Source organism: Roseixanthobacter psychrophilus (genome assembly GCF_043195195.1).
GTDB lineage: Bacteria > Pseudomonadota > Alphaproteobacteria > Rhizobiales > Xanthobacteraceae > NCEH01.
Window position 1 is genome coordinate 1 of sequence record NZ_JBAFWT010000009.1, and the last position, 111,125, is coordinate 111,125.

Here is a 111,125-nt window from a genome sequence, read left to right on the forward strand (position 1 = left end):
AATTGTATTAATTAAAGTATGACTACAATTACTAATGTCATACATCAAGTATCACAAAATATAATTTTAATTCTAACTCGTTCCTGACATGAATCTGCAGATAGAAACCCCACTTCCCGTGAGCCGGCCAATCCGCATGAATAGTTCCGGCGCTTGTCATCTATTGCGAAACTGAGGAGCGCGCTTTTCAGCGAAGGCTGTCATTCCTTCCTTCTGATCAAGGGTTGCAAAAAGAGCTTGGAAGGTCCGGCGCTCGAACAGAAGCCCCTCCGAGAGAGAGGTCTCAAAGGCCCGGTTGACGACTTCTTTGATCGCCAACGTACTGATGCGGGATTTTGCTGAAATCTCTTCGGCGACGACCTGCGCTTCGGCGAGCAAATCCGAAGCGGGTACAACCCTCGAAACCAGCGCGGACCGCTCCGCCTCCCAGGCGTCCATCATCCGACCTGTCAGACAAAGATCCATCGCCTTTGCCTTGCCGATGGCACGAGCGAGGCGCTGCGTCCCTCCTACCCCCGGCATGACTCCGATCTTCACTTCCGGGAGGCCGAACCTCGCCGTATCCGCAGCAATTACGACATCGCACATCAGCATGACCTCGCAACCGCCACCCAGCGCATAGCCCGCGACTGCGGCAACGAGAGGTTTGCGCATGCGGGCAATCGCATCCCAGGAGGCGAGGAAATCCTCGAGAAATGTCTCTGGATAGGTGCGCTCAGTCGCTTCCTTGATGTCCGCCCCTGCCGCGAAGGCGCGGTCGGATCCGGTGAGTACCACGCAACCGATATCCGGATCGGCTCCGAACGCGGCGAGGGCGCTCGCGATCTCCCCCACCATCGCGGCGTTCAGCGCGTTGAGTGCGCCCGGTCGATCAAGGGTGATCCATCCCACCCGGCCAATGACCTTCGTTCGGACGAGTTCGAATGGCATCGCCTTGCCCTCCTGTTCAGGTGCATTCACCGCGTGCGTTCCAGAATGCTGACGTAGTTCGCGACAGCGGTGCCGCCATGTTGAAGACCCTGCCGAGCCGTGCATTGCTGAGCTGGATGCAGATTCACCGGCAGCCTGCCATCTGGTTCTGTCCACCTTCCAGAATCGCACGGCGGCCCTCTCCGGCGGGCGTGAGGCACATCGCCTCGTACTCGATCAGCTCGGCAATCGTTAAGCAGTCATGCGTCTCCACGAAGTCGAGGTCCAGAAGAGTTAAACTTGCCGTTTCAAGTGCTCCGTGCCACGCTTTTGCCGCTCCCTCGAACCGGGTCATGTCGCGCCGGCTCATGGGCAGGTAGTCATTCACTTGTGTCACCCCTTTGAGGCCAATGGCTGTTTCCCGGGTTGCCGCCAGATCGCTTCCGGCCAGAACAAGGGCTGCCGCACCATCCGAGACCATTGAGCCGTCGGTGCGCCGTAGAGGAGACGCCACCATCGGATTCTTGTCAGAAATCGTCGCGCAAAACTCATACCCTAGGTCTTTTCGCATATGAGCCAGCGGATTATGGGTGCCATTTCTGTGGTTCTTGGCAGCTATATAAGCAAGCGTATCGGACTGATCGGCGTAACGTCGAAAATAATCGTTTGCAATCTGACCAGACAAGCCTGCGAAAGAAGCATTTTCACCGCCCTCCTACTTCACGTAACTGGCAGATGCCAAAGAGCGCCGGACGTCTTCAGCGGGACTTGCGGTCATCTTTTCCACGCTGAGGACCAGAACGATCCGCGTCTGCCACAGGCGATGAGCGTCGCCCCATGACGTACTGCCGTCGAGCCGGTCGCGCAGGCGTTCTCCACGCGCGTGGAGGGCCGGAAGCGAAGGGCATCGTCCGTCTGCAGAGCAAGGGACGCGTGGAAGCCTTGGGGGTCCTTTCAGTTGCTGCGCGGCCCGATCTGGGCCTGGAAATCCCGCCAAGTGTCTGGGAAACGCTTGGAGAAGGCCGTTGCGACCGGCGAGACGGCCTCGCGCCAAGGCTTGAGATCCGTCACGGTGACGATCGCGGCTCCCTTCGCCGCCATGTCCTTCAAGATGGCCGCATCATCCGCCTCCATGCGCCCCCAGCCTTCCGTGATGTCCGTGCGAGCGGCGGAAAGCAGCACCTCGCGATCGGCCGGTGGCAGGCGCTCGACAGCATCCTTTCGGGCCACCAGCACGTAGGTGATCATCATCAGGCCTGGCGCATGGGTGGCCTTGGGGGCGGCCATCCCGAGCTGCGAGGTCCAAGCGCCGGGGGAGGTGAAGACCCCGTCGAGGGTGCCACGCTCGAACGCGGGCTTCATCTCGGGAATTGGTAGCACGACAGGCTCCGCGGAGAGGCGGCGCATGATCTCCTCATAGGTGCCCGATCCGGCAACGCGGATCTTCAAGCCCTGGAGGTCAGCGGGGGCCGCGACGCGCTTCTCGCGGAAGACGAACAACTGGTCCGCCCCACGCATCAGGCCGATGACCCGCAGATCCTGCTGCTGAGCGAGGCTGTCGAGCAGTTCCACCACGCCGCGCCGCATGGCGGGCCGGGCCATGGCAGTGTCGTCGAGGGCGAAGGGCAGATTGACAAAGCCGAAGCGAGGATCAAGCCGCTCAAGGTTCGCGGCGTTGACGAAAGTGAGTTCGGCCTTCCCCTCCTTCAGCGCCTCAATGGAGGCAAAGCCGGGATAGATGGTACCGCCTGGGTTCGCGGCCAACGTCAACCGACCCGAGGTCGACTTCGCCACCGCATCGGCCATGGCCGCATTGGCGATGGCCACCGGCAGCAGCACGATGAAGGCCGCGCCCAGGAACGAGCCGAGGATGGAGCCGAGCCCGCCGATGATGATCATGAACAGGATTTGGAACGAGCGGTGGAGCGAGAAGGCCTCGATCTCCACGGTGCCGAGATAGAGGAAGCTCCAGAGCGCCCCCGCCACCCCGCAATAGAAGCCCGACACGGCAAAGGCGGTGAGCTTGGCCCGGGCGGTGTCGACGCCGGTCAGCTCCGCCGCCGTTTCGTGGTCGCGCACCGCCATCAGCGCGCGGCCGGCGGAGGAGCGGACGAGGTTCTTCGCGAGCAGCGCGAGGACCACCACCGCCACGAATGCCACGAGGTAGCGCGACGGCACCGACGAGAAGGCGAAGCCGAATAAAAAGAGCGTCGGAGTGGAAACGACGCCAGAGGGGGTGTTCAGCACCAGCCACGGAATATGGGTGCAGATCCATTCGATGAAGAATTGCGCGGCGAGCGTCGCCACCGCCACGTAGAAGCCGCGGATGCGCAGCGACAGCAGCCCGAAGGCGAGCCCCACGGCGCCCGCCACCAGCCCCGCCAACGCGAAGGAGACCGGGAACGGCAGCATGGGCAGGCGGATGACCAGGTTCACTGCCGCATAGGCCCCCACCGCCATGAAGGCGCCGGACCCCAGCGAGAGCTGACCCGCATAGCCGGTGAGGATATTGAGGCCGATGGCGGCGAGCGACAAAATCAGGAACGGCAGCAGGATGGAGCCGAGCCAATAGGGCCCCGCCACCAGCGGCACCACCAGCGCGCCGACCACGACCACACTGACCACCACCCGGCGGTCGAGGGCCACGGGGAAGATGGCCTGCTCCTGGGCGTAGGAGGTCTTCAGCTCCCCGGCGTCACGGTAGAACATGGGTCAGACCCTCGCGATGCGGGCGGCGCCGAACAGGCCGGCGGGGCGGATGAGCAGGACGGCAATGGCGAGCGCATAGGGGAACCAGTTCTCGATGCCGCCGCCGACGAACGGGCCGAGATATATCTCGGCGAGCTTCTCGCTGACGCCGATGACGAGCCCCGCCACGATGGCGCCGGCGATGGAGTTGAAGCCACCGAGGATCATCACCGGCAGCGCCTTGAGCGCCACCAGGGTAAGGGCGAACTGCACCCCGAGCCGGGCTCCCCACACCAGGCCGGCGACCAGCGCGATGAAGCCCGCCGCCCCCCACACCACCGCCCAGATGAAGCCGAGCGGCACGCCGGCCACCTGCGCCGCCTGGGTGTCGTCGGCCACCGCGCGCAGCGCGCGCCCCACCTTGGTGTAGGAAAAGAAGGCAGAGAGCACCGCCACCAGCACCGCAGCCATGACCGCTGCGGAAAGGTCGAACTGGGACACCAGAATGCCGGCGATCTCCACGGGCTCGTCGGAGATGCCGAGGTCCAGCCCGCGCACCCGCGTGCCCCATATGAGCTGGGCGAAGCCCTCCAGGAAGATGGACAGGCCGATGGTGGCCATGAACAGGATCATGTGATCCTGCCCGACAAGCGGGCGCAGCACCGTGCGCTCGATGGCCACCGCCAGTGCCAGCATGGCGGCCAGGGCGAGGAGGAAGGCGGCCCACATGGGCAGGCCGAATTCCAGGAAGCCCACGAAGGTCAGCGCCGCGAACAGCACCATGGCGCCCTGGGCGAAGTTGAACACGCCCGAGGCCTTGAAGATGAGCACGAAGCCCAGCGCCACCAGCGTGTACATGACGCCGGAGAGCAGGCCGCCCACCACCACTTCGAGGAAGAAGGAGAAATCGTTCATGTGCTGTTCCTTCAGGCGGCCTCGCCCACGGCGGCGGAGCCGAGATAGGCGGCGATGACCTCGCGGTCGGCGCGCACCTCGGCCGGCGTGCCGTCGGCGATCTTGCGGCCGTAGTTGAGGACCACGACGCGGTCGGACAGGCCCATCACCACGCCGATGTCGTGCTCGATGATGAGGATGGTGGTGCCGAAGCTCTCGTTGACCCGGCGGATGAAACCGCACATGTCGCGCTTCTCCTCGTGGGTCATGCCGGCCATGGGCTCGTCCAGCAGCAGCAGGCGCGGCTCGGTGGCGAGCGCGCGGGCGAGTTCCACGCGCTTCTGGACGCCGTAGGGCAGGCTCGCCACCGGAGCCTTGCGCAGATGTTCCAGCTCCAGGAAGGCGAGAATGCGCTCCGCCGCCTCCCGCTCGCGTCGCTCCTCTACGGCGGTGGAGGGCAGGCGCAGCAGCTTGCCGAGAAGCGTGCCCCTGAAGCGGGCGGCGCGGCCGACCAGCACGTTGTCGATCACGTTCATGCCCCTGAACAGGGAGACGTGCTGGAAGGTGCGGCCGATGCCGGAGCGCGCGGCGAAAGCCGGGCGCATGCGGGCGCGCACCTTCCCGGCGAAGGTGATGGAGCCGGCGCGCGGGTCGTAGACGCCATTGATGACGTTGAGCAGCGAGGTCTTGCCCGCCCCGTTCGGCCCGATGATAGAGAGGATCTCCCCCTCATGGATGGCCAGCGTAACGTCCGTGAGCGCCTTCACGCCGCCGAACGCCACCGCCACCTCGCTCACCACCATGAGCACCTTCCCCTGTGCGCGGGAGGCGCGCTCGGTTCGGGCGTCGTCTGCTGCTAGGGCAACGGCAGCGGACATGACGTGGCGCACCTCGCCGTCCAGCGTCAGCTCCTGCGGGCCGAAGCCGTCCGGCGCCAGCTCCAGCGCGGTGATGGAGACAGGCTGCCCGTCGCCCTCCGCAACGAGGCGGGCATTCACCCGTTCCACCGCCGTGGCGGCGCGGGCGGCGGCGTCATCCTCTGTGTCGCCGGCGATGGAGGCGAGCGCGATGCGCGCGCGCAGACCCACCGCGTCGCGGGTGACGCGGGCGCGGTCGATGCCAGGCTCGCTGCGCAGCAGGGCTTCCACGCGCCGCAGCAGGGTCGTCTCGTCGGCAGGCGTGCCGGCGCGGACGCTGGGGCTGCCGTCCTCGGCGAGGCCGAGGTCGGTGTCCAGCGGCAGGCCGAACGCCATGAGGCGGGTGGCGGCGCCCGGCTCCAGCGTGCCTGAGGTGACGAAGGCGAGGCGGCAGGCGCTGATCCCGAGGGTGTTGCGCAGCGGCGCCGCGAAGGCGAGGCCGGCACCAGGAGCGCCCGTTTCCGCCGCACGGGCGAGCCCCCGCACCAGCGGCCCGCCGCCCGCAAGGCGGCGATGGGCATCGCGGTCGATCAGCTCGAATACGCGGGCGGGCGCGGGCAGCACGGTGGGCGCCACCTCCTTGAGATCGATGGGGAAGCTCGCCGGTCCTTCCACGCAATGCACGCAGCAGCCCGACAGGAGCGGCTGAACTAGGCTGCCGGCCGCGTCCGCGATGCCGGAAGCGGGCAGGAACGCCATCAGCCGGTCGGATGACACAAGCTCCAGCCGCGACACCGCCGTCTTGCCGGCGGCGAGGAGGCGCCGGTGCGAGAGCGCCACAGGGCGGGGCGGCCCGTCCGCGCCGTCCGTGCGCAGGATGAGCGCGGTCTGGTCGCCGTCGACGGTGGCGGCGCGCCAGGCGAACCAGGCGATGCCATCCTCGCGGGCCTCTTCTGGTGATGGCCCCAGTTCGTCGAGGCGCAGCACCGGCGCGCTGGTGCGGCTCACGGCGCGCCACACGCCGGCGGCCTCCTCATTCTCGCACAGGACCAGGGCGGGCTCGGCCTCCGGCGCACCGAACCGGCGCAGGAAATCCGGCCCGAGCGGCATCACGGCGGCACCGAGGCCCTGCGCTCCGAGGGCGACGGCATAAAGCTCCGGCCGGTTCTCGCCCACGCTCACCAGCAGGCCCGCGCCGGTGAAGCCCGCGCCGTCGAGCAGGCGGGCCATAGCGGCGGTGCGGGCGAGATAATCCGCGAACGTCCACGTGCGCCAGATGCCGCCCGTCTTGTGGCGCAAGGCCGGGCGCGTCGCATGGCGGCGGGCGGCCGCGACGAGGGCACCGGGCAGCGTCTCGCCGGGGGGCGCGTCCGCCTGCCGGGTGCCGAACTCGGCATGGTCGAGAGCATGGTTCATGGGAGGAAAGGTCCCTTCGGCCATGGAGGTCAGGAGAGCCAGCGCGGGCGCCGACGAGCAGCAAGCGTAGCGCCACCCGCTTCGGCGGAGGCATCGAGCCCGAGATAGGAGGCGCGGATTTCCGGATCGGCGGCGAGCGCCGCAGCCGGCCCCTCGCGCACCACGCGGCCGCTCTCCACGAGATAGCCATAAGTGGCGTAGCGCAGGGCAACGGAGGCGTTCTGCTCGGCGAGGAGGAAGGTCATGCCTTCGTCCGCGTTGAGCTGACTCATGATGGAGAAGATCTCCTCCACCAGCAGCGGCGCGAGGCCCATGGAGGGTTCGTCGAGCAGGATCATGCGCGGGCGGGCCATGAGGGCGCGGCCGATGACACACATCTGCTGCTCGCCGCCGGAGAGGAGGCCGGCAGCCTGGTGCCGACGGTCCTTCAGGCGCGGGAAGTAGCGGTAGACCATGTCGAGGCTGTCGCCCACGCCACGGTCGCGGCGGGAGAAGGCGCCGACCTTCAGATTATCCTCCACCGACAGGGTGCCGAAGGCGTGCCGGCCCTCCATCACCAGCGAGAGGCCGCGCCGGGCGAGGTCGGAGGCATCGAGCCCGTCGATGCGCGCGCCGTCATAGTGAATGGCGCCACGCGTCACCTCGCCCCGCTCGGAGCGCAAAAGGTTGGCCACCGCCTTCATGGTGGTGGTCTTGCCCGCCCCGTTGGCGCCGAGCAGGGCGACGATGCCGCCTCTCGGCACGCTGAGCGTCAGGCCGCGCAGGACGAGCGCGAGACGGGAAAACATCACCTCGATGCCGGCGATGGACAGCAAGGGGCCTTGCTCGCTCATGGCGTGCCTCTCCCTGGGTTTCGCTCCGGTGCCGGGGCGGGCGAGGCCCGCGCTCCAGCGCGTCGGTTCGTGTGGCGGGGTCGTGGGTGGAACGGGCGAATTCAGTTGGTCTCGCCGGAGCAGTCGCGCGCCGTGATGCCCTTTTCCTTGGCGAACTGAGCCGCCGAGGCCTCGATCAGCGGGCGCACCATGGACTGGTCCGACTTGATCCAGTCGGAGATCATCACCCATTTGGCGCCGTCCCACTGCTGGAAGCGGATGGCGCCGTCGCCCTCGTGGTCGGCGCAGGTGACCTTGATTTCCGGCATCAGGCCTTCAAGGCCCAGTTCCTTGATGCGCTCGCTGGTCATCACCAGATGCTCGAGGCCCCAGCGCACCTCGTCACCGGTGAGCGGTCGGTTGCCGAACTTCGCCATGGCGGTGCGCATGGCCTCGGTCACGGCCACGCCGTGGAGCACGCCGCGCACATAGTAGACCGAGCCGATGCGGTTCTCCTCCACATTGCCGACGCCCTTGGCGTAGACGTATTTTTTGATGTCCTCGAACACCGGATAGTTCGGCCCGGTGGCGTGGAACTGGGCGGTGATGAAGCCCTTGGCCGCGTCGCCCGCGGGCGTCACGTCTTCTTCCGAGCCCGACCACCACCAGCCGATGATGCGGTCGCGGGCGATGCCGGAGCGGGCGGCTTCCTTGATGCCGGTGGGGGTGGCCGCGCCCCAGCCACGGAACAGCACCCAGTCCGGGCGATACTGGCGCACCTGCAGCCACACGGCGCGCTGGTCCAGCCCCGGCGGGGTGATGGGGAAGGTGGTCACCTCGAAGCCATAGCGCTTGGCCTGGGCGTCAAGGATCGCCTGCGTCTCGCGGCCGGCGGCAAAATCCATCACCACGTTGGCGATGCGCTTACCCTTCAGCTTCTCAAGCCCACCCTCGCGCTCGGCGATGTAGCGGATGGTGGCGGTGTTCTCGCTCCAGTAATTGGAGATGAGCGGGAAGAAATAGGGGAACACCCGCCCATCGGACGAATCCGTGCGCCCGTAGCCGATGGTGACGGAGGGGATCTTGTCCGCTGTCATGCGGTCGATGAGGGCGTAGCCGCCGCCCGTGCCGGAGGGCGTGAAGGCCGCGGCCCCAGTGGGCCCCTTTCCCTTCTGGCGCTCGTAGCACTCGATCATGCGGTCGGGCTGATAGCCGGTCTCGCACTCCTCATAGACGAGCTTCACACCGTTCACCCCGCCGTCGCGGGCGTTAACCAGCGCCAGATAGTCCGCATAGGCACCGTAGATGCCCGAGCCGCCCGGCGCGTAGGGGCCGGTGCGGTAGATGGCGATGGGCACGAACTGCTCCATCGCCTTGCCCGCGCCGGGGGTCGGCGACTGGGCCGCGGCGGGCAGGGATGCAGAGGCGGCGAAGGCCGCGCCGCCGAGGGCGCAGGCGAATGCAAGGGTCGGCACGCGATGCGTGCCAGGGCTTCGAGACATTGGCGCTTCCTCCCGAGGCCGGTGTTTGGTCCGGCATTTTTGATATGATGATCAGACCATAAATCGAAGGGCGAGGAATCGTCAATAGACTGTCCTGATCTGCTGAATATCGAATTAAATGTTCGTATTTGCTAGCTTTTTTCAATATTAGACATCCTTCGCGCTGCAATGCAGCGACGATTTTTCACTTGACCTCGGAATTTCAGTCCGACAATTTTAGCCCGACAAAACGAACCCTGGTGCCTCATGGTCGAAGCCGAACGCACGCCTCCCGGTCTCTCGTCGCCGTCTCCGGAAGAGGGCGACGCGTCGGCCGTGGCCCTTGGGTGGCAGGCCTTGTCGCCACCGCCGGGCGTTGCCCTGCGCAGCCGTGCGGAGAGCCGGGTGCTGGACTGGGACGCGGTTGCCATCCACCTCGCGGACCACAGCATCGCGCTGGATCACGCCTTCGCGCCGCGCCAGTTCGCGGGCGGGCTGGCCAACCTCAACTTCCTTGTCCGAGTGGACGGGGGCTGGGCAGTGCTTCGGCGCCCTCCGGACGGCCCGCTGCCCCCCGGTGCCCACGACATGGCGCGCGAGCACCGCATCCTCTCAAACCTCTGGCGGGAGCTGCCGCTGGCGCCTCGCAGCCTGCATCTGTGCGCCGATGCCGGGGTCGCCGGCGCGCCGTTCCAGCTCCTCGAATTCCGCAATGGCATCGCCCTGCGTGGCGACAGCCTCGCTCCCCTCCCCGCCACGGCGCAGACCGGTGCCGCCGTCTCGCGCCTGCTGGTGGAGACGCTTGCGGCCATCCATGCGGTGGACCCCAAACGGGTGGGCCTCGACACGCTCGGCCGGCCGGCCGGCTTCTTTGCCCGCACCGCCGCAGGCTGGATCGGCCGCGCCGAGCGGGTGGCGAAGGGCGCGCTCTCACCTGCCGCCAGCGCCGTGGCCGCATGGCTCGCCGCCGCCGAGGTGGCGGATGCAGCCGCGCCAACGTTGCTGCACAACGACTTCAAGCTCGACAATGTGCTGCTTGATCCCACGACCCGCGCGCCCGTCGCCGTGGTGGACTGGGACATGGGCACGCGCGGCGACCCGCTGTTCGACCTCGCGACCCTGCTCAGCTACTGGACCGAGCAGGGCGATCCCGCCTGCATGCACCAGCTGGCGCAGATGCCCACGGCCCATCCCGGCTTCCTGACTCGCGCCGAGGCGGCACAGGCCTACGCCCGCGCTACCGGGCGGGACCTAGGGCAGCTCAAGCCCTACCGGGTGCTCACCATGCTGAAGCTCGGCGTGGTGTTCCAACAGCTCCACGCTCGGCACCTCGCCGGCGAGACGGCGGACCCGCGTTATGCCGGCTTCGGCCAGCTCACCGAAGCACTGTTCGACTTCACCCTCGACATCGTCAACGACAAGACATTCTGAGGCGACGCCCCATGGATTTTGCGCTTCCCCAAGAACTCGTGACGCAGGAGGCCCGGACGGCGGCCTTCGTGCGGGAGGAGATCCTGCCCTTCGAAGCCGATCCCCGCCGCACCGCCCACGGCCCCACCGACGATCTGCGCCTCGACCTTGTCGAGAAGGCCCGCGCCGCCGGCCTGCTGAGCCCACACGTGCCGCGCGAATGGGGCGGGCTCGGCCTCTCGCACCTCGGCAAGGCGGTGGTGTTCGAGGCCGCCGGCTATTCCTTGCTGGGTCCTGTGGCGCTCAACATTGCCGCGCCGGACGAAGGCAACATGCACCTCCTCGCCGAGGTGGCGAGCTCGGCGCAGAATGCTCGCTTCCTCGCTCCCATGGCGGCGGGCGAGACCCGCTCCTGCTTTCTGATGACCGAGCCCCATCCGGGCGCCGGCGCCGACCCCTCCCTCATGAAGACCACAGCGGTGAAGGAGGGCGACCACTTCGTGCTCAACGGCGTGAAGTGGCTCATCACCGGCGCCGAGGGCGCCGCCTTCGCCATCGTCATGGCGCGCACCTTCGTGGACGGCCGGGACGTAGGCGCCACCATGTTCCTCACCGATCTGCCGGCGGAGGGCTTCCGCATCACCCGCGCCCTCGACACCCTCGACAGTTCCTTCACCGGCGGCCACGCGGAGGTGGCGCTGGAGAACCTGCACATTCCCGCCACGGACGTGCTGGGCGCGGTGGGCGAGGGTTTCCGCTACGCCCAGGCGCGGCTCGTTCCGGCGCGGCTCACCCATTGCATGCGCTGGCTCGGCGCGGCGCGGCGTGCCCATGACATCGCCACCGACTATGCGTCGCGCCGCGAGGCGTTCGGCGGCACGCTCCTGTCCCACGAGGGCGTGGGCTTCATGCTCGCCGATAACGAGATCGACCTCCACACCACCCGCCTCGCCATCCGCCACGCCGCATGGCTTCTGGACCAGGGCCAGAAGGCGAACGTGGAGAGTTCCATGGTGAAGGTGTTCGCCTCCGAAGCCATCTTCCGCGTGGTGGACCGCTCGCTCCAGGTGCTCGGCGGGCTCGGCATGACGCGGGACACGGAGGTGGAGCGCATCTTCCGCGATGTCCGCGGCTTCCGCATCTACGACGGCCCCTCCGAGGTGCACCGCTGGAATATCGCCCGGCGCCTCGCGCGGACCACGACCGCAGCTGCCGTGCCGGCCGGAAGGGCAGCGTGATGAGCATCGCTATCGCCATGCCCGGCGCTGCGCCGCCCGTCGTCGGCCTTGAGGGCAAGATCGTCATCGTCACCGGCGGGGGACGGGGCCTCGGCCGCGCCATCTCGGAGGGCTTCGCCGCCGCCGGAGCCCATGTGGTGCTCACCGGCCGCACCGCCGCCACCGTAGAGGAGGCCGCCGCCGCCATCGCCGCGCAGGGCGGAGCCGCGGAAGGTTTCGCCGCCGATGTGTCCCGCGAGGACGACATGGACGCGCTGTGCCGCACGGTGGTGGAGCGCCACGGTCGCATCGACACCCTGGTCAACAATGCCGGCATCAATCCCTGGTACAAGGCGGCCGAGGAAACCAGCCTCGATGAATGGCGGGCGGTCGTGGACACCAACCTCACCGGCGTCTTCCTCGCCGCCCGCGCCGCTGGCCGGGTGATGCTGGCGCAGGGCGAAGGCGCCGTCGTCAACGTCACGTCCGTGGCGGGACGGGTGGGCCTTGCGCGGACCACCGCCTATTGCGCCGCCAAAGGCGGGGTGGAGATGATGACCCGCCAGCTCGCCCTTGAATGGGCGAAGAAGGGCGTGCGGGTGAATGCCATCGGCCCCGGCTATTTCGAGACCGACCTCACCGAGGGCCTGCGCCACAACCCCAAGCTCGCCGAGCGCGTCACCGCCCGCACGCCCATGGGGCGCTTCGGCCACCCGCAGGAGTTGGTCGGCGCCTGCCTGTTCCTCGCCTCGCCCGCAGCCTCCTACATCACCGGCGCCTCGCTGGCGGTGGACGGCGGCTGGACCGCCGCCTGATCCCGGATATCCCATGAACGCCCTCACACCAACCGCCGCCCCCCTCGCCCTCGCCGGCCTAAAGGTGCTCGACCTCACTCGCCTCCTGCCCGGCGCCTTCTGCTCGCTGATGCTGGCGGACCTGGGCGCCGACGTGCTCAAGATCGAGCAGCCCGAGGGCGGCGACTACAACCGCACCTTCCCGCCGCTGAACCGGGCGGAATCCGGCTCCTTCCTTCTGCTCAACCGTAACAAAAGGAGCCTCACTCTGAACCTGAAGGCCGAGGAAGGTCGCGCCATCCTGCTGAAGCTGGTGGAGGGGGCCGACGTTCTATTGGAAGGCTTCCGGCCGGGCGTCATGGACCGCCTCGGCCTCGGCTTCGAAACCCTCTCCGCCCTCAACCCGCGACTCGTCTATTGCGCCATCTCCGGCTACGGGCAGGACGGGCCGAGCCGGCTGAAGCCGGGCCACGACCTCAACTACCTGGCCGAGGCCGGCGCGCTGCAATTGTTCGGCAAGGCCGGCGAAGGCCCCATCGTGCCGGGCCTGTCCATCGCCGACGTGGGCGGCGGCTCGCTCATGGCCTCCACCGGCATCCTCGCCGCGCTGCTGTCGCGCGCCGCCACGGGGCGGGGCCAGTTCGTGGACGTCTCCATGCATGACGGCGCCATCTCCTGGCTGGCGCTCCACGGCGCGGACCACCTATTCGCGGGCATCGAACCGAAGGGCGGAGAGCGCCCCTTCATCGGCCAGGCGCCTTGCTACAATGTTTATGCCTGCGCCGACGGGAAATATGTGGCGCTGGGCCTCATCGAGCCGCATTTCTGGCACCGCTTCTGCGATGCCGTGGACCTCGGCGAGCTGAAGGACGAGCAATGGCCGCAGGGCGAGCGGGAGGTCGCGCAGAAGAAGATTCTCGCCGACCTGTTCGCGCAGAAATCGCGCGACGCATGGGTGGCGGAGCTGGAACCCGCCGATATCCCCTTCGGCCCGGTCTTCTCCATGGAAGAAGCGTTCGCCGATCCCCATGCACAGCACCGGCAGATGCTGCTCTTCATGGAGCATGCGGTGGAAGGCACCATTCCGCAGATCGGCTTTCCGGTGAAATATTCCAATACACCCTGCACCCTGCGTTCGCCCCCGCCGCTGCTCGGCGAGCATACGGGCGCGGTTCTCGCGAGCCTCGGCTACGGCGACGACGACATCGCCGCGCTGAAGGCTGGCAAGGTAGTCTGAGCCAAGTGAATTGAGCCAAATGATCTGAAAGTAAGAGAGCGCAATGCTCCGGGAGGAAACCATGGCCCCCAACATGACCGATTATGCAGCGACGGCCCGCGCCTTCCGCTGGCAGGTGCCGGAGACCTTCAATTTCGGTGCCGACGTGGTGGATCATTACGCGCGCACGACGGACGGCCCCGCCCTTATCTGGGCCAATGCGGCGGGGGAGGAGCGGCGTTTCTCCTTCTCCGACATGGCGCGCCTCACCGCCCGCTTCGCCTCGGCGCTGGCGGCGCGTGGCATCAGGAAGGGCGACCGGGTACTGGTGATGTTGCCCCGCATCCCCGAATGGCAGGTGGCCATGGTCGGCTGCCTGAAGCTCGGGGCGGTGCCCATTCCCTCCATCGAGATGCTCACCGCCAAGGACATCGCCTATCGCGTGCGCCATGCGGGGGTGCGCGCCATCATCGCGCGCGCCGAGCATACGGAGAAGTTCGCGGACGTGATGCGCGAGGTACCGGTGCGCCTTGCGCTCGGCGATGCGCCGGGCTTCGAGGCGCTGGCGGACGCGCTGGCGGCGGGCGACGAGGCATTCGCGCCGGTGGAAGTGGCGGCGAACGATCCGGCCGTCCTCTATTACACCTCCGGCTCCACAGGGCAGCCAAAGGGCGTGCTCCATGCCGCCAGAGGCCTCTATGCGTGGCGCGGCTCGGCCGTCCATTGGCTGGACCTGCGGCAAGGGGATACCATCTGGTGCACCGCCGACACCGGCTGGAGCAAGGCCGGCACCTCCATCCTGTTCGGCCCGTGGAGCTGCGGCGCCGCGAGCTTCTTCTATGACGGGCCGTTCGACCCGAAGCAGCGCCTGCTGCTACTGGAGAAATACGGCGTCACCGTCTATTGCGCGCCGGGCACCGAGCTATTCCGCGTGGTGGATGCCGGTGTCGCCGAGCACGACCTCTCGCACCTGCGCCACACCGTCTCCTCCGGCGAGACGCTGAACCCGGCGGTAGCGGCGCGCTGGCAGAAGGCCACCGGCATCCCCATCCTCGAAGCCTACGGCCAGACCGAGACGTTGATGACGCTGCTCAACTATCCCTGCGTGCCGACGCGGGAGGGCTCCATGGGCAAGCCCCTGCCGGGGCTCGATCTCGCCATCATCGACGGCGCGGGCGGCCGCCTGCCGCCGGGAGCGGAGGGGGACATCGCCCTTCTCACCCCAAACCCGCAGATGATGCTGGGCTATCTCGACGATCCCGAACGCACCGCAAGCGCCTATGTGGAGGGGCCGGAGGGCCGCTGGTTCGTCACCGGCGACCTCGGCACGGTGGATGCGGACGGCTATTTCTACCATCGTGGCCGCAACGATGACGTGATCAATTCGGCCGGCTACCGCATCGGCCCCTCCGAGGTGGAGAATGCGCTACTCGACCATCCGGCGGTGCAGGAATGTGCTGCAGTGGCGGCCCCCCACGACGAGCGGGGCGAGATCGTGAAGGCCTTCGTGGTGCTGCGCGCCGGCTTCATCGGGGACGCCGCCCTGGTGGTCGCCTTGCAGGATCACGTGAAGCGTGTCACCGCTCCCTACAAATATCCCCGCGCCATCGCGTTCATCGACGAGTTGCCGAAAACCATGACCGGGAAGGTGCAACGCAAGGTGCTGCGCGATTTGGAGAAGGCCCACGCTGCCGAGAGGACGGTCCCAGATGTCGCTCGCGCTTGACCCGGTGCTGGTGGAGCCCGCCTTCCGCCTCGTAGCCCGCACCATCGAGGACAAGATCCTGTCGGGCGAGATCGCGCCGGGGGACCTGCTGCCCTCCGAGGCGGGGCTCGCGGAGAAGCTGGGCGTCAACCGCTCCACCATCCGCGAGGCCATCCGCGTGCTGGAGCAGAACGGCTTCGTCAAGCGCGAGGCGGGGCGCAAGAAGCTCTACGCCTCCATCCCCCATTCCGGCGACATCTCCAAGCGCCTCACCGCCGCCATGGTGCTGCACCAGGTGACGTTCGAGGAATTGTGGGAGGCCATGTATGCCCTCGAGCCGGCCGCTGCCGCCTCCGCCGCCCACCGCAGCGACGCCGAGGATGTCCAGGATCTGGAGCGGAACCTGGAAGCCACGCGCAAGGCGCTCAAGGACTCCACCAACCTCACCGAGCTGGACATCGAGTTCCACGATCTCGTCGCCCGCGCCACCCGCAACCGCGCCATCCAGATGGCGCGCATGCCGATCTCCGAGCTGTTCTACCCGCCTTTCCTTAAGGTGATGTCGCGCCTCAATGCCGGCGAGCGCCTGCTGGTAGCCCACGAGGCCATCTACGCCGCCATCCGCGACCATGACGAGAAGCGCGCGCGGGAGTGGATGGAGAAGCACATCCTCGATTTCAGGCGCGGCTACGAGCTCGCCAATCTCGACATGGCAACCCCCGTGGACATGCCCGGAAAATGAACGCGCCCCTTTCCCCGCCCACTGCTTCTGAAGCCCCCGCGCCCACCGCCGAGGAGGCCATCCATTCGCGCCGCTCGGTGCGCGCCTTCCTGCCGACGCGGGTGCCCGACGAAACCTTGGCCCACATCCTGGAACTCGGCGCTCGCGCGCCCTCGGGCTCGAACATCCAGCCATGGCAGGTGATCGTGCTGCGGGGCGAGCCGCTCGCCGCCCTCACGCGGGAGCTTCACGCCCTGTCGCTGACCGGGGATCCGGGCCGGGAGGAATACGCCTACTATCCCCGCCAATGGCGCGAGCCCTATCTAGCCCGCCGCCGCAAGGTGGGCTGGGACCTCTACGGCACGCTGGGCATCGCCAAGGGCGACAGCGAGCGCATCCGCCGCCAGCAAGCCCGCAACTTCCTGTTCTTCGATGCGCCGGTGGGACTTGTCTTCACCATCGACCGGGACATGGAGCGCGGCTCCTGGCTCGACTACGGCATGTTTCTCCAGAACATCATGATCGCCGCCCGCGGCTTCGGCCTGGACACCTGCCCGCAGGCCGCCTTCAACGCCTATGGGGCGGTGATCGCTCGGCGCCTCGCCATTCCGGACACGCAGATGGTGGTGTGCGGCATGGCGCTTGGGTACGCGGACGCCGCCGCCCCGGAGAATCGCTTCGACACCGAGCGTGAGCCCCTGGAAGGCTTCGTGCGCTTCATCGACACGCTCGCCTGAACGACGGGCGGGCGGCCCGGCCCAACCTCGCGCCACCTCCGCACGCACCGCCCGGCGGTGCGAAGGATTGCCGACGTCCCAACCCCAAACAGGATATATCCCACATGGATCTCACCGGCACGCTCGCCATCGTCACTGGCGCCGCTTCCGGCCTCGGCAACGCCACCGCCCGCCTGCTGGCAGAAAGGGGCGCCCAGCTTGCCTTGATCGATCTTCGGGAAGAAGGCATGACAAACATCTCCCAGGAGACCGGAGCGCTTTCCATCTCTTGCGACGTCGCCGACGCATCGGCTTCGGAAGCGGCATTCGCCCACATCCTCGCGGTTTGCGGCGTTCCGCGGATGTTGGTCAATTGCGCCGGGATCGCGCCGGGCGCGCGCATCGTTGATCGAGGCGGGCCCGGCTCTCTCGTGGAATTTGAGCGCATCGTGCGCATCAACCTGATCGGCACCTACAACTGGCTGCGCCTCGCTGCGGCCGCCATGACAGGAAACGCGCCGGACGCCGAAGGCCAGCGTGGCGTCATCATCAACACGGCCTCCATCGCCGCCTATGAAGGGCAGATCGGCCAGACCGCCTATGCCGCCTCGAAGGGCGGGGTCGCCTCCCTCACCCTGCCGGCCGCACGGGAGTTGGCGCGCCACGGCATCCGCGTCGCCGCCATCGCTCCCGGCCTGTTCGGCACACCCATGGTGGAAGCCATGACGCAAGAGGTGCAGGATCGCGTCTTGGATGCCGTCCCATTCCCAAAGCGCCCCGGCCGCCCTGACGAGTTTGCCCAGATGGTCCTCGGCATTGTCGCCAATCCGATGGTGAACGGTTCGGTATTCCGGCTCGATGGCGGATTAAGAATGCTGGCTCGGTGACATCTGCTCCGACCGCGGAGGCGACATGCAGATCGGAGCCGGTGGGTGTCTTGCCGGCACTGCTCACATCGCGAGCGGCCATCAGTTCGACCTGCGTACGGTATCGGAATCGACAGGCTGGTTGATATCGAAATTGGCCAACTCGTAGCCCCGGCGGAAGTCCATGATGTGCTTTTCCATCCAAAAGATGGCGTACTTCGAATCGCATCCGCGGATACCCTCGAATGTCTCGGTGTATGCAAGCATGCAGTCCTTCGCACTGAGGCGGGACATCACGCGATAGAATGCTGCGTAGCAGAATTGTCTGATCGGTTTCGTGACGCTTTGGCAATGGTGTAGTGGAAGTCGATATTCAGCGCCTTCGTCGGCACGGACCTCGAGCGGCAGCATGATTTCCCACAGTTCGAGGAAGGTGATCTCGTGCAAGATCATGGCATGGGTCATCTGTCGCGCCAGAGCCGTCTCCAGAGGGACGCTGATCACAAGGCGACGCGCACTCTTGCGGAAGACAAGACCACTTTGCTCGAGGACACGGATGGCCTCGCGCACCGTCGACCGATTGACGCCGAGCTGTCTTGCCAGTTGCAGTTCCGATGGCAATTGCTCACCGGGTGTGAAGATGCCTTCGAGGATTCGCTTCTCGATGGACGACGCGACCAGTTGATAGGTCGGTTGCGCCTCGATCCGCTCCAAGGCGAAGGTTTCGTTCGCACCAAAATGGCCTGAACAACCCCTTGGAGTCACGACAGCCCCAGCCGCTCACCCTTTCGGAACGGGCTCTTACAGCCCAACTTAGCCAAGAGGATGCGGAAAGAATTCGCTTCTATGTCATCAAGAGGGCGGAAGACGAGGTCAAAAACCCACCAGGGCCGCGTCAACATAGCCGTGCGGATTTCCGTTCTCGAGACCTGCAGATGTCGAAGAGACGTGTAGCGACGAATATCGAGGGAACCGTCGAGGTCAGGATGATCGACCCGGTCAGCGCAAACGAAGTCCTCATCGTAAAGGAATTCCTCCCGTAGCTTCGACAACATTGCACCGGACCTCGGGCGCATGATCGTCGAGCATGCCTATGGCGAGGTGTTCTCGCGCAATGGCATCGATCTGAAGACCCGTGAGCTCAGCGTCTGCGCGGTTTTGGCGCCCATCGGTTCCGCGACGACGGAAACCCCTTTGCAGGTCCGCATCAACGCCACCTTGAACATTGGTGCGAGCCGGGAAAAGATTATCGAAACGCTGGTCAATCTCGCGGCCTACAGCGACTATCCTGCGACACAGCAGGCGATCCGCATCGCCGCGGAAGAGTTCGCCAAGAGCAACCCGCCCTCGCGACAGCGTAAGGAAGAAAGCGAATGATCGACCGACGTTCAATGCTTTCCGCAATCATCTCAACTGCACTCCTGCCGTCATCGCTCTCCATGATCACCCGCCCCAGCACAGGGCACCAACCGGGCCGAACGTCTCTGGACGGGCTTCAGCTCGGTGATCGGCATGGCGTTCGACAAAAGCGGGAATCTCTATACGGCAGAATGGAGCGCCGGCCGGATCTCCCGCGTCGAGCCGAACGGAAAGCGCACGACATTCGCGAGTGATTTGTCCGGCCCCTCGGATCTCGCGATCGACGCGGAGAGCAACATCTACGTTGCTTCCTATTCTCGCGACGAGATCTATCGTTTCACTCCGACGGCAACCGGGAACCCTGGCTCTCGGGGCTCGCGACGCCAGCGGGGCTGGGCTTCGATCGGGCGGGACGGCTGCTTGTCGTCAACCGGCGCACCAACGAGATCCTCGCCTTCGAGGCCGCCAAGACCCGCAGTGTCGCTGTCTCCGGTCTGATAACACCGGTCGGGGCCATTTAACGTCCTAACAATGGGTTCGCCGTCTCCATTATCGGCGGTGGCGTGACCATCTTGCGCGGCAACGGACGCCGGATCGAGACCGGGGAGGCATTGCGCACGCCGGGTCCGAGGATCGCACAGACTGCAAGCGGCCGGGTCTTCGTGGTCGATTACGGCGGAATGGGCATCCACCAGGTCTTCGACAACGGCCGCACGAGCTTGTTCGTCGATGGTCTTTCCAGCCCCGGTAGGCCTGACCGTCTCGCCATCGGGCGATCTCTTCTCGGCCGACTGGGCAATGGCGCCGTATATTGCATCGGGCTCGCGTGAGGCTTACATTCCGCAACGTCAACTATCACGGTCCGTCAATTTGTATTTCAGGCCCACGCTGCCCTTCTTGCGCGAGAGCAGCGGCGACGTCATGTTTCTCGGCGCCGGCGGGCCGTTGCTGATCGGGCCGGAGGGCGAGAGATGGAACAGGGCGATGCTGGTCCGCCAGAGCAGCGTCGCCGCCGCCTTCCTCGCCTTCGCGAGCCACGGCGCCTATATGGCGGGCCTCGGCCATCGAGCCGCGGCCCTGGAGGACTAGCGCCTGCTTCCCTCGTCGAATTGCAGCTCCCGGCGTAACCCCGGAAAGAGCACGCCCATGAACATCGCGAAAGCCAATAGCATCGATCTGGCCTGGGATCATTTCGGCCGCGAGGCCGATCCGCCGATCCTGCTGATCGCCGGATTGGGCGTTCAGATGATCCGCTGGGCCGACCCGTTCTGCGAAGACCTGGCGGCGCGCGGCTTTCGCGTGATCCGTTTCGATCCGAGGAGCTGTTTACCAACGCCGCACACCGCGACGGGATGGCGCTGCCCTCGGCCGTCGTGCCGGGCTCGCTGGTCTATGCCTTCGCCGAAGGGCTGATGCTCCCCATGATGCAGGACACCGGACTCGCCTTCCTGGAGGCGGACGTGAAGGTGAAGGGGCCGACCGTGGTGGGCGACACCATCACCGTCTATTGCAAAGTGGTGGAGGCGCGCCTCACCTCTCGCGGCGACCGCGGCCTCGTGCGCACCTTCAATTGCGTGCGCCGCGCCGACGGCAAGGACGTGCTCACCTACAATCCCCTGCGCATGATCAAGGTGCGCGGCTGACCCGAGCCTCGCGCCCAAGGGGCCCGCGCCAAGGCGGTGGAGCGGGCGGCCAGCGCGCGGACAATGTCCGCGAGAGAATAGTCGGCCGGTCCAACTGCCAGATCGAGCATCATGGAGCCGAGGAGCGCCGCTCCGAGCAGCAGGAGCGCCGCCTGCTTGCGCAGCGTGCGCCGTCGATAGACGGCCGCAAGGTCGAGAGCGACGGAAGCCGGGGCTTGCAGGGGAGGCCGTCATCGACGCCATGCGAGGGCGAGTTCATACGGCCACCGCGTCGCCGCCGATGGCGATGATGTCCTCCTCGCTCATCCCACGGCGCCAATGGGAGAAGGCGACGACCTGGGACGCCGGCAGCTTCACCTCGTCCCGCAGGAATCGCCGTAGGGCGCGGAAGTCGTGAAATTCGCAGCCCACCCAGACGAAGAGGTCCCGGTGGTGGGTGCTCCAGTCCAGCGCCCGGACGGCGGCGTAGAGCGGCGGCGGCTCACCGGCCAAAGCCGGTGAGCCGACATCAAGGGCCTGATCCTGCTTCTGAAGCGGCGCATCGAAAAGGCCGACGCTCGGATCGTCGAGATCATTCGGTCATCGCCCGAATTAGCTGAAATAGACCGCGCGCTCCAATCGGTACCCGGTGTCGGCGCAATCGTATCCGCAACCTTGATGGCCGAGCTGCCAGAAATCGGTAAGACCGATCGGCGTAAAATTGTCTCTCTTGCGGGCCTCCCCCCAATCGCCCGAGACAGTGGCCAACGGCAAGCCAAGCGGGTTATCGGTGGTGGAAGGGCCCTCCGTCAGGACAGCCTTGTACCGTGCTGCGCTGCACGCACTACTCGACGATGTTTCGAGCCTTCCGCCAAAAGCTTCAAGAGGCAGGAAACCGTGAAGGCCGCACTCACCGCGACGGCGAGGAAGCTGCTCACCGTGCTCAACCGCATGATCGCGGATGGCAACTGCTTCGGCGCCGCCTGAATACAGTTGCCGGCAAACTCAGGGCGGTTCAGTCGGGGCTTGACCGATTGCGAGCGGATTCCCGGAAGCCTGCGCCGGTTCAGAATTCCGAGGCCACCGGCTGCCGACGAAGGCTTCCGATCTGGAGCCGAGCCGGGGCAGACTCGTAGGCGGTAGGATGGACTGCATCGGCATCAGGGACTCCCAGATGGTCGCCTTGAGCGTGCCGCTTCCGCTGGCACATTGCGGTGAGATGCTCACCATTCCGCCTATGTTTTGGCGCGCCATTGGATAAGCTATTGATTTTTAATGCATCTATATTCCATGCGATGCCACTTCTTTCGCCTTGAGGGGCTTACAATGAACTTCTAGGCTTCTCACAGTTGATGTGAGGAGAGGTCAGGTGACCGAAGAACGTGCACCCGCCCAGGCATCCAGCACCTGCTCGGTGCTGGAAGTTCCCAATTCCACGTTGAAGGGGAACCAAGCCTACGAGAGTCTTCGCCGGGAGATCGTCTCCTGCCGCATTCTGCCTGGCACGCGCTTCACCGAGGCCGAGCTGATGGAGCGCCTCGAAATCGGCAAGGCGAGCTGCCGCATCGCCCTCCAGCGCCTAATCCAGGACGGCGTCGTCGCCTCCATGCCGCGCCATGGCTACCGGGTCACGCCCATCACAGTGAAGGACGTGGAGGAGGTGTTCGCGCTTCGCCTCGTGCTGGAGCCGGTGGCGGCGCGCGGCGCGGCGGGCCGGGTCAACCGCGCCCATCTGGAGCGGCTGGAGCAGGCCTGCCGGGTGAAGCTGACTACCGATGTGGGAAACCAGATCGACTTCTTCCTGGAAGCCAACCGCTCCTTCCACATGGCGATCGCCGAGGCGGCGGGCAACCAGCGCCTGTGCCGCACGCTCTCCGGCCTCCTGGACGAGATGACCCGCCTCGTGGCGCTCGGCTTCGGGGTGCAGGGCATCCGGCCCAACATCGACAGCGACCACAAGCTTCTGATCGAGCATCTGGTCGCCGGCCATGCCGACGCGGCGGCGGAAGTGGCTCGGCGCCATGTGGAAACCTTCCGCGACATGACCATGGAGAAGGTGGTGGCGAGCCTGCGGGATTCCGCGGCGCTGCTGCCCGTGGGTCAAGCAACGGGTCTGCTCTTGCCGGCCGCCGGGGGTGATCGGTGAGCGTCGTCAGGCTCGAAGGCATCGGCAAGAGCTTCATGCGGCGCGATGGGGAGCAGCTTGAAGTGCTGCGCAACATCGACCTGGAGGTTCCCGAGCGCTCCATCGTCGCCCTCGTGGGCGCCTCCGGCTGCGGCAAGAGCACCCTGCTCAACATCATTGCTGGCCTGGTCCAGCCGGACCAGGGCAAGGTGCTGCTCAATGACGTGCCATCGCGGGACTTCCGCGACTGGCGGACCATGGCCTACATGTTCCAGGAAGACCGCCTCTTCCCCTGGCGCACCACCGCGCAGAATGTCGGGCTCGGCCTTGAAGCTTTCGGCGTACCCCGTGCGGAGCGGCGCGAGCGGGTGCGCAAAGTGCTGGAGCTGGTCGGGCTCGAGAAGTTCGCCGAGTCCTATCCCCACGAACTCTCCGGCGGCATGCGCTCGCGCGCCGCGCTCGGCCGCAGCCTCGTGACCGAGCCGGTGATCCTGCTCATGGACGAGCCCTTCTCCAAGCTCGACCCCTCCATCCGCTCCCAGATGCATGACGAAGTCCTGCGGATCGCCGCCCTCAAGGGCATGAGCGTGATCTTCGTCACCCATGACGTGGAGGAAGCGGTGGTGCTCGCCGACAAGATCGTGGTGCTGCACCCCCGCCCCGGCCGCGTCCGGGAGACCCGCACAGTCGCCTTGCCCTATCCGCGCAATCCGCTGTCTCCGGAAGTGGCGGAAGACGTGCGGCTCCTGCGGCTCAGCCTTTGAACGGAGCGCGCCTCATGACCCTTGCCCTCTCCGCCGCCCGGCGCACCACCCAGCAGGTCCGTCAGGAGCGCCGGCTGCGACTGATCATCCTACGGTTCATCCTTGTCGCCGGCTTCCTGCTGCTGTGGCAGGTGGCCTCCCTCGGCACCCCGGCCTTCATCCTGCCGAGCCCGGCGCGGGTGTTGCGCGCCTGGACCACGCTGGTGGAGACGCCGAGCTTCTGGACCGATTTCGGCATCACCTTCTGGCGCATCATCGTCGGCTTTTCTATCGCCGCCGTGGTGGGCGCGGTGCTCGGCATCGTGCTGGGCGCCAGCCGGGTGCTCGGAGAGCTGTTCGAGCCCGTTCTAGTCATCATCAACACGGTGTCCTCCTCCATCTGGGCGATCTTCGCCCTGATCTGGTTCGGACTATCCAACTGGACCACCATCTTCGTGGTGTTCATGACCGCCATGCCCCTGATCCTGACCAATGTCTGGCAGGGCACGCGCACGGTGAACCGCGAATATGTGGAACTGGCGCAGACCTTCCGCATGTCGAAGGCGAAAGTCCTCACCAAGATCTACTTGCCCACCATCCTGCCGCTGTTCTTCGCCGGGGCGCGGCTCGCCTTCGGCTTCGGGGCGCGGGTTTCGATCGTGGCGGAGACGCTGGGGGCGTCCAGCGGCATCGGCTACCGGCTGCGGCAGGCCGCGGATCTGGTCCAGACCGATCAGGTCTTCGCCTGGACCCTCACCCTCGTCGCCTTGATGATCGCACTTGAATCCATCGTCCTAAAGCCTCTTGAAAGGCATCTGTTCTCTTGGAGGGAACGTCAGTCCATCTGAGTTCTACATTTTTAAAGCAACACTGGCGTTACAACCGGAGTCTGATCTATGAAGAAATTTCATATCCTCGCAACTGCGATCGCTTTTACGTTGTCCATGGGGTCGGCAGAAGCCGCGAAGGTGCGCATCGGCTACTGGAGTTCCGGCGTGAGCCTCGGCTTCGGCTCGTTCCTTGAAGCCGGAAAATTCATGGAGAAGCAGGGCCTGGAGGTGGAGTACGTCAAGTTTCCGGACGTGAACGCCCCCACCAAGGCCATGGCCGCTGGCGCCATCGACTTTGCCATCGGCGCTAGCGCCGGCAGCGCGCTGTCCGTCGCCTCCGACGGCCTGCCCGTGAGCATCGTGCTCGCGACCCAGGTGGCTGATCTGGACTTCGTGGTGCTGGCGGAGTCGCCGGTGACGAAGATGGAGGACCTGAAGGGCAAGAAGATTGGCATGTCGCCTGCCGGCAGCGCCACGGCGGCGATCACCTCCGCGATCCTCATCAAGAATTACGGCATGGCCGCCTCCGACTTCCAGGCGGTGCCGGGCAACGATTCCCGCCTCGCCCAGTTCCTCGCCCAGAAGGAGATCGATGCGGCGGCGCTGCGCACCGTCACCATCGCGCTCCTGCCCGAACTGAAGATGAGGAAGATCGGCACGTTCCGCGAGGAGTGGAAGAAGATCACCGGCAAGGATGCCCCGCCGGTGCTCGGGGTCGGCCTCATGCGCGATGCCTGGATGAAGGAGAATCCCGGCGCCCCGGCCAAGGTGATCGCCGGCATGCGCAACGCCTTCCAGGCGGGCAAGGCTGACAAGGACGGGGTGGCCAAGGCGCTGATGGCGGCCGGCAACATCCCGGAGGCGGACGCCAAGGCCTATGCGGCCCTCTGGGACGGCATCTACACCGTCTCCATGGAGCCAGCCGACATCGCTTCGCTGAAGGCGGAGTTCGAGGTGTTCAAGAGCGTCGGCGCGGTGAAGGGCACCTTGCCCGACGCCGCCCTCAACGCCGCCCCCTACGAGGCTTCCAAAGCCATCAAGTGACCCATCGCGCGCGTCACCAAACCCTCGGGTCGCCGCAGGCGGCCCGCATAACCAGCAAGAGAGATCAGGAATGTCTAGGACCATGAAGGCCCTGCTGCTGCGGCAGCACGGCGAGGTGAACGACCTCGAGGTGGTGAACGATTATCCCGTTCCCGCCCCCAAGCCGGGCGAAGTGCTGATCCGCGTCGGCGCCTCCTCGTTCAATTATCACGACGTATTCACCGTGAAGGGCATGCCCGGCATCAAGGTGCCGCTGCCCGTCATCATCGGCCTCGACATGGCCGGCGAGATCGTCGAACTGGGCGAAGGCGTCTCCGGCTGGAGCGTCGGCGACCGGGTGCTTGTGAACCCGCTCAATCCGGGCAAGGGCCTGATGGGCGAGATGCTCGACGGCGGCATGGCGGAATATTGCGCCGTCACCGCCGGCCAGCTTATCAAGATGCCGGGCGACGTGAGCTTCGTGGACGCGGCGGCGCTCCCCGTGGCCTATGGCACGGCCCACCGCATGCTGGTGACCCACAAGACGGTGAAGGCGGGCGACAAAGTGCTCATCCTCGGCGCCTCGGGGGGCGTCGGCACCGGCTGCGTGATGCTCGCGAAGGAAATGGGCTGCGAGGTGATCGCCTGCGCCGGCTCGGACGACAAGATGGCGCGGCTCAAGGAGCTCGGTGCCGACCACGTGGTCAACTATCGCACCACGGACTTCTCCAGATGGGCCAACGAGAAGTATGGCAAGCCGCAGCGCCGCACCTATGAGGGCGGGGTGGATGTGGTCATCAATTTCACCGGCGGCGACACCTGGGCCCCATCGCTCAAATGCGTAAAGCGCGGCGGATCGATCCTGGTATGCGGCGCCACCGCCGGCCACGATCCCAAGGAAGACCTGCGCTACATCTGGAGCTTCGAGCTGAAGGTGATCGGCTCCAACAGCTTCTACCATGAAGATCTGTCCGCGCTCATGGACATGATCCAGGCGGGACGCCTGAAGCCGGTGGTGGACAAGGTACTGCCCCTTGAAGAGGCCGCCGAGGGCCTGCGCATGATCCGTGACCGTGAGGTCATGGGCAAGATCGTCGTCACCCCCTGAGAGGCGCACCATGTCTGAAGTTTCCAAATCCGAAGCGCCCAAATCCGAAGCGCTGATGACCAAGGAACAGGTGGAAGCCCTGCTCCTGAAAGGCCCGTTTCACCAGTGGCTCGGCCTCACGGTCGAGGACGTGGGCGAAGGCACCATCCGCCTGCGCGCCAAATGGCGCTCGGAATGGGTGGTAAATGCCGACCGCGGCTATACCCATGGCGGCATCCTCGCGACGCTGGTGGACCTCACGGCCGACTGGGCGCTGGTGTCGAAGACCGGACGGGGCGTGCCCACCGTGGACCTGCGGGTGGACTACCACCGCGCCGCGATGCAGCACGACCTGATCTGCGTGGGCAAGGTCATCAAGTTCGGCGGCCAGCTCAGCGTGTCCGAAGCGCAGGTGCTGGATGAGGAGGGCCGTCTGCTGGCCAGCGGGCGGGGGGTCTACATGATCCCGCCCAAGGCCTGAGGAGCAAGCCGTGGCCGAACTCGACCATGTGGTGATCAACGCCCTCACGCAGATGGACGCGGCTGCGGACCTCTTCGCGGCGCTGGGCTTTCAGCTCACGCCGCGAGGCCACCATTCGCTCGGCTCCATCAACCATCTGATGATGACCGAAGGCGCCTATCTGGAACTGGTGGGCGTGCCCGAGACCGGGCTCCAGCGGCAGGAGGTGCTGGACAGCCCGCGCGGGCTCAACGGGCTGGTGCTGAAGACCGGGGATGCGGATGCCACCACCGCCACGCTCGCGGCGGCGGGCTTTTCGCCGCAAGGGCCGGTGGCCTTCTCCCGCCCCGTCACCCTGGACGGGCACGCGCAGGAGGCGCGGTTCCGCACCGTGCGGTTCCCGCCCGATACCTTCCCCGGTGGGCGGGTCTATTTCTGCCAGCATCTCACGCCCGACCTGGTGTGGCGGCCGGAATGGCTGGTCCATCCCAACGGCTTTTGCGGCATCGATCTGTTCCGGGTGGAGAGCCCGGAGCCCGAGGCGCAGGCCGCGCTGTTCGCCCGCGCCTGCGGCGCGCCGGCGGAGCGCAGCGGCGCGGACTGGCGGGTACCACTCACCGCGGCGGAGATCCTCGTTGCGCCGGGGTCTGCGGCGCGCTTCGCCACGGCGCGGCTCCTGTTCTCGGGCCTCGACGAGATCGCGCGGCGCGCCAGCGCACACGCCGAAGCCACTTGGGACCGGCTGGGTTCAGCGGAGGGGAGCCTCTCCATCCCCCGCCTGAATATCACCTTGATCTGTCGGAGCAGACGATGAGCATTCCCTGCAATCTCGGCGATTTCGTCAGCCGGACCGGGGCGGCCGAGCGCCCCCTCATCATCGGTCTCGAATTCGACGGTTCCACCCGCGTAATGACCCGTGGCGCGTTCGACGCCTTGGCTGACGCCTTCGCGCGCGGCCTGCTGAAGCGTGGCATCCGGCGCGGCGAGCGCATTGCCATCCTCGCAGCCAACCGGCCGGAGTATGTGGCCGTGTTCATGGGCGCCATGCGCGCGGGCATCGTGCCCGTACCGGTCAATTTCAAGTTCCCCGCCACCACCATCGCGCAGGTGATCGAGGATTGCGGCGCGCGGCTCGTGCTGCATGACGCGGAGCGCCTCGCGGCCCTTGCCGGCCGGGCGCCGGGCGTGGCTCGAGTTTCGTTCGACGGCGAGGGCGAGGCAAGCCTGGCTGCCTGGCTCGATCCCGGCCCGTTCGTGCCGCGGACGCCGGAGCCAGGCGAGACCGCCCTCAGCCTCTACACTTCCGGCTCCACAGGGCGATCGAAAGGCGTGCTCCTCTCCCATGCCTCGCACCTCTGGGTGGCGAAGACCCGCATGGAGGAGACCGACCTCTCCGGCGAGCGCATTCTCATCGCCGCGCCGCTCTACCACATGAATGCACTGGCCCTCGCCATCCTCGTCTGCGCCAGCGGGGCGACAGCGGTCATGCTGCCGCAGTTCAGGGCGGTGCCTTATATCGAGGCCATCAGCACCCATGGCTGCACCTTCCTGACTGCCGTTCCGCCGATGATCGCCATGATGCTGCGGGAGAAGGAGACACTGGCGCGGGCCGACTTGTCCGGAGTGCGCATGTTGCGCATGGGCTCGGCGCCGGTGAACGAGTCCCTCGCCGATCAGATCCGCACGCTGCTGCCCAACGCGCGCATCATCAACGCCTACGGCACCACAGAGGGCGGCCCCATCGTGTTCGGCGGCCATCCCGATGGGCGCCCGGCCCCCATGGGCTCGGTCGGCTATCCGCACCCGCAAGTGGCGGTGCGGCTGATGCATGGCGAGACGCCAGACACCGGCGTGCTGGAAATGAAGAGCCCCGCCATCATGCTCGGCTATCACAACCGGCCCGACGTAAGCTCCCCCATCACGCCCGACGGCTATTACAGCACCGGCGACGTTTTCCGGCGGAACGCGGACGGCTTCCACTTTTTCGTCGGCCGCGCCGACGACATGTTCGTGAGCGGCGGCGAGAACATCTTCCCCGGCGAGGTGGAGACGGTGCTGGAGAGCCATCCAGATGTGCTTCAGGCCTGCGTGGTGCCGGTGGAGGACGAAATCAAGGGGCAGAAGCCAGTGGCCTTCGTGGTGCGCCGGCCGGGAGCAAGCCTCGATGAGGCAGCACTCAAGACCTATGTGCTGGCCAACGCCCCGGCCTACCAGCATCCGCGCCGGGTGTGGTTCCTGGACCAGATGCTGCTGGCCTCCACCAACAAGATCGATCGCGCCACCCTGCGCCAGCGCGCAGAGGCCGAATTCAAGACGGTGACCTCATCATGAACGCCCTGCCGACCATGGACGCCCGCCCGATGACCATTGAGGACCGCGCCTGGGTGGATGAGGCGGTGGGGCGCATCGAGGCGGATATCAACCGCTCGGCCGACACCCATCTCATCCGCCTGCCCCTGCCAGGCGCCCCCGGCATCACGCTCTATCTGAAGGATGAATCTAGCCATCCCACGGGCAGCCTGAAGCACCGTCTGGCCCGCTCGCTCTTCCTCTATGCGCTGTGCAACGGGTGGGTCGGTCCGCGCACCACCATCATCGAGTCATCCTCGGGCTCCACGGCCATCTCGGAAGCCTATTTCGCGCGCCTGCTGGGCCTTCGTTTCATTGCCGTGATGCCCCGCACCACGTCGACCGAAAAGGTGGCCGCCATCGCCTTCGAGGGCGGCGAGCCCCATCTCATCGATGGCTGGGACACATCCGGCGAGGCGCGCCGGCTCGCCGCCACGCTGGGCGGTCATTATATGGACCAGTTCACCTTCGCCGAGCGGGCGACCGACTGGCGCGGCAACAACAACATCGCGGAATCCATCTTCGACCAGATGGCGCGCGAGCCCCATCCGGTGCCGCGCTGGATCGTCTGCGGCGCCGGAACCGGCGGCACGGCGGCGACCCTCGGCCGCTTCGTGCGCTACCGCAAGCTTGCCACCCGCATCTGCCTCGCGGACCCCGAGGCGTCCGTGTTCCACCGCCATCACGCCGACCGCTCGGTGCGGCAGGTGGCGGCCTGCACGAGCGTGATCGAGGGCATCGGCCGCACGCAGGTGGAACCGTCCTTCATCCCCGATCTGGTGGACCGGACGGTGGTGGTGCCCGACGCCGCCAGCATCAGCGCCGCGCGCAAGGTGAGCGCCCTCATCGGACGGTCCTGCGGCGGGTCCACCGGCACAAACATCATCGCCTGCCTCGCCCTCATCGGCGAAATGGCGGCGCGCGGGCAGGATGGCTCCATCGTCACGTTGCTCTGCGATTCCGGAGAACGCTACCGCTCCACGCTCTATGACGACGCGTGGCTCGCCACGCAGGGCTTCGACCTTTCTCAACACAGTGCGCGGCTCGACGCGGTCTTTGGATCGCGCCCGTGAGCCGCCGGATTGGGGCACAGATCATGCCGTCCGCCTTCGATTGGGACATCGGCTATCCCTCCCGCCGCCTGCCGGTGTTCGGCAACAATGTGGTGTCGACCTCCCATCCCCTTGCAGCGCAGGCAGGCCTGAAGATGCTCTGGAAGGGCGGCAATGCGGTGGATGCCGCGGTCGCCGCCGCCGCCGCCATGACCATTGTGGAGCCCTGCTCCAACGGCCTCGGGTCGGACGCCTTCTGTATCCTGTGGGACGGCGAGCAATTGCATGGCCTCAATGCCTCCGGCTGTGCCCCGCGGGCCTGGACGGCCGATTATTTCCGCGCGAAATACGGCGCCGATGCCCACACGCCCCCCATGCGCGGCTGGGACAGCGTGACCATTCCCGGCGCGGTAGCGAGCTGGGTGGCGCTCTCGGAGCGGTTCGGCCGCCTGCCGTTCGCCGACCTGCTGGAACCCGCCATCGAAGTGGCAGAGCGCGGCTATCTCGTCTCCACCAACGTGCAGCACAAATGGACCGCCGCTGCGAACCTGCCCCAGTTGGCGCGTCAGCCGGGCTTTGCCGGGACGTTCCTGCCAAAGGGGCGCGCGCCCCATGTGGGCGAGCACTTCCGCTTCGCAGCCGCCGCACGCGCCTTGCGCCTTATCGCGGAAACCAAGGGCCGCGCCTTCTATGAGGGCGAGATCGCGCAGGCGCTGGCCGCTCACGCCCGCGCCCATGGCGGCGCGCTGACGGTTGAGGATCTCGCCGGCTACCGTCCGCAATGGGTCGAGCCGGTGGCGAAGGACTATCGCGGCTCCACCGTCCACGAGATCCCGCCCAACGGGCAGGGCATCGCCGCGCTCATCGCGCTGGGCATACTCTCGCACTTCGACCTTGCCGGCCTCGGCGCCGACAGCGTCGCGGCGCAGCACCTCCAGATCGAGGCCATGAAACTCGCCTTCGCCGACGTGTATCGCTATGTGGCGGACCCTGCGGCCATGGAGCTTTCGCCCGCCGACATGCTGGACGATGGCTATCTTGCCACCCGTGCCAAGCTCATCGACCCCGCCCGCGCCACCCCCTTTGCGCCCGGAAATCCGGTGAAGGGCGGCACCATCTACCTCACGGCCGCGGACGCCTCGGGCATGATGGTGAGCTTCATCCAGAGCAATTACATGGGCTTCGGCTCCGGCGTGGTGCTTCCGGATTATGGCATTTCCCTGCAGAACCGGGGCTTCGGCTTCAGCCTCGACGCGCGAGAGCCCAATGGCGTGGCGCCCGGCAAGCGGCCATTCCACACCATCATTCCCGGCTTCCTCACCCGCGACGGTGCGCCCGTCATGAGTTTTGGCGTGATGGGCGGCAACATGCAGCCGCAGGGGCATGTGCAGACCCTCGTGCGCATGCTGGACTTCGGCCAGAATCCGCAGGCCGCATGTGATGCCCCGCGTTGGCGCTTTGAGCAGGGCCTGACCATCAATGTGGAGGCTGGCGCCGACCCGTCCCTCGTCGATGGCCTGTCCGCCCTCGGGCACGACGTGGCGCCGCTGACGGACAGCTACATGGACTTCGGCGCCGGCCAGTTCATCTGGCGCATGGGCGATCCCTCGCTGGAAGGCTACGCCGCCGCGAGCGACCCGCGCCGCGACGGTCAGGCCGTGGTGGGCTGACGCTGCGAGGAGCGCATCCATTTCGCCAGAACGGGGGCCGGCTGGACACCCGCCCTGGGAATCCGGGCAGCCCATGTGTTGTGAAAGGGTTGGGGTTGCGGCGGGTGAAGGCATCCAACACCCGTTCGATCCGCCCCCGTAGCCGGGAGGCGGTCTCGCGCGCTCAGCGCGGCGTTGCGCACCGTGAACGGGTCTGCGCCCTCGGCAACGATCCGCCACGCCTCGGATTCTCTCTCCGCCAGTTTGCGGGCTCGCGAGCGGGCGCTTGAAGCTCTCGGCCAATGGATCGAATGCGCTCCATCCGAGCCCGGTCCTCCTCCGGACTGGGCGATCCCGGCCGATCCCGAGCTGCCTTGTCGGCGTGTGCCAGAACCCAGCGCGCCACCGCCTCTACGGCGTCGGCGGTGCGGGCGATGAGGCTGTAGCTGATGCTCGGTCCTTGATGTCGCGGGCGGCGGTGTCCTGCGAGCACTTGGCGAGGGTTGCGTATTTGGATGAGGTCAGCTTGCCTTCGAAACCGTTGAACAGGCGGTTGACTACGAGGCGCTGACGCGTGTTGAGGGCGCTCCTGGCATGGGCCTCCCAGAACCGCGCCCTGCTCAGAACCGTGGCAAGGATGGCCTCCGCCCCGCGGAAGGCACGGTCCAGGCACTCGCGCGCAGGCCCCTCGCCCTCACGAGAGGGAGCAGCTTGAGCTATGGCCCATCCGGCCGTTTCTCACCGCGCCCCCATTTGCTGACGGCATCCTTGCGGACATTCAGGTACTGCGCAAAGACTGGCCGGGAGACCTTCTCGCGCTCGCGCAGCGCCCGGATTTCTTCGGGTGTGAAGGGTTCAACCGCGGTAAAAGGCATAGGGCATCGAACTCGCGCAGGGTCGCCTTGTTCACGAGCCCAGCCTTGTGGATGCCGGATGCGGCCTTACGGACCGATGCGAGAGGCCGCTCTCAGTGGTTTTCTTTGTCGCCGCCATCGCTCTTTAATCTGGTCGCCTCGCAGCTTCTCAGGCGCATTCAGGCGCCCCCAGAGCAGCAGCGGCGTACCTTTGGTGCGGGATTTTCTCAGCCTCGCCTCCACCCGGCCGCAGTATTCTCTTGGACCGGACCAGTTATTGATCCGTCTTATGGAGCTTCAGGATGCGGCCGGTCATCGGGTTGGTGATCGCCCTCAGATAGGCGTGTGCGACCTCCCGCGCGGAGACGGGTGTATAGCCGATGAAATATGGGTGGAGAGCCGTTGCCTCTGCAAGGACTGTCGGGCTGATACAGTTGACGCGCAAGCCACGAGGCAATTCCGCTGCAACTCCTTTTACGAAGCCTTCGACCAAGTGATTGACGGTGGTCCCGATCGTGCCAGCCGGGATGCGCTCATCGGTGAGGACGCCGGAAACCAGCGTGAAGGATCCTCCATCGGCGATGTACGGAAGCGCTGCCCGCACGAGGTTGATCTGACCCATGCCTTTCGCGGCGATGGAGTCTGCCCACTGTGCGTCCGTGGCCAATGCGAACGGTGCGGGGAATACCTCGCCGGCAGCACTCACCACCGCGTTGAACGGGCCTAAATCAGCGAACAGAGCCTTCAGGCTCTGGAAGTCTGTCATGTCCGCCTGGCGATCACCCGACGTGCGCCCGACCGCGACGACTTCATGGCCATGCTCCTTCAGGACCTGCTGCACCGCGGAGCCGATTGTGCCGGTGCCGATAACGACAGTCTTCATCTTCGCTCTCCATTGACTATGTAGCTCAAGGCGGGACTTGCTCGCCCTCCCTGCTTACGCTGGAAATAGCAAAGAGATGACCAGCGCCATGGTCACGGCGCTGATGAGCGTGCTCGCGATCACGATCGATCCAACGGCTGCGGAATCCTGGCCGTAATTAACCGCGAAAAGGATGCCGAAGAAGCCAGACGGAATAGCAGCGAGAAGGATGGCCACCCTGGCCGTTTCCAGCGGCACCGCGAATACGGCGACGACAGCAACGGCAAGCAGGGGGCGCATGACGTCGGCCATCAAGGTGGCTGCAATCACCCCCCACCGGGGTCGAAATGACTGCCCTGACAGAACAAGCCCCGTCAGGAAGAGGGCGACACCCGCAGCCGCCTGTCCGATGAGCGAAAGGCTCGCAGTTATGACCGGAGCAAGCTCAAGGCTTGCTAAAGAAAGTGCGATACCGGCCACCGGCGCTAACACGACCGGCTTCGTGAGGGCCCGCCGCAGCGCCCTCACGATGCGCTTGCTTCCAGCTTCAGGATCTGTGCCGGTGCGGGCATGGAGTTCGACAATGACGAGAGCGATTGGGCTGACTATGACGGACCCTGCGGCGAGCCCAACTGCGACTTGAATCGCGCCGGCCGGCCCGAGCACGGCCGCGGCGACCGGAAGGCCCACACCGGCGAGGTTTGGAAAGGCGACCGTCAGTGCCTGCAGCGCCGCATCGACGGGATCCGCTGCCAAATATCGGCGCGCGCAAACATACCAGCCACAGAATACAATGAGCATGACGGCACTGAGCAGGAGAAAAAGCGGAGCCTGGGCTATCATCTCGCTGCGAGGCGCTGAAGCTATGGCGACGAAAAGTGCTGCTGGCAGGGCGAAGTCCATCGTCAACGCATTCAGACTCCCGACGTTATGATTATCGACGATCTGAATTTTTCCGGCAGCGTAGCCGAGCGCCATCACGAAGAAGAGAGGCGCGAGGGCCATCTGAATTGCGTGCAGCATCGCGCGCGCTCCTGATTTTCTGTTATATTATAATCATATAGGATATCTTCACGCCTATTATTACTATAAAACGCGAGAAGAACGTCGCTCGTTTTCCATGTATTTCAACTATATCTGTATATATTACTTTAATATAGAATTATCCAGATTGAATTACTGTCATTTAAAACAATGAGATTCGCCCCAAACGACATTGGGTCGAACAACAATCCGCGAATGGTCCGCAGTGTGAGCCAATGAACATAACTCTAGATGGATTTTCGCATTAATTTAAGGGTCAGCCATTAATTTGTCGTGCGAACAGGAAAATGCGCATATCTCTGAGCAACAATTACGTTGATTTACACAGATTTTCGCATATTTACTATCGAGTTCGATCCGCTCCCGACACTCTCCTCATCGCCATCAAGGCACAGTCTCTTTGCACAGATGAGGTGATGCCATGTCATTTCCCCGTATCAGCGCTGCCGCGCTTCTCGCTTCGCTGCTCGCTTTCGCGGCCCCGGCCTCGGCTGCCGCCGAGCCGATCAAGAACATCGTCCTGGTGCACGGCGCCTGGGTCGATGGCTCCGGCTGGAAACCGATCTACGAGATCCTGTCGAGGAAGGGCTTCCACGTGTCGATGGTGCAGGAGCCTGAGACCTCCTTTGCCGATGACGTCGCGGCGGCGAAGCGCGTGCTCGACATGCAGGACGGCCCCGCGATTCTGGTCGGTCATTCCTATGGCGGCTCGATCATCATCGAGGCCGGCGTGCACCCCAAGGTCGCCGGCCTCGTCTATGTCGCGGCCCATGCGCCGGACGTCGGCGAGGACGAAGGCGCACTCGGCAAGAAGACGCCGAGCGTGCTCGCCAAGACCGAGGGCGCGATCAAGGTGACAGCGGACGGCTATACCTATCTGGATCCCAAACTGTTTCCGAAGCTGTTCGCGCCCGACCTGCCGAAGGAACAGGCCGAGTTCGAGGCCCGCTCTCAGGTCCTCGCCAAGAAGGAGGTGTTCAGCACCCCGCTGACCGCCGCCGCCTGGAAGACCAAGCCGAGCTGGGGCATCGTGGCGGGCAACGACCAAATCATCAATCCCGACCTCGAACGCTTTTATTACAAGCGAGCCAACGCGCCGTTCATCGTGATCGAAGGCGCCAGCCATTCGGTCTATGAATCGCATCCGGCCCAGGTTGCCGCCATTGTTGAACAGGCCGCGCGCAAGGTCGGCGAGATGGCCAAATAATCGCGATCAAGTAATCGCGACCAAGTAATCGCGGCCGGGTGATCGCGGCCGCGGTCGACATGACGTCCGATGGAACCGGGACGCCGCCTCCCCTTGGCGGGGGCCCGCGCAGGAGAACGAGGCAAGCGATGAATATCCGATCGGAGAGTCGGGCGGGGCGTGCCTGGGACACACAGAGCCAGTCGCGCGAAAAACGCGTGGCGGCCGCCAGTGCCTATGCCAAAGGCAAGCAGGTCGCGCCTGGCGACGTGACCCGCCTTTTGGAGGCGGTGATCCGCCCCGGCGATCGGGTCTGCCTTGAGGGCGACAACCAGAAGCAGGCCGATTTCCTCGCCGCCCGGCTTGCGGAAGTCGACCCCGCCATCGTCAAGGACCTGCACATCGTGCAGTCGGGCGTAGTGCTGGCCGAGCATCTCGATTTGTTCGAGGCTGGCATCGCCAAGCGGCTCGACTTCTCCTACTCGGGCCCGCAGGGCGGAGCGATCGCGCGGGCGCTTAAGGCCGGCAAGATCGAGCTCGGCGCGGTCCATACCTATCTGGAGCTGTTCTCGCGCTACTTCGTCGACCTCACGCCACATGTGGCGTTGACAGTCGCGCGCTCTGCCGACCGCGACGGCAATCTCTACATGGGACCCAACACCGAGGACTCGCCCGTCGTCATCGAGGCCACCGCCTTCAAGCAGGGCATCGTGATCGCCCAGGTGAACGAGTTGGTCGACAAGGTGCCGCGCGTCGACGTGCCGGGCGACCGGGTCGACTTCGTCGTCGTGGCGCCGGACCCGTTCTATGTCGAGCCGCTGTTCACCCGCGACCCGGTGCAGATCACAGAATCCCAGATCCTCAGCGCGATGCTGGCGATCAAGGGCATTTATGCCCCCTATGGCGTGAAGCGGCTGAACCACGGCATCGGCTTCAACACAGCCGCCATCGAGCTGATCCTGCCCACCTTCGCCGAGCGGCTGGGGCTGAAGGGCAAGATCGCCACCCATTTTGCCCTCAACCCGCACCCGACCCTGATCCCGGCCATTGAGAGCGGCTGGGTGGAACAGGTCCACAGCTTCGGCTCGGAAGTCGGCATGGACGACTATATGCGCGCCCGGCCGGACATTTTCTTCACCGGCCGGGACGGCTCGATGGCCTCGAACCGCATGTACTGCCAGTCGGCGGGGCTGTACGCGACCGATCTCTTCATCGGCTCCACCCTGCAGATCGACCTCGCCGGCAATTCCTCGACCTTCACGAAGGATCGCATCGCCGGTTTCGGCGGTGCGCCGAACATGGGCTCCGACCCGCGCGGGCGGCGCCATGCCAGCGAGCCGTGGCTCCAGGCCGGCCGTGAGGCCGCAGGCGACGCTTCCAGCCTGCCGCGCGGGCGAAAGCTGGTGGTGCAGATCGTTGAAACCTTCGGCGAGAAGCTGGTACCGACCTTCGTCGAGAGCCTCGACAGCATCGAGCTTGCCAAATCGCTCGATCTCCCGCTGCCGCCGGTCATGATCTACGGCGACGATGTTTCTCACATCGTCACCGAGGAGGGCATTGCCAACCTTCTGCTCTGCCGCAGCGCCTATGAGCGCGAACAGGCCATCCGAGGTGTGGCCGGCTACACCAATGTCGGCCGCGGGCGCGACCGCAAGACGGTAGAGGACTTGCGGGCCCGCAAGGTGATCCAGCGGCCCGAGGATCTCGGCATCGACCCGCTCGACGCCAACCGGAGCCTGCTCGCCGCCCGCTCCATCAAGGAACTGATGCACTGGTCGGGCGGACTCTACGATCCGCCACGCAAATATCGCAACTGGTGAGGAGCCGCCATGGATACCCTCAAATTTCGCCATACCACGCGCGCCGCTGCTGCCGGAACGGCGGGTAGCACCCTGGTCGGCGTCGTCGCCTCAGGCAATCTGGAGGTGCTGCTGGAACGCGCACTCGCCGAGACAGAATGCATCGTGGAGATTGCCACACCGGTGCTTGGCTATGACGAGGTGTGGGCGGCGGTCGTCGCCGATTTCGTCGAGCGCACGTCGCCCGGGGGTCTGCGCATTTCGATCAACGATGGCGGAGCCCGGCCGGACACGGTGATGCTGCGGCTCCTGCAAGGCGTCAAGAGTATGGAGGCGAGCCATGAGTGAGATGAATTGGTCCCTCGCCGATGCCGCGAGCTGGTTTCTGTCGACGGCGCGCGAGCGTGTCGCGGGACTTCTCGATCCGGGCAGCTTCACGGAGTTCCTGCCGCCCACGGAACGGGTGCAAAGCCCGCACCTCGCCATGTTCGACCTGCCGGCCGCCTTCGATGACGGGATGATCGTCGGCAGTGGCCGGATCGAAGGGCGCGCGGTGCTGATCGCCGCGCAGGAAGGCCAGTTCATGGGCGGCACCTTCGCCGAGGTGAGCGGGGCGAAGCTCGTCGGCCTGCTGCGCGCAGCGCGCGAAAATGACACGCTTCCACGCGTCGTGGTCCTGCTGCTGGACAGCGGCGGGGTCCGCCTGCAGGAGGCCAATGCCGGCGAACTCGCCGTCGCCGAAGTGATGCGGGCCATCGTCGAGGCCCGCGCGGCCGGAGTTGCGGTGATCGCGCTGGTCGGCGGACGCGCCGGCGCCTTCGGCGGGGCGGGGCTCACCGCCGCCACCTGCTCGGCGATCGCCATTTCCGAACAGGGCCGCATCGGGGTCACGGGTCCCGAGGTGATCGAGACCAACAAAGGCGTGGAGGAGTTTGACTCGCAAGACAAGGCGCTGGTCTGGAGCGTCACCGGCGGGCGCACGCGGCGGCTGATCGGAGGCGCCGACGCCTATGCCGACGACGATGTGGCGAGCTTTCGCCGCGCCGCCCTCGCCCTCATGGACCGCGCCCCGCCCTTCGACCTCGCCACGCTGCGCGCCGAACAGACGCGACTCGCGGATCGAATTGAGCGTCTCGGCCCGTGCCGCACCGCCTTGGAGATGTGGGCGGCCCTCGGCATCGCCGATCCGCGCGCCGTGGGCCGCGTGGATGACGATGCATTCCGGGTGATTGCAGAGAGCGTGGAGGGAACCGATCATGACGCCCGTTGAAATCCTCGCCTCTCTCTTTCCTGAAGGCCATGACATTACCCCTGGTCCTGATCATCTGATCCTCGGTATGGGAAAGCGCGCCGATGGCAGTCCGGTCGAGGTTATCGGCATCGCCGACGGCGCGCCGCTGGGCATCACCGGCATCCTGCCGCTCGCCGCGCGCGTGCTCGACATCGTGGCGGCAGGTGGCACTGCGCCGATCCTCGTGCTGGTGGACACGCAGGGCCAGCTCATGTCGCGCCATGACGAGATGCTGGGGCTAAACGAATATCTTTCGCATCTGGCGAAATGCCTGATGCTGGCGAGCCGCAGTGGGCATCCCACCATCGGGCTCAACTACGGCAAGGCCGCTGCCGGCGCCTTCCTCGCCACGGCCGGCGCCACCGACGTTCTCGTCGCCCTACCCGGCGCCGAACCCTCGGTAATGGACCTGCCCTCCATGGCGCGCGTGACCAAGCTGCCGCTGGAGAAGCTGACCGACCTGTCGAAGACCACCCCGGTGTTCGCGCCGGGCCTTGCCTCCATGAGCGCGGTGGGCGCGGTGGCGCAGACCTGGGACCCGTCCCAACCCCTGGCTCCCCAGCTCGACGCGACGCTGGCGGGCATCACCGCGCACGACCGACGCGACGTGCTCGGCGCCGAGCGGGGTGGCCGGCCGCTCGCGGCGATCATCGCACGCCGCGTCGCCGCTCAGGCCGGCGGTGACTCCCATGCCTGACCGACCACTCGCTCGGCATGATCTGGTTCACGTCACGCCGCAGGGCTGGCGCGCCATGCTCGACGCAGTGGAGCCCGAGCGCCTTGGAGCCGCGCCATACGGCCTGGTGGAGGACTGGGCCGAACGCGGCTGGCCGGTGATCGTGCGCCGCCCGTCCGAGCACGGCGAGGCCAGCACCATCGCCGTCGGGCTGCCGCTCCCTCCCTCACACGGAAAGCTCCGACTCGGCTTCACGATCGCGCCCGATTGCGTGGCGGAGCGGCTTGCGAGGGTTCAACCGAGCGAGGTGGTGTCAAACGTGCCGGCATCGCTTCATGCGCAGCTCGACGCGGTGATTGCGCTCGGTGTCCGGCTTTCCGTGACACCCGCCGTTTTCGGCGCCGTGCTGTGGCAGCATCTGACTGGGCTGACCTATCTGCGGCCCGGCTCGGATATCGACCTTCTCTGGCCGCTGCCGTACGGAAATGTCGTGCCCGAGCTGCTGGCGGCTCTTGCGATCCTCGACGAGGCTGGCCCGGCCCGGCTCGACGGCGAGATCATCCTTGCCGACGGCGCGGGCGTGAACTGGCGCGAACTGCACAGCGAGCTTGGCCGGACGGGCGGTGAGGTACTGGTCAAATCCCTCAGCGGAGCGGAGTTCAGATGCGCACGACACCTCTTCGCTTGATTGAGGCACCGACGGTGCAGGCGGCCGCCCGCGACGCGCGTGCGCCATGCGCTCCCTTCGCCGATGCGGAGAGGCTCGGCGACATCGCGGCGGATGCGTTGGCCGCCGAGCTTGACACCCATCCCAAGCCCGGCCTCGTCAGCCCGATCGACAATGGCAGCCATGACGACATGGACTATGCCACCTTCCAGCGCAGCATCGCCGCCCTGCGGCCGTTCTACGCCGCGTTCGCCGTTGCCGGCGCGGCGGGCGCCGGAATGGACGAATTGCGGGGGATCGGCCAGCGGGCGGAAGATGCGATGCTTGCCGCAACGGAAGGGGCGAATACCCATCGAGGGGCCATCTTCGCGCTCGGCCTCCTCTGCGCGGCGGCAGGGGCGACACGCACAGAGGAAGCCGCGCACGGTCGCCGGCCGCCCCTTTCCGCGTGGCGACTGGCGACGATGGTGGGCGAGCGCTGGGGCCGCGATATCATGCGTGGTCCCATTGCCTTGAACAGCCATGGCAGCGGCGCACTGCGCCGTTTCGGTGCCGGCGGCGCGCGGGCGGAAGCGGCCGGCGGTTTTCCCCATGCCCGCACCGTCGGCCTGCCGGCCCTCCGCGCCGGACGGGCGCTCGCAGGGGAGGACATGGCCCGCGTGCACGCCTTCTTCGCGCTGATGGCGGCGATGGAGGACACCAACCTATTGCATCGTGGTGGGACGGACGGCCTGCGCGATGCGCGGTTGGCCGCGCGCGATTTTCTCGCAGCGGGCGGTGTGGGCCGGCATGACTGGCGCGACCATGCCATGGCCGTGCACCGCAATTTCGTTGCGCGCAAGCTCAGCCCGGGCGGCTCCGCCGATCTGTTAACGGTGACGATTTTCCTCGATCGCCTCGAGCGCGAACCATGAGCGGCACCGCCATCCTCTGCTCGGGACAGGGCAGCCAGGGCCCTCATATGTTCGATCTCGTCGCAGCCGAGCCTGCGGCCGCGCCGATCTTCGCGGCGGCGGCGCATGCGCTCGCCGGGCAAGACCCGCGCGAGCTGGCTCGGCAAGGGGGCGATGTCATTCATCGCAACCACATCGCGCAGGTGCTGTGCTGCGCGCAGGCGCTGGCGGCGTGGGCCGTGCTCGGCACGTCCACGCCCCGCCCGCTGACCATCGCTGGCTACAGCGCTGGAGAAGTGCCGGCCTGGGTGGTCGCCGGCCTGATCGCCGCGCCGACCGCCTTCGACCTGGTGACACGACGCGCGGCGCTGATGGACGCCGAGACCCACGAGCCATCCGGCCTGGCCGCCATCGTCGGCCTGACACGCGATGTGATCGATGGGGTGTGTCGCCTCCACAAGCTCGACGTGGCGATCGTCAACGGACCCGCGCATTTCATTGTCGGCGGGCATGTTGCGGACATCGACGCGGCGCTCGCCGAGGCGGCAGGGCGAGGCGCGAGCCGGGCCGTCCGGCTGCCGATCGGCGTCGCCTCGCATACACCCGCGCTTCGCCGCGCCAGCGAGCAATTTGCCGGCCTATTGCGCGACGACGTCCAGGTGGGGGCCCGTCTGCCGCCCGGTGTCCGGTTGATCAGCGGCATCGACGGCGCGCCGGTGCGCGATATCGGGAACGGGCTGGCCAAGCTTGCCGCGCAAATCTCGACCACCGTCAACTGGGCAGCCTGCATGGAAGCCTGCCGCGGCGCTCGTCCAACGCGCATCCTCGAACTCGGCCCCGGCGATGCCCTGGCGCGCATGATGAGCGAGTGCGCACCCGACATCCGCGTGCACAGCGTTGCCGACTTCCGCACGGTGGACGGCGTACGCCGCTGGATGGAGGAGGCGTCGTGAGGGCAACGACCAATCTGAGGAGACAGAAGCGATGACGACGATTCTCTACGCGACCAAGGTGACCGCCACCGGCGGGCGCAAGGGCACGATCAAGAGCGAGGACGGGATCCTCGACCTGACGCTCGCCATCCCGAAGGAACTGGGCGGCATGGGTGGGGCGACCAATCCCGAGCAACTCTTCGCCGGCGGCTATGCCGCTTGCTTCGAGAACGCGCTGCTGCGCGTCGCGCGCCAGGCCGGCCACCGCTTCGCCGATGGCGATGTGGAAGTGGTCGCCGAGATCGGCCTCAGCCGCAACGAGGCCGATGCCTTTGTGCTGCATGCGGACCTCGCCATTGTCGTCGCCGGCGTCGATCAAGCCACCGCCGAGCAGTTCGTGCGCGGGGCCGATGCCATCTGCCCTTACTCAAATGCCGTCCGAGGCAATGTGGATGTCACCAAAAAGGTGACTGTGCGGCCATGACCGCAAACAGGGAGGAAGCAATGGCCCATATTTTAGATGATATGCCTTCCGGAAAAATCGCTGTCGTCACAGGTGGCAACCGCGGCCTCGAGCGCAGCACCGTTCTCGCCCTCGCGACGGGCGGGGTGAACACAATCTTCACCTACCGCGTGAACCGTGCCGAGGCCGATCGGGTCGTCGGCGAAGTGGCCGAGCATGGCTGCCGATCGATCGCGCTGCCGCTCGACACCGGCGATATCGGCTCGTTCGATGCCTTCGTCCAGAGCGTTAGCGAAGCCCTGTCGGAGCTGGGGGCCGACCAGTTCGACTATCTGGTCAACAATGCCGGTACCTCGCATCACAACTCTATCGAGCAGACGACGGAAGAGGAGTTGGACGCGCTCTACCATGTCCATTTCAAGGGCGTGTTCTTCCTGACGCAGAAGCTGCTGCCGCTCATCCGGAACGGCGGGCGTATTGTAAATCTCTCCTCTGGACTGACGCGCGTGACCGTTCCCGGCAGTGCCGCCTATGGCGCGATGAAGGGCGCGGTCGAGGTTTTGACGCGCTACATGGCGAAGGAACTCGGCCCGCGGTCAATCGCTGTAAATGTCGTCGCACCCGGAGCCATCGCGACCGATTTCAGCGGTGGCATGCTGCGCGACAATCCTGATATCGCCCGCCGCGTCACCGACATAACCGCGCTCGGCCGGGTGGGTCAGCCGGACGACATCGGCCCCATGATCGCGTCACTCCTTTCAGAGGCAAACCGCTGGATCAATGCGCAGCGCATCGAGGTATCCGGAGGCATGTCGATCTAACCGCGTGCCCCGGAATTCCCTTACGGGAGTCGGGGCTCCTTTCCCGCTGCGTCCGGTCAACGCTGTGCCGAACGATTGCGCAGACATCTCGCTCGCACCGGCCGTGCTCGGCGCGCCGTTCACGTCACCACGGCCTGCAATTCGACAAACTCGCCCATGCCCCGAAGCCCATCCATGCAGCCTATACCCCGGCGATGCAGGGATGAGGCGCCGTGCCGCGCGGCATTCGCACCGTTGATCGAAACAATGCGCGCGTATAGCCGGCCGGCGACGGCACGGGCGAGGTCGGGATCGGAGGTCCAGACGGCAGCCGTCGCAGCATAGCCGCCCTCGTTCGACATGCGGATGGCCTGATCGATCTCGTCATAAGGGATCACCAGAACCACCGGGCCGGGTATGGTTTCCCGCGCAATGCTCATCTGATAGGGCGCATTCGCGATGACAGCCGGCTGAAGGAAGGCGCCAATGGCATCGCCCACATCGACCGGCACGCCGCCGGACATGAGTTCCGCACCCTCGGCGATGCCGCGCTCGAGTGCCCGCGTCACCTCGATACGCTGCTGACGGGAGATAAGTGGCCCGATATCCGTGTCTGTCGCCAGCGGATCGCCGAGCCGCAGCATGGCGGAAGCCTCGCTCAGTGCGGTCACAAGCTCGGCCTGGCGATGGCGCGGCACAAGGAAGCGATCCTGCCGCGCGGGCCATTGACCGCTGGCGAACAGGCTGACGTCGCGCAGACCCGTGACCGCCGACCCAATGTCCACATCGGGGAGAATGATCGCCGCCGATCTCCGACCGACCTCCAACGTCAGCGGTTTCGACCGTGACGACGCGATGGACGCAAGGCGCTGGCCGTCCGGATCCGAAGAGGAGAGTGCCACGCGGTCGACGCCGGGATGCCCGGCGAGATAGCCCGCCGTCTCTCCCAAGGTTACGAGGATGCTGAGCAAGCCTTCGGGCAGCCCCGCCTCCATCATAAGCTCGCCGATAATCTGGCCGTCCAGCGCGGTGATTGGGTTCAGGGCCAGGATGACCGCACACCCGGCCAGAATGGCGGGGATGAGCCAGCCAATCGCCATGCTCTGCGGAGCGTTCCACGCGGGCATTGCCGCAACCAGGCCCGCCGGTTTTCGAATGATCGTCTTGCCTGCTGTCGCCTTTTCATATCCGGATATGCTGGACCGTGCGGCTTCCACGTGGGAGGCCGCACGGGTCGCGAGGTCCTCGCCGAGGAGGGCGTTACATCCTAGCGGTATCGCGTTCTCGCGGGTGACGAGCATCGACAGGGAGTGCAGCCGTTCAACATAGGCCGACAGGAAGCGCTCGACGACATCCGCACGCCGCGCAAGCGGTTGTCCCGACCAGGCGCCTAGATCGAGCGCCTGCCGGGCCGTTCGGACGGCGAGGTCCACGTCCGCAGAACTGGCAAGCGGTGCGACGCCGACCCATTCGCCGTTGAACGGCGAGCGCACCTCACAGGCCCCGCCGCCGAGCGGTTCCATGCGTCGGCCGCCGATGAAGTTTCTATTGTAGACTACCATCACTGAGGTTTCCCGACGTCGGACGTGAAACCCCTCTTCAAGGTTCACGACGACGCTCGTTGATAAGGCCCAGATGATGGCTCGACGGCTGTGGCGACGCTCGTTCAGCCCTGTAAAGCCGCGTTAAACCTGATCTCCCTTCCCCAGCGAGATGAAACGCACGGCTCTTGTTTAGGCCCCCGCCGTCAGCAGGCGGCGGGCAACCGACAGGAACGGGCTGTGTGCCTTCTCGGCGAACTGGCCGCAGATGTCGGCAAGCGCCGACGCCGTCTCGTCGCGCGCGCACAGGCGGTGCCGCGCCAGGGCGATCTTGAGTTCAAGATGATGGGCCGACTGACACTTTGCAACATCGAGGGCTTGCTGCATGAGCCGGTCTACGCTCTGGACTTGAGCGCCAGCCGCGGCTTCCAGCTCCGCTTGGCAGAGCAGAAGGTCTGCGAGAAAACAGCTGCCCCCGAAGGCGCGGGCTTTGTCCACCGCCGCCGTGGAAGTGGCGCGTGCGGCGTCGATGAGGCCCAGTTTCCCCTGCCCCCGCGCTAGGTTCACCATGATCTCGACGGTGATGACGTGATGGTCCTCGATCTGGCAGAAACCGAGCGCCCGCTCCATCGCGCTCACACCCTCATCGACCCTTCCCCGCAGCACGGCGAGCGCGCCCATGAGGCCTTCGCTGACGACCCTGTAGGGGACAAGTGCGTGCCGGGAGGCATGGTCGGAGGCACGGCTCAGACGGTGCTCGGCGAGGTCGAGCTCCTCATTCCAAAGCGCAACTTCACCGGTGTACATGAGGGCAATGCAGATCGATACGGGATGGCCGCGGCGCTCGGCCTCGCGGATGCTGTCCTCGGCGAACCGTGCCGATCGCTGGGTGTCGCCGCGCAGCCATAAGGTCCGCGCCATGATTTCCATCGCGCGGACACGATGGTCATAGCCGAAATAGTCCACATTGGTGGGCGCGGCGACAGGAATATGTTCAAAGCCGCGCTCACCGAAGACTTGTGACTTCCGCTGATCACCCAAGAGATGGTGGCTGCAGCCGATCATCCATTCGGCCATGGCGATGGCTTCTGGCGTGCCGACGGTGGAACTGAGATGACTACACCGCTCCGCGACGGAGAGCGAGCCGCGGAAGTTACCGATGCGCGTGAGGAAGATGTGCTCGCCGCCGAGCAGATGCAGTTCGTGCGTCGGCTCGTTCAGGCTCGCCGCCAGAGCCTGGCCATGCGCAATGGCCGAACTGATCGTCCCGCGATTCCCGCGGGTGAACATGGCCCCGATGGTCAGCCCCTCCAGCAGCAGCAACTCGACATGATTGCCCCGGGCCTCGTCGTCCATCGTTTCCAGCGCCATGCGGCACCAGCTCTCGCATTCCCCGAGCAGCGCCAAGGCGAGAAAGAGCGGCGCCGAGATCGCTGCGAGCTCAATGAACTCGCCGCGCCGCGCTGCGTGGGCAAGGCACCAGCGCAGCGAGGCGCGGATGTCGCCGAGGCGCACGGCATGCGCAGAGAGGTCGCGGCTGCTGAATATGGCGGTGTCGAGCTTATCCGCGCGGAGGACGTCGATTAGATGGCGAACGAGCCGATGCGACACTGCGTCGGATTCATCGACCTCCTGAAGCTTGGCGTTGGCGAAAGCTCGGGTCGTATCCAAAAGGCGGAAATAGACGGGAGAGCCGCTTGCCGAAGCCCAAATCAGTGACTTGTCGACCAACCCAGTCAGAGCGCTGGCGACGGCGAGCCGATCCTCGTCGTCCGCCGCGATCGTCAAAGCGTCCTTTAGAGTGAATAGCCCGGCGAAGATGGACAGGTGCCGCAGGACGCGCCGGTCGCGCGGCGACAGCAGCGCATAGCTCCAGTCGAACACGGCATCCAGGGTCTGGTGCCGGGCTGGAGCGCCCCGGCGTCCCTCCCAGTATAGCCGGACGCTGTCGCTCAGCATGTCCACGACGCCCCTCAGCCCGAACGCGCCGGCGCGGCTTGCAGCCAGCTCGATGGCGAGTGCCATCCCATCCAGGCGGCGGCAGATGTCGGCGACCAACTCCGCACCCTCATCATCCAGCGGCGCGCGATGGCCGCTGGTCGCGGCGCGCTCCATGAAGAGCTGTACCGCGGGGAAGGTCAGCGCCTCGGCCGCCGTAAGCGCCACCCCGGCCGGCGGTGTCGCCAAGGGTGGCAGCAGGTGCACGTGCTCACCTTCCACCCGCAGCGCTTCGCGGCTGGTGGCGAGCAGGCACAGGTCCGGCAATTCGCCGAACAAGCGCCCGCACAGGGCGGCGGCGGCGTCGATCAGGTGCTCGCAATTGTCGAGGATCAGCAACATCGGCCGGCCCTGCAGTTGCGAGATGATGATTTCTTCAGTCTGGCCGTGCTTCGACACGATTCCGAGAGTGGTGGCCAATGCGGACGCGACCAGATTGGGATCACGCACCGGGCTAAGGTCCACAAAGGCCACCTCGCCGCCCTTGCGGGTCTGGATCGCACGGCCGACGAAGATGGCCGCCGTGGTCTTGCCCATCCCGCCGGGGCTGACGAGCGTGATGAAGCGCTGGTGATTGAGCGTCTCCACCAGATGGTCCACCAGCGGATCGAGCCCGACGACGCGGGTGGCAGGCAGGGGCAGCCGCTGTGCCGCCCGGGCCTGGGGCTTGGCCGATTCCGCCGGCGCCCCCTCGCCGGCTGAGCCCGTTACGGGCGGCGCGGCAGGGGCTGCGCTCGACCAGGTCACCGGAGCAACGAAGCAATAGCCACGGCCCACGAGGTTCTCGATATATTCGCCATCCGCCTCGCCGCCGGCCAGCGTCTTGCGCAAGGCTGAGATGTGCACGCGGAGATTGGCTTCCTCGACCGTCAAGCTGGGCCATGCATGAGCCAGGAGCCGGCGATGGCTCAGCACCTGCCCGGCGCTCTCCACCAGGGCGATGAGCAGATCCATCGCTCGGCTTCCGACCTGGATCGCATCCGGGCCACGTGCCAGCCGCCGGCGGGCCGGGTTCAGCGTGTAGGGTCCAAAGGTGGCCGTGCGCCAAGCGGACGCGGTGTCCGGGATCTCAGGCATAGGCTGCCTTGCGCCGGAGGCGCGGCATCAACCACAATGTGAATCGCGCAAGCCAATGCGCCGCGGAAAACGGTGACCGGTTGTTCGAGGCCAATGGCACGACGGCTCCTCCAAAGCCCGCTGATTACGCCGTCGGACATGGTCGTGACCAAAGCCCGGCTCACCCGATCTCGGAAATGTGATCTATCGGCGTCCCCACCGGAGGCATTGCGCCGCCGGACCCAGCCACGCGCGGCAAATGCATTTTTCATTGCCGCCAACTTACGCACTATTCTTCGGGCAAGCTATAGATCCGTGCTAAGCTTTATGCGTGTTTAACGGCCACTCGCGCCACAATCCAGGCGTTGAGTGGCTTCATGTCCATTCCTGCCCGTATGCGGGTGTCAGAGTGGCGAGATGAACCGCAGACTGGTGTACGCCCTGACCGGTCTCCTCCTGGCGGCAGCGCTTCGCCCGCTGGACGCGGCGGAGCTGTCCTTTGCCATCGGTCATCCGCCTCAATCCCGCCTTGTCAAGGGCGGGGAAGTATTCGCCGCCACCCTTCGCGAGGAGACCTCGGGCGAGGTGACGGCGCGTGTGTACGCCATGTCGCTGCTGAGCCTCGCGGAGACATCGTCCGGGCTGCGGACTGGGCTCGCCGATATTGGAATGGTGCTGACCACCTACCGGCCCGGCGAATATCCCGCGACCAACCTGATCCATGACGCGTCCATGATGCTAGACCGGTTCGCGGACCTGCCGCGCCGGCTGAAGGGCGCCGCCTATGCGCCCGCCATGGCAGAGTTCATCCTGACGCGCTGTGTGGAATGCACCGCGGAATTTGCCCGCCAGAACCAGATCTATACCGGCGCAGCCGCGACGACCCCCTACGCCCTCAGCTGCGCACGCCCGGTTCGCTCCATGGCGGAGCTCCGTGGAGCGCGGCTCAGGGTCGGCGGCGCGAACTGGGCGCGCTGGGCCGAGGCGATGAAGGCCGTGCCCGTCACCATGGCCGGCAATGAGATGCTTGAGGCGCTGACGCAGCGCATCATCGACTGCGTCGTCCTCTCCCTTCCCGATGTCCGCAACTTCGGCCTGAGCAGCTCCGTCCACGCCATCACGGCGGATATTCCCGGCGGCGTCTATGTGGCGGCGTTCGCCAACGTGAACCGCGATGTCTGGCGCAGCCTGACGACGGCGCAGCGCATGGCGATCATGAAGGCCACCGCCCGGGGAACGGCCACCACCAATTGGGCTTATAGCGAGGACGAACAGCAGGTGATGGGGCAGATCAAGGCCGCGGGCGGAAACGTCTACGACGCCGATGCGGCCGTCCGGGAGGCCAGCGCGCGCTTCACCGAAGCCGACCTCAGCCGGCTGGCGGAGATCTATGCCGCTCAGGGCGTCGTCCGTAGCCGGCAAATGCTGGCCGAATTCCTGCCGATCCTCGAGCGGTGGACAATGCGTGTGCAACAGGTCTCTTCCGCCGAAGAACTGGCGGATATCTATTGGCGGGAACTCTATTCGAAGGTGGATGTGAGCGATCCTGGCCGCTGAGCGCCGGCCTGCCGCGTGTGAGATGTGCGCTCAAAGGGGGGGGCGGGTGAAGCGGATCATTCGGCTGGTCGATGCGGCAGCGCGGGCGGGCGCTTTTCTCGGCGCCGCCGCGATCCTCTTGATGATGGCGCATGTCTCGCTCGACGTCGCTTTGCGCAAGCTGTTGGGGCAGCCCCTTCCGGGGACGCTCACCACGGTGACGTACTACTACATGGTGATCGCGGTCTTCGCGCCGATGGCCCTCGTCGAGCGGCACCGCGCCCACATCTCGGTCGATCTTCTGACACCACTCCTTCCCGCCCGCCTGCACAGGCACATGCAGGCGATAAACGGCGTGGTCGCGGCGCTGATCATGGCGTTGGTCGCCTGGAGCGGCTGGACGGATGCGGTGCACGACTGGCAGGTCAGCGCGTCGCAGGTGCAAGGCAGCGCGGTCATGCCGGTGTGGCCCGCTCATTTCGCGGTTCCCTTCGGTGCGGGCCTACTGGCAATCGCCTTCCTGTTGCGGCCGGTTCTACGCCCGTCCGGCACGCGCCCGTGATATCGCAGACGGAGCATGATCTGTGAGCGGCGTCGAGATTGGCCTGATTGCGCTGATTCTGCTGGTCGCCATGCTGCTGCTTGGCCTGCCCATCGGCCCCGCACTCATCGGCGTCTCCTTCCTCGGCCTCTGGGCCTTGAAGGGATGGGCCGTGGCGCTGGGCGCCCTCGGGATCGTGCCATTCAACTTCGCGGCGAACTGGATTCTCAGCTCGCTGCCTATGTTCCTTCTTATGGGCCACATCTGCAACCGCGCCGGGCTGACTGACGGACTGTTCCAGCTTGCACGGGTGTGGCTCGCGGCCATCCCGGGCGGCCTCGCCATCGCCTCGGTCCTCGGCGCCACCGGCTTTGCCGCGATGTGCGGTTCCTCGCTGGCGTGCTCCGCCACGATCGGCAAGATCGCCATCCCTCAGATGATCGCGGCGAGATATCATCCCGGACTAGCGGCAGGCTCTGTCGCAGCGGCGGGAACCATCGGCGCCCTAATCCCGCCGTCGATCATCCTCATCTTCTACGGCCTGATCGCCGAAGCTCCGGTAACGCAGCTCTTCCTCGCCGGCATCAGCGCCGGGCTTCTCACGTCCATCGGCTATATTCTTGTTATCCTGATACGGACCCGGCTCGACCCTTCCCTCGCACCGCCCTTGGACCACCGCGCGAACCGGACGGAGCGCCTTGCGGCATTTCGAGAGACGTGGCCGGTCGTTCTCCTTCTCCTGTCCGTCTTCGGTGGCCTATTCGGAGGCGTATTCACGCCCACCGAAGCCGGTGCGGCCGGCGCGGCAACGGCTGCGCTGATTGGCTTTGCCAAGCGCTCGCTCAGCTTGAGCGCCTTTGTCGAGGCGGTAGGAGAGACGGCGCAGACGACCTGTGCGCTGATCCTGATCGGAATCGGCGCGAGCCTCCTGGCAAGACTGCTCACGATTGGCGGAACCGGCGCATTTATAGCCGATAACCTCGCCGTGCTGGGCCAGCATCCTGCGGCGCTGATGCTAGCCATCGCCCTGCTCTATCTGGTCCTCGGATGCTTTCTCGAACCCATCAGCAGCATGCTGATCACCCTGCCTATCGTTTTGCCGCTTGTGGCGACGGCCGGTCTTGACCCGATCTGGTTCGGCGTCGTCCTGACGAAGCTGCTGGAGATCGGCATGATCACCCCTCCGGTCGGTCTCAACGTTTTTGTGATCAAGGGTGTGGTCGGCGACCTTGCCCCCACCTCAGCGATTTTCCGCGGTTTGTTCTGGTTCGGGCTGATGGACATGGCCGTGCTGGCCATGTTGATCTGCGTGCCGGATGTCGTCCTCTTCCTGCCATCCGTGCTCGGCTAGAGCATGCGCCGATCAGTTTGCACTGCAATGTGATCGGAAAACGCGTTCTATATCTTTAGGTTAGGGGGAGACTTGCCGAGCAAATTGGTTCAATTTGCTCGGATCGCGATCGAGTGGGTCCATCTCATTTGGGATCGGCCCGCTCGCAATTCGCGGCAAGGCGTCCTCACATCACAGAACGCAGCTACTTTACTTAACAGCGATTTACGCAGCTTGTCTCGTGTTACGCAACCGCCGAGCTACGCTGGCCCTATATCGTTGAGGTATTGGAGACGGTAATGGATCAGACAGACAGACGTTTTAGTCTCCCTATCGGGAGCGAGGGGGTGAAAGGCCAGAATGTTCACCGCACAAGCGACACGGAGTTCATCCGCGGTCCGCTCGCCAATGCTGTAACGGCCATCCTGCTCCAGGCTGAGGCGATCCGCCGACATCTGGCGAACGACACGGTGCAACAGGCGGAGCTCGAAAGCGCCGCCGAACAGATCCAGCTCAATGCAGAGCGGATATGGAACGTTATGGAAGCCACAATTCTTCCGCCGACGGGGCCCTTGCGATCCTAGGGCAGGACTCATAACCAGTCGCTGAGGGTCGGCGCGACGTAGATGGCGGCGCCGGTGAGCAGGAAGACGATGGGCCGGCACTCGCGTCGGTCAGTACGTGGATCTTGGTCGTGCGCCCGCCGCGCGAGCGGCCGATGGCCTGGCTCCGCTCCCCCCTTTTTCCGCCCGAGGCCGAGCCGTGCGCCTTCACGGCGGGGCTATCGATGAGCACTTGGGCTGGAGGACCGCCGGCACTCGCCAGGGCGTAGAAGAGATCGACCCAGACGCCCTTGACTGCCCCGCGCACATAGCGGCTGCAGAGCGTCTTGCGCGGCCCGTAGTCGGGCGGTGCATTGATCCAGCGTCCGCCGGACTTCAGGACATGGACGATGCCATTGATTCCGCGGCGGTCGTCAACACGCGGCTTCCACGCATATCCGTCGGAAGATGCGGCTCGATCCGTGCAAATTGCGCGTCCGTGAGCCAGAAACGATCCCGATTCAACCGTGCGGCCTCCCGCAAGCCGCGAATCACGCCGAGCCGGCGAAGCCAAACACTTTATGGGCCCCTGCCCCTGGCCCTTCGCACCCTCGCAAATGTTGATCGAGGTTACCGCCGCCATGACTTCGACCGCGCGAAATGAAAGCGGCGGCCTCCGGGGCCGCCGCTTTGCTTTTGAAATGATCGCGTGTCAGCCGAACAGTTTGGCGGCGGTCTTGGCGATGATCTCGCCCTGGTGGCGCGCGCCGGCCAGTTCGATCTGCGAGGGTTGGCGCGAACCGTCGCCGCCGGCGATCGTGGTGGCGCCATAGGGCGCGCCGCCGACGATCTCATCGAGCGTCATCTGGCCTTGGTGGCTGTAGGGAAGGCCGACGACCACCATGCCGAAATGCAGGAGATTGGTGATGATGGAGAATAAGGTGGTCTCCTGGCCGCCGTGCTGGGTGGCGGTGGAGGCGAAGGCTCCGCCCACCTTGCCGTTTAGCGCGCCCCGTGCCCACAGGCCACCGGCCTGATCCAGGAACGCCGCGAGCTGAGACGACATGCGCCCGAAGCGCGTGCCGGTGCCGATGATGATCGCGTCATAATGCTCAAGGTCGGCGACGGCAGCGATCGGGGCGGCCTGATCCAGCTTGAAATGCGCGCCCTTGGCGATCTCTTCCGGCACGGTCTCGGGAATGCGCTTCACATCCGCCTGCGCGCCGGCGGCACGGGCGCCTTCCGCCACCGCATAAGCCATGGTTTCCACATGGCCGTAGGACGAATAATACAGAACCAGAACCTTAGCCATAACGGCCTCCGCGAGCTGAAACGCGGCCTTGGCCGCTGGGGTGCCGGCAAAATCGCACTCCTCGACACCTGGATCTAGCCGAATAATTTAAACGATAATGTTCGAGATTTTAGAAAAGTTCGCGTACCACGCCTTTAAGCGGTCGATCGACGGCCTATAAGTATCCTAACGTGACACGCCCCTTATGCCTGCCACTCAGGAGCCCCCGCGCGATGCCCGAGCCCGGCACGCCCACCTTCGATCAGTTGAACGTCTTCCTCTGCGTCGTGGACGCGGGCAGCTTCGCCGGCGCGGCGCGCAAGCTCGGCCGCGCCACGTCGGTGATCAGCTATTCCATCGCCAATCTCGAAGCCCAGCTCGGCGTTACCTTGTTCGATCGCGACACGACCAAGAAGCCACGCCTGACCGAGGCCGGCCGCACGGTACTCGGCGAAGCCCGCTCGCTCGCCAACGGCATCAACGGCCTGCGTGCAAAGGTGAAGGGTATGCTGCAGGGGCTGGAGCCGGAAATCCACCTCGCGCTCGACGTCATGCTTCCCGCCGCTCGGGTGGTCGATGCGCTGAAGGGCTTTCGCGAAGCCTTCCCGACGGTGAACCTGCGGCTCTATGTGGAGGCACTCGGTGCGGTGACCCAGATGGTGCTGAACCGGCAGGCGACGCTCGGCGTCAGCGGCCCGCTGGACTTCGGCCTCACCGGGCTGGAGCGCATCGGCATCGGCGTGGTGGAACTGGTGCCCGTGGCTGCCCCGAACCATCCCCTCGCCCGCGCCGCGGAGAACCAGCCCGGCGCAGGCCGGGAACACATCCAACTGGTGCTGACCGACCGCTCGCCGCTGACCGAGGGCCTCGACCTGGGCGTCATCGGCACCCGCACCTGGCGGCTCGCGGATCTCGGCGCCAAGCACACCTTGCTGCGCGAGGGCATCGGCTGGGGCAACATGCCCCTGCCCCTGGTGCGGGAGGATCTTAAGTCCGGCCGGCTGGTGCAGCTCGACATGCCCGACGCCCGGGGCACCTCGTACGCCCTGCAGGCCATATATCGCACCGACAGCCCGCCGGGACCGGCCGGCGCCTGGCTCATCGCGCGGTTTAAAAGCCAAGCGTAGAAATGCCGTCAACATGATGTCGCGACGCCCCTACGCGCGCCGCCAACATCATGCTCCGGCCCGCTTCAGGCAGCGGCGGCAACTGGCTGCGACAAGGCGAGCGCGGCATCGAAACTGTCGGCCCAGCGCACCTGCTCACCCTCGGGGGCAAGGCCCATGCGGCGCAGCACCCCTTCGATCTGCGGCACCATCCCGCACAGGATCACCTGAGTTCCGCTGTGGCGGCAGCGCCGCACGAATTCGACCACCGCGCCGACGCCGGTGGCATCGATCATCGGCACCTCCTCCATACGCAGGATGAACACGCGCGGCATCTGGCCGATCTGGTCGAGCACCTCGGACAGATGCGCGGCGGCGCCGAAGAACAGTGGCCCGCTGACGTCGAACACCTCGACGCCCGCCGGCAGCAGGGCGCGCACATCGGTTTCGTTATCGTCGGTGCGGGGTGCCAGTTCCACCCGCGTCATCTGCGCCATGCGATGCATGAAGATCACCGCCGCCAGCACCACACCCACGGCGATGGCGACCGTCAGGTCCACGGCCACCGTCAGCGCCAGGGTAGAGAGAAGCAGGATCCGGTCACCGATCGGCGCACTCATGAGATGGCGGATCTTGCCGATCTCACTCATATTCCAGGCCACGACCATGAGGATGGCGGCAAGGCTCGCCAGCGGCACGTAGACGGCGAGCGGCGCCAGCAGCAGCATCACCGCCAGCACGAACACGGCGTGCATCACGCCGGAAACGGGCGTGCGCGCTCCAGCTCGGATGTTGGTCGCCGTGCGAGCGATGGCACCTGTCGCCGGCAGCCCACCGAACAAAGCGGACGCGGTATTGGCAAGGCCCTGTGCCAACAATTCCGCATTAGGGCGATGCCGACCGCCGGTCATGCCATCGGCCACCACGGCCGAAAGCAGGCTCTCCACGCCGGCGAGGAATGCGATGGTCAGGGCGCTCGGCAGCAGCTCGGTAACGCGCGCGAAGGTGAAGGCCGGGAAGCTCGGCAGCGGCAGGGCGCCTGAGATGCCGCCGAACCGCGAGCCGATGGTGTCGACCGGAACCTTCAGAAACACCACGGCAAGCGACCCGAGCAGCACCACGATGAGGAAGCCCGGCGCCTTGGGCGCGACCCGCCGCAGCACCAGGATGATGGCCAGCGCGCCGACCGACAGGGCAGCGGTGGCCAGCGAAACCGTGGGTGCCGCCGCGAACAGCGCTTCCCACTGGCCGATGAACTCCGCCGGCAGATGGGCCACGGTGAGGCCGAAGAAATCCTTCACCTGGCTGGAGAAGATGATGACGGCGATGCCGGCGGTGAAGCCCGTGACCACCGGCTCGGGAATGTAGCGCATGAAATTGCCGAGACGGGCGAACCCGGCCACCACCAGGATCAGCCCCGCCATAAGGGTGGCGATGATCAGCCCGTCATAGCCGTGCGTGGCGATCACGTTGGCGACCACCACCACGAACGCGCCGGTGGGACCGCCGATCTGATAGCGGCTGCCACCGAACGCGGAGATGATGAAGCCCGCCACGACCACCGTGATCAGCCCCTTGTCGGGGCTCGCGCCCGAGGCGATGGCGAGGGCCATGGCGAGCGGCAGCGCGACGATCGCGACGGTGAGGCCGGAGACGGCATCGGCGCGAAGATCGCCGAACCCGTACCCTTGCGAGAAGATCGTGACGATCTTCGGGACGAATCCCTGTCTCACGGAATGTCCTGGGCGCCCGGAGGCGGGGCCCGTCAAATCGGTCATAGCGGCGTTCCTACATGTGGCCCCAGGTCCCGGCATGTGGCGGCATGCGGCTGCGGCGGCACGCGCAGCCCGGACTCCAGGCTAAGCTGACAGCCCGGGAAGGCCTTCAGCACGGCCTTGGCGGGAACATCGCTCCCCTACCACTAAGTTTGCGCGCGGTGGGGTAAACATTCATGTACCAAATCGTCACAGAAGTGTGTTAGTGTCTAGGATGCCGATTTGTAGAGCGCATCTAGAACGATCCGCGAAGCAATTTGGCTGTGTCCATTAGGCTGCGAGGCGAGAAACGGGAAGCGGACTTGAGGGTGTTTTGGAACTTCTTTTGAGGTATTCCAAAACGTGTTCAGCACGCATCAGCAAGTTTAGCAATGGTGGATGGCCCTAGCCAGTATTGGCGACCTGACCTCAACGGAAATACACATGAGCCGTAACCGAGACTTCCGAGAGCCGCGCCGTCGTGGCTTTGATGACGACTTTGCCGCCCCGCCGCGCAGCAGTTTTGGAGGGGGCGACCGCCCCTTTTCTTCGCCGAGCAGCAGCTTCAGTGCTCCGGCTCCGTCTGGTCCGCCAATCGATGCCACTGTGAAGTGGTTTAACCCTGAGAAGGGCTTCGGCTTTGTCGAGCTCGCCGACGGGTCCGGCGACGTGTTCCTGCATGCGCGCGCCCTTGAGGCCGCCGGCCAGGAAAGCGTTCCTCCCGGCTCCAAGCTGAGCGTTCGCGTCGGCCAGGGCCAGAAGGGCCGTCAGGTCACCGAGGTGCTCGAAGTCGACACCTCCACGGCCGAGGCGGCTCCGCCGCGTCGTGAGCGCACCGGCGGCTTCGGTGCCGCTCCGCGTTCCGGCGGCTTCGGCGCCAGCGCAGGCCCCCGGGCCGCGACCGGTCCGACGGAAGAACGTGTCGGCACCGTGAAGTGGTACAATCCCGATAAGGGCTTCGGCTTCATCGCCGTTGAAGGCGGCGGCAAGGACGTGTTCGTCCACGTCACCGTCGTGTCCCGCTCCGGTCTCGCCGATCTGGCCGAGGGCCAGCGCGTGGTGGTGCAGGTTGGCCAGGGTCCCAAGGGTCCCGAAGCCCGCGGCATCGAAGTCGCAGACTGATCACTGACTCATGAGGTGGGATTTCCCGCCTCGGCTTTCGAGACGGGCGTGGCCTCAGCGGTCGCGCCCGTTATCGCTTTTGACAAGGGATACAGCGTTAAAATGGTGCAGCAAGCGGAGGCAGACCTGCAGGGCCTCCTCGATCGATTGAAGACGGCTCAGCGCGAACTTCTCCTCAATGCGGCGCGGTCCGCCAGTTTTCCCTCGGACGGCGCCCTGCGCAAGATTTCCGAGCTGGAAGGCGCGATCGCCGCAACCGAAGCTTTGCTTCAGGAACCAACTCCCAAGCGTTAAGGCATGTGCATTTCGCGCCAAGGCGACATCGCTTCGCGGCGCGAAAGCATATTCGCACAAGCGTAAGCCGTGGCTCCCCGTCCCTGAAACGGTGACGGGTCTAACCAAAACTTCGCCCGCGGTTGGGCCTTGCCCCGTCGCGGGGTAACCGCCCCGCCGACCGGGACACCCGAACCATCCCTTTTTTGTAGGACACCTGGCGGGTGCATGGCTGCGCGGCGCCGCGTCCCGGTCTGGCGCGTCCTTCACCGGACCCCGTGTCGCGTGTGAAAAAGATAGTCGCGCCGGATCCGACCAGACTTGAGCCCTCCGCGCGGCGGGGGTTCTAACCCGCGCGTTCCGTCAGCAATTTCGCCACCGCGCCACGCAATTCGGGAAGCCCTGCCCCGGTATGGCTGGAAGTGGCGAAGACGTGGGGATAGGCCGCGGGCCGTTTGCGGATTTTCGCTTCGGTCTCCGCGAGCCGCTCAGGAAAGGCAGTCGGCTTCACCTGGTCCACCTTGGTGAGCACGATGGCGTAGGAGACCGCCGCCTTGTCCAGCAGATTCAAGATCTCCTCGTCCACCGGCTTGATGCCGTGGCGGGCGTCGATCAGCACAAACACGCGCGCCAGATTCACCCGCCCCTTGAGATAGTCGAGGATGGTGTTGGTCCAAGCTTCGACCTTCTCCTTCGGCGCCTTGGCGAAGCCGTAGCCGGGCATGTCCACCATGGTGAGCTGCGGGCCGACGCGGAAGAAAATCAGCTCCTGCGTGCGCCCCGGCGTGACCGAGGTGCGGGCCAAAGTCTTGCGGCCGGTAAGCCCGTTCACGAGGCTGGACTTGCCGACATTGGAGCGCCCGGCGAAGGCGATCTCGAGCCCCAGCATGGGCGGCAGGAATTCCACGGTCGGCGCCGCGGTCAGGAAATTCCATTCCGCGGCGAACAACAACCGCCCCTGTTCCAGGAACTGCGCGTCGAGATCAGTCTGAGGCTCGGTCATGCATGGCTTATCCGCCGGACCGGCCGGATGCGCAAGCCTTCACATTCCCATGCGCGACAGGGTCGAATCCCGGTCGACGAAGCGGTGTTTCAGCCCCCCGAGAATGTGGAGCGTAAGCGCCCCGATCATCAGATAGGCGAGGATCGCATGCAGCTGGCTCGCCGATGCATAGACATTCGCATCGGGGGCGACCAGGTCCGGCAAGGTGAAGAGGTTGAACGGCCGGGTCGGCAGATGAAGCGGGGACGACGACACCACCAGCCAGCCCGTGAGCGGCAGCGCCACCATCAACAGGTAAAACAGCCCGTGGACAATCCGTGCGAGCCCCGCCTCCAGAGGGGCCCAACGCGCGCGCGCCTGGTGCGTGGAAGGCCCGGGGTGCCGCCCGCCGAGGCGCAGCATGAGCCGCAGCGTCACGAGCGGCATCACCAGCACTCCGAGGGACTTATGCCATTGGTAGAGGGCGAAGGTTTGGCCGAGATCGAACGTGCCATAGGCCATGGCCAGACCCAACCCCAGCAAGACCACCAGCAGCGCCGCCATCCCCCAGTGCAGCCCGCGCATCGGCAGGCTCCACCGCTGGCTCGCGGGGGCGGTCATTTCGGTTCCGCCTGTGCATACACGGTGATGCGCACGTCGTCCGACACCAACGGCAACCCGCCAGTCATGCCGAAGTCCGACCTGTGAATGGCCCCTTCCACCTGAAAGGCGAAGCCCTCGCGGCTCCCTTCCGCATGCGGCGCGACCTTCACGTCGAACGCCTGCTCGCGCGTGACGCCTAATAGCGTGAGATTTCCCACCACCTCCACCGTCTGGTCATCGAGCTTGCGCACCCGAATCGAGTCAAAGGTGATTTCCGGATAGCGTGCAGCATCAAGGAAGACGGGGCCACGCACATAATCGTCGAGCGCCGGCGCCTGGGTATCCAGCGATCCCGCACCGACCTGAAACATCACCTTGCTGCGGGCGGGCATGTTGAAATCTATGTTCAGATTGGCCGTGAACGCGCGAAAAACGCCTTTGGTCAGGGGAAAGCCCTTGGCTCCGACCTCGAAGCCGATGCGGGTCGCCGAGGGATCGACGGCATAGGCTACGGGCGCCGCGGCGGCCGGCGCCGTACAGAGCAGGAACATGAAAAAGGCGAGACGCCGACGCATTGCCATATCCTTCGCTGAAAAAGACGAAAGAAGAGCCCATGGCGAGCGGATCTAAGGCGGCACCGCAAGATATCGCTTACGCGCCTTCAAACGTAAGTGAAGCGCCCCAGCGTCAGCGGAGCGCTTCACTTTTCATGCGGACATGTCTTGCAGGCGTCGGAGCCGTCACCCCTTCGCCGGCGCCTTCTTCTTGAAGGCGCCGCGGATATTGTCGAACAATTCGATCTTCACGCCGTTCCGCTTCATGATCGCGGCCTGCTGAAGCACCGAGAGCGTGTTGTTCCAGGCCCAATAAATCACCAGTCCGGCCGCGAAATGGGCGAGCATGAAGGTGAAGATGATCGGCATATAGTTGAAGATCATCTGCTGGGTCGGATCCGGCGGAGCCGGGTTGAGCTTCATCTGCACCCACATGGTCACGCCCATAATGAGCGGCCAGGCGCCGAGCATCAGATAGGCGCCGATGACGGGCACGCTGCTGGGATCCCAAGGAATCAAGCCGAACAGGTTGAACACCGTGGTCGGATCGGGCGCCGACAGATCCCTGATCCAGCCGAAGAACGGCGCATGCCGCATCTCAATGGTGACGAACAGCACCTTGTACAGGGCGAAGAAGACCGGGATCTGGATCACGATCGGCAGGCAGCCGGCGATCGGATTGATCTTCTCCTTCTTGTACAGCTCCATGGTGGCCTGCTGCTGCTTGACCTTGTCGTCCGCATAACGCTCGCGGATCGAGGCCATCTCCGGCTGCAGGGCCTTCATCTTGGCCATGGAGGTGTAGGATTTGTTCGCGAGAGGGAAGAAGATCCCCTTCAGCATCACCGTGACGATCAGGATCGCAATGCCGAAATTTCCGACGACGTGGAAGATCCAGTCGATCACCTGGAACAGCGGCTTGGTGATGAAATAGAACCAGCCCCAGTCGATCAGGCGGTCGAAGCGGTCGATGCCATATTGGGTCGCATAGCCGTCGACGACGGCGACCACCTTGGCGCCCGCGAACAGGCGAGACTGGGACGAGACGGTGGCGCCGGGCTCGATGGTCTTGGGCGCCGCGAGATAATCCGCCTGGAAGGTCGGGACGTTGCCGACCGTCGAGGTGGAGAAGCGCGCGTCCACGGTCACGCTCTGGTCGGGAATGACGGTCGCGGCCCAGTATTTGTCGGTGATGCCGAGCCAACCGCCGGTCGCCTTGAACAGGTTCGGCTTGGCCGCGTCCATCTTGGAATAGGTGACTTCCTGCAGACCTGAATCGCCGAGCACGCCGATCAGGCCCTCGTGCAGGATGTAGAAGCCCTGGGTATGGGGAACCCCGTGCCGGGAGACCAGCGCGTAGGGATAGAGGGTGAGCGGCGCAGCGCCGTTGTTCACCACCTCGTCCTTCACCGTGAACATGTAGAATTCATCGATCGCGAAGGTGCGCTTGAAAATCTGGCCCTGCCCATTGTCATAGGTCAGCACCAAGGGCGCATTGGGCGTGAGCTTGGCGCCGGCGGGCGCGGTCCAGACCGTGTCCGGTCCTGGCAGCGCCACCGAGGCACCGGGGACGGAGGTCCAGCCGAACTCCGCATAAAAGGGATTAGGTGCGCCGGAGGGAGACAGCAGCACGATGATCGGGCTGCTGGGATCCACGGTCTCATGATACTCGGCGAGCGAGATATCGTCCGCGCGGCCGCCCTTGAGAGAAATCGAGCCCTTCACGCGAGGCGTGTCGATGGCGACGCGCGGGGAGAGGGCGAGCGCCTGCTCGCGGGTCAGGGCGCGGCCGGGGGCTCCCGCCGCGTGGGACGCCGGCGCGGTGACGCCGTCGGGACCCGGGGTTGCGGAGGCGGGAGCCGGGCTCTGTTCGGCCTGCTGCTGCGCCTGCTGGATCACGCGCTGCTGCTCGGCGGCCTGGCGCTGCTTTTCCGCCTGCGGAATGCCAATGAAATATTGCCAGCCGAGGAGGATCGCCAGGGACAAGCCGATGGCGATGAACATGTTGCGATTGTCGGTCATGCCGGGCTGGCTCCGTCGGCGGGGGCGGACGTTTCTCTGGTTCTTGGCTTTCCGGCGCCATGGAGCCGGGACACGGCGCGCTCGAGGTCGCGCACCAGATCCGGAAAGGGCGCGTGCAAGGCGTGCAGCCGCGCCACCATCACATAATCGAAGCCCGGGCGGGCTTTTGCCGGCAACACCTGCCGCGCCACTTCCCGCAGTCGGCGGCGGATGCGGTTGCGCACGACGGCATTGCCGACCTTCTTGGTCACCGTCAGGCCGATCCGGGCTTCGCCCTGGTCCCTGCGGTCGCGGCCTTGCAGCAAGAACGACGCGACACCCGCACGTTCTGCCTTGGCCGCGGCCAGAAAATCACGCCGCTTAAGGAGCCGGTCCAATGTGAACAGCTCCGTGGCAGATCACGCCGAAAGACGCTTGCGGCCATGAGCCCGGCGGGCGGCGATAATCTTGCGGCCATTCATCGTCGCCATGCGCGCACGAAAGCCGTGCCGACGCTTGCGCACGAGCTTGCTCGGTTGGTAGGTGCGCTTCACGGTACTTATCTCCGGAGTTTTGATGGCGACGACCGCGATCCGGAACCTGTTCCGCCGGCCGAAGCCGTTGGCGCCCACCCGATATCAGATCGGTAATAAGGCGAGGTCCCAGGAGCCGGAGCCGCCCGAGTTCGGGCTCGGCTTATAGGCGGCGGCGGACGGCGCGTCAACGCCCTTGGCCTGCTTCGCCCATGCCGTCCTGCGAAACCGGCGCAGGATCGGCGGCGGTTTCCCGTGGGTCGCCGGCCGTCCGGGTCGCCTGCGGCGCGGCTTCCGGCGGCACCGGTGCGGACGCGCCGTCAGCCATCTCGGCAGCGGAAGAAGCCGCCAATTCCTCAATGATTTTCGGGCCTATACCCGCCGCGGGGGCCGATCCGTCCGGCAGATGGCCGACGCTGGTGGGCGCGTCCTCGGTGTCGTCACGCAGCACATAGGCCAGCATGCCGCGTGCAACTTCCCGCTCGCCCATGATGATAAAGCCGGCGCCGCCCTGGCGCAGATGCTCGACCTCGGCGTCGGAATGGGCGCGGGCGATGATCTCCAGCCCCGGATTGAGCGCGCGAGCCTTGCGCAGCACGCTCGCGGCCTCGAAGCCGTCGGGGATGGCGAGAATCAGGCGCCGCGCGCCCGGCAGATTGGCCGCTGCGAGGGCCTCCGGCGCGGCGGCGTTGGCGGCCAGCACCTCGACCCCAGCGCGGCGCAGCGATTCCACCGCGTCGCCGCTATCCTCGATCACCAGGAACGGGACACCCCCGCCGCGCAGCCCTTCGACGACCAGGCGACCCACGCGCCCATAGCCGACCAGGACGGTGTGCCCGCTCTGGGCCGTGGGCACCAGGGCCGTGGCCTCCTCGACCACGGCGCGTTCCGCGGCCGGCTCCGCCTTCTTGCGCGTGAGGCGTGGGCGGAGCCGGTCCAGCGCCATGAAGAAGAACGGATTGATCAGGATCGAGAGGATCGCCGCGGCGAGGATCAGATCGCGGCCCTCCGCCGGCATCAGCCCGAGGTCGACACCGAGCGCGGCGAGGATGAAGGAGAATTCGCCGATCTGCGCGAGACTGGCGGAAATCGTCAGCGCGGTCAGCTTTTCATAGCCGAACATGCGCACGATCAGGTAGGCCGCCAGCGACTTGCCCACCAGCACGACGAGTACCGTCCCCAATAGGGGCAGCGGTTGGCGCAGTAGAATGCTGGGATCCACCAGCATGCCCACCGAGACGAAGAACAGCACCGCGAAGGCATCGCGCAGTGGCAGCGTTTCCTCGGCGGCGCGGTGGGCGAGCGGCGATTCGCTCAGCACCATGCCGGCGAAGAAGGCGCCGAGGGCAAAAGATACGCCGAACAGGACTGCTGAGCCGTAGGCGACGCCCAGGGCGATGGCCAATACCGCAAGGCGAAACAGCTCCCGCGAACCGGAATGGGCGACCCAATGCATGATCCAGGGGATCACGCGTCGGCCCACCACCAGCATGAACACCACGAAGGCCACGACTTTTCCGACCGTGAGGCCGAGGGTGTATTCGATGTCAGAGGAGCCGAAGAGCGCCAGCGCCTCGCTGTTGGAGACGCTCTTGCCGCCAAGCGCACCGGACATGGCGGGCAGCAGCACCAGCGCCAGGACCATGGCCAGGTCCTCGACGATCAGCCAGCCCACGGCGATACGGCCCTGCTCGCTCTCCAGCAGGCGGCGCTCCTGCATCGCGCGCAACAGCACCACCGTGCTCGCGACCGACAGGGCGAGGCCGAAAACGAGGCCGCCGCCGAGGCTCCAGCCCATCAGATGCGCCAGCCCCATGCCCAGGATGGTCGCCACCGCGATCTGCACCACCGCGCCGGGAATGGCGATCGCCTTTACCGATAGCAGGTCCTTCAGGGAGAAATGCAGGCCGACACCGAACATCAGCAGAATGACGCCGATCTCCGCCAGCTCCATCGCAAGATGCTGGTCCGCCACGAAACCGGGCGTGAACGGGCCGGCGGCGATGCCGGCCAGGAGATATCCGACCAGGGGAGAGACCCGCAGCCGCTGCGCGACCGCGCCCAGGATGAAGGCCAGGACAAAGGCCATCACGATGGTTGCGATCAATGGAGTGGCATGGGGCACGGTTACAGCTCCGACGCGAAGGCGATAATTTTGAGGAAGACCACCCGGAGGGCGGCGGTGCAGACCCGGGGAAGGCCGCTCACAGCTTAGACCATACGGTATGGCGACAAAGGGACAGGGCGTAGAAAAAAGCGCTCCTCAGGCACAAAAAAGGCGCCGCGTGCGAGGCGGCGCCTGTCTCGTGAAACGTCCCTTGTCAGAGCCAGGAGCGCTGCTCCTGGGCCGTCGCCTCATAGCTGTTGATGCTATCGCCCTTCTCCAGGGTGAGGCCGATATCATCCAAACCTTCCAGCAGGCAGCGCTTGCGGAACGGATCGATCTCGAACTTGACCGTGCCGCCGTCCGGCCCGCGAATCTCCTGGGCCACCAGATCCACCGTGAGGGTGGAATTGGCGCCGCGGCTCGCGTCGTCGAACAGCTTGTCCAGGTCCTCTTGGGAGACCATCACCGGCAGGATGCCGTTCTTGAAGCAGTTATTGTAGAAAATGTCGGCGAACGAAGTGGAGATCACGCAACGGATGCCATAGTCCAGCAGCGCCCACGGGGCATGCTCACGCGACGAGCCGCAGCCGAAATTGTCTCCGGCCACGAGGATCTTGGCGGCCCGATAGGCGGGCGTGTTGAGCACGAAATCCGGGTTCTCGCTGCCGTCGTCCTTGTAGCGCATCTCGGCGAACAGGCCCGTGCCGAGGCCGGTGCGCTTGATGGTCTTCAGGTAATTCTTCGGAATGATCATGTCGGTATCGACATTGACCATCTTCAGCGGCGCCGCGACGCCCTCGACCGTGATGAATTTTTCCATCGGCTTGCGATCCCTTCGTCCCATGTCCGGCGCGGCGCGCCTTCATCCTTGCCGATTGTCGGGGTCGGCTTCCCCCGTCCCTATGCTCGACCCGGCAGCATGCGGGCGAGGATGTCGTCCTTCTTCACGAAATGATGCCAGAGTGCGGCGCAGGCATGCAGCACGGCGATCGCGATCAAGGCGTTGGCAAGCCATTCATGGACCTCCTGCACCTCCCCCGCCGTTGTCCGGTCGACCGCGATCGGCGAGGGAATGCTGAACAGGCCGAAGAAGCTCACGTCGTTGCCACGCAGAAACGCTAGCCCGATTCCCACCACCGGCACCGCCAGCAAGAGAATGTACAGCGCGATATGCACGGCGTGTGAGGCGGTGTGGGTCAGCGGCGTCAGCGCGGTCGAGGGCGCCGGCATCGCCGACATGTTCCGGGCCGCGATGCGGACCAGGAGCAGCAGCAGCACCAACAGCCCGATCGAAATATGCAGCCACCACACCCAGGCACGCCCAGGCGTGCCGCGCGCGAACAGCGCCTCGGCATAGGTGAGGCCATAAGCGCCGAGGATGGCGGTAGCCGTTGCCCAATGAATGAGACGCATGGAGGCCGGATAACGGGAGATCAATGCCATAGAACAGCTCCTTTATTTAGAGACGTTCTAAAATTGGCATGGCAGTTTGTCCATGCGATTTGCGGGCCGTCGACGCGCGCCGGTCCCAAGAGCCGGCGAAGGTCACGCACTGATCTTTCCCCATTTGGCGCACGGTCATTCACGTCAGACATCCGTCTCGGCCTCAACGCGCTCCATATCCGCGTCCGACAGGCCGAAATGGTGGCCGATCTCATGGATCAGCACATGGGCGATGATTTCGCCCAGCGTTTCCTCATTCTCCGACCAATAGTCGAGGATCGGGCGGCGGTAGAGAAAGACCATGTTGGGCAGCGTACCGGTATCAGCGACCGCACCACCCTGCGCCAGGCCGACGCCCTGGAACAGGCCGAGGAGATCGAACGGGGACTCCGCCTCCAATTCCTTCAGCACATCGTCCTCGGGAAAATCCTCCAGCCGCAGCACGATGCCGCCGCAGAGCGCGCGAAAGCTCTCCGGTAGGCGCGCGAAGGCATCCTCCGCGAGGATTTCAAACGCTTCGAGCGAGGGCGCCTCGCGGTTGCGCCAGGCGATCGCATTGGTTCGCGCTATCGCGCCGTCGGACATTGCTTTCCCCTTACAAACCGCAGACGCGCGGAGGATCGCAGCGCGTCTCAAAAATTCCGAACCCGTGATTATGGTTTCGGAACCATTAACGACGAGCGGATGTTGACCCACCAGAAGCATTCAGGAGTGTGACCATGCTGCGCAAACTCGCGGTCACCGGCGCTCTGGTGACAATTTTAGGTGTTGCGGCGTATCTGGCCCCGCAGGAAGCCCATGCGGCATCCCTCGTAATCTCGGGCTTTACCGTTTGACCCAGCGCGGGCTTCCCCGCGCCAAATTTTAAACCTCGCATCCGTAACGCGCATCTGCGTAACGAGGCCGGTCCCTGTCGGGGCCGGCCTTTTTTACGAGGTCAGCCGTTCGGCCAGTGACGCACGTCGACGAAATGACCGGTAATGGCGGCGGCCGCAGCCATGGCAGGCGAAACCAGATGGGTGCGCCCCTTGAATCCCTGCCGGCCCTCGAAATTGCGGTTCGAGGTGGAAGCGCAGCGCTCCTCCGGCGCGAGCCGGTCCGCGTTCATGGCGAGGCACATGGAGCAGCCCGGCTCGCGCCACTCGAAACCGGCGGCGAGGAAGATCTTGTCCAGGCCCTCGGCCTCCGCCTGCAGCTTCACCAGCCCCGAACCCGGAACCACCATGGCATTCACGTGGCTGTTCACGTGATGGCCGTCGACGATCTTCGCGGCCTGCCGCAGATCCTCGATCCGCCCGTTGGTGCAGGAGCCGATGAACACCCGGTCCACAGCGATATCGGTGATTTTCGTGCCGGCAGACAGGCCCATATAGGCCAGCGCCCGCTTCTTGGCGTCGCGCTTCACCTCGTCGGCGATCAAGTCGGGATCGGGCACGAGGCCTTCGACCGAAATCACGTCCTCGGGGCTCGTGCCCCAGGAGACAATGGGTGGCAGATTGGCGCCGTCGATGCGGATCTCGGCGTCGAAATGCGCGTCCGGGTCGCTATAGAGCGTCTGCCAGAAGCGCAGCGCGGCCTCCCATTCGGCGCCCTTCGGCGCGCGCGGCTTGCCCATGATGTAGTCGAACGCCTTCTGGTCCGGCGCCACGAGGCCGGCGCGGGCGCCGCCCTCGATGGACATGTTGCAGACCGTCATGCGCCCTTCCATGGAGAGCGAGCGGATGGCCTCGCCGGCATATTCGATCACATAGCCGGTGCCACCGGCGGTGCCGATGGTGCCGATGATGGCGAGCACCACATCCTTCGCGCCGACGCCCTCGGGCAACGGCCCGTCGACCGTCACCCGCATGTTCTTGGCCTTCTTCTGGATCAGCGTCTGGGTGGCGAGCACATGCTCGACTTCCGACGTGCCGATGCCATGGGCGAGCGCACCGAACGCACCGTGGGTGGAGGTGTGGCTGTCGCCGCAGACGATGGTGGTGCCGGGCAAGGTGAAGCCCTGCTCCGGGCCCACCACATGGACGATGCCCTGGCGCACGTCGCGCTCGTTGAAATATTCAACGCCGAATTCAGCCGCGTTTTCCGCCAGCGTCTCCACCTGGAGCTTGCTCTCGGGATCGTCGATGCCTTTGCTGCGGTCGGTGGTGGGAACATTATGGTCCACCACCGCGAGCGTCTTGGCGGGCGCGCGCACCTTCCGTCCCGCCATGCGCAGGCCTTCGAAGGCCTGCGGGCTGGTGACTTCATGCACCAGATGGCGGTCGATATAGAGCAGGCAGGTGCCATCATCCTGCCGATGGACGACGTGGTCGTCGAAAATCTTGTCGTACAGGGTGCGCGGGGCGCTGGTGGGCTCGGTCATGGGGGAATGTCCTGAGGATCGGGCGCTCGTCCGCGCAGGCGCGGCAAGCCGGGTCGATGACAAGGTGGAAAAAGTCAGCGACCGAGCGCAGCCAGAGCGGCAGTGGTGAACCGTCCGAAGAAACGGCCCGGCAGGCGCACATGGTCCGGCACCGCGGCAAATTCCATCGTGGTGCGCGCGAACGGCCCGGCGGCGCAAAACGCCACCTTGGACAGGCACATGCAGGATGGACGGGTGCGGTTCATGGGGCTTTTTTAGCAGTTCCAGCGTGGCGCGACAATGCACAGACATATGTGCGGAACGCTGCGCCGCAATAGCCGTGGGCCACCGAATGCTACCGCATAGATCTGCATCTCGTTCAGAGCGGTGCGAAAAGCCATGAGCGCCACCGTATTGCTGCGTTGCAGCAAATGCTGTTGCCTTAGCCCACGGTCACGGGCGCGCGGGGTCTTGAGGGAGAGGGATCATGCGGTTGGAAGGCTTTGTCCTCAGCGCTCTCGTGATTGCGGCGAGCGCGGTGATATTCGGCGATCTCGGCCGCGCGGCGGCGCCGAACCAGGTCCAGCCCGGGGAGAACCAGGACGTCGGGACCTATCCGGCGGCGGGCGCGCAGGTCGCGGGTGTCGCCGCCGACGCTTGCGCCGGTCCGCGTACGACCGCCCTGCGCTTTCTCGATCAGGGGGTCTACGCCTCCGACGCCGACCCCGGCTGCCCACCCCGCTGACCCTCAACCGGCGTCACGCCAATGGCGGCGCGGATATAGCGCGAGGCGGTGACCCAGAGCACGAGCGCGGCGATCGCCACCCCGGCGAGCGCCAGGAACGCGGCGCCGTAGCCGAACCGCGCGGCGAGGAAGCCCGCGAGGGCCGGGCTCAGAGCCGCCCCCAGCCCCTGGCAGGTGAGCACCACGCCGAGGCCGACATTGGCATGGCCGGTGCCGCGCAGGATCTGGGCCGCAAGGCCCGGCGTCGCGACCCCCAGCAGCCCTGCCCCGACCCCGTCGAGGACTTGCACCGGGATGAGCGCATAGGGGCTCTGCCACAGGCCGGCGATCAAGCCGCGCACCGGCAGGGCGAGCAAAGCCAGCAGCAGAACCAGCCAATAGCCGCGCGTGCCGGCGAGGCGCGAGGCAAGCAGCGCCATGGGGATCATGGTCAATTGCGCGATCACCACGGTGGCCGCCGTATAGGCGCTCGGGTCCGCCCCGCCCTTCGCGGTGATAGCCTGTCCGAGCAGCGGCAGCATGGCGGCGTTGCCGAAATGAAACAGCAGCAAGGTGGCCGCAACCACCTGCAGGGGGATGCAAGTGAACAGGATCGAGATCGGCGCGGGTCCCTGCGCCTGCGCGCCTGTTTCCAGTCCCCCGGGCCGATTGGTAATCGATATCCTCGGGGCGAATGAAGGCGAGCGCGGCGAGCGACCCCGCCGCCATCATGGCCATCACCACGAACACCGCGGTGACCCCGAAGACATAGCCAAAGCCGCCGGCGAGCGCCGCGGCCCCGAGATTGCCCGCATGGTTGAAGGCTTCGTTGCGACCAAGCTGGCGGGCATAGCCGGCCTGCCCCACGAGGCCGAGGGTGAGGCTCGCGATCGCCGGGCCGATCGCCGCGGCGGCGATGCCGGTCGCGACCTGGGAACTGGCGATCAGCCAGAAGCCCGGCAGTGCCAGCAAGGCGAGCGAGGCCACCATCACCGCGAGCGCGCAGACGGCGATCAGGGCGCGCTTATTGCGCGTCGCATCCGCCAGGGCGCCGAGCGGCGTGGTCGCCAGCATTCCGGCGAGCCCCCCCAAGGTCATCACATAGCCGATGGTATCGGGCGCCCACCCCTGCCCCACCAGGAAAATGCCGAGGAACGGCCCGAGCCCGTCGCGCACGTCGGCGAGAAAGAAATTGAGCCCGCCCAGCGCCCGCGTCGATGCGCGCCGCGCCGCCCCCAGATGGTCGCTCACGATGTCTGCCCCCGCCGGTCCGTCCCCGGCCGCTCGTCCCGCGGGCCGGATCGGCTGTCCCGATCAGACCCGATTGCCGGACGAACGCCAAGCTTGGGTTTCGGTTCCACACCGAAGCTTTAGATAACGTAAGGTAATGCCAGGACCTGATCGCCGGTCATAAGGCGAACCGTCCGTCGCACCCCGCTGCGGGCAGGTTCAACGGGTAGCCAAGGCCGCCGCCCATTCGCCGACCCCCGCGTCCGCCTCCAGCACGGGATCGTTCAGTGTCCAGCGGGGAATGGTCCGCATCCGGTCGAGCCCGGCGAATACGCCCGCAAAGCCGCCCTCCGGCGAAATCTCCCGGAGCGCTGCGTCCAGTTCCTGCCCGAACCCATCAAAGCCTTCCGCGTCCACTTCGCTCAAGTGAATCTGGTTCCACGTGGTGCCAAGTGCGGGATCCTGGAAGAGAACAGCCACGGTCTCCATGGTTCTGAATGTGCCAAGATTTCCCATGGCGACGAGCTTTGAGGCCGCAGGCCCAATGTAGCGTCGCATGATCTCTCGATAATCGCGAAGAAAGGCGACATCGACATCGAGATATTCAATCGACGACTTGCGATGCGGGCGATGAGATGACCCGGCCCAGCCCTGCGGAAAGATGAAAGAGGCAGGCGTCGTGACGAGGACTTCGGCGCGCCGCACGTGTACGCCGGACGGCTGCGGGAGATGGACCAGTTGATCGATCACCTCGCCCGGAACGAAGTCTCGAAAGTAGATAAACTCGGCATGGCTCCAAACGGGCGCGTCCGATTGGCTTTTGAAGATGGAATGATGGCGATACAGAGCCCGGCCGAGGCACGTCTGCCCAAGGGGTCTCCACGCGCTGGCTGCCCGTTCCATCGCCTCCCTGGCGGCTGCCGACGGCGCATCCAATGTCCGCGCCAGCACCACCAGACGCTGGTCCTGTTCGATGGAGACGAACTCCGCCATATGATCGCCGCAGCCGGTACGAGAAAAAATTCAGGTCGGCGGGTGGGATCCCGCCGGCCCTGGCCGAAAGCACCTTACAGGCGTCCGGGCGTGTGGCCTCACTCGGCGGCGAAGCGCACCTGCGGCTGGGCATCGCGCACGTCCGAATCCACATGCTGTTCGAACTTGGCGAAATTGTCCTGGAACATGGCCACGAGCTTGCGCGCCGTGGCATCGAACGCGGCCTTATCGGCCCAGGTCTTGGAGGGGTAGAGAATGTGCGGCTCGATGCCCGGCACCGAGGTCGGCACCGCGAAGCCGAAATAAGGATCGGTGCGGAAGGAGACGTCCTTCAGCGAGCCGTCCAGGGCTGCCGAGAGCAGGGTGCGCGTCACCTTGATGGGCATGCGCCGCCCGACGCCGAACTTGCCGCCCGTCCACCCCGTGTTGACCAGCCAGCAATCCACGCCGTGCTCCGCGATCAGATCGCGCAGCAGATTGCCGTAGACGGAAGGATGGCGCGGCATGAAGGGAGCGCCGAAGCAGGTGGAGAAGGTGGCCTCCGGATCCTTAACGCCCTTCTCGGTGCCGGCGACCTTCGCGGTGTAGCCGGAGAGGAAGTGATACATGGCCTGCGCCGGGGTCAGCCGGGCGATGGGCGGCATCACGCCGAACGCATCGGCGGTGAGCATGATGATGTTCTTGGGCTGGCCCGCGCGGCCGGTGGGGCTGGCATTGGGGATGAAGTCGAGCGGATAGGCGGAGCGGGTATTCTCCGTCAGGCGCCCGTCGTCAAAATCCGGTACGCGAGTGACGGGATCGAGGATCACATTCTCCAGCACCGTGCCGAAGCGGTCGGAGGCGGCGAAGATTTCCGGCTCCGCCTCCTTGGAGAGACGGATGGTCTTGGCGTAGCAGCCGCCCTCGAAATTGAACACACCGTCCTTGCCCCAGCCGTGCTCGTCATCGCCCAGCAAGGTGCGCGCGGGATCGGCGGAAAGGGTGGTCTTGCCGGTGCCGGACAGGCCGAAGAACACCGCCACATCGCCGTTCGGCCCCACATTGGCCGAGCCGTGCATTGGCATCACGCCCTGTGCCGGCAGCAGATAGTTGAGGAAGGTGAAGACCGATTTCTTCATTTCCCCGGCATAGGAGGAATTGCCGATCAGTACGATCTTGCGGGTGAAATCCACCGCGATCACCGTATCGCTGCGCACCCCGTGGCGCGCCGGATCGGCCTTGAAGCTCGGCAGGTCGATGATCGTCATCTCCGGCACGAAATCCGCCAGCTCGGCGTCTTCCGGGCGGCGCAGCATGGTGCGGATGAACAGCGAGTGCCACGCGAACTCGGTATAGACGCGGGTCCTGATGCGATAGGCGGGGTCTGCACCACCGTAGAGATCCTGGGCAAACAGGGTCTTGCCCTCGGCCGCCGCGAGAAAGTCCTGATAGAGGGTCTCGAACTGCGCGGTCGTGATCGCGCCGTTATTGTCCCACCAGACCTCGCTCTCGGTCGCGGCGTCGCACACCACGAACTTGTCCTTGGGGCTGCGGCCGGTATGGACGCCGGTCTCGGCCATCAGCGCGCCGCCGGCGGCAAGGCGCCCTTCCAGGCGCTCCAGGGCGTGCTCATAGAGCGCGGGGGTCTTCAGGTTCCAATGCACGCCCGTCAGATGGCGCAGGCCGAAGCTGTCAGCGCCGCACGCGCTATTGCGAATTCCAGTCTCGAGCACCGAGCATCTCCTTTTCCCCAGCATGATGCGGGGGTCTATGCCGCAGCGGATGTTGTTACCGCGCGAGCGCGCAGATTAAATCGGCCTTCCCTTGGTGTGAACCAAATTCAGTTGTGATTAAAACGATTAAATGGATTTTAAGTTTCACTGCGGGCTCGCTCTACGAGGTGAACGAGCACTTGCCGCACTGCAACAACACTTGTGACGCGCGCGGGAAATTCCAAGCGGCGCACTTGTGCGCCGCACGTCAGGTCGCATCCTAGGGGATCGAGCGAAAGCAGGGTCCAATCGCCCTGCGGCGCACCCAGCAGAGCGTGGGCGTACAAGGCGTTGGCATCCCTGTGATCGGCATTCATATGGGCGATGATGCCGGCCTGTGCCTCCCGCACCGGCTCGGCGCCGGTCCAGTCGGTGGTCACGCTGGCGCCGGGCAAGGTAACGATGCGGCCGAAGCCCTGCACCAGATGCGCCTCCTCGACCGCGACCCGGTAGAAGACGAAATCGGCGAAATCCGCATAGCCCTCCGCGCTCGCGTGGCGAGCCAGGAAGCGGATGCGCGCGTCGTCCGCGTCGGCGGGGTGGATGCGGCCCAGCAGGCTTGCGCGCGGCGCATTCAAGGGATCGGCGCCGGCCGGCGCCGTCACCAGAAGCGAAACCCGGCCATCGGCCAGAAAATTGCGGGTATGCCGGGCCAGCTTCGAGAGCAGGAGCACCGGCTCGCCCGCTTGGTCGAGCGCCATGGCCACCAGGGAGGCATAGGGCGCGCCGCCCTGCTCGACCGTGGCCAGCGCGGCAAAACCCGCCTCGTGCATCAGGACCCGCACGGCGCGCGCCCCCTGTTCCCTGTCCGTGTCCATTGTCGGTACCCGCTGGCTGGTGCGCTTCGACCCCATGTTCCGGTGCCTTTGGTCGAGGTCAAGTCCGGGGCATTGCGGCACGTGCCGCACCGCGGCGATGCGATCCATTTGGAATTTCCACGTTTTCCCGCTATTTTAGCGGCAGATTCTGACACAGTGTCACATTTCGGCCACGGGAAACGGGTTCACCCCGAGACGGTCGCGCAACGGCCCACCGGACCTTGAAAGAGGTGTCATGCCCACTATTGCCCTCGTCGACGACGATCGTAACATTCTCACCTCGGTCTCTATCGCTCTGGAAGCGGAGGGATACCGGATCGAGACCTATACCGACGGGGCTTCCGCGCTCGACGGCTTCAAGACCTCGCCGCCCGATCTCGCCATCCTCGACATCAAGATGCCGCGCATGGACGGCATGGAATTGCTGCGCCGCCTGCGCCAGAAGACCGACATGCCGGTGATCTTCCTCACCTCCAAGGATGAGGAGATCGACGAATTGTTCGGCCTCAAGATGGGCGCCGACGATTTCATCAAGAAGCCGTTCTCCCAGCGCCTGCTGGTTGAACGCGTGAAGGCCGTGCTGCGCCGCGTCGGCGCCAAGGACGGCACCGTCCCGCGCGAGACCGACAGCGCCAAGGTGCTGGAGCGCGGCCTGCTGCGCATGGATCCCGAGCGCCACACCTGCACCTGGAAGGGCGAGCCGGTCACCCTCACCGTGACCGAATTCCTGATCCTCCAGGCGCTGGCCCAGCGCCCCGGGGTGGTGAAGAGCCGCAACGCCTTGATGGATGCGGCCTATGACGACCAAGTCTATGTGGACGATCGCACCATCGACAGCCACATCAAGCGCCTGCGCAAGAAGTTCAAATCCGCCGACGACAATTTCGAGATGATCGAAACCCTGTACGGCGTCGGCTATCGGTTCAAGGAAAGCTGAGGTCGGGCGCCGCCCGACGCCCAGTGCCATGAGCATATTCCGGAAGCGGACGACGGCATCGAAGGCCGCGCAGCCCTCGCTCCACCTCGATGAGGTGGACGAGGAGATGCGCGTCTACGAGCCGCGCGGCCGCTCCCATGGCGATGAGAGGGGTATCGACGGTCGCGCGATCGATGCCCCATCCAAACCGCGCAGCTTGCTGGCGCAATTGCAGCGGCTGCCGCGCTTCGTCGCCTTCAAGAGCTTCTCCAGCCTCACCCGGCGCATCGTCCTGCTCAATCTCGCGGGGCTGTGCGCGCTGGTCTCCGGCATCCTCTATCTCTCCGAATTCCGCGCCGGACTGATCGATGCCCGCGTGCAGAGCCTGCTGGTGCAGGGCGAGATCATCGCCGGCGCCATCGCCGCCTCGGCGCAGGTCGAAACCAACGCCATCACCATCGACCCCGAGCGGCTGCTGGAACTCCAGGCCGGGGAGAGCTACGGCCCCTCGGAAGAGGGGTTCGCGCCGCTGGAATTCCCCATCAATCCGGAGCGGGTGGCGCCGGTGCTGCGCCGCCTCGTAGGCCCGACCCGCACCCGCGCGCGCATCTACGACCGCGAAGGGGTGATGCTGCTGGACACCCGCTCGCTCTATTCCAAGGGCGAGATCCTGCGCTTCGACCTGCCGCCGCCCACCGAGCCGCGCCCCGGCCTGCTGGAGCGCACCTGGCGCAGCCTGCAGAGTTGGGCCGGACGCGGCGACCTGCCGCTCTACAAGGAGCTCGGTCCGCAGAGCGGCAAGGATTATCCCGAAGTCGCCTCTGCCGCCCTGGGCCAGAAGTCGAGCGAAGTGCGGGTGGACGAGCGGGGCCGCGTCGTGGTGTCGGTGGCGGTGCCGATCCAGCGCTTCCGCGCCATCCTGGGGGAGCTTCTGCTCTCCACCCAGGGCGGGGAGATCGACGAGGCGGTGGAGGCGGAACGCTTCGTCATCGTACGGGTGTTCCTGGTGGCAGCCGCCGTCATGGTGCTGCTCTCGGTTCTGCTGGCCGGCACCATCGCCGATCCGGTGCGCAAGCTGGCCGACGCCGCCGAGCGGGTGCGCCGCCGAATCAAGACGCGGGTGGAAATTCCCGATTTCACCTCCCGCTCGGACGAAATCGGCCACCTTTCCGGGGCGCTGCGCGACATGACGAGCGCGCTCTACAATCGGATCGAGGCGATCGAGAGCTTCGCCGCGGATGTCGCGCACGAATTGAAGAACCCCCTCACCTCCCTGCGCTCGGCGGTGGAGACCCTGCCGCTCGCCCGCAACGAGACTTCCCGCAACCGCCTGCTGGAGGTGATCCAGCACGATGTGAAGCGGCTCGATCGCCTGATCTCCGACATTTCCGACGCCAGCCGCCTGGATGCAGAATTGCAGCGCCAGGAAGCCGTGACCGTGGATCTCAAGCAATTGCTGGAGATGGTGGTGGGCATGGCGCAGGACGTGCGCAAGAAGGACGACGGCGTAAAAGTGGCGCTGAAGTTCGAGCGCATGCCGGGGGCGCCCGCCGACTTCGACCTGGTGGGCCATGCCTCGCGGCTCGGGCAGGTGGTGGACAATCTGGTCTCGAACGCCCGCTCCTTCTCGCCGGCGGGCGGCACCGTGACGGTCACCTGCCGCCGCCTCAAGGAGGGAGCTGAGATCATCGTCGACGACCAAGGGCCGGGCATCCGCCCCGACGCGCTGGCCCGGATCTTCGAGCGCTTCTATACCGACCGGCCGGACCATGGCTTCGGCCAGAATTCCGGCCTCGGCCTCTCCATCTCGCGCCAGATCGTGGAAGCCCACGGTGGGCGAATCTGGGCCGAGAACCGCGTCGCGCCAGCCAAGGACGGGGGCGAGGAAACGATTACCGGCGCCCGCTTCTTCGTGCGCTTGCCCAACGGCTGAGAGGGGGCGGCGCGCGCATGAGCCAGCCCCCAGGCACACAACCCAGCATCCATGCCAGTTGCGTGCGCATCGGCGATTGGGGCGTGTTGATCCGCGGCCCCTCGGGCAGCGGAAAGTCCACCCTTGCCCTGCGCCTGATCCTCGATCCGCCCCGCGCCCTGCCTCCGGCGCAATTGGTGGCGGACGACCGGGTTCTGCTCAGCGCCGATGCCGACGGTGTCACAGCCGCTGCTCCGCCTGCGCTTGCCGGCCTCATCGAGGTGCGGCAACTGGGCATCCGCCGCCTGCCCCACATTGATGCAGCGCGGCTGCATCTGATTGTGGACCTCGGATGCGCAGACATTCCCCGCATGCCCACTGGTGCACAATTGACCACGCTCCTATTGGGCCACAGCGTGCCCCGACTTGCATTTTCGCAAGATAGTGACGGAGCTTTAATGATCGCGGCGGCATTATTGACGGCCTCTCACTGATTCGCCCTGTGCTTTTGTGCGATGCACCCCTTGCGTAATTTTTGAGCCGCTCTGAATATGACCACCCCGCAACGCGGGAGGCCTCCATCGTTTGGATGGTGGAGGCGGAGGCAACATGATCGGTCTCGTACTCGTCACACATGGCCGCCTGGCCACGGAATTCTGCTCCGCCTTGGAGCACGTCATGGGCCCGCAAGCCCAGATCGCAGCCGTTACCATTGGTCCCGACGACGACATGGAGCGCAGGCGCCACGACATTATCGACGCCGTGGATCGGGTTCAGTCGGGACAGGGCGTGGTGATCCTCACCGACATGTTCGGCGGCACGCCCTCCAATCTCGCCATTTCGGTGATGAACGCCCCCGACGTGGAAGTCGTCGCCGGCATCAACCTGCCGATGCTGGTCAAGCTCGCCAAGGTGCGCGGCGACCTGCCGCTCTCCGAGGCCGTGGACGTGGCCCAGGAAGCGGGCCGCAAATACATCAACATCGCGAGCCGCGTCCTTGCCGGGAAATAGTCAGGCCCCAGGCCTCGCAGACGGGGCCAACGCCCTTGGTTCCAACACGTCCGGCGCCGGTGCGACGGGGCACAGCCATGCCGACGTCAGCGAGGCCTGTGGAGCACCGCAGCACCCCGGCGCCCTGGTCCGGGTCCTTCCCATCATCAACAAGCGCGGCCTGCATGCGCGCGCCTCCGCCAAATTCGTGCAGACCGTGGAACGCTTCACGGCCACGGTCACGGTCTGCCGCAACGGCGAGGCGGTGGCCGGTAATTCCATCATGGGACTCATGATGCTCGCCGCCGCGCCGGGGACCACCGTTACGGTAACGGCGTATGGTGACGATGCGGAAGCGGTGCTGCGCACCCTGGAAGAACTTGTGGCCGATCGCTTCGGAGAGGGCGAATAAGCCGGGAAAGCACCGACTGCCCCTTTCAATCGCCCTTCGAAGGGCACATTTGCGTGACCAGGAATAACATTTGCTGGCGCGTCGCCTAAGCGTGCCGCGGCCTTCGTCTGTCGAGTATGTTCACACACAGCACCGCGCCCCAGGAAACCGAGCAGCGCACACCCGCAAGGCGGGTGCGCTTCGGCTTGTCCGGCAAGCTGCTGGTGCTGACCCTGGCCTTCGTCACCGCGGCGGAACTGGCCATCTTCGTTCCCTCCATGGCAAATTTCCGCATTTCCTGGTTGTCCGACCGAGTGGCGGCCGCGCGCACCGCGGCGCTGGTGCTTGATGCGGCGCCGGAGGAAACCATTCCACCCGACCTCACGCGGCAGCTGCTGGCCAATGTCGGCGCCCAATTGGTGGTGGTGAAGGCGCAGGACACGCGCCGCCTGCTCGCCATCTCCGACATGCCGCCGACCATCGACCAGCACATCGACATGCGCGACATTCCGCTCTGGCGAGCGGTGTGGGATGCATTCGGCACGCTGCTCGCCTCGCACGAGCGGACCCTGCGCGTGGTGGCCGACGCGCCGCGGGGGGAGGATTTCCTTGAAATCGTGCTCTCGGAAGCGCCGCTGCAGCGCGCCATGTGGCACTTCGCCACCACCATGCTGGCGATTTCGCTGCTGATCTCCGGGATCGCCGGCGCGCTGGTCTATATCAGCCTGCATCTGTTGTTCGTGCGCCCCATGCGCCGGCTGACGGAGCGCATGAGCGCCTATCGCGAGGCGCCCGAGGATGCCTCGCGCATCATCACGCCCAGCGGCCGGGGCGATGAGATCGGCATTGCCGAGGACGCGCTCGCGGAATTGCAGCGCGAATTGTCCCATACGCTCACGCAGAAGAGCCGGCTGGCGGCGCTGGGCCTCGCGGTGTCCAAGATCAATCACGATTTGCGCAACCTGCTCGCCTCGGCACAGCTGATCTCGGACCGACTGCTCACCTTGCCCGATCCCGCAGTGCAGCGCTTCGCGCCCAAGCTGGTGGCGGCGCTGGACCGGGCGATCGCCTATTGCGAGCAGACCTTGTCCTACGGCCGCGCCCAGGAGCCCCTGCCCGACCGCCGCAACGTGGACCTCGGCGCCCTGTTCGACGAGGTGCGCGACATGCTGGGGCTGCATCCCGACGCCGAGGGGGATGTGGAATGGGTGGTCACCCTCGAGCACCCGCTGACCGCAGACGCCGACCCGGACCAGTTGTTCCGCGTCATCCTCAATGTCTCGCGCAATGCACTGCAAGCCCTGGAAGCCCGCAAGCCGCGGCCCGCGAGCGGGGACCAGATCCGCATCGCGGCGCGGCGCGACGATCACCGGGTGGAGATTGAGATTTCCGATACCGGCCCCGGCATTCCCCCGGCTCGGCGCGACCGCCTGTTCTCAGCCTTCCAGGCCTCGGCCCGGGCGGGCGGCACCGGTCTCGGCCTGCCCATCGCCGAGGAACTGGTTCGCGCCCATGGCGGGGACATCCGCCTCCTGGACCGTCCCGGCGGCGCGACCTTCCTGATCACCATTCCCGACCGGGCGCCGGAGGCGCGCGTGCGCACGCAGCGGCTGCGCGCCTGAGGGTCCTCCACGCGCGGAGAACTTTGCGTCGGGCCTGGACCTGGCATCACCGGCAAATATCCACAGGACGGAATTTGGCGCGGCGCACTTTGCCCTTGCCCAGGGAAATGAAAAGCGGTAGTTCACACCTCCTCGCAAGCGGGTCGCCGCTGCGAGCCCTTGGGGTCCCGGCCCCAAGCACGATCCTCGGATCGGCAAGGGAAAAAATGCGCCCGTAGCTCAGCTGGATAGAGCACCAGACTACGAATCTGGGGGTCAGGAGTTCGAATCTCTTCGGGCGCGCCATTTTCCTTACTGATTTCCATGCGGTTATCCCTTTCTGGCGCGAGGCGCAGGGGCAACGGTTTGCAGTTGGTTTGCAAACTTTGTTCTGGGTGAGTTCTCGAAATTGAAGATCGCCTGTTCGGCGAGTCCCCTCGTCCGGGCAAGGTAGCGTTCCAGAATCACGTGAACCGTCTTCACCGAGTGGCCCGTGATCGGGGCGATCTGCTGCGGGGTGCACCCTGCCTCCGACAGCATGGTGACGGCCGTTCCGCGGAGATCGTGGAAGTGGAGCGACACCGGCTCGTCGAGGCCCGGCAGTTTCACGGCATCGAGGCCTGCTGCCTTAGTCGCCTCTTCCCACTGGCGAGCGAAGTAGCGCTTCTGTAGGGCCCGGCCGGTCTTCGTGGAGAGGATTAGGAGCGATTTGCGCTCCATGCCATCGAGCATCCGTCGGAGGGCCGACGTGCACGGGATGTACGTCGGGGGCGCCTGATTTCCATTGCGCCGCCTCTTGCCCTGTCGGAGCGTGATCTCAGTCCCGTCATAAGCTGACCACGGCATCCGGAGGATGTCCCCCTGACGCTGCCCGGTGTGCAAGGCGATGATCAACGCTCGCTGCATCTCGATCGGCGCGACCTTCCAGAAGGCTTCAATATGCTCGGGGAACCAGATGATCTCAGACCGGTCGGAGTGGTAGAGCCGCTTGAACCCCTTCAGGTAGTTCACCGTGAGGGTGCCTCGATCCACTGCCCAGGTGAGCATTGCCGAGATGGCGGAGAGCCTGTTGTCTGCCTCCCGCTGGCCCGAGGCCTTGGCGATCTTCTCGCGCCAGTCCAGGAAGTCTTTTCGCACCCGCGGATCGCTGAGAGCCGCGAGGGGCATGCCGCCGAACTCCGGCTCCGCCTTCGTGAGCATCCGCTTGTATTCGGTGCGGGTAGAGGCGGCGAGCTTCTGCTCGAACTCGATTGAGCCGGTGTAGCTGCGAATCAGGGCGTTGAAGGTCTCGCCGGAATGCCGGGCCTTTACCGTGGCCTCAGCCTTCGCATAGCTGATGATGAACTCGGGGGAGCCTGGATCGCCCTCAAGGCGCAGGCCGGTCGCGCGGTGATAGTGATAGGTCGCGGTGCTGCCGTCCGCGAGCAGCTTCTTGACCTTGTTGATCCCGGTAAGCCTAACGCGCGTCACGGCCCTTCCTCCACGCATCCAGCGGGTTATGCGCCTCGCTATCGGTCATGATGCCACTGAGCTTGTTGGCCGCCTCATCCAGGAGGTAGCGGTCGATCTTGCGGCCCGGGAGCGTCGGGCCGGGATAGGTCCCCTTGGCGCGCTCTCGATCGTAGGTAGCCTTGCAGACGCCAACGTATGCCGCGGCGGCCTCACGGGTCAGGCCCCGAGGAGGAAGTCCGGGCGGGAGCGCCTCGTAGCGTGCCATGGCTGCATCCGCCCGGCGGCTAACCACCTCGGGTTCTCATGCTTTGAGCACGCATTTCAGCAAGCCTGCGGGAGATTGCTCCTTCAGCGTCGCGTGCTCCCATTGACGCGTATGACACAGGGCGCGCCACCGGCGGTCAACTCCCCACACTGATGGTGGATCGCTGCTCGAACGAAGCGATGCCGGCGGCGATGAGGGCGCGAATGCAAGCCGTGCGGGTGTTGAAGCGCCGTGCGAATCGCACATCATCAATGGCATCCACCTCTTCTCGCGTCAGCGGCAGCTGAATGCGCGTTGTGGAAGCGTTCGCTGTGTCAGACCGCTGATCCATCGCTTGCTCATCTTATCCTTGTCGAATATGCGTAATGTGCAATGGGTACACCTAAGATGTCAACACCTGAGGTGTAACGAATGCACTTAATGAGGCATGTATGATCACCTCAGACCAAATTCGCGCTGCGCGCGCCCTCGTTAGGCTGGATCAGGCAGAGCTCGCGGCCGCCGCCGGTGTGTCGGTGGAAACGATAAAGCGCATCGAACGGTCAGACGGCAGCGCGAATGCGCAACATGCAACGCTCCAGAGCATTCAGCGTGCACTTGAACTGAAGGGTGCCTTATTCCTGTCCGCCTCCGAAGAAGCGCCAGGTGGACCCGGGGTCCGCATGGCATTAGATCCCGATAAATTATTGAAGATTGAGCTGATAAATTCTGCCCGCTCAAGCGCTGAGGCTTCACTTGAGGCCGCGTTAATGAAGCAAAAACGGGGTTCATCTCTTGATAAAGAACAGCTCATTCAAGATATTTCCTCTTCCTTTACGTTTCTACTAAGGAAGGATCTTGAAAGACTTTTCACTCGGTGAGAGCAGTATTGCAAGTCAAGGCGCAAGGGGGGGGGGGCGTGACATGAGCAGTGTGCAGGGTAAAAATGGTAAAATATCATTCGATGGGAAGTTGATAATCATCACGAAAGCCGGTGGCGGATTGGGAACATTTATTAACCAAGGTATACAAGGTGATAGGTACATCCTTGCTCTTGCTATCACTGCCGTGGAATTCCGAGATGCAGGCCGTGGAAGTAACGGATTTATTGCATTCGATTTTCCTGGAAAAAATCCGCCGCGCGCAGGGGTCTTCGATGCAATGGCTGATGAAAATGCTGTCGTCTTCACGGCCGATCAGCGCCAAGACTTCTTAAGTCTCCGAGATGAGATCATCGCCTTTATCGTAGGGGCGAGCTAATCACGAAGCCCATGGCCAGGAGGTAAACCCGTCGCGGTCCATGTCGAAGCAGCGAAGCCTACGACCTGACGCATCGACATATTCACTCAGCTCAAAATTGAGCGCAGCAGGCGGCGCTTGAATGATTAGGGTGTCGATGTCCCGAAGAACATTCCGATGCTGCTTCCCGAAGGCCCCCGCGATGTCTCGGCTATTGGCAAAGACGGCGCCGTCGCGGACGAACACCACCGGCACCGAAGCCTCCACCGGCAGTGCCGTAGATCCCTGCGCCTCCAGCTTCGCCGCAGGCCGTGTCACCGCTTCGATCCGCCGGCGGAGTTGGGCGGCGACGTTGCTCGCGCACCGGTGTTTGGAAGAGCGTAAGACCCCTGCGCAAAACTGCGCATGGCCTCCGGAGCCTGCATCAGCAAGGCGTCGATTGCTTTGAGAACGTTACACCGGATCGCAGCGGAAGGCGGCTTTCCGCTCCTTCATGAGTCGATACTTCCGGACCTCGCAGCACCTGTTGGAGCAATAGACCGCGCTCCCTGAGCGATTGGGATCGATGGGGCCGCTGCACTCAGCACAGACGCGACCCTGGCGGGTTAAGCGTCTGGCATCTTTCCTTCTCTCCCAGGCGGCCGCTTGCCTGCAGCCGGGGGAGCAATAGACCATCTGCAAGGTGGTGGCACCGCTGATTCCCTCACCGCATTGCCGACATGGCCGATCCGGGCGCCCGTCGGTGGCGCGCAGGTGTCTCCGCATTCCCGAGGCGAGGCGTCGGCATCTATCGGAGCAATACGTCGCCCTACCATCCCTGTGCGAGCCCATGGAGCGCCCGCAGCGTGGGCACCGACGCTTGACCTGCTCTTCCATCCTGGCCAAGCGCTCGAAAGGGTAGTTGGCGACGTGGTGTGCCCGCCGGCGACAGCGGCGAGAGCAAAATCGCTGCCCTGCTCTCCTGAAGTCGGACAGCGGAACCCCACAGCACTCGCAATGATCTCCCGGGAGATCATCAAGCTGCATCTTCAAGCTCCGCTACCGCCCTGGCCTCCTTATCCTTGAACATCCGGTAGATCCGGCCATTGTGGTTGGTGCAGCAGATGGTGCCGCAGAACTTCCAATGTCCCTCAGGCAGGAGCGAGTTGCAGTTGATGCAATAGAACCGCTCCACCATGATCACGCCTTCCTGAGTGAATTCTGGCTGACCGGCCTTCCACGTCGGGCGCTCCGCCCCGACGCGATGAAGGGCCCGGTCGACCACGTCCTCTGCAGCAAGGTCGGCGTCCCGCCATGCCCATCCCCGGAGGCAGAGGCGCCGGCGGAGCCAATGGCGGATGGCGGCCTCCAGGGCGAAAGGGGTAGGCTCAACCCGCAGCATGAGGGACGCAGCCGCATCGATCAGCCGGGACCGGTACGCGGACTTGAGCTTGCGACTTGGCCGCCTCATCGGAACGCGACCCTGCCAGTGAGCATAGGTATCGTCACCAGCCCACTCCCGCCGTCCGGTTTAGGTTGTATTGCCGTTCAATGCTTTTCGCGACGGGCCCGCCGGTCTTGATGCTGCCGACGATGGCCGCCTCGACCTGCTTCATGACAACCTTCACGTCGAACCCGCCGGCTCCGTTGGTCTGGGTGGAAACTGCGGCTTCGGCCGGCTGTCCGTGGTTTTCAACGATCACGCTGATGTTCGGAGCGCTTTGAGCCGCCGGCCGCGCTGCGGACATGCGCATATCGACGGGGATCCGACGCCCGTCAGGCAACGGAACCGCCGCCTCGGGTCCGGCCTCGCCGAAGATGGAAGGCCGTCGGGCGACACCGCCGCCGGCGAACTTCGGCATCGCTGAGAACAGGGAGCCGATTAGCCCGCCCGCCTTGCCCCCCGACGCCGCGGCACCGAACATGCCGCCGAAGGGACCATCGCCCAACAGCGCCGCCTGAAGCACCAGCTCCGCCATGCGCTTCGTGACGTTGGCGAGCGAATCCCCCCAGCTCTCGGTCCCATCGATCAGGCCGGAGATGGCGCCGCCGGCGATGCTCCCCAGTTCCTGCTGCAGCTGGTTCACCCGCTGCTGACTTTCGGCCGTCCGCTCCAGCTGCTCCGATGCCCGGCCAAAAGCTTCGGCTTCCTGCTCGATCTGGGCTCGCAGCTGCGGGGTGATGTCCAAGCCTTCCTTCTTCGCGGCCGTAAGAAGGCTGAGCGTTGCCCGGGCCTTGTCCGTTTCGAAGGTGCCCTTGCCCATCATCTCGGCTTCCAGGCGCAGCGCCTCGGTGTGCTTGTTCACCGCAGCCACTTCCCGGTCGTAGTCGCTGACCTTGTCGGTGGAGCCCTTCTTCTCCTTCCCGCCCATCACCGGATAGTCAGCTGCCTTGATCGTTATCTTTGCTGGCGTCGCGCCAGTGCTTGCAAGGTCCACCACATCGAACCCAGCGCCAAGCTGGGTCCCTTGGCCATTCTTCAGGGCGGCAAGCCCCTGCTCCCGGTCCGGCGGCAACAGGCCATTGCGCGCCGCCTCAGCTGCGGAAAAGTCCACGCCGATGAGCGGGCCGATCTTCTGCCAGAAGGGCGAGTTACCGACGCTGTTGAGCCAACGCTGGAGATCCCCGAGCTTATCGACGGCAGCATTCACAGCGGTCGGGATCGCCTCGATCGCAGTCGCGACGGATTTCATGTTCTCGACGGCGTTCGCCGAGGCGCCTGAGGTCTTGTCGAGTTCGCCCACGGCCTTCGTGATGGCGTTGGACACGCGCGTGAAGCCCTGGGCAATCGTCTCTGTGGCGCTTTCAGCCTGCTCCCTCAGCCCTTCGGCACCGGCCTGGAAGCCTTTGAAGAAGGCAACGTTGGAAATCTTCCCGTCGGTGACCAGAGCCTTTAGCTTGGAGACGCTGCCGCCGGCTTCCTCGATCCCGTTCGCCACAGCCTGGAGGATCGGCCGGGCGCCTTCGTTCACGCTGTTGAACTCTTCCGCCTGTACGCGGGCGCTGCCGAGGAGCTGCGAGAGCTGGAGAAGCGCACCGCTGGCCTCAGCAGGCGACGTACCAGCGACGCGAAGCGCGACGGCCACGTCTTCGGAAAACTGCACCAGATCCTGCCGCGTTGCGCCAAGCTCCTTGGCCGATTGCGCCGCCCGCCCGTAAAGCGTGGTCAGCGCCTCGATCGGCGCGCCCTGCCGCTGGGCAGCGTCGAAAAGCTGGCCCATGACGGTGGTCAGCTCGGTCCCGGAGAGGCCAGCGACCTTCAGCGAGTTGTTTGCCCGCGTCCAGGAGTCGGCGAACGCGATCACCTCGCGCGCGCCAAGGCCGATTCCGCCAAGGGCCAGAAGCTTCGTCCCGAGGCTCATGGCGTTCGTCTCGACGGCTTTGAAGGTGCTGGCGAGCTTGCTCGCCGATGTCTGAGCGCGTTTCTCGATCGCGCCGAAATTATCGTTGGCGCTCTTCTTCGCCTTGGCCAGGTTCTTTTCAAAATCCTTTATTCTGGCTTCAAGAGCGACGACAAGGCGTTCTTCTGCTGCTGCTGCCATTTTACATCACCATGAGTTCGGGCGACCACTGGTCGCTCTCGTAAATGGACGGCGCTTCGCCGGCGGCCGCACGCGACACGGCCATCCAGGCCGCGAAGGCGCCGTCGATGCGATCGCGGCTCTTGCCTTTATGCATGGTGCGATTGCCGGCTGGGTCGGTGTGGATCGCTACGTTCTCGAAGCACCAGCGCAGCACCGGATGGCCACCATGGCGGAACCGACGAGAGATGATGGCGCGCTCCAGTTCGTTGAGCGCCGGTGACTGGGTCACCCAACCGAGCTGCAGCGTCACCACTGGCAAACCGTCATCGTTCAGCGGGCCCATCACGGGCTGCGCATAAGCCTTGTCGAAGGCGATTTCCTGCACGCTGAAGCGGTCGCAGAGCGACCGAAGGAGGGCTTCCACGGCCCGGTAATCGATGACGTTGCCGGGCGTCGCGCTGATGAAGCCTCCCTCCGCCCAACGCGGATACGGAACGCCATCGCGCTCCGCCCGGGCTCGGAGGTTATCCCGAGGGCAGAAGAACCAGGGGTGAACGATGTAGCCGTCCCCACCATCCCGCCAGCACGCAACGACGGCTGTGAGATCGGTGGTCACAGACATGTCCACGCCGATCCAGCAGGGCTCACCTTCGAGGGCGGAGAGGTCCACCGGGCCGGTATTGGCATCATAGATGCCCATGTCCACGAAAGGCGACGTTGAGCGATCCAGGCGGATGCCGAGGAAGAACTGCTGGAAAGCCTCCCGGTCCGCCGGCCGCTCCCTTGCCTCCCGCGCGAGTTGGCGCAGGCTGGCGAGGTCCGGATAGCCATGATCGAGGCCAGGCAGCACTGATCGCCAGACCGCCTCATCGGTCCAATCGCAATCTCGCGGGGCCTCAAAAATCACGGACAGGAAGGTCGGGTCGACGATCTCACCGGCCTGCACTTTCTTGGCATATTCATAGACCGAAAAATCGGGGCTCTCGGTGCCCCGGCCAGCGGTCGTGGCGATGACGACAAGCGAGCCGGGAACCTTGCTTGCGCCCATGCGGATCGCCTGCCAGAGGTCGCCTTTCCTGTGAGCCCAGAGCTCATCCACCAAGACGAACATCGGCGTTCTCGCATGCGCCCTTGAGCCATCCGACGCGAGCGCCTCGAAGAACGATCCGGATTTCGGATGCGTCAGCCTGTTCTTGCTGTCCACAGGCCGCGCCGCGCCGGCGAGCTGCGGAATCTCCTCGACGATGGCCATAGCCTCCTCGAAGGCAACCCGGGCCTGTGCCTTGTCGGCGGCCACGACGAAGTTCTGGCCACGCGGGACGCGCTCCGGCCCGTAGGTGTGCAGGAGGGCGAGCGCGGCCGCGAGGGACGTCTTCCGGCTTCCCTTTCCCACTTGCAGGTAGACGGTGCGAACCAGCCGCTGCCCGCCGAGGCCTTCAGGCCCATAGATGCGCCGTACCAGGCGCTCGAACGGCGGATCGAGCTGGAAGCTTTTCGTGGGTAAGCGAGATTTGGGATGCTTGAGGCTGCGGAGAAAGCGCACCGCGCGGTCGCCGCGCCCGGATGGATCGGCGATGTCCGACGCATCCCACAGCCACGCCAAGGCCGGATCAGAAATCCCATTCGCGGGTCGGGTCTGCGTCGGCATCCGCCTTGCTCTCCTGCTCCCTAATGCCAGGCCGCGATCGCGACGAGGGCGTGATGCCGAGTTCGTCGGCGAGGCGTGCAATCGTTTCGTGTGCGCTCTTCAGCATGGCGCCGGCGGGGTGTGGCTTCGGCACCCCGGAGGTGCCGCGGACCACGGGCCCATCGTCGGCCAGAGATTTCCGACACTCCCTCGCCAGCCACACCGCGCCGACATAGGTCTCCAGGACGGTCAACATGGACGTAGTGAGCAGCCCGCGGCCGGTGAGGTCCGCGGCGATGGTGCGCCACACCTCTTCCATCCCGGGAGAGATCGTCGCCGGCACCGGGGGCGCGCGTTTCAAGCCTCCGTCGATCGTCTTGAGGGTCGGGCGCACGCCGCGGGTCATTGGTCATCGTCTCTGCACATTGATGCTGAATTGGGAGATATCGCGCGCGACTGTCCCTTGCCGGTCCCGAGGCCACGGGCCAAAGTGGGAGACCACCCCCCGGTCAGGCCATGCCATTGGCGTTCCTCGCGACCGTGCGGATGTCGAGGCCCTTGCGTCGCCCGATCTCCTTGAGCTCCTTGATGTCGTGGGCGATGCCATCGCAGAGCACCCGGTCCCGAACGGTAAGGCCATCCAGCCACCGCGTGCGGAAGATCACCGCGGCCTCGCCCTGCAGGCCGGCACCCTGGAGGAACTCCGTGGTGCTGGCTTGGATCTTGGCGGCGCGCAGGGTGGCGATGGTGGCATAGGTCTGCGTGATCTGGCCAAGCTCGTCGCGAACCTCGCTCGCGCGCTGCACGATGATGACGCGATCAAGCGAGCCCGCCCTCACGAGGCCACCTCAATGAGGCTGTCCACCGTGACGATGCCGTGCGCCGTCTCGCCATCAGGATCGCGAAGGAAGCGAGCATCGGCGACCACGGTCGATATGGCCTGGTGCTCGCCATTGAGCTGAAGCTGCTCATGCTCGATCGCTGCGAAGATGGCCCCGCCGATGGCTCGGGCTTGCGGCATGGACTGCGTCCAGATGTGCAGGGTGGCATAGACCCGCCGGTGGCGGCCGGCGACGGTGATCGGCTCGCGCACCACCTGCCCCTCGCCCACCAGGATGGAGGGAAAGCGCTGGGGCAGGCCGTGGCCATCGATCATGGCAGCAGCCGGCACAAGGGACGTCACATCCGGGGTTGCAGCGAGGCGGGCGAGCAAGGCCTTCTGCAGGGCGAGGTCCGGACTCATGGCGTTTCCCTTTTGACCTTGGTTGTCCCGACGTGCGCCATGACCGCCTTGAGCTTCTTTCCGAGCGGGATGGCGCCCTCCGGCTTCTCAGATCCGCCAAAGATGGCTCGCAGCATGTCGGTGCGGGCGGCAAAGGCCATTTCGAGCTGCGGGATGGGTGTGGCCAGAACGATGGCGGGAGGCCATCCGAGCCAGCCGGTGCCGATCTTGAAGAGCCACTCGTAGAATTCGGCGTGGCTCACGCGGCGAAAGGGCCGGCCGACGGATCCACCTCGTCGATCTTCGGGGCTTTCCCGCCGTTGGCGAGGCGGATCACGAACTTGATGAGGTCGGGAACCATCTCGACCATCCCGGTCGCAAAGACCTCTTCCGCCGTCTGATTGCGCTGGGCGTCGGTCCGGCCGAGGCCGAAATGCACCACATCGATGCAGGCCTGAAGGTCGTACGACTCCAGCTTTGCCAGCAGGCTGCCGAAGCTCTGATGCATCCGATTGAGGGTCATCGCCGCCCCCAGCGAGGGCACCAGCGTCACCGCCTCGCCCTGAAGGGCGATCTCAACATGCCCGTCGAGCATTATGCAGCCTCCGCCGTCTCTTCGAGAATGTCGGAGTTGATGGCGAGGGCGAAAGTAATGCTGGTGACGTCATCGGCGCCGCTGAAGCTCAGCTTCGCCGACATGGCCAGAACCTTCATATAGAAGGTGGTCGGCGTACCGCCGATGGGCGCGTCGTCAGCGACGATCTTGAGGTTGTAGGCATCGGCTGTTTTTTCGGCCGCGATCAGCGCCTGTTGTCCCGCGTCCAGGGGATCACGGTAACAGACGAGGTTGAGCAGGCCGGCATCGCGCGTGCCTTTCAAGCGCCGCTTGCGCGCATCGCCGACGGCCGTGACTTCGATCTCGGCTGCTTCATCACCGAATTCTCCGAGATCTTGTACCTCCTTGATCTCGACATAGGTGTCCGCCTCGTAGGCTGCGATGTTCGCAGCCGCGGCGGTGGTGCCGATGTAGATTTTGGCACCGGCGGTGGCGGTGATTCCCATAGTCTAAACTCCGTTCTTCGCGCCCTTGCGGACGGCTTTGCTGATGGCACGTTTGATGGATGCTAGGGCCTTCTTCCGCTCCAGGCGGAATGCGGGCCAGAAGAAGGGTTGCGCTTGCGTTTTCTTGGTTCCGAACTCGACCAGGTGCGGATAGCGCACCTTGGAATTGCCGGCCGTGATGGCGACCTGATTTTCCGGAACCACATGCTGACCGCCCGGCTGGCTGTAAGGCGGCGTGCTCTGTCCCCCCGGCGTGACGGCGATGGAATCGATAAGGTCGCCACTATCGCGCGACGGCTCGGCAAGCTGGCGCATGGTGTCCGCCATGCGGTCGCCCGCCTTCAGCAGCGCCGGCTGCACCTCGGCAATCGCGGCCTTAGTGGCACCGTCCAGCATGCGGTTGACGCGCGTGAGTTGGTTCGAGCGGGCCATGTCAGAATTCCCACTGCCGATAGGGGCCGACGAGCGCGAAGAAGCCGAGCGGCGTCTCGTTCAGCGCCTGTGGGGTGGTGGCCTCCGGGTTTTCATAGAGGTGGCCGGCATACATCTTGAGCGCTTCCTTGAGCGCGTCGGGCACAGCATCGGCGGTCTCGAAGCCGTCCAGCGGCCCGACATAGCCCTCAACGAAATCGCGCGCCGCTTCGAGCTTGTCGAAGAGCTTGCGATCGTCTTCGTCCAAGGTGACGTTCAGGGCGTCCTTCAGGTCGGCGAGCGGCACAATATCGGTGGTTCGCAGCAGGTCAGCCATGACGCTTCTCCTGGCTCTGCTTCCAGCGATTGTGGCAGGGACCGCAGAGTGGCTGCCAATTGCTGCGGTTCCAGAACAGCTTCATGTCGCCGCGATGGGCCACCTTGTGGTCGACCACGGTGGCGGGGGCGGAACACCGCGCGCATTTGGGGTGCGCCTCGAGGTAGGCGGCGCGCTCCAGGTCCCACTTGCTGTCATAGCCGCGCTCGCGTGCTGACGGGCGGCGCGCATCAGCCTGGGCCTTGCGCTTGGCCTCGCAAGGGCAGCGCTCGCCGCTGGCGATCTTGTAGCCGCAACCGCAAATCCGAGGGGCACGCGTGGGCATGGTCGGTTCAATCCTTCGGGGTTGGAAGGGAGGGGCCAGCGCACGGCGTGACCCCTCCAGGTGAGCCCTTGGCCGGCAAGGTGCCCGGCTGGTGCTCGCGACCTCGTCCGCCTTGACCCCTCCAAATGACGGCTTTCGCCAGGGCGCCAGGGAGGCGGACTTCTCGATGTTGGACGGGCCGCTACGCGTCCTCAGGAAATGGCGCCCTCAACTCGATCAGGCGACCGGACGGGTGCGCGCGTGGCCCTTGACCACCAGCGCGCTCAAGGCGGTGCCGGTGCCGTGGGTGCCGCCGAAGTCCGCCAGAAGCTTCAGGAACCGCTTGTTCCCGATGTAGCCGAGCCGGTGGACGGTGGAGGCCGCGTGCGCCGTCTTGAACGCCTGGACGATGCCGCTGCTCACGCCCGTGACGCCGATCAGATCGGCATCGGTGACGGCCACATAGGAGGCGTCATCGTCGGAATGCGTGAGCACGAATTCCAGCTTGTTCGTGCCGGTGAAGGTGATGCCGCCGGCGCCGACGTGGATGACGATCTCCGCGGCGTCGAAGCCGAGAAGGTCGATGGCCGCCGGCGTGTTATCTGCGGCATAGACGTCGGGCGGAATCGCTTCCACGACGCCGAGGTTATTGTGCAGGTCGCGCATGTTTTGGGTTCCTCAGCTCACAGCCATCTTGAGCTTGCGCAGCGCCTTCGGCTGCACCACGCCCGCGCCGACGCGGCGGGTGGCGTGAATGCGGGTGATGCCGTTGGTGGCGAGCAAGTAGGGGTTCACCAGGATCGACAGGGCCACGCGGTCCACGATCCGATAGGCGGTGGCGAAGTCCCCGAACAGGATGGGGAAGGTGCCGGACACCACGTCGGGCATGTCCACCGCTTCCACCACCGGCCGGCCGAGGATGGTCTCGGGCTGGCCTGCCTGGAACGACGGTTGCCAGAGGTAATTGCCCTGCCCATCCTTCAGCTTGCGGATGGTGGCGAGGGTGGTGCCGTTGAGCAGCCAAGAGCCACGATTCCGATAGGCGGCGGGAAGCGCGTACATCAGGTTGATGAGCGCATCGGTGGAAAGGTTCGTGGCATGGCCGTTGGCTAGATCCAGCACGTCCGGATCGGTGAGGATGCCCATGGGCTCCAAAACGCCGCCACCCTTCACGAAGGAGGCGCCTTCCTTCTGTCCGAAGTCCTCAGCCAGTGCGAGGCGCACTTCCGCCTCGGCCGCGCCCGCGCTGTCGGCGAGGAGCTGATTGGAGATGTCCACGAAGGTGTTCACCTCGCGCATCGGGATTTCAAGCTGACCGAAGCCCGGCTCGGAGCCCTCCTGCGCCTGCGCCTCGCCCTTCCACTTGGCATTCGTGATGCCGGTGCGCTTAGGATAGGTGACGGAAGGCGAGCCGGTCGTGCGGACACTGGCGATGGCGCGGATGGGCGAGAACTCCACGATGTCGCGGATCATCTCCGTGGACATCTCGGCCGGCGCCAGATAGCCGCCGCCGGGATCGCTGGAGACGGTGAGCGTCTTCAGTTCGACTTCCGGGGTGCCCTGCTCGCCACGCCGCAGATAGGTCGCGAACGCCTTGCGCTCTTCGCTCGGCTCCTTCGAATCGTCGCTGCCGGCGCCGGGGCGGTTCAGCTTGGCCTCGATCTTGTCGAGACGGGTGGTGAGCTGTTCGGTGCCGCCGGCTTTCGCCTCCACCTTGTCGAGACGACCGACCACTTCGCCCTTGAAGGCCTCCAGGGCCTGGATGACGACGGCGGCGGGATCATCGCCTTCGCCCTTGAATTCGATGGCGCCAAGCGGCGCCTGCGCAACGTGAAGCATGTTCACCTCTTGGAAAGCGCCATGGCGGCGCGGTTGATGGCCTCGGCAATGGCGAGGGCATGGGTCGCAGTCTTGGCACTCGTCACGCGGGCGCCGGGGTGCATGGGGATGGTGACCAGCGAAACTTCGAGAAGGTCGAGGGCCAGGATGGTGCGGCCGCCCTTGCGTGGCGCGGCCTTGCGGGTGACGAAGCCGATGGAGAGGCCGCCCACGGCGCCGGAACGCACCAGGGCGCGGACCTCGCGGGCGCGGGCCACGTCATCCACCAGGAGCCGCCCCTTCAGCCGCAGGCCATCGGTGGCCTCAGCCGCTTCGGTCCAGGCGCCAACGGGGTCGCTCGGGTCATGGCCGAACAGCATGGGGAGGGGCAGGCGCGCGTCTGCGAAGGCGCCCTTCTCGATCATATCGCCGACGCGATCCGGCGCGCCGAAGGGCCAGGCCAGACCTTCGATGGCGCCGGCATCGTCCACCAGAATCTTGGTTTCGAGGAAGAGATGTTCCATCACGCGGCCTGCTGCTGGTCGGGGCCGGGCGAAGCGGCGGAGCTGGTGGTGTTGGGATTTTCGAAGCGCTCGCCGCCGGCATAGGGCGGGCGGTTCTCCATCGCGCGCGCCTCGTTCGGGTTGAGCACGCGGGAGGCAATGAGCTTCTGATAGGCGTCGGCGCGGCTCGCAAGATCCGCGCGCAACAGATCGTCGACCAGGAATTCGGCGAGGTATTCGCCGCGCTCTTCCGGGGTGAAGCAGGCGCGGCGGATGGCGCCGGTCCACACCTCCAGCCAGGGCAGGAGGGAATAGGTCAGGAATTCCTGTCCCATGTCGCCGACATTCGACCAGGTGGCGCGGCCAAGCTCATAGAGCATGTGCGGCGGGACGCGGAAGGCGCGCGCGACCTCAAGAATCTGAAACTGCCGCAGCTCCAGATATTGAGCGTCCACGCTGGTGAGCGTGAGCTGCGTGTAAGTCGCCTCGTTGCCGACGATGGCGGTGCCGCCGGACTTGCCCGGGCCGTGGGCCAGGAGCCAAGCTTCGCGGATCTTCCTGATTGTTTCCGGGTCGGCCCTGTCTTTCAAGGACAGGATACCGCTCGGGCGGGCACCGTTGCCGAAAAGGCGAGCGCCGTGTTGCTCCATCACAAGAGCAAAGCCGATGGCCTCGCGCGCGGTGGTGAGCGGCGCCACACCACCAGGCGACCGAATGTGAAGCACGTTCGCACGCGCCAGCGGCGCGCCACCGAGGCGATAAGTCGGCTCGCCCGTGTCAGCATAATCCACGGATACCTTGGCGGGATCGAGCCGCAGGATCTCCACCGGTCGGCCCGCGACGCGGTTCACGAAGGCGATGCCGCCCTTGTCGTGGGCAAGAGCATCGATGGTGAGCTGAAGCTTCAGGTCGTAGGCGGACTGCCAGTCGTTGGCATCATCGTGGAGGAGCCCATAGGCCGGATGATCGCCCGCACGTTCCTTCGAACCATCCGTACCGCGCCGGTAAACGATGATCGGCAGTGTCGCCACAGCCTCGGAGATGATGCGGATGGCGCAGGCGGTCGCTGGGTGACGCATGGCCGTGCTGGTTGAAACCGAAACGCCCGCCGCGGTGGGCTGGGAGCCGAACAGCTCAAGCAGCACCGCGTCAGGCGAAGCTAGAGACTTTTTGGTAAAGCCGAGGTAGGAGGCGATCTGATCCAGCATGCCAGAATGTATGCTGGCGTCGGACTCGGAGTGTAAAGAGCGAGTCCCGAATGCTCTTGGGCTTTCTCGGATATTCTAAGTTTCTAGACGCGGGAGTTCTTCTGCTCCTGCGCCTTAATCCAGTCCAGAAGAACAGATTTGCGTGCACAGAGCATGCTTCCAAGACGGAAAAACGGGATGCGCTGAATGGCAACGAGATAATAGACTTTGCTAGCGGGTACGTCCAAGAATTCGGCTATCGCATGGGCGCCCATCAGCACGTCACCCGCAAGCGCTGGTGATTTGGTGGGTTGGCCACGGTACGCTGCGTCAGTCATGTGTTGGCTCCAGGGGATGCGGAGTTGCCGACGGCGGCGCGCCAGCAACTCCTGCTCAAGACCCAGTTAGCTCGCGTCGAGCTTCTCACGGAATGCGATCGAGTCTTTGACGGCCCGGATCGCATTCCCGAACAGAACGATACGGTGCAGATCTTGATCTGCATAGCCATCGTTGAGCTTGAAAGCAAGATCGTCGATGATCTGGATTTGCTTGTGCTCGAGCGCATCAACAAATGCGTTTAATTCTTCTATTTCATCTTTATATTTTCTGGTCATTTCCGTTCTCCATATTTTGTGAGTCCAGCCCACCTTGTCGCCGGAATTGTCAGGACGCCATGTACAGTCTGCAGGATGGATCGGTTCGCTCACCCCACTGTGCGGCCCGGTGCACCGTCAGGACCCGATCCGCCGGAAAGCGCAGGATCGCATCGTGGCCGACCGGCGGGTTGATCTGCTCGAGGACAAGCTCCTTGGAGGTTTTCGAGATGAATTTTTTGACGTAGGTGAGGATCGAGTCGCCCTCTCCAAGGAGACGGACCACCACCAAATTTCCTGTTTCGACTTCTGCAGAACGATCGCGAACCCAAACGAACTCTCCAAGTTCAACCTTCGGATCCATGGTGTGCGTCACCATCTCGACTTCGTAGGATTCTTTCATCACGTGGTCATATTGAAAGCCAAACCAGCGCTTTTCGGTCTTGTTGAGCATCTGATGTTCCTTTGTCTGTTTGTGGGTGATTCTGTTGATTCTAATCATCCGCACTCTTGCTGTGGTCAGGCTGTTGGTGAGGAAAGCAGAGCGGACACACTTCGCCCGTCGTGGACAAAGTGTGTCGCGAAACAGGCTGTCGGAGCCGGTCCTTCGCTTCCACAGCGGATCCGTGAGTTCCTGTCGGGGGGCCGGGGTCAGGCTGTCGGCCCACTCACGTCTTCATCCTGGCGGCGGGGGCAGCGCAGCCGATCCGCCGACCGCGCGCCCCGTGCTGGCGCAACTGCCCAGCGTCCTGCCCGCAGCGTGCCGGCCCCATTCCAAGGCCAACTCGACACTGCGAAGCTTCATTTTGCCGGTGCCCTCCGGCTTGTTCCACGCGGGTCATGTTCCCCGAGATCGTCCCTATAAGCGGGCTGGCTATATCAGCCCGCGAGCGTCGTCATGGGGACCAGCCAGCGGCGCCCGAGCGCCATTGGCCGGTGCGCACGCTGATGCCCGCGGGATCCGCGTTCTCCTTCATTCTGAGGAGACGGTCCGCAGCATCAGGCGCGCGTCACCTCCTTCCGGAAGAGAGCCTGGGCATCGAAAGAGTTTGCAAATGGGGTGCTAAGCCATTGACCGTTGATAGGGTGATCTGGGGCCGGTTTGTAAAAATAACGAGGCGCGGTATATTTCGCGGTCAGCCTACGAATCTGGGGGTCAGGAGTTCGAATCTCTTCGGGCGCGCCATTTTTTCTAGGGGTTAGCGGTAGATCAGGGAAAGATGTTCCCCATCTCGCGCCCATCGTCTCCCTCTCGATCCAGCCCCATCTGACTGTTCAGGCGCGCGCGGCGCGTACCGGGGACGCCGGGCCGGCCATCATGCGGGCGCTGTGCCATTGGCCGGTTTCGATCAGCCCGGCCGCGATCTGCCGCACCAGATCCTTCACGCAAAGCGCCGCATAGCTCGGAGGCCGCGAGGCGGTATGGCAGATGGCGAGGCGACGGTTCATCGTCGCCTCCTCGAAGCTGGTGCAAATGGTGCGGGTCCGGCCCAGCGCGCTGATCCAGCCGGCGGGAAGAATGGCGGCGCCAATGCCTGCCTCCACGCATTGGGGGATCATGCTGAAGGTCTCGATCTCGCGCACGGCCCCCAGCCTCAGGGCGCGGCGGGCGAAGCGCTCCTCCACCATGGTCCGCAGTTGTCCCTTCGCCAGGATCAGCGGCCGGTCGACCACGTCTTCGAGCCGGACGGCTTCGGTCGGCGATGCCGCGCCTTGGCTGGAGCGCACCAGCAGGAACTCTTCCTCCACCAAGTCATGGGCGTGGATGGCGGGATTGAGATTGCCTTCGCGGACCATGATGCCCACGTCGATGGAATTCGACATGAGATGCACGGCGATGCTGCAACTGTGCGCCTCCACGATCTGAAGCTCGATCGCCGGAAACCGGACCAGGGTCTCGCGCAGCAGCGGCGCGGCGAGGATGAGATTGACGCTGTAGGGAATGCCGATCGTGACGCTGCCGGTGGGCTCCTCCAGGGAGCCCTGGATCTCGGAGCGGGCCATCTCCAATTGATGGAACACGATCTTGCAGTGCGCATAGAGCTTCTCGCCCGCGCGCGTGGGGCGCACGCCCTTGGAGGACCGCTCCAGCAGCGACGTGCGCAGGTCGAATTCCAGGCATCGGATGCTCTTGCTCAAGGCAGGCTGGGCGACGCGCAATTCCGCCGACGCCCGCGAGATGCTGCCCAGTTCGACGATGCGCGCGAAATAATGAAGCTTCCGCAGGTCGAACCTTTCGCTTCTGAAGGCGACCACGGATGGCCGGAACGAAGCATTCATCTTGGGGTCCTCCTCCAACCATACCGGGGGGATATATGCGGTAGGCCCGAACGTTATTTTTGGTCGTGCGCGCCAGCACATAGGGAAGCACGCGTGGACGGCCCCCTCCGCCGGGCCGGGGGCGCGAACCTGCACCCATCCGTGCGGCAAACAGACAAGAAGGACGGGACGAATGCCTGAGGCGCGCGAAAACACCTTCTGCGATAGCGAGAGCCCCGCAAGCGCAGGCGAGCCGCGTGGGCCACTCTCCGGCATCCGGGTTCTGGACCTCACAAGCTATCTCGCCGGCCCCTTTGGCTGCACCTTGCTCGCGGACCTCGGTGCGGACGTGATCAAGGTCGAGGCGCCCAGCGGCGACATGATGCGCAGCTATCCCTCGACGCTGCCCGATGAAAGCCGCTCCTTCGTGGGCGCGAACCGCTGCAAGCGCGGCATCGTCATCGACCTGAAGAAGGACGAGGGGCTCGAGACCTTCCTCGATCTGGTGCGCACCGCCGACGTGGTGGTGCACAATTTCCGGCCCTCCGTGCCGCCGCGCCTGAAGATCGACTACGACCGCCTGAAGGTCCTCAATCCGCGCCTCATCTATTGCGCCATCACCGGCTTCGGCGACCATGGCCCGATGGCCAACAATGCCGGCTTCGACCAGGTGCTCCAGTGCCTGACCGGCCTCTGCACCTTCCAGGGCGGGCCGGACAGGGAACCGGAAATCGTGCTGGGCTCGGTGGTGGATTACTACACCTCCGCCCTGGTGGCGTTCGGCATCTCCTCCGCCTTGTTCCAGCGCGAGCGCGACGGGCAGGGCCAATATATCGGCTCCTCGCTCCTGCGCAGCGCCATCACCATGCAGTCGGCCCGCTTCGTGTGGGCGGAAGGCGAGGACCGCGCGGTCAATCGCGACATCCGCCTCGCGCCGCTCACGGGCATCCATCCCACCAAGGCGGGGTATCTCTACATCTCCTCCCATTCCAAGCACTTCTGGGATGCGCTGTGTGACATGCTGGAGATGCAGGACTTCAAGGACGATCCGCGCATGGCGACCATGGCGAGCCGGATCGCCCATGTGGACGTGATCCTCCCGCGCCTGCATGCCGCCTTGCGCAAGCACACGGCCGTGGAATGGGCGCAGATTTTCGGCGAGAAGGTGCCCAATGCCCCGGTGCAGCCCATCGAGGACCTGTTCGACCATCCCCAGGTGCTGGCGCAGGATCTGGTGACCACCTACGCGCATCCGGTGATCGGCACCTATCGGGGCATGACCAAGCCGCTGCACTTCTCCCGCACGCCGGGCCCGGCGCCCTTCGCGGCGCCCGTCATGGGCCAGCATACCGACGCGATCCTGCAGCAATGCGGCTATAGCGCGGAGCGGATTCGCGGCCTGAAGGCGAGCGCGGCGGTGCGCTGAGCCTGCGCGTGCCTTCGTGCGCGGCGGGCAAAGGGACATCCCTGCGACCTCGATGGTGGGTGCGGGCCGATCACGCGGCGCGCACCCTTGGTTGCTTCAGCGCGTTGGCGCGCCAGCGTCGTCCCTAAAAGGCGAAGCGCAGCCCGCCGCCATCGACGGGAATGGTGGTCCCGGTGACGAAGCTCGCCCGCTTCGAGCACAGGAAGGCCACCAGATCCGCCAGTTCCTCCGGTTCGCCGAAGCGGCCCATGGGGATGTTCTGGTCGATGAATTTTTGCCGCGCCGCATCCGTGGGATAAAGCCGCGTCATGATCTGGACCGACTTGATGCGGCCGGGCGCCACGCAGTTCACCGTGATGCCGTGGGGCGCAAGCTCGGCGGCGGCGGACTTGGACCAGCTCTCCAGCGCCGCCTTGGCGGGAATGGCCGCGTTCATCACCTTGGAGATCACCGCGCCGGAAATGTTCACCACGCGGCCCCAGCCCGCCGCCTTCATGCCGGGGGCGAAGGCCTCGGTGAGGCGCCGCGCCGCGTCGAAATTGAGCGCGAAGGCCTCGGCCCATTCCGCATCCCCCGCGTGCTCGCCGAGGGGACGCGAGGCGCCGGCATTGTTCACCAGCACATCGATGCCGCCCAGCGCCTGCAGGACGGCGGCGGTCAGGGTCGCGACGCCGTCCTGGCCCGCGACATCGGCGGTCGCCACGATGGGGCGCGTGTCCCCGGCGGCGGCGATCTCGCTTGCCAGTTCCTCCAGGGGCGCGGCATTGCGCGCGGCGATCACGAGCCTTGCGCCCTCTCCGGCCAGCACCTTCGCCACCGCGCGGCCGATGCCGCTGCCCGCGCCGGTGACGAGGGCGCGCCGTTCGGCAAGTCCCAAATCCATTCCCATGCTCCCGCGATGCGTATTCCTGACGAGGTGCGCGATCTGCCCGGCATGCCGGGTCGCCGGGCAGATCGGGCCACCGAAGCCCGTGGGGCTCGGCCCCGCCGGGGCCTTCGCCCCTTCCGCGTGCCGACCTCAGAGCTGGCCGGCCTCAGAGCTGGCCGGCCTCCTGGAGCACCTTGCGCGCGATGCGGAAGCACTCCACGCCGCAGGGCACGCCGCCATAGATGGCGACCACATGGATGATGGCGCGGATCTCTTCCTTGGTCACACCATTGGTCAGGGCGCCCTTGCAGTGGATCTCCCACTCGTGCCAGCGGGCGAGCCCGCCGAGCATGGCGAGGTTCATCATGCTGCGGGTCTTCACGTCGATGGTCTCGTCGCCCCAGCCGAAGCCCCAGCACCAAGCGGTCATGGCTTCTTGAAACGGCAGGGAAAAGTCGTCGGCATTGGCCAGATTCTTCTCCACATATTCGGCGCCGAGCGTGCTCTTGCGCTTGGCGAGGCCTTTCTCGAACATTTCAGTCATGTCTCACATCACCTTTCTCTGGAACCTGGCCGGGCGGTGTCGGCGCCGGCGGGAGCAGCGTCTGCGCCCGGCGCCCGCCATCCGAAACACACGAACATGTTAAGTGATAATACAATCATACGTTCTTGCGCAATACTTGGGCCGAAGAAAAGCCCGCCGCGAACCGCTTGCCTGTTCTCCGCGCGAACGGCATTCGCACCGCCACTCCGAATGCCTTCACGGAGTCTCCGGCGAAGAGCGCTGCGTTACGATCCATGCCCAAATCCGCGCATCATCCCTGTGTGGATAGTGGCGACGCACGGCGCAGCCCACCGCTCTGCGCCGGCCAGACGCAAATCGCGCCGCCGCAGAGACGCGCCGCTTTCAGTCTTCGTCGAATATGATAATACAATTATAGACATAATGACCCATGGCACGTCGCCCCGGTGATGCGCCATGGGCCCCTGATCGTCAGCGGATGATGAACGGGTTCGCCACCGTGGTTTCCGTGGCGATCCACACCGATTTGACCTGGAGATATTCCTTGATGGCCTCAAGACCGCTCTCGCGACCGATACCGCTGCGCTTGTAGCCGCCGAACGGCGAAGTGTAACTCACCGCCCGATAGGTATTCACCCACACGGTGCCGGAGCGCAGGCGCTCGGACAGGCGCAGGGCGCGGCCCATGTCCTTCGTCCACACCCCCGAGGCCAGGCCGAACGCCACATCATTGGCGATGCACACCGCTTCCTCTTCTGTGTCGAAGGGGATCACCGCCAGCACCGGGCCGAACACCTCCTCCTGGGCGATGCGCATGGCATTAGTGACGCCGGTGAAGATGGTGGGCTCGACGAACTGGCCGCCGGGCGCACCCGCATAGGGCTTGCCCCCGAGCGCGCAATGGGCGCCCTCCGCCAAAGCGATGTCGATATAGTCCAGCACCTTGCGATATTGGGCCGGCGTCGTGACCGGCCCCACATTGGTCTCAGCCTGCATGGGATCGCCGATCTTGGCGGCGCGGGCCACCTCCAGCAGGCGCTCCATGAACCGGTCGTGGATCGAGCGCTGGAGCAGCAGGCGGGAACCGGCGATGCAGGTCTGGCCGGTCGCGGCGAAGATGCCGGAGACCGCGCCCATCACGGCGGCCTCCAGGTCCGCGTCCTCGAACACGATGTTGGGCGACTTGCCGCCCAGCTCCAGGGAGACGTGTTTGATCTGCTTGGCCGCCGTCTCATAGACTTTCTGGCCGCCGATGTCGGAGCCGGTGAAGGCGATCTTGCTCACGGCAGGATGTTCCACGAGCGCCGCACCCGCCTCGGCGCCGAAGCCGGTGACGGTGTTGACCACGCCGGCCGGGAAGCCGGCCTTTTCGAACAGCGTCATGAATTCGAGGCTGGAGGCTGAGGTGAATTCTGACGGCTTGATGATGGCCGCATTGCCGGCCGCCAGAGCCGCGGCGAGCTTCCATGCGAGCAGCAGCAACGGCGAGTTCCAAGGCGTGATCATGCCCACCACGCCCAGCGGCTCGTAGCGGGTGAAATTGAAGATCCCGCTCTTGTCGGTGGGGATGACGGCACCCTCCACCTTGTCGGCGAGGCCGCCATAGTAGCGGTACCATTCGGCGAGATACTTGGTCTGGGCGTGCATCTCGGCATAGAGCTTGCCGTTGTCGCGTACCTCGATCTCGGCCAGGCGCGCCGCATCCCCCTCGATCAGTTCGGCGAGTTTATAGAGGATCTTGCCGCGCGCGGATGGCGTCATGGAGCGCCATGTCTCGAATCCCTTTTCGGCGGCGACGACCGCTTTCGCGATGTCCTCGGCGGTGCCGCGGGCGATCTCGGCCCAGGCCTCGCCGCTATAGGGGTTGCGGGTTTCGAAATATTCGCCGCCGGCCGGCGCAACGAAGGCGCCGCCGATGAAATGGCCGTAGCGCTGCATGGTCTCTCCCTATCCCTATTGGCTTTGCAGCGGCGGAGGGTGGCAGAAACCGAACCGTCCGTCCATGTCATATTGTATGATTGGTTTTCCTTGACATCGCATACCAGGGAGATGAGAGTTCAGGCAATAAGACAATAATTAAATAGGGAGAGGATCATGAGCGAATCCAAGGGGCATAAGACCCTTTCCGCTTGTCGCGCCAACCGTCCCGAGAGCGGCTTCATGCCAAGCCGACGCAGCGTTCTGGCGGCCGGCGCCGCGACGCTTGCCATGCCTTACCTGTCCAGGGTGTCTTATGCGGCGGGCAAGGACGTGAACGTGGGCGTCGTCGTGCCCCTGTCGGGCGCCAATGCCCAGTTCGGCGTGAACTCGCGCAATGGCATCGAGCTGGTGGCGGACCAGATCAATGCCGCCGGCGGCATCAAGGCGCTCGGCGGCGCCAAGATCAATCTGGTGATCGCCGATTCCACCTCCACGCCCACCTCCGCCGCCACCGTGGGCCAGCGGCTCATCGCCCAGAACGACGTGGTCGCCATCCTCGGCGCCTATGCCTCCTCCCTCACCCTGGCCCTGTCCGAGGCCACCGAGCGGCGCGGCATCCCGCTCATGACCATGTCATTCTCCGATCAGATCACCGGGCGCGGCTTCAAGAACGTGTTCCAGATCATCTCCAAGGCCTCCATCCTGGGCGAGGCCCAGTTGAAGGGCACCGCCGAGATCGCGCAGAAGGGCGGCGAGACGCTCAAGACCATCGCCATCATGTACGAGGACACGGCCTATGGCAGCTCGCAGGCCGCCGGCCTGCGCACCACCGCCAAGGAGCTGGGCATCACGGTGGCCATGGACGAGGCCTATCCGCTCGGCATCACCGACGTCACGCCCCTCATCAACAAGCTGCGCGCGGCGAATGCGCAGGCGGTGTTCCCCGCCTCCTATCTGAACGACGGCCTCCAGATCATCCGCACCATGCGCCAGCAGGGCATCAAGCTGCCGGTGATCGGCGGCGCGGGCGGCTATGTGATCCCGGATTTCAAGAAGGCGCTCGGCGACTATGCCGAGAACGTCATGTCCATCGCGCCGGGCAACTACGACCAGGATCCGAGCCTCACCGACGCGTTCAAGAAGCGCTACGGCTATTTCATGGTGCACGAGGCCCTGGAACACGCGGTGTGCCTCGATGTGCTCGCCAAGGCGCTGGAAAAGGCCGGCAAGGCCGATCCCAATGCGGTGCGCGAAACGCTGCATGCCACCCGCTTCGAAGGCGGCTGGTGCAACGCCATGACCGGGCGGGCGGTCAAGTTCGACGAGACCGGCCTCAACACCCTGGCCAAGCCGCTGATGGTGCAGTGGCGCGGCGACAACCTCGTTACGGTGTGGCCGGACGAATACGCCATGGGCAAGGCCATCTGGGCCGGCGCATAGCCGGCCATCGCCTCCCGCCCGCCCCTCACCTTCGCCTCCGGAGCGCTTCATGGCCTTCCTTCAAGCCGTGATCGACGGACTGATGATTGGCGGCGTCTATGCCGTCATCTCCATCGGCCTGACCCTCGTGTTCGGCGTCATGGGCATCGTGAACTTCGCCCAGGCCGAATTCCTGACGCTGGGCATGTTCGTCGCCTTCTTCGCCTGGAAGTATTTGGGCATCGACCCGCTGATCGGATCGCTCATTTCCTTCGTGCTGATCTTCGGCCTCGGCGTCGTCGTGCAGATGACCATCATCCAGAGGGTGTTGAACGCGCCGCCGGTGGCGCAGATCTTCGTCACGGTGGGCCTGCTCATCGTGATCGAGAACCTGTCGCTGATCGCCTTCGGTTCCGACTTCCGCTCGGTGACCACGAGCTACCAGACCTCGGCGCTGAGACTGGGCCCGCTGTTCATCAGCGTGCCCTATCTCGCGGCCTTCTGCATGTCGCTGCTGTCGGGGCTGGCGCTCTGGCTGTTCACCAACAAGACCTGGTACGGGCGGGCCATGCGCGCCACCGCCCAGGACCCCATGGCGGCGCATCTCATGGGCATCAACGCCGACCGCATGCGCCAGATCGCCTTCGGGCTCGGGGTGGGCATGACAGCGTTCGGCGGCGCGGTCATCCTGCCCTATTTCACCGTTCATCCCACCGTCGGCCATCAATTCGTGGTGCTCATGTTCACCGTGGTGGTGCTGGGCGGCCTCGGGAGCGTCGCCGGGGCGGTGGTCGGCGGGCTGGTCGTGGGCGTCATCCAATCGGTGTCGACCCTGTTCTTCCCGATCCAGCTGCAAAACCTCGTCCTGTTCATCGTGTTCATCACCGTGCTTGCGGTGCGGCCCACCGGTCTGATCGGAGCGGCGCGATGAAACCCTGGATCTGGGGCGCTGTGGCCCTGATCGCGGCGGTCGTGGTGCCGTCTTTCCTCGATCCGGCGGGCTATCCGATCCGGGTCCTGACGCTCACGCTGCTGTTCGCCGCCCTCGGCCAGGCGTGGAACATCGTCGGCGGCCTTGCGAACCAGATTTCGCTCGGCCATGCGGCATTCTTCGGCATCGGCGCCTATACTTCCACCATCCTGCTGATCCATTTCAACCTGTCGCCCTGGATCGGCATGCTGGCGGGGGCCGCGCTGGCGGCGCTGGCGGCGTTCCTGCTGAGCTTTCCCACCATGAAGCTGCGGGGGCATTATTTCGCGCTCGCCACCCTCGCCTTCAGCGAGGTGCTGCGCGTCATCGCCAGCTCCTGGACCTCGGTAACCGGCGGCCCGGCGGGCCTGTCGGTGCCCTATGCGGCGGACAGTCTCGCGCTGCTGCAATTCAAGAGCACGACGCCCTATTACTACATCATCCTGGGCGCCCTGGTGCTGATCTGCGTGATCTTTCTGGTGATCCAGAAGAGCGCACTAGGCTATCGCCTGCGGGCGGTGAAGGAAAACCCCGATGCCGCCGAGGTGATTGGCGTGGATACCACGCGGGTGAAGATCACCACCGCCGTCATCTCGGCCGCGCTGACCGCCCTGCTGGGCACGCTCTATGCCCAGTTCACTTATTTCTTCGATCCCGAAGCGGTGTTCGGCATCGTCGCCATCTCGGTGCGCGCCGCCATCATCGCGATCCTCGGCGGCGCGGGCACGCTGGCAGGTCCCCTCATCGGCGCCTTCGTCATCGTGCCGCTGGAGGAGTTCGCCAACGCGGCCCTCTCCTCGCGGGCGGCCGGCCTCTCCCAGCTCGTGTTCGGCCTGATGCTCATCGCCATCATCCTGATCGAGCCGCGCGGCCTACTGGTCCTGGTCTCGAACGGCATCGCGCGCCTCCGCAAGGGGAGGAAGGGATGAACGCTCCGATCCTCCAGGTGGACGGCATCACCAAGAGATTCGGCGGCCTGCTCGCCCTCGACAACGTATCGTTCGAGGTAGCGGCGGGGGATATCATCGGCCTGATCGGGCCCAATGGCGCCGGCAAATCCACCTTGTTCAGCACCCTGGTGGGCCTGCACAAGCCCACCGGCGGCGCGGTGCGCTTCGCCGGCGCGGACATCACCGGCCTCAAGCCCCACAAGGTGGCGGCGCGCGGCCTCACCAAGACGTTCCAGAACGTGGCGCTGTTCATGGAAGCAACGGTGCTCGACAATGTGCTCATCGGCGCCCTGCTGCGCGACAGCGTCGCGCAGGCGCGCACGACCGCCATGGCCTGCCTCGATCGGGTGGGCCTCGCGCACATCGCGGGCAAGACGGCGAACGATCTCTCCTTCCCCGAGCGGGCGCGGGTGGAGGTGGCGCGCAGCCTCGCCACGCGGCCCAAGGTGCTCCTGCTCGACGAGGTGATGGCCGCGCTCAACCCTGTGGAAATGGAGGAGATCATGGCCCTGATCCGCTCGCTGAGGAACGACGGGCTGACCGTCGTCGTGGTCGAGCACCACATGCATGCCATCATGTCCCTGTGCGAGCGCATCGTGGTGCTCAATTTCGGACGCAAGATCGCCGACGGCGCGCCGCAGGACATCGCGAAAGACCCCGAGGTGGTGCGCGCCTATCTCGGCCGCGAATACGCGTGAGAAGGGGCACATGAACATGACCGGAGCCCCGTTGCTGCGGATCGAGCACCTCCATGCCGGCTATGACGGCAATGACGTGCTGCACGACATTTCCATGGAGATGAGCGAAGGCGAGTTCATCTGCGTCATCGGCGCCAATACGGCGGGCAAGAGCACACTTCTGCGCACCATCTCGCGCCTGGTGCGCAACGCGCGCGGACGCATCAGCTTCGACGGGCACGACCTGATGGCGACCGCGCCCTATGACGTGCCCAGGCTCGGCATCGCCCATGTGCCCGAGGGCCGGCACGTCTTTCCCGACATGACGGTGGAGGAAAACCTGTTGCTCGGCGCCTATTGCGTGCGCCACGACCCGGCTTACAAGCAGCGGCTGGAGGAGAGTTTCTCGCTCTTCCCGCGCCTGCGCGAGCGGCGCAACCAGCGCGCCGGCACCTTGTCCGGCGGCGAGCAGCAGATGGTGGTGCTGGGCCGGGCCATGATGCTCGGCATGCGCCTCCTGATCCTCGACGAGCCGAGCCACGGCCTCGCGCCGATCGTGGTGGACGAGGTGCACGACGCGCTGGTGAAGATCCACCAGCAGGGCACCTCGATCCTGCTGGTGGAGCAGAACACCGCGCTGGCCCTGTCGGTGGCTTCGCGCGGCTATGTGCTGGAATCCGGCCGCATCGTGCTCGCCGACACCGCAGCGGCCCTGATGGAAAACCCCAAGGTGCGCGAGGCCTATCTCGGCCTGTGAACCCGCTGGCGCGCGATGCTGGGGGGCTAAGCGCCAGCGGACGCCGGGCCTGAGGCGCGTACCCGTCTCAGGCCCGGCCCCCCGGTCCAGCTCAGCCCCCTTGGCCAGATCAGCCATTGGGATCCGCGTCGAGGCGCAGGACCACGCCCTCCAGGCCCGGAGCGGGCGCGGGATAGCGGTCGAACAGGATCGGATCGTGCCCGGGAATGATGGCCGAGCGGTCGCTGGCCAATGCCCGCAGCCGGTCATAGCCCTCCAGCGTATCGGCTAGGCTGTGGAGGATCGGGAAGGCGCGGCCCTGTTCCATATTGGCGTAGAAATGGCTCGCATCCGAGGCCAGCACGAGCCAGCCGCGCCGCGTCCACACGCGCACCACCTGGAGCCCCTTGCTGTGGCCGCCCACGTGGTGGACGCTGATGCCGGGCGCCACTTCCGCCGTGCCGTCATGGAACTGCACGCGGCCGGCATAGACCTTGCGCACCATGGCCACGACGTCTTCCTCCTCGAACGGCATCTTCAGCGCGCCGTGGCACATGCAGCGGCCGGTGCAATAGCCCATCTCGATATCCTGGAGATGATACTTCGCCTTGGGGAACAGATCGTAATTGCCGCTGTGGTCGTAATGCATGTGCGAGATGATCACGTCCTCGACCGTATCCGGGTCGATGCCGATGCATTTGAGGCCCGCGCCGGGCGAGCGCAGGAACTGCCGCTTGCGCTTTTGCGCCATGGCCTCGTCGAAGCCGGTGTCGAGGATGAGGGTGCGGCCGTTGCCCTTGATGGCCCACACGAAATAATCGAGCGGCATGGGCACGTCATGGGCATCGCCGCCGACGAAATTGTGCGCCGAAGTGGCCGCGGGATTATGCGCATAATGCACCGCATAGACTTCATATGGTTCGAGCGCCATTTGCTCCTCCCGTCATGGACATCGCCGCGCGCGGCCCGCCCTTGTTTGCTGCTCTTGTCATGCGAGCATTGCGAGTTTGCCGCCGCGAAGCCTTGCGGCCCGCGGCGGGTGGTCAGTTGTTGGCCATGAAATCCAGTTCCGGCAGAAGAAAGGTGCGGAACAGCGGGTAATTCTCGATCATGGGGAAATGCCCCATGCCCTGCATCTCGGTATAGCGGCTGCCGGGGATGGCGGCGGCCACCTCGGCGGTCATGGCCGGCGTGCAGGAATAATCATAGCTTCCCGTCAGCAGGCTGACCTTACAGATGTCCGTGTCGATGGTCTTGATGTGCGCACGGGCGTCGAAGTCCATGCTGTAGAACATCACGTCGCCCCGATAGACGCCGGGACCGGACTGCGAATAATACCACCAATTGTCGCGCTTGCCGTCTTCCGGGCTCTGGGGCGCGTTGAGGCCGAACGTATAGGTGGCGACAAGCTCGCCGCCGTGAACCGCCGGATGCAGCAGGAAGTCATTGTAGCGCCCGGGCGCATGGGCCGCGCTTTCAAGGCCGATCACGCCGCGGATCCGCCCCTGGAAATCGCTCGCCACCCGCAGCACGATGGCCCCGCCCATGGAGCAGCCCATGAAAACCGGCTGCTCGACGCCGAGCGCCATCCAGACCGCCTCGATGGCGGCGAGATAATCCTCGGTCGTCAGCTCGTAGGGCTCCAGCCACCATTCGGCCGGCGGATCGGAGCGGCCGTGCCGGGGCAGGTCGAAGCAGATGACGCGGAAGCGGTCGGTGACCTCTGCGTCATTCAGCAGATGGCGGAACTGCCGGCTGTCGGCGCCGGCCGTGTGCAGGCAGATGAGCGGAATGCCCGCGCCGGCCTCCTCCACGAAGATCCGGTGCGCGCGGCCCTTGATGGCCACCTTCAGGTAGCGTCCGAGGATGGGTTCGAAATCAGGCATTGCCGTAGCCCACGCTGCGCATGACGTTCATCATCCGGTGCAACGCCCGCGCGTTCTGCATGGCGACGAGCGTGTCGCCCTCCAGGCGGAACTCGGGCACCCGCATGATCATGGCGAAAATGTCGTGATAGAGCGGTGGCGGGGTCTCGCTCAGGAAGCGCTCCCACAGTTCCATGGGCGCGCGCATCTCGAACTGGGTGCGCACGTCGAAGCGCGGCGAAGCGATGATCTCCTCCACCCGCCCGCGCCGGATTTTCAGCACATAGCGCAAGGCGCCGAAGGTCATCCCCATGTCCACGTCGAACTTGCCGCCGATGACGGACAGTTCGCGATCCTCAGCCACGCTTCTGCCGAAGGCGGCCATCCAGTCGGCGTCGGGAAATCGAGCCACCGCTTTCCTCCTCACTCATGGCAGGCACAGATGCCGGACGCGGCCGGGCTTGCGGCGGGGACACCGCCGCACCCCGGCCGCCGGATCAGGCCGCGCCGTTATATTGCTCGTCGGTCACATGCTCGAGCCATTCGACCACGACGCCATTGTGGCCTTCCTGCATGGAGATGTGGGTCATCATGTTGGTCGGCGTTGCGCCGTGCCAATGCTTCTCGCCCGGCGCGATCCAGATCACGTCGCCGGCGCGGAACTCCTGGATCGGACCGCCCCAGGACTGGCAGAGGCCGATGCCGGCCGTGACATAGAGCGTCTGGCCCATGGGATGGGTGTGCCAGGCGGTGCGGGCGCCGGGCTCGAACATCACCACGTTGGACTTCAGCAGGGCCGGTTCCGGCGCCTCGATGATCGGGTCCTGCCACACCGTGCCGGTGAAGGATTTCGCCGGCGCCTTGCGAGAGGGTGTGGACCCGCCACGTTTGATCTCCATCGAAGTGAACTCCCTTTGTTATCAGGCCGCTTCCACCCGGCCCGGGCGCCCCGCCGCAGCGGGGAAAGGCGTTGAGCGGCGCGCAAGGCCGCCGCTCATTTGAAGCCGAGCGGCTCCGGCCCCATCAGGGTGTAGGGCACGATGGTGGAGAGCACCGGCACATAGGTGACGATGATCAGGACCACGAACAGCACGATGATGAACGGCATCGCCGCCTTCACCACGTCCACCACGCTCATGCGGGCGACGGCGGCCGTAACGAACAGATTGATGCCGATGGGCGGGGAAATCAGCCCGATCTCCATGTTCACAACGATCATGATGCCGAAGTGGATCGGATCGACGCCCAGCGCCATGGCGATGGGAAAGACCACCGGCACGACGATCAGGAGCAGACCCGACGGCTCCATGAACTGGCCGCCCAGCAGCAGGATCACATTGACCGCCAGGAGGAAGGTGAACCAGTTGAAGCCGGCGCCGATCATCCATTCCGTGATGGTCTGCGGCACCCGCTCCGCCGTCAGCACATGGGCGAAGAGCATGGCATTGACGATGATGAACATGAGCATGATCGTCGCCTTGCCCGCCTCCACCAGGACACGCTCGGTGTCGCGATGGAACAGGGCGGGCACGGCGCGCACCGTCATGGCGAACAGATTGCGCCGCAGGGTATGCACCAGCGTCTCGCCGGTACGGTGCCACGGCTCGCCCTTCAACGGGCCCATGTCGCGATAGATGAAATTGGCCACGAGGAAGGAATAGACCGCAGCCACGGCTGCGGCTTCCGTGGGCGTGAACACGCCGCCATAGATGCCGCCTAGGATCACCACCACGAGGAACAGGCCCCAGGAGGCATCGAGGAACGCATCGCGAATGACGGCAAGGCCGCTGAACGGTGCCTTGGGCATGTTCCGCAGGCGCGCGAAAACGTAGATGGTCGCCATCAGAAGGAAACCGGCCACGATCCCCGGCAGGATGCCCGCAAGGAACATGCGGCTGACCGAGACGTCGGTGGCGGCGCAATAGACCACCATGACGATGGACGGCGGAATGAGGATCCCCAGCGTGCCGGCATTGGCGATGATGCCCGCCGCGAACTCCTTGGTATAGCCCGCCTCGCGCATGCTGGTGATGGCGATGCTGCCTATCGCGACCACGGTCGCCGGCGACGAGCCGGACAGCGCCGCGAACAGCATGCACGACATGACCGAGGCGATGGCGAGGCCGCCCCGGATGTGCCCCACCGCGGCCACCGCGAAGTGCACGATCCGGCGCGCGACGCCGCCCGTAGACATGAAGGAGGAGGCCAGGATGAAGAAGGGAATGGCCAGCAGGGTATAGCTCTGCGAGGCGGTGAAAAGCTTCAGCGCTACCGAGGACATGCTGTCCGACGAGAACAGCACGATCGACAGCACGCTGGCGAGGCCCAGGCTGATGGCGACCGGAACGCCGGCGAACAGCAGGCCCAGCAGGGAGGCGCAGAGGAAGAACGAGACCATGTCTCACTTCCCCCGCTTGGCCGCGGCGGCATCGCGCTCGGATGCCGCCGAAGGTTCGTGAGTGCCCGCGAAGGTCTCCTCATCCATCAGTTCCCCGCTCTCGTGGGAGATGGTGATCATCTCGCGCTCGCCGCGCCAGATCTGGATCGCGGCCTGCGCGCAGC

The 111,125-nt window shown here is 65.4% G+C and carries 119 protein-coding genes, 1 tRNA gene and 3 pseudogenes (1 of these 123 running past the window's edge); 57 read left to right on the forward strand and 66 right to left on the reverse strand.

Annotation, left to right across the window (positions count from 1 at the left end):
• Nucleotides 1–156 precede the first annotated feature (156 nt).
• The 7 genes from V5F77_RS10560 to V5F77_RS10590 form a co-directional block, all read right to left on the reverse strand.
• The gene (locus V5F77_RS10560; protein ID WP_429005311.1) at nt 157–930 is read right to left on the reverse strand and encodes an enoyl-CoA hydratase-related protein; all 774 of its coding nucleotides are present in this window, start codon (nt 928–930) and stop codon (nt 157–159) included.
• 124 nt (nt 931–1,054) lie between these two features.
• A complete protein-coding gene (locus V5F77_RS10565; RefSeq protein ID WP_429005312.1) occupies nt 1,055–1,594 on the reverse strand; it encodes a thiolase C-terminal domain-containing protein in 540 nt (179 codons plus the stop codon).
• 269 nt (nt 1,595–1,863) lie between these two features.
• A complete protein-coding gene (gene dctP, locus V5F77_RS10570) occupies nt 1,864–3,618 on the reverse strand; it encodes a TRAP transporter substrate-binding protein DctP (RefSeq protein ID WP_429005313.1) in 1,755 nt (584 codons plus the stop codon).
• 3 nt (nt 3,619–3,621) lie between these two features.
• Complete coding sequence (locus V5F77_RS10575) at nt 3,622–4,512, reverse strand: branched-chain amino acid ABC transporter permease (RefSeq protein ID WP_429005314.1); 891 nt, start codon at nt 4,510–4,512, stop codon at nt 3,622–3,624.
• 11 nt (nt 4,513–4,523) lie between these two features.
• On the reverse strand, nt 4,524–6,764 hold the full coding sequence (locus V5F77_RS10580; protein WP_429005315.1) for an ATP-binding cassette domain-containing protein: 2,241 nt from the start codon (nt 6,762–6,764) through the stop codon (nt 4,524–4,526).
• Nucleotides 6,765–6,793: 29 nt separating this feature from the next.
• Entirely contained in the window at nt 6,794–7,597 is an 804-nt protein-coding gene (locus V5F77_RS10585) for an ABC transporter ATP-binding protein (protein ID WP_429005316.1), read from the reverse strand.
• 101 nt (nt 7,598–7,698) lie between these two features.
• The gene (locus V5F77_RS10590) at nt 7,699–9,078 is read right to left on the reverse strand and encodes an ABC transporter substrate-binding protein (protein ID WP_429005317.1); all 1,380 of its coding nucleotides are present in this window, start codon (nt 9,076–9,078) and stop codon (nt 7,699–7,701) included.
• A gap of 246 nt (nt 9,079–9,324) precedes the next feature.
• Between V5F77_RS10590 and V5F77_RS10595 the strand changes: the two genes are divergently transcribed.
• The 8 genes from V5F77_RS10595 to V5F77_RS10630 all read left to right on the forward strand — a co-directional run bounded on the left by V5F77_RS10595 (nt 9,325) and on the right by V5F77_RS10630 (nt 17,723).
• Nucleotides 9,325–10,488 (forward strand): phosphotransferase family protein, encoded by a 1,164-nt coding sequence (locus V5F77_RS10595; protein ID WP_429005318.1) that lies wholly within the window; start codon nt 9,325–9,327, stop codon nt 10,486–10,488.
• 11 nt (nt 10,489–10,499) lie between these two features.
• A complete protein-coding gene (locus tag V5F77_RS10600) occupies nt 10,500–11,705 on the forward strand; it encodes an acyl-CoA dehydrogenase family protein (protein WP_429005319.1) in 1,206 nt (401 codons plus the stop codon).
• The gene (locus V5F77_RS10605; RefSeq protein ID WP_429005320.1) at nt 11,705–12,499 is read left to right on the forward strand and encodes an SDR family NAD(P)-dependent oxidoreductase; all 795 of its coding nucleotides are present in this window, start codon (nt 11,705–11,707) and stop codon (nt 12,497–12,499) included. The genes V5F77_RS10600 and V5F77_RS10605 overlap by 1 nt, the downstream gene beginning before the upstream one ends.
• Nucleotides 12,500–12,512: 13 nt before the next feature.
• Nucleotides 12,513–13,715, forward strand: a complete 1,203-nt coding sequence (locus V5F77_RS10610; RefSeq protein ID WP_429005321.1) for a CaiB/BaiF CoA transferase family protein — start codon at nt 12,513–12,515, stop codon at nt 13,713–13,715.
• 61 nt (nt 13,716–13,776) lie between these two features.
• Nucleotides 13,777–15,420: an acyl-CoA synthetase gene (locus tag V5F77_RS10615; protein WP_429005322.1), complete on the forward strand. Its 1,644-nt coding sequence runs from the start codon at nt 13,777–13,779 to the stop codon at nt 15,418–15,420.
• Nucleotides 15,404–16,141, forward strand: a complete 738-nt coding sequence (locus V5F77_RS10620; protein ID WP_429005323.1) for a FadR/GntR family transcriptional regulator — start codon at nt 15,404–15,406, stop codon at nt 16,139–16,141. The genes V5F77_RS10615 and V5F77_RS10620 overlap by 17 nt, the downstream gene beginning before the upstream one ends.
• Nucleotides 16,138–16,857 carry a nitroreductase gene (locus V5F77_RS10625; protein ID WP_429005324.1) on the forward strand — a complete coding sequence of 240 codons (720 nt, stop codon included), beginning with the start codon at nt 16,138–16,140 and terminating at the stop codon, nt 16,855–16,857. The genes V5F77_RS10620 and V5F77_RS10625 overlap by 4 nt, the downstream gene beginning before the upstream one ends.
• Before the next feature lie 104 nt (nt 16,858–16,961).
• The gene (locus V5F77_RS10630) at nt 16,962–17,723 is read left to right on the forward strand and encodes an SDR family NAD(P)-dependent oxidoreductase (protein WP_429005325.1); all 762 of its coding nucleotides are present in this window, start codon (nt 16,962–16,964) and stop codon (nt 17,721–17,723) included.
• Nucleotides 17,724–17,804: 81 nt separating this feature from the next.
• Here V5F77_RS10630 and V5F77_RS10635 read toward each other — a convergent pair whose 3' ends face one another.
• Nucleotides 17,805–18,416 (reverse strand): FadR/GntR family transcriptional regulator, encoded by a 612-nt coding sequence (locus V5F77_RS10635; RefSeq protein WP_429005326.1) that lies wholly within the window; start codon nt 18,414–18,416, stop codon nt 17,805–17,807.
• Between the two features lie 339 nt (nt 18,417–18,755).
• Here V5F77_RS10635 and V5F77_RS10640 point away from each other — a divergent pair, with 339 nt between their 5' ends.
• From V5F77_RS10640 to V5F77_RS10660, 5 genes are all read left to right on the forward strand, one after another.
• On the forward strand, nt 18,756–19,079 hold the full coding sequence (locus tag V5F77_RS10640; protein ID WP_429005458.1) for a carboxymuconolactone decarboxylase family protein: 324 nt from the start codon (nt 18,756–18,758) through the stop codon (nt 19,077–19,079).
• A gap of 545 nt (nt 19,080–19,624) precedes the next feature.
• Nucleotides 19,625–19,891 carry a hypothetical protein gene (locus V5F77_RS10645; RefSeq protein WP_429005327.1) on the forward strand — a complete coding sequence of 89 codons (267 nt, stop codon included), beginning with the start codon at nt 19,625–19,627 and terminating at the stop codon, nt 19,889–19,891.
• Nucleotides 19,892–19,958: 67 nt separating this feature from the next.
• Complete coding sequence (locus V5F77_RS10650) at nt 19,959–20,150, forward strand: hypothetical protein (protein ID WP_429005328.1); 192 nt, start codon at nt 19,959–19,961, stop codon at nt 20,148–20,150.
• Between the two features lie 57 nt (nt 20,151–20,207).
• Nucleotides 20,208–20,474 carry an alpha/beta fold hydrolase gene (locus V5F77_RS10655; RefSeq protein WP_429005329.1) on the forward strand — a complete coding sequence of 89 codons (267 nt, stop codon included), beginning with the start codon at nt 20,208–20,210 and terminating at the stop codon, nt 20,472–20,474.
• Nucleotides 20,414–20,704: a MaoC family dehydratase gene (locus V5F77_RS10660; RefSeq protein WP_429005330.1), complete on the forward strand. Its 291-nt coding sequence runs from the start codon at nt 20,414–20,416 to the stop codon at nt 20,702–20,704. Before V5F77_RS10655 ends, V5F77_RS10660 begins: the two co-directional genes overlap by 61 nt.
• 255 nt (nt 20,705–20,959) lie before the next feature.
• Here the strand turns inward: V5F77_RS10660 and V5F77_RS10665 are convergent, their stop codons facing one another.
• Entirely contained in the window at nt 20,960–21,196 is a 237-nt protein-coding gene (locus tag V5F77_RS10665; RefSeq protein ID WP_429005331.1) for an SIP domain-containing protein, read from the reverse strand.
• 108 nt (nt 21,197–21,304) lie between these two features.
• Here V5F77_RS10665 and V5F77_RS10670 point away from each other — a divergent pair.
• The 11 genes and pseudogenes from V5F77_RS10670 to V5F77_RS10720 all read left to right on the forward strand — a co-directional run.
• A pseudogene (locus V5F77_RS10670) lies at nt 21,305–21,505 on the forward strand (transposase); the annotation flags it as partial.
• A gap of 547 nt (nt 21,506–22,052) precedes the next feature.
• Entirely contained in the window at nt 22,053–22,829 is a 777-nt protein-coding gene (locus V5F77_RS10675; protein ID WP_429005332.1) for a GntR family transcriptional regulator, read from the forward strand.
• On the forward strand, nt 22,826–23,572 hold the full coding sequence (locus tag V5F77_RS10680; protein ID WP_429005333.1) for an ABC transporter ATP-binding protein: 747 nt from the start codon (nt 22,826–22,828) through the stop codon (nt 23,570–23,572). Before V5F77_RS10675 ends, V5F77_RS10680 begins: the two co-directional genes overlap by 4 nt.
• A gap of 14 nt (nt 23,573–23,586) precedes the next feature.
• Entirely contained in the window at nt 23,587–24,399 is an 813-nt protein-coding gene (locus V5F77_RS10685) for an ABC transporter permease (RefSeq protein ID WP_429005334.1), read from the forward strand.
• A gap of 48 nt (nt 24,400–24,447) precedes the next feature.
• On the forward strand, nt 24,448–25,425 hold the full coding sequence (locus V5F77_RS10690) for an ABC transporter substrate-binding protein (RefSeq protein ID WP_429005335.1): 978 nt from the start codon (nt 24,448–24,450) through the stop codon (nt 25,423–25,425).
• 70 nt (nt 25,426–25,495) lie between these two features.
• Entirely contained in the window at nt 25,496–26,512 is a 1,017-nt protein-coding gene (locus V5F77_RS10695; protein ID WP_429005336.1) for a quinone oxidoreductase family protein, read from the forward strand.
• Nucleotides 26,513–26,522: 10 nt separating this feature from the next.
• Nucleotides 26,523–26,972 carry a PaaI family thioesterase gene (locus tag V5F77_RS10700; protein WP_429005337.1) on the forward strand — a complete coding sequence of 150 codons (450 nt, stop codon included), beginning with the start codon at nt 26,523–26,525 and terminating at the stop codon, nt 26,970–26,972.
• Between the two features lie 10 nt (nt 26,973–26,982).
• Nucleotides 26,983–27,765: a VOC family protein gene (locus V5F77_RS10705; protein WP_429005338.1), complete on the forward strand. Its 783-nt coding sequence runs from the start codon at nt 26,983–26,985 to the stop codon at nt 27,763–27,765.
• The gene (locus tag V5F77_RS10710) at nt 27,762–29,282 is read left to right on the forward strand and encodes a class I adenylate-forming enzyme family protein (RefSeq protein WP_429005339.1); all 1,521 of its coding nucleotides are present in this window, start codon (nt 27,762–27,764) and stop codon (nt 29,280–29,282) included. Before V5F77_RS10705 ends, V5F77_RS10710 begins: the two co-directional genes overlap by 4 nt.
• Nucleotides 29,279–30,373 (forward strand): PLP-dependent cysteine synthase family protein, encoded by a 1,095-nt coding sequence (locus tag V5F77_RS10715; protein ID WP_429005340.1) that lies wholly within the window; start codon nt 29,279–29,281, stop codon nt 30,371–30,373. The genes V5F77_RS10710 and V5F77_RS10715 overlap by 4 nt, the downstream gene beginning before the upstream one ends.
• A 23-nt stretch (nt 30,374–30,396) precedes the next feature.
• Nucleotides 30,397–32,022, forward strand: a complete 1,626-nt coding sequence (locus tag V5F77_RS10720; protein ID WP_429005459.1) for a gamma-glutamyltransferase family protein — start codon at nt 30,397–30,399, stop codon at nt 32,020–32,022.
• 1,107 nt (nt 32,023–33,129) lie between these two features.
• Here the strand turns inward: V5F77_RS10720 and V5F77_RS10725 are convergent.
• Together V5F77_RS10725 and V5F77_RS10730 are read right to left on the reverse strand one after the other, a co-directional pair.
• On the reverse strand, nt 33,130–33,738 hold the full coding sequence (locus tag V5F77_RS10725; RefSeq protein WP_429005341.1) for a short chain dehydrogenase: 609 nt from the start codon (nt 33,736–33,738) through the stop codon (nt 33,130–33,132).
• A gap of 54 nt (nt 33,739–33,792) precedes the next feature.
• Nucleotides 33,793–34,740, reverse strand: coding sequence for an AEC family transporter (locus V5F77_RS10730; protein WP_429005342.1), 948 nt, complete (start codon nt 34,738–34,740; stop codon nt 33,793–33,795).
• Between the two features lie 442 nt (nt 34,741–35,182).
• Here V5F77_RS10730 and V5F77_RS10735 point away from each other — a divergent pair, with 442 nt between their 5' ends.
• The 10 genes from V5F77_RS10735 to V5F77_RS10780 all read left to right on the forward strand — a co-directional run bounded on the left by V5F77_RS10735 (nt 35,183) and on the right by V5F77_RS10780 (nt 43,489).
• The gene (locus V5F77_RS10735) at nt 35,183–35,968 is read left to right on the forward strand and encodes an alpha/beta hydrolase (protein ID WP_429005343.1); all 786 of its coding nucleotides are present in this window, start codon (nt 35,183–35,185) and stop codon (nt 35,966–35,968) included.
• 128 nt (nt 35,969–36,096) lie between these two features.
• Nucleotides 36,097–37,767: a malonate decarboxylase subunit alpha gene (mdcA, locus tag V5F77_RS10740; RefSeq protein ID WP_429005344.1), complete on the forward strand. Its 1,671-nt coding sequence runs from the start codon at nt 36,097–36,099 to the stop codon at nt 37,765–37,767.
• Nucleotides 37,768–37,776: 9 nt separating this feature from the next.
• On the forward strand, nt 37,777–38,094 hold the full coding sequence (gene mdcC, locus V5F77_RS10745) for a malonate decarboxylase acyl carrier protein (protein WP_429005345.1): 318 nt from the start codon (nt 37,777–37,779) through the stop codon (nt 38,092–38,094).
• A complete protein-coding gene (locus tag V5F77_RS10750) occupies nt 38,087–39,016 on the forward strand; it encodes a biotin-independent malonate decarboxylase subunit beta (RefSeq protein ID WP_429005346.1) in 930 nt (309 codons plus the stop codon). Before mdcC ends, V5F77_RS10750 begins: the two co-directional genes overlap by 8 nt.
• Entirely contained in the window at nt 39,003–39,734 is a 732-nt protein-coding gene (locus tag V5F77_RS10755; protein ID WP_429005347.1) for a biotin-independent malonate decarboxylase subunit gamma, read from the forward strand. Before V5F77_RS10750 ends, V5F77_RS10755 begins: the two co-directional genes overlap by 14 nt.
• Nucleotides 39,727–40,401: a malonate decarboxylase holo-[acyl-carrier-protein] synthase gene (mdcG, locus tag V5F77_RS10760; protein ID WP_429005348.1), complete on the forward strand. Its 675-nt coding sequence runs from the start codon at nt 39,727–39,729 to the stop codon at nt 40,399–40,401. Before V5F77_RS10755 ends, mdcG begins: the two co-directional genes overlap by 8 nt.
• Nucleotides 40,377–41,294 carry a triphosphoribosyl-dephospho-CoA synthase MdcB gene (gene mdcB / locus V5F77_RS10765; RefSeq protein WP_429005349.1) on the forward strand — a complete coding sequence of 306 codons (918 nt, stop codon included), beginning with the start codon at nt 40,377–40,379 and terminating at the stop codon, nt 41,292–41,294. The genes mdcG and mdcB overlap by 25 nt, the downstream gene beginning before the upstream one ends.
• Nucleotides 41,291–42,226 (forward strand): acyltransferase domain-containing protein, encoded by a 936-nt coding sequence (locus V5F77_RS10770; protein ID WP_429005350.1) that lies wholly within the window; start codon nt 41,291–41,293, stop codon nt 42,224–42,226. The genes mdcB and V5F77_RS10770 overlap by 4 nt, the downstream gene beginning before the upstream one ends.
• 31 nt (nt 42,227–42,257) lie before the next feature.
• Entirely contained in the window at nt 42,258–42,689 is a 432-nt protein-coding gene (locus V5F77_RS10775; RefSeq protein WP_429005351.1) for an organic hydroperoxide resistance protein, read from the forward strand.
• A gap of 20 nt (nt 42,690–42,709) precedes the next feature.
• The gene (locus V5F77_RS10780; protein ID WP_429005352.1) at nt 42,710–43,489 is read left to right on the forward strand and encodes an SDR family NAD(P)-dependent oxidoreductase; all 780 of its coding nucleotides are present in this window, start codon (nt 42,710–42,712) and stop codon (nt 43,487–43,489) included.
• Nucleotides 43,490–43,608: 119 nt separating this feature from the next.
• Here V5F77_RS10780 and V5F77_RS10785 read toward each other — a convergent pair whose 3' ends face one another.
• Nucleotides 43,609–45,030, reverse strand: coding sequence for an aldehyde dehydrogenase family protein (locus tag V5F77_RS10785; protein ID WP_429005353.1), 1,422 nt, complete (start codon nt 45,028–45,030; stop codon nt 43,609–43,611).
• A gap of 171 nt (nt 45,031–45,201) precedes the next feature.
• Nucleotides 45,202–48,084 (reverse strand): ATP-binding protein, encoded by a 2,883-nt coding sequence (locus V5F77_RS10790; protein ID WP_429005354.1) that lies wholly within the window; start codon nt 48,082–48,084, stop codon nt 45,202–45,204.
• 396 nt (nt 48,085–48,480) lie between these two features.
• Between V5F77_RS10790 and V5F77_RS10795 the strand changes: the two genes are divergently transcribed.
• The 4 genes from V5F77_RS10795 to V5F77_RS10810 all read left to right on the forward strand — a co-directional run bounded on the left by V5F77_RS10795 (nt 48,481) and on the right by V5F77_RS10810 (nt 52,054).
• Nucleotides 48,481–49,620, forward strand: coding sequence for a C4-dicarboxylate TRAP transporter substrate-binding protein (locus tag V5F77_RS10795; RefSeq protein ID WP_429005355.1), 1,140 nt, complete (start codon nt 48,481–48,483; stop codon nt 49,618–49,620).
• A 46-nt stretch (nt 49,621–49,666) separates the two neighbouring features.
• Nucleotides 49,667–50,161 (forward strand): TRAP transporter small permease, encoded by a 495-nt coding sequence (locus tag V5F77_RS10800; protein WP_429005356.1) that lies wholly within the window; start codon nt 49,667–49,669, stop codon nt 50,159–50,161.
• A 22-nt stretch (nt 50,162–50,183) separates the two neighbouring features.
• A complete protein-coding gene (locus V5F77_RS10805; protein WP_429005357.1) occupies nt 50,184–51,491 on the forward strand; it encodes a TRAP transporter large permease in 1,308 nt (435 codons plus the stop codon).
• A 278-nt stretch (nt 51,492–51,769) separates the two neighbouring features.
• Nucleotides 51,770–52,054, forward strand: a complete 285-nt coding sequence (locus V5F77_RS10810; RefSeq protein WP_429005358.1) for a hypothetical protein — start codon at nt 51,770–51,772, stop codon at nt 52,052–52,054.
• A gap of 41 nt (nt 52,055–52,095) precedes the next feature.
• Here the strand turns inward: V5F77_RS10810 and V5F77_RS10815 are convergent.
• A pseudogene (locus V5F77_RS10815) lies at nt 52,096–52,537 on the reverse strand (IS5 family transposase); the annotation flags it as partial.
• A 187-nt stretch (nt 52,538–52,724) separates the two neighbouring features.
• Nucleotides 52,725–53,324, reverse strand: coding sequence for an NAD(P)H:quinone oxidoreductase (wrbA, locus tag V5F77_RS10820; RefSeq protein ID WP_429005359.1), 600 nt, complete (start codon nt 53,322–53,324; stop codon nt 52,725–52,727).
• Between the two features lie 212 nt (nt 53,325–53,536).
• Here wrbA and V5F77_RS10825 point away from each other — a divergent pair, with 212 nt between their 5' ends.
• Entirely contained in the window at nt 53,537–54,430 is an 894-nt protein-coding gene (locus V5F77_RS10825) for a LysR family transcriptional regulator (RefSeq protein ID WP_429005360.1), read from the forward strand.
• Nucleotides 54,431–54,495: 65 nt separating this feature from the next.
• Here the strand turns inward: V5F77_RS10825 and V5F77_RS10830 are convergent, their stop codons facing one another.
• The gene (locus V5F77_RS10830; RefSeq protein ID WP_429005361.1) at nt 54,496–56,142 is read right to left on the reverse strand and encodes a SulP family inorganic anion transporter; all 1,647 of its coding nucleotides are present in this window, start codon (nt 56,140–56,142) and stop codon (nt 54,496–54,498) included.
• Between the two features lie 627 nt (nt 56,143–56,769).
• Between V5F77_RS10830 and V5F77_RS10835 the strand changes: the two genes are divergently transcribed.
• Nucleotides 56,770–57,285 (forward strand): cold-shock protein, encoded by a 516-nt coding sequence (locus tag V5F77_RS10835; RefSeq protein WP_429005362.1) that lies wholly within the window; start codon nt 56,770–56,772, stop codon nt 57,283–57,285.
• A gap of 48 nt (nt 57,286–57,333) precedes the next feature.
• Nucleotides 57,334–57,579 (forward strand): hypothetical protein, encoded by a 246-nt coding sequence (locus V5F77_RS10840; RefSeq protein WP_429005363.1) that lies wholly within the window; start codon nt 57,334–57,336, stop codon nt 57,577–57,579.
• 325 nt (nt 57,580–57,904) lie between these two features.
• Here V5F77_RS10840 and yihA read toward each other — a convergent pair whose 3' ends face one another.
• The 12 genes from yihA to V5F77_RS10900 all read right to left on the reverse strand — a co-directional run bounded on the left by yihA (nt 57,905) and on the right by V5F77_RS10900 (nt 68,388).
• The gene (yihA, locus tag V5F77_RS10845) at nt 57,905–58,561 is read right to left on the reverse strand and encodes a ribosome biogenesis GTP-binding protein YihA/YsxC (RefSeq protein WP_429005364.1); all 657 of its coding nucleotides are present in this window, start codon (nt 58,559–58,561) and stop codon (nt 57,905–57,907) included.
• Nucleotides 58,562–58,600: 39 nt separating this feature from the next.
• Nucleotides 58,601–59,161: a cytochrome b gene (locus V5F77_RS10850; protein WP_429005365.1), complete on the reverse strand. Its 561-nt coding sequence runs from the start codon at nt 59,159–59,161 to the stop codon at nt 58,601–58,603.
• Nucleotides 59,158–59,718 carry a YceI family protein gene (locus tag V5F77_RS10855; RefSeq protein WP_429005366.1) on the reverse strand — a complete coding sequence of 187 codons (561 nt, stop codon included), beginning with the start codon at nt 59,716–59,718 and terminating at the stop codon, nt 59,158–59,160. Before V5F77_RS10855 ends, V5F77_RS10850 begins: the two co-directional genes overlap by 4 nt.
• A 165-nt stretch (nt 59,719–59,883) precedes the next feature.
• Nucleotides 59,884–61,719: a membrane protein insertase YidC gene (gene yidC / locus V5F77_RS10860; protein ID WP_429005367.1), complete on the reverse strand. Its 1,836-nt coding sequence runs from the start codon at nt 61,717–61,719 to the stop codon at nt 59,884–59,886.
• On the reverse strand, nt 61,716–62,096 hold the full coding sequence (rnpA, locus tag V5F77_RS10865; protein WP_429005368.1) for a ribonuclease P protein component: 381 nt from the start codon (nt 62,094–62,096) through the stop codon (nt 61,716–61,718). Before rnpA ends, yidC begins: the two co-directional genes overlap by 4 nt.
• A 21-nt stretch (nt 62,097–62,117) precedes the next feature.
• Nucleotides 62,118–62,252: a 50S ribosomal protein L34 gene (gene rpmH / locus V5F77_RS10870; protein ID WP_348846609.1), complete on the reverse strand. Its 135-nt coding sequence runs from the start codon at nt 62,250–62,252 to the stop codon at nt 62,118–62,120.
• A gap of 166 nt (nt 62,253–62,418) precedes the next feature.
• Nucleotides 62,419–64,356 carry a YbaL family putative K(+) efflux transporter gene (gene ybaL, locus V5F77_RS10875; protein ID WP_429005369.1) on the reverse strand — a complete coding sequence of 646 codons (1,938 nt, stop codon included), beginning with the start codon at nt 64,354–64,356 and terminating at the stop codon, nt 62,419–62,421.
• Between the two features lie 196 nt (nt 64,357–64,552).
• Nucleotides 64,553–65,158, reverse strand: coding sequence for a 3-isopropylmalate dehydratase small subunit (leuD, locus tag V5F77_RS10880; protein WP_429005370.1), 606 nt, complete (start codon nt 65,156–65,158; stop codon nt 64,553–64,555).
• A gap of 80 nt (nt 65,159–65,238) precedes the next feature.
• Nucleotides 65,239–65,781: a cytochrome b gene (locus V5F77_RS10885; RefSeq protein ID WP_429005371.1), complete on the reverse strand. Its 543-nt coding sequence runs from the start codon at nt 65,779–65,781 to the stop codon at nt 65,239–65,241.
• A 144-nt stretch (nt 65,782–65,925) separates the two neighbouring features.
• Complete coding sequence (locus V5F77_RS10890) at nt 65,926–66,366, reverse strand: metallopeptidase family protein (protein ID WP_429005372.1); 441 nt, start codon at nt 66,364–66,366, stop codon at nt 65,926–65,928.
• Nucleotides 66,367–66,718: 352 nt separating this feature from the next.
• Complete coding sequence (gene leuC, locus V5F77_RS10895; protein WP_429005373.1) at nt 66,719–68,143, reverse strand: 3-isopropylmalate dehydratase large subunit; 1,425 nt, start codon at nt 68,141–68,143, stop codon at nt 66,719–66,721.
• 74 nt (nt 68,144–68,217) lie between these two features.
• A complete protein-coding gene (locus tag V5F77_RS10900) occupies nt 68,218–68,388 on the reverse strand; it encodes a hypothetical protein (protein ID WP_429005374.1) in 171 nt (56 codons plus the stop codon).
• A gap of 221 nt (nt 68,389–68,609) precedes the next feature.
• Here V5F77_RS10900 and V5F77_RS10905 point away from each other — a divergent pair, with 221 nt between their 5' ends.
• Nucleotides 68,610–68,867 (forward strand): hypothetical protein, encoded by a 258-nt coding sequence (locus V5F77_RS10905; protein WP_429005375.1) that lies wholly within the window; start codon nt 68,610–68,612, stop codon nt 68,865–68,867.
• Here V5F77_RS10905 and V5F77_RS10910 read toward each other — a convergent pair.
• The 5 genes and pseudogenes from V5F77_RS10910 to V5F77_RS10930 all read right to left on the reverse strand — a co-directional run bounded on the left by V5F77_RS10910 (nt 68,828) and on the right by V5F77_RS10930 (nt 73,746).
• Nucleotides 68,828–69,418, reverse strand: coding sequence for an MFS transporter (locus V5F77_RS10910; RefSeq protein ID WP_429005376.1), 591 nt, complete (start codon nt 69,416–69,418; stop codon nt 68,828–68,830). The two genes, V5F77_RS10905 and V5F77_RS10910, sit on opposite strands and share 40 nt — an antisense overlap.
• Nucleotides 69,419–69,563: 145 nt before the next feature.
• Nucleotides 69,564–70,097 (reverse strand): annotated as a pseudogene (locus V5F77_RS10915) (MFS transporter); the annotation flags it as partial.
• Nucleotides 70,098–70,295: 198 nt separating this feature from the next.
• Complete coding sequence (locus tag V5F77_RS10920; protein ID WP_429005377.1) at nt 70,296–71,069, reverse strand: hypothetical protein; 774 nt, start codon at nt 71,067–71,069, stop codon at nt 70,296–70,298.
• 98 nt (nt 71,070–71,167) lie between these two features.
• Entirely contained in the window at nt 71,168–72,805 is a 1,638-nt protein-coding gene (locus tag V5F77_RS10925; RefSeq protein ID WP_429005378.1) for a phosphoenolpyruvate carboxykinase, read from the reverse strand.
• A 113-nt stretch (nt 72,806–72,918) separates the two neighbouring features.
• The gene (locus V5F77_RS10930; RefSeq protein ID WP_429005379.1) at nt 72,919–73,746 is read right to left on the reverse strand and encodes a HugZ family pyridoxamine 5'-phosphate oxidase; all 828 of its coding nucleotides are present in this window, start codon (nt 73,744–73,746) and stop codon (nt 72,919–72,921) included.
• Between the two features lie 127 nt (nt 73,747–73,873).
• Here V5F77_RS10930 and V5F77_RS10935 point away from each other — a divergent pair, with 127 nt between their 5' ends.
• The 7 genes from V5F77_RS10935 (at nt 73,874) to V5F77_RS10965 (ending at nt 79,754) form a co-directional block, all read left to right on the forward strand.
• Entirely contained in the window at nt 73,874–74,575 is a 702-nt protein-coding gene (locus V5F77_RS10935) for a response regulator transcription factor (RefSeq protein ID WP_348846619.1), read from the forward strand.
• Between the two features lie 106 nt (nt 74,576–74,681).
• Nucleotides 74,682–76,487 (forward strand): stimulus-sensing domain-containing protein, encoded by a 1,806-nt coding sequence (locus V5F77_RS10940; RefSeq protein WP_429005460.1) that lies wholly within the window; start codon nt 74,682–74,684, stop codon nt 76,485–76,487.
• Between the two features lie 17 nt (nt 76,488–76,504).
• Complete coding sequence (locus tag V5F77_RS10945) at nt 76,505–76,960, forward strand: HPr kinase/phosphorylase (protein WP_429005380.1); 456 nt, start codon at nt 76,505–76,507, stop codon at nt 76,958–76,960.
• Nucleotides 76,961–77,075: 115 nt separating this feature from the next.
• Entirely contained in the window at nt 77,076–77,477 is a 402-nt protein-coding gene (locus tag V5F77_RS10950; protein ID WP_429005381.1) for a PTS sugar transporter subunit IIA, read from the forward strand.
• A gap of 124 nt (nt 77,478–77,601) precedes the next feature.
• Entirely contained in the window at nt 77,602–77,868 is a 267-nt protein-coding gene (locus V5F77_RS10955) for an HPr family phosphocarrier protein (protein ID WP_429005461.1), read from the forward strand.
• Nucleotides 77,869–77,984: 116 nt separating this feature from the next.
• The gene (locus V5F77_RS10960) at nt 77,985–79,469 is read left to right on the forward strand and encodes a sensor histidine kinase (protein ID WP_429005382.1); all 1,485 of its coding nucleotides are present in this window, start codon (nt 77,985–77,987) and stop codon (nt 79,467–79,469) included.
• A 208-nt stretch (nt 79,470–79,677) separates the two neighbouring features.
• Nucleotides 79,678–79,754 (forward strand) — tRNA-Arg (locus V5F77_RS10965).
• 24 nt (nt 79,755–79,778) lie between these two features.
• Here the strand turns inward: V5F77_RS10965 and V5F77_RS10970 are convergent.
• The 3 genes from V5F77_RS10970 to V5F77_RS10980 form a co-directional block, all read right to left on the reverse strand.
• Complete coding sequence (locus V5F77_RS10970; RefSeq protein ID WP_429005383.1) at nt 79,779–80,918, reverse strand: tyrosine-type recombinase/integrase; 1,140 nt, start codon at nt 80,916–80,918, stop codon at nt 79,779–79,781.
• Complete coding sequence (locus tag V5F77_RS10975; RefSeq protein ID WP_429005384.1) at nt 80,905–81,165, reverse strand: hypothetical protein; 261 nt, start codon at nt 81,163–81,165, stop codon at nt 80,905–80,907. The genes V5F77_RS10970 and V5F77_RS10975 overlap by 14 nt, the downstream gene beginning before the upstream one ends.
• Before the next feature lie 136 nt (nt 81,166–81,301).
• Entirely contained in the window at nt 81,302–81,427 is a 126-nt protein-coding gene (locus V5F77_RS10980) for a hypothetical protein (protein ID WP_429005385.1), read from the reverse strand.
• Nucleotides 81,428–81,596: 169 nt separating this feature from the next.
• Here V5F77_RS10980 and V5F77_RS10985 point away from each other — a divergent pair, with 169 nt between their 5' ends.
• Together V5F77_RS10985 and V5F77_RS10990 are read left to right on the forward strand one after the other, a co-directional pair.
• Nucleotides 81,597–82,025 (forward strand): helix-turn-helix domain-containing protein, encoded by a 429-nt coding sequence (locus tag V5F77_RS10985; protein WP_429005386.1) that lies wholly within the window; start codon nt 81,597–81,599, stop codon nt 82,023–82,025.
• 43 nt (nt 82,026–82,068) lie between these two features.
• Nucleotides 82,069–82,404, forward strand: a complete 336-nt coding sequence (locus tag V5F77_RS10990; protein WP_429005387.1) for a DUF4429 domain-containing protein — start codon at nt 82,069–82,071, stop codon at nt 82,402–82,404.
• On the opposite strand, the gene V5F77_RS10995 is transcribed toward V5F77_RS10990, so the two are convergent.
• The 21 genes from V5F77_RS10995 to V5F77_RS11095 all read right to left on the reverse strand — a co-directional run bounded on the left by V5F77_RS10995 (nt 82,405) and on the right by V5F77_RS11095 (nt 97,230).
• Nucleotides 82,405–82,638 carry a Rha family transcriptional regulator gene (locus V5F77_RS10995; protein WP_429005388.1) on the reverse strand — a complete coding sequence of 78 codons (234 nt, stop codon included), beginning with the start codon at nt 82,636–82,638 and terminating at the stop codon, nt 82,405–82,407.
• Nucleotides 82,639–83,398: 760 nt separating this feature from the next.
• A complete protein-coding gene (locus tag V5F77_RS11000) occupies nt 83,399–83,833 on the reverse strand; it encodes a hypothetical protein (RefSeq protein WP_429005389.1) in 435 nt (144 codons plus the stop codon).
• A 34-nt stretch (nt 83,834–83,867) separates the two neighbouring features.
• Nucleotides 83,868–85,904 (reverse strand): tape measure protein, encoded by a 2,037-nt coding sequence (locus V5F77_RS11005; protein WP_429005390.1) that lies wholly within the window; start codon nt 85,902–85,904, stop codon nt 83,868–83,870.
• Nucleotide 85,905: 1 nt separating this feature from the next.
• Nucleotides 85,906–87,534, reverse strand: a complete 1,629-nt coding sequence (locus V5F77_RS11010; protein WP_429005462.1) for a terminase large subunit — start codon at nt 87,532–87,534, stop codon at nt 85,906–85,908.
• The gene (locus tag V5F77_RS11015; RefSeq protein ID WP_429005391.1) at nt 87,497–87,919 is read right to left on the reverse strand and encodes a phage terminase small subunit P27 family; all 423 of its coding nucleotides are present in this window, start codon (nt 87,917–87,919) and stop codon (nt 87,497–87,499) included. Before V5F77_RS11015 ends, V5F77_RS11010 begins: the two co-directional genes overlap by 38 nt.
• Nucleotides 87,920–88,022: 103 nt before the next feature.
• The gene (locus V5F77_RS11020; protein WP_429005392.1) at nt 88,023–88,352 is read right to left on the reverse strand and encodes a head-tail adaptor protein; all 330 of its coding nucleotides are present in this window, start codon (nt 88,350–88,352) and stop codon (nt 88,023–88,025) included.
• A complete protein-coding gene (locus V5F77_RS11025; protein ID WP_429005393.1) occupies nt 88,349–88,756 on the reverse strand; it encodes a DUF3168 domain-containing protein in 408 nt (135 codons plus the stop codon). Before V5F77_RS11025 ends, V5F77_RS11020 begins: the two co-directional genes overlap by 4 nt.
• Nucleotides 88,753–88,998: a hypothetical protein gene (locus tag V5F77_RS11030; RefSeq protein WP_429005394.1), complete on the reverse strand. Its 246-nt coding sequence runs from the start codon at nt 88,996–88,998 to the stop codon at nt 88,753–88,755. Before V5F77_RS11030 ends, V5F77_RS11025 begins: the two co-directional genes overlap by 4 nt.
• On the reverse strand, nt 88,995–89,330 hold the full coding sequence (locus V5F77_RS11035; protein WP_429005395.1) for a hypothetical protein: 336 nt from the start codon (nt 89,328–89,330) through the stop codon (nt 88,995–88,997). The genes V5F77_RS11030 and V5F77_RS11035 overlap by 4 nt, the downstream gene beginning before the upstream one ends.
• Nucleotides 89,330–89,797, reverse strand: a complete 468-nt coding sequence (locus V5F77_RS11040; protein WP_429005396.1) for an iron ABC transporter substrate-binding protein — start codon at nt 89,795–89,797, stop codon at nt 89,330–89,332. Before V5F77_RS11040 ends, V5F77_RS11035 begins: the two co-directional genes overlap by 1 nt.
• 3 nt (nt 89,798–89,800) lie before the next feature.
• Nucleotides 89,801–90,229 carry an HK97-gp10 family putative phage morphogenesis protein gene (locus V5F77_RS11045; protein WP_429005397.1) on the reverse strand — a complete coding sequence of 143 codons (429 nt, stop codon included), beginning with the start codon at nt 90,227–90,229 and terminating at the stop codon, nt 89,801–89,803.
• A gap of 1 nt (nt 90,230) precedes the next feature.
• Nucleotides 90,231–90,545, reverse strand: coding sequence for a head-tail connector protein (locus V5F77_RS11050; protein ID WP_429005398.1), 315 nt, complete (start codon nt 90,543–90,545; stop codon nt 90,231–90,233).
• The gene (locus V5F77_RS11055) at nt 90,538–90,870 is read right to left on the reverse strand and encodes an HNH endonuclease signature motif containing protein (RefSeq protein WP_429005399.1); all 333 of its coding nucleotides are present in this window, start codon (nt 90,868–90,870) and stop codon (nt 90,538–90,540) included. Before V5F77_RS11055 ends, V5F77_RS11050 begins: the two co-directional genes overlap by 8 nt.
• A 216-nt stretch (nt 90,871–91,086) precedes the next feature.
• Nucleotides 91,087–91,515: a hypothetical protein gene (locus tag V5F77_RS11060; RefSeq protein ID WP_429005400.1), complete on the reverse strand. Its 429-nt coding sequence runs from the start codon at nt 91,513–91,515 to the stop codon at nt 91,087–91,089.
• Nucleotides 91,516–91,527: 12 nt separating this feature from the next.
• Nucleotides 91,528–92,688 carry a phage major capsid protein gene (locus V5F77_RS11065; RefSeq protein WP_429005401.1) on the reverse strand — a complete coding sequence of 387 codons (1,161 nt, stop codon included), beginning with the start codon at nt 92,686–92,688 and terminating at the stop codon, nt 91,528–91,530.
• Between the two features lie 2 nt (nt 92,689–92,690).
• Nucleotides 92,691–93,191, reverse strand: coding sequence for an HK97 family phage prohead protease (locus tag V5F77_RS11070; protein ID WP_429005402.1), 501 nt, complete (start codon nt 93,189–93,191; stop codon nt 92,691–92,693).
• On the reverse strand, nt 93,191–94,378 hold the full coding sequence (locus V5F77_RS11075) for a phage portal protein (protein ID WP_429005403.1): 1,188 nt from the start codon (nt 94,376–94,378) through the stop codon (nt 93,191–93,193). Before V5F77_RS11075 ends, V5F77_RS11070 begins: the two co-directional genes overlap by 1 nt.
• Before the next feature lie 83 nt (nt 94,379–94,461).
• Entirely contained in the window at nt 94,462–94,695 is a 234-nt protein-coding gene (locus V5F77_RS11080) for a DNA-binding protein (protein ID WP_429005404.1), read from the reverse strand.
• 66 nt (nt 94,696–94,761) lie between these two features.
• Nucleotides 94,762–94,971, reverse strand: a complete 210-nt coding sequence (locus V5F77_RS11085; protein WP_429005405.1) for a hypothetical protein — start codon at nt 94,969–94,971, stop codon at nt 94,762–94,764.
• A 49-nt stretch (nt 94,972–95,020) separates the two neighbouring features.
• Nucleotides 95,021–95,404 (reverse strand): hypothetical protein, encoded by a 384-nt coding sequence (locus tag V5F77_RS11090; protein WP_429005406.1) that lies wholly within the window; start codon nt 95,402–95,404, stop codon nt 95,021–95,023.
• 821 nt (nt 95,405–96,225) lie between these two features.
• Entirely contained in the window at nt 96,226–97,230 is a 1,005-nt protein-coding gene (locus tag V5F77_RS11095; protein WP_429005407.1) for a LysR family transcriptional regulator, read from the reverse strand.
• Between the two features lie 172 nt (nt 97,231–97,402).
• Between V5F77_RS11095 and V5F77_RS11100 the strand changes: the two genes are divergently transcribed.
• Nucleotides 97,403–98,635: a CaiB/BaiF CoA transferase family protein gene (locus V5F77_RS11100; protein WP_429005408.1), complete on the forward strand. Its 1,233-nt coding sequence runs from the start codon at nt 97,403–97,405 to the stop codon at nt 98,633–98,635.
• Between the two features lie 124 nt (nt 98,636–98,759).
• On the opposite strand, the gene V5F77_RS11105 is transcribed toward V5F77_RS11100, so the two are convergent.
• The 3 genes from V5F77_RS11105 to V5F77_RS11115 all read right to left on the reverse strand — a co-directional run bounded on the left by V5F77_RS11105 (nt 98,760) and on the right by V5F77_RS11115 (nt 101,964).
• Nucleotides 98,760–99,518 carry an SDR family NAD(P)-dependent oxidoreductase gene (locus V5F77_RS11105; RefSeq protein ID WP_429005409.1) on the reverse strand — a complete coding sequence of 253 codons (759 nt, stop codon included), beginning with the start codon at nt 99,516–99,518 and terminating at the stop codon, nt 98,760–98,762.
• 151 nt (nt 99,519–99,669) lie between these two features.
• Nucleotides 99,670–100,047: a carboxymuconolactone decarboxylase family protein gene (locus tag V5F77_RS11110; RefSeq protein ID WP_394067003.1), complete on the reverse strand. Its 378-nt coding sequence runs from the start codon at nt 100,045–100,047 to the stop codon at nt 99,670–99,672.
• Between the two features lie 450 nt (nt 100,048–100,497).
• A complete protein-coding gene (locus tag V5F77_RS11115) occupies nt 100,498–101,964 on the reverse strand; it encodes an aldehyde dehydrogenase (RefSeq protein WP_429005410.1) in 1,467 nt (488 codons plus the stop codon).
• Between the two features lie 156 nt (nt 101,965–102,120).
• Between V5F77_RS11115 and V5F77_RS11120 the strand changes: the two genes are divergently transcribed.
• From V5F77_RS11120 to V5F77_RS11140, 5 genes are read left to right on the forward strand one after another with little or no spacing between them, the layout of a single operon-like run.
• Entirely contained in the window at nt 102,121–103,386 is a 1,266-nt protein-coding gene (locus tag V5F77_RS11120) for an ABC transporter substrate-binding protein (protein WP_429005411.1), read from the forward strand.
• Between the two features lie 49 nt (nt 103,387–103,435).
• Nucleotides 103,436–104,296, forward strand: a complete 861-nt coding sequence (locus V5F77_RS11125) for a branched-chain amino acid ABC transporter permease (protein WP_429005412.1) — start codon at nt 103,436–103,438, stop codon at nt 104,294–104,296.
• Nucleotides 104,293–105,264: a branched-chain amino acid ABC transporter permease gene (locus V5F77_RS11130; RefSeq protein WP_429005413.1), complete on the forward strand. Its 972-nt coding sequence runs from the start codon at nt 104,293–104,295 to the stop codon at nt 105,262–105,264. Before V5F77_RS11125 ends, V5F77_RS11130 begins: the two co-directional genes overlap by 4 nt.
• The gene (locus V5F77_RS11135) at nt 105,261–105,983 is read left to right on the forward strand and encodes an ABC transporter ATP-binding protein (RefSeq protein ID WP_429005414.1); all 723 of its coding nucleotides are present in this window, start codon (nt 105,261–105,263) and stop codon (nt 105,981–105,983) included. The genes V5F77_RS11130 and V5F77_RS11135 overlap by 4 nt, the downstream gene beginning before the upstream one ends.
• Before the next feature lie 31 nt (nt 105,984–106,014).
• A complete protein-coding gene (locus V5F77_RS11140; protein WP_429005463.1) occupies nt 106,015–106,719 on the forward strand; it encodes an ABC transporter ATP-binding protein in 705 nt (234 codons plus the stop codon).
• 109 nt (nt 106,720–106,828) lie between these two features.
• Here V5F77_RS11140 and V5F77_RS11145 read toward each other — a convergent pair whose 3' ends face one another.
• The 6 genes from V5F77_RS11145 to V5F77_RS11170 all read right to left on the reverse strand — a co-directional run.
• Nucleotides 106,829–107,629, reverse strand: a complete 801-nt coding sequence (locus V5F77_RS11145) for an N-acyl homoserine lactonase family protein (protein ID WP_429005415.1) — start codon at nt 107,627–107,629, stop codon at nt 106,829–106,831.
• A gap of 112 nt (nt 107,630–107,741) precedes the next feature.
• Nucleotides 107,742–108,584 (reverse strand): alpha/beta fold hydrolase, encoded by an 843-nt coding sequence (locus tag V5F77_RS11150; protein ID WP_429005416.1) that lies wholly within the window; start codon nt 108,582–108,584, stop codon nt 107,742–107,744.
• Nucleotides 108,577–108,975 (reverse strand): hypothetical protein, encoded by a 399-nt coding sequence (locus V5F77_RS11155; RefSeq protein WP_429005417.1) that lies wholly within the window; start codon nt 108,973–108,975, stop codon nt 108,577–108,579. The genes V5F77_RS11150 and V5F77_RS11155 overlap by 8 nt, the downstream gene beginning before the upstream one ends.
• Nucleotides 108,976–109,060: 85 nt before the next feature.
• A complete protein-coding gene (locus V5F77_RS11160) occupies nt 109,061–109,462 on the reverse strand; it encodes a (R)-mandelonitrile lyase (RefSeq protein WP_429005418.1) in 402 nt (133 codons plus the stop codon).
• A gap of 95 nt (nt 109,463–109,557) precedes the next feature.
• Nucleotides 109,558–110,961 carry a TRAP transporter large permease gene (locus V5F77_RS11165; protein WP_429005419.1) on the reverse strand — a complete coding sequence of 468 codons (1,404 nt, stop codon included), beginning with the start codon at nt 110,959–110,961 and terminating at the stop codon, nt 109,558–109,560.
• A gap of 3 nt (nt 110,962–110,964) precedes the next feature.
• On the reverse strand, nt 110,965–111,125 hold the end of the coding sequence (locus tag V5F77_RS11170) for a TRAP transporter small permease (RefSeq protein WP_429005420.1). 511 nt of this gene lie beyond the right edge of the window; 161 of the gene's 672 nt are visible here — the last part of the coding sequence; its start codon lies beyond the right edge, outside the window; its stop codon occupies nt 110,965–110,967.

Excerpts from the sequence above, each read along its gene's own strand:
- V5F77_RS10560 (WP_429005311.1), bottom strand. The coding sequence starts at position 930 with ATGCCATTCGAACTCGTCCGAACGAAGGTCATTGGCCGGGTGGGATGG.
- dctP (WP_429005313.1), bottom strand. The coding sequence starts at position 3,618 with ATGTTCTACCGTGACGCCGGGGAGCTGAAGACCTCCTACGCCCAGGAG.
- V5F77_RS10575 (WP_429005314.1), bottom strand. The coding sequence starts at position 4,512 with ATGAACGATTTCTCCTTCTTCCTCGAAGTGGTGGTGGGCGGCCTGCTC.
- V5F77_RS10580 (WP_429005315.1), bottom strand. The coding sequence starts at position 6,764 with ATGAACCATGCTCTCGACCATGCCGAGTTCGGCACCCGGCAGGCGGAC.
- V5F77_RS10585 (WP_429005316.1), bottom strand. The coding sequence starts at position 7,597 with ATGAGCGAGCAAGGCCCCTTGCTGTCCATCGCCGGCATCGAGGTGATG.
- V5F77_RS10590 (WP_429005317.1), bottom strand. The coding sequence starts at position 9,078 with ATGTCTCGAAGCCCTGGCACGCATCGCGTGCCGACCCTTGCATTCGCC.
- V5F77_RS10595 (WP_429005318.1), top strand. The coding sequence starts at position 9,325 with ATGGTCGAAGCCGAACGCACGCCTCCCGGTCTCTCGTCGCCGTCTCCG.
- V5F77_RS10600 (WP_429005319.1), top strand. The coding sequence starts at position 10,500 with ATGGATTTTGCGCTTCCCCAAGAACTCGTGACGCAGGAGGCCCGGACG.
- V5F77_RS10605 (WP_429005320.1), top strand. The coding sequence starts at position 11,705 with ATGAGCATCGCTATCGCCATGCCCGGCGCTGCGCCGCCCGTCGTCGGC.
- V5F77_RS10610 (WP_429005321.1), top strand. The coding sequence starts at position 12,513 with ATGAACGCCCTCACACCAACCGCCGCCCCCCTCGCCCTCGCCGGCCTA.
- V5F77_RS10615 (WP_429005322.1), top strand. The coding sequence starts at position 13,777 with ATGGCCCCCAACATGACCGATTATGCAGCGACGGCCCGCGCCTTCCGC.
- V5F77_RS10620 (WP_429005323.1), top strand. The coding sequence starts at position 15,404 with ATGTCGCTCGCGCTTGACCCGGTGCTGGTGGAGCCCGCCTTCCGCCTC.
- V5F77_RS10625 (WP_429005324.1), top strand. The coding sequence starts at position 16,138 with ATGAACGCGCCCCTTTCCCCGCCCACTGCTTCTGAAGCCCCCGCGCCC.
- V5F77_RS10630 (WP_429005325.1), top strand. The coding sequence starts at position 16,962 with ATGGATCTCACCGGCACGCTCGCCATCGTCACTGGCGCCGCTTCCGGC.
- V5F77_RS10655 (WP_429005329.1), top strand. The coding sequence starts at position 20,208 with ATGAACATCGCGAAAGCCAATAGCATCGATCTGGCCTGGGATCATTTC.
- V5F77_RS10660 (WP_429005330.1), top strand. The coding sequence starts at position 20,414 with ATGGCGCTGCCCTCGGCCGTCGTGCCGGGCTCGCTGGTCTATGCCTTC.
- V5F77_RS10685 (WP_429005334.1), top strand. The coding sequence starts at position 23,587 with ATGACCCTTGCCCTCTCCGCCGCCCGGCGCACCACCCAGCAGGTCCGT.
- V5F77_RS10690 (WP_429005335.1), top strand. The coding sequence starts at position 24,448 with ATGAAGAAATTTCATATCCTCGCAACTGCGATCGCTTTTACGTTGTCC.
- V5F77_RS10695 (WP_429005336.1), top strand. The coding sequence starts at position 25,496 with ATGTCTAGGACCATGAAGGCCCTGCTGCTGCGGCAGCACGGCGAGGTG.
- V5F77_RS10700 (WP_429005337.1), top strand. The coding sequence starts at position 26,523 with ATGTCTGAAGTTTCCAAATCCGAAGCGCCCAAATCCGAAGCGCTGATG.
- V5F77_RS10710 (WP_429005339.1), top strand. The coding sequence starts at position 27,762 with ATGAGCATTCCCTGCAATCTCGGCGATTTCGTCAGCCGGACCGGGGCG.
- V5F77_RS10715 (WP_429005340.1), top strand. The coding sequence starts at position 29,279 with ATGAACGCCCTGCCGACCATGGACGCCCGCCCGATGACCATTGAGGAC.
- V5F77_RS10720 (WP_429005459.1), top strand. The coding sequence starts at position 30,397 with ATGCCGTCCGCCTTCGATTGGGACATCGGCTATCCCTCCCGCCGCCTG.
- V5F77_RS10725 (WP_429005341.1), bottom strand. The coding sequence starts at position 33,738 with ATGAAGACTGTCGTTATCGGCACCGGCACAATCGGCTCCGCGGTGCAG.
- V5F77_RS10730 (WP_429005342.1), bottom strand. The coding sequence starts at position 34,740 with ATGCTGCACGCAATTCAGATGGCCCTCGCGCCTCTCTTCTTCGTGATG.
- V5F77_RS10735 (WP_429005343.1), top strand. The coding sequence starts at position 35,183 with ATGTCATTTCCCCGTATCAGCGCTGCCGCGCTTCTCGCTTCGCTGCTC.
- mdcA (WP_429005344.1), top strand. The coding sequence starts at position 36,097 with ATGAATATCCGATCGGAGAGTCGGGCGGGGCGTGCCTGGGACACACAG.
- mdcC (WP_429005345.1), top strand. The coding sequence starts at position 37,777 with ATGGATACCCTCAAATTTCGCCATACCACGCGCGCCGCTGCTGCCGGA.
- V5F77_RS10750 (WP_429005346.1), top strand. The coding sequence starts at position 38,087 with ATGAGTGAGATGAATTGGTCCCTCGCCGATGCCGCGAGCTGGTTTCTG.
- V5F77_RS10755 (WP_429005347.1), top strand. The coding sequence starts at position 39,003 with ATGACGCCCGTTGAAATCCTCGCCTCTCTCTTTCCTGAAGGCCATGAC.
- mdcG (WP_429005348.1), top strand. The coding sequence starts at position 39,727 with ATGCCTGACCGACCACTCGCTCGGCATGATCTGGTTCACGTCACGCCG.
- mdcB (WP_429005349.1), top strand. The coding sequence starts at position 40,377 with ATGCGCACGACACCTCTTCGCTTGATTGAGGCACCGACGGTGCAGGCG.
- V5F77_RS10770 (WP_429005350.1), top strand. The coding sequence starts at position 41,291 with ATGAGCGGCACCGCCATCCTCTGCTCGGGACAGGGCAGCCAGGGCCCT.
- V5F77_RS10775 (WP_429005351.1), top strand. The coding sequence starts at position 42,258 with ATGACGACGATTCTCTACGCGACCAAGGTGACCGCCACCGGCGGGCGC.
- V5F77_RS10780 (WP_429005352.1), top strand. The coding sequence starts at position 42,710 with ATGGCCCATATTTTAGATGATATGCCTTCCGGAAAAATCGCTGTCGTC.
- V5F77_RS10785 (WP_429005353.1), bottom strand. The coding sequence starts at position 45,030 with ATGGTAGTCTACAATAGAAACTTCATCGGCGGCCGACGCATGGAACCG.
- V5F77_RS10790 (WP_429005354.1), bottom strand. The coding sequence starts at position 48,084 with ATGCCTGAGATCCCGGACACCGCGTCCGCTTGGCGCACGGCCACCTTT.
- V5F77_RS10795 (WP_429005355.1), top strand. The coding sequence starts at position 48,481 with ATGAACCGCAGACTGGTGTACGCCCTGACCGGTCTCCTCCTGGCGGCA.
- V5F77_RS10810 (WP_429005358.1), top strand. The coding sequence starts at position 51,770 with ATGGATCAGACAGACAGACGTTTTAGTCTCCCTATCGGGAGCGAGGGG.
- wrbA (WP_429005359.1), bottom strand. The coding sequence starts at position 53,324 with ATGGCTAAGGTTCTGGTTCTGTATTATTCGTCCTACGGCCATGTGGAA.
- V5F77_RS10825 (WP_429005360.1), top strand. The coding sequence starts at position 53,537 with ATGCCCGAGCCCGGCACGCCCACCTTCGATCAGTTGAACGTCTTCCTC.
- yihA (WP_429005364.1), bottom strand. The coding sequence starts at position 58,561 with ATGACCGAGCCTCAGACTGATCTCGACGCGCAGTTCCTGGAACAGGGG.
- V5F77_RS10850 (WP_429005365.1), bottom strand. The coding sequence starts at position 59,161 with ATGACCGCCCCCGCGAGCCAGCGGTGGAGCCTGCCGATGCGCGGGCTG.
- V5F77_RS10855 (WP_429005366.1), bottom strand. The coding sequence starts at position 59,718 with ATGCGTCGGCGTCTCGCCTTTTTCATGTTCCTGCTCTGTACGGCGCCG.
- yidC (WP_429005367.1), bottom strand. The coding sequence starts at position 61,719 with ATGACCGACAATCGCAACATGTTCATCGCCATCGGCTTGTCCCTGGCG.
- leuD (WP_429005370.1), bottom strand. The coding sequence starts at position 65,158 with ATGGAAAAATTCATCACGGTCGAGGGCGTCGCGGCGCCGCTGAAGATG.
- V5F77_RS10885 (WP_429005371.1), bottom strand. The coding sequence starts at position 65,781 with ATGGCATTGATCTCCCGTTATCCGGCCTCCATGCGTCTCATTCATTGG.
- V5F77_RS10890 (WP_429005372.1), bottom strand. The coding sequence starts at position 66,366 with ATGTCCGACGGCGCGATAGCGCGAACCAATGCGATCGCCTGGCGCAAC.
- leuC (WP_429005373.1), bottom strand. The coding sequence starts at position 68,143 with ATGACCGAGCCCACCAGCGCCCCGCGCACCCTGTACGACAAGATTTTC.
- V5F77_RS10900 (WP_429005374.1), bottom strand. The coding sequence starts at position 68,388 with ATGAACCGCACCCGTCCATCCTGCATGTGCCTGTCCAAGGTGGCGTTT.
- V5F77_RS10905 (WP_429005375.1), top strand. The coding sequence starts at position 68,610 with ATGCGGTTGGAAGGCTTTGTCCTCAGCGCTCTCGTGATTGCGGCGAGC.
- V5F77_RS10920 (WP_429005377.1), bottom strand. The coding sequence starts at position 71,069 with ATGGCGGAGTTCGTCTCCATCGAACAGGACCAGCGTCTGGTGGTGCTG.
- V5F77_RS10925 (WP_429005378.1), bottom strand. The coding sequence starts at position 72,805 with ATGCTGGGGAAAAGGAGATGCTCGGTGCTCGAGACTGGAATTCGCAAT.
- V5F77_RS10930 (WP_429005379.1), bottom strand. The coding sequence starts at position 73,746 with ATGGATCGCATCGCCGCGGTGCGGCACGTGCCGCAATGCCCCGGACTT.
- V5F77_RS10935 (WP_348846619.1), top strand. The coding sequence starts at position 73,874 with ATGCCCACTATTGCCCTCGTCGACGACGATCGTAACATTCTCACCTCG.
- V5F77_RS10940 (WP_429005460.1), top strand. The coding sequence starts at position 74,682 with ATGCGCGTCTACGAGCCGCGCGGCCGCTCCCATGGCGATGAGAGGGGT.
- V5F77_RS10945 (WP_429005380.1), top strand. The coding sequence starts at position 76,505 with ATGAGCCAGCCCCCAGGCACACAACCCAGCATCCATGCCAGTTGCGTG.
- V5F77_RS10950 (WP_429005381.1), top strand. The coding sequence starts at position 77,076 with ATGATCGGTCTCGTACTCGTCACACATGGCCGCCTGGCCACGGAATTC.
- V5F77_RS10960 (WP_429005382.1), top strand. The coding sequence starts at position 77,985 with ATGTTCACACACAGCACCGCGCCCCAGGAAACCGAGCAGCGCACACCC.
- V5F77_RS10975 (WP_429005384.1), bottom strand. The coding sequence starts at position 81,165 with ATGGCACGCTACGAGGCGCTCCCGCCCGGACTTCCTCCTCGGGGCCTG.
- V5F77_RS10985 (WP_429005386.1), top strand. The coding sequence starts at position 81,597 with ATGATCACCTCAGACCAAATTCGCGCTGCGCGCGCCCTCGTTAGGCTG.
- V5F77_RS10990 (WP_429005387.1), top strand. The coding sequence starts at position 82,069 with ATGAGCAGTGTGCAGGGTAAAAATGGTAAAATATCATTCGATGGGAAG.
- V5F77_RS11000 (WP_429005389.1), bottom strand. The coding sequence starts at position 83,833 with ATGAGGCGGCCAAGTCGCAAGCTCAAGTCCGCGTACCGGTCCCGGCTG.
- V5F77_RS11005 (WP_429005390.1), bottom strand. The coding sequence starts at position 85,904 with ATGGCAGCAGCAGCAGAAGAACGCCTTGTCGTCGCTCTTGAAGCCAGA.
- V5F77_RS11010 (WP_429005462.1), bottom strand. The coding sequence starts at position 87,534 with ATGCCGACGCAGACCCGACCCGCGAATGGGATTTCTGATCCGGCCTTG.
- V5F77_RS11015 (WP_429005391.1), bottom strand. The coding sequence starts at position 87,919 with ATGACCCGCGGCGTGCGCCCGACCCTCAAGACGATCGACGGAGGCTTG.
- V5F77_RS11025 (WP_429005393.1), bottom strand. The coding sequence starts at position 88,756 with ATGAGTCCGGACCTCGCCCTGCAGAAGGCCTTGCTCGCCCGCCTCGCT.
- V5F77_RS11035 (WP_429005395.1), bottom strand. The coding sequence starts at position 89,330 with ATGCTCGACGGGCATGTTGAGATCGCCCTTCAGGGCGAGGCGGTGACG.
- V5F77_RS11040 (WP_429005396.1), bottom strand. The coding sequence starts at position 89,797 with ATGGGAATCACCGCCACCGCCGGTGCCAAAATCTACATCGGCACCACC.
- V5F77_RS11045 (WP_429005397.1), bottom strand. The coding sequence starts at position 90,229 with ATGGCCCGCTCGAACCAACTCACGCGCGTCAACCGCATGCTGGACGGT.
- V5F77_RS11050 (WP_429005398.1), bottom strand. The coding sequence starts at position 90,545 with ATGGCTGACCTGCTGCGAACCACCGATATTGTGCCGCTCGCCGACCTG.
- V5F77_RS11055 (WP_429005399.1), bottom strand. The coding sequence starts at position 90,870 with ATGCCCACGCGTGCCCCTCGGATTTGCGGTTGCGGCTACAAGATCGCC.
- V5F77_RS11060 (WP_429005400.1), bottom strand. The coding sequence starts at position 91,515 with ATGCGCGACCTGCACAATAACCTCGGCGTCGTGGAAGCGATTCCGCCC.
- V5F77_RS11065 (WP_429005401.1), bottom strand. The coding sequence starts at position 92,688 with ATGCTTCACGTTGCGCAGGCGCCGCTTGGCGCCATCGAATTCAAGGGC.
- V5F77_RS11070 (WP_429005402.1), bottom strand. The coding sequence starts at position 93,191 with ATGGAACATCTCTTCCTCGAAACCAAGATTCTGGTGGACGATGCCGGC.
- V5F77_RS11075 (WP_429005403.1), bottom strand. The coding sequence starts at position 94,378 with ATGCTGGATCAGATCGCCTCCTACCTCGGCTTTACCAAAAAGTCTCTA.
- V5F77_RS11080 (WP_429005404.1), bottom strand. The coding sequence starts at position 94,695 with ATGACTGACGCAGCGTACCGTGGCCAACCCACCAAATCACCAGCGCTT.
- V5F77_RS11085 (WP_429005405.1), bottom strand. The coding sequence starts at position 94,971 with ATGACCAGAAAATATAAAGATGAAATAGAAGAATTAAACGCATTTGTT.
- V5F77_RS11090 (WP_429005406.1), bottom strand. The coding sequence starts at position 95,404 with ATGCTCAACAAGACCGAAAAGCGCTGGTTTGGCTTTCAATATGACCAC.
- V5F77_RS11095 (WP_429005407.1), bottom strand. The coding sequence starts at position 97,230 with ATGAATGCTTCGTTCCGGCCATCCGTGGTCGCCTTCAGAAGCGAAAGG.
- V5F77_RS11100 (WP_429005408.1), top strand. The coding sequence starts at position 97,403 with ATGCCTGAGGCGCGCGAAAACACCTTCTGCGATAGCGAGAGCCCCGCA.
- V5F77_RS11105 (WP_429005409.1), bottom strand. The coding sequence starts at position 99,518 with ATGGATTTGGGACTTGCCGAACGGCGCGCCCTCGTCACCGGCGCGGGC.
- V5F77_RS11110 (WP_394067003.1), bottom strand. The coding sequence starts at position 100,047 with ATGACTGAAATGTTCGAGAAAGGCCTCGCCAAGCGCAAGAGCACGCTC.
- V5F77_RS11115 (WP_429005410.1), bottom strand. The coding sequence starts at position 101,964 with ATGCAGCGCTACGGCCATTTCATCGGCGGCGCCTTCGTTGCGCCGGCC.
- V5F77_RS11120 (WP_429005411.1), top strand. The coding sequence starts at position 102,121 with ATGAGCGAATCCAAGGGGCATAAGACCCTTTCCGCTTGTCGCGCCAAC.
- V5F77_RS11125 (WP_429005412.1), top strand. The coding sequence starts at position 103,436 with ATGGCCTTCCTTCAAGCCGTGATCGACGGACTGATGATTGGCGGCGTC.
- V5F77_RS11130 (WP_429005413.1), top strand. The coding sequence starts at position 104,293 with ATGAAACCCTGGATCTGGGGCGCTGTGGCCCTGATCGCGGCGGTCGTG.
- V5F77_RS11135 (WP_429005414.1), top strand. The coding sequence starts at position 105,261 with ATGAACGCTCCGATCCTCCAGGTGGACGGCATCACCAAGAGATTCGGC.
- V5F77_RS11145 (WP_429005415.1), bottom strand. The coding sequence starts at position 107,629 with ATGGCGCTCGAACCATATGAAGTCTATGCGGTGCATTATGCGCATAAT.
- V5F77_RS11150 (WP_429005416.1), bottom strand. The coding sequence starts at position 108,584 with ATGCCTGATTTCGAACCCATCCTCGGACGCTACCTGAAGGTGGCCATC.
- V5F77_RS11160 (WP_429005418.1), bottom strand. The coding sequence starts at position 109,462 with ATGGAGATCAAACGTGGCGGGTCCACACCCTCTCGCAAGGCGCCGGCG.
- V5F77_RS11165 (WP_429005419.1), bottom strand. The coding sequence starts at position 110,961 with ATGGTCTCGTTCTTCCTCTGCGCCTCCCTGCTGGGCCTGCTGTTCGCC.